This is a genomic window from Pseudoalteromonas sp. NFXS53 (genome assembly GCF_056629255.1).
The window spans coordinates 1-115,343 of record NZ_JBWVBR010000002.1 but is presented as its reverse complement, the minus strand read 5'-3'; the positions used below and the strand labels follow the sequence as shown (position 1 = coordinate 115,343).

General features: G+C 39.6%; 110 protein-coding genes and 1 tRNA gene. 69 read left to right on the top strand and 42 right to left on the bottom strand.

Going from position 1 to position 115,343, the window contains the following annotated elements; genetic code table 11:
* Positions 1 to 126 precede the first annotated feature (126 nt).
* Together dcm and AC1HJP_RS03335 are read right to left on the bottom strand one after the other, a co-directional pair.
* A complete protein-coding gene (gene dcm / locus AC1HJP_RS03340) occupies positions 127 to 1,827 on the bottom strand; it encodes a DNA (cytosine-5-)-methyltransferase (RefSeq protein WP_480360360.1) in 1,701 nt (566 codons plus the stop codon).
* Positions 1,828 to 1,915: 88 nt separating this feature from the next.
* On the bottom strand, positions 1,916 to 3,340 hold the full coding sequence (locus AC1HJP_RS03335) for an MvaI/BcnI family restriction endonuclease (protein WP_480360359.1): 1,425 nt from the start codon (positions 3,338 to 3,340) through the stop codon (positions 1,916 to 1,918).
* A 189-nt stretch (positions 3,341 to 3,529) separates the two neighbouring features.
* Here AC1HJP_RS03335 and AC1HJP_RS03330 point away from each other — a divergent pair, with 189 nt between their 5' ends.
* Complete coding sequence (locus tag AC1HJP_RS03330) at positions 3,530 to 3,784, top strand: hypothetical protein (protein WP_480360358.1); 255 nt, start codon at positions 3,530 to 3,532, stop codon at positions 3,782 to 3,784.
* A 198-nt stretch (positions 3,785 to 3,982) separates the two neighbouring features.
* On the top strand, positions 3,983 to 5,023 hold the full coding sequence (locus AC1HJP_RS03325) for an IS481 family transposase (RefSeq protein ID WP_480360357.1): 1,041 nt from the start codon (positions 3,983 to 3,985) through the stop codon (positions 5,021 to 5,023).
* Between the two features lie 96 nt (positions 5,024 to 5,119).
* Here AC1HJP_RS03325 and AC1HJP_RS03320 read toward each other — a convergent pair whose 3' ends face one another.
* Positions 5,120 to 6,169, bottom strand: a complete 1,050-nt coding sequence (locus AC1HJP_RS03320) for a hypothetical protein (RefSeq protein ID WP_480360356.1) — start codon at positions 6,167 to 6,169, stop codon at positions 5,120 to 5,122.
* A 2-nt stretch (positions 6,170 to 6,171) separates the two neighbouring features.
* A complete protein-coding gene (locus AC1HJP_RS03315; RefSeq protein WP_480360355.1) occupies positions 6,172 to 7,377 on the bottom strand; it encodes a hypothetical protein in 1,206 nt (401 codons plus the stop codon).
* A 149-nt stretch (positions 7,378 to 7,526) separates the two neighbouring features.
* Here AC1HJP_RS03315 and AC1HJP_RS03310 point away from each other — a divergent pair, with 149 nt between their 5' ends.
* Complete coding sequence (locus AC1HJP_RS03310; RefSeq protein ID WP_480360354.1) at positions 7,527 to 7,733, top strand: hypothetical protein; 207 nt, start codon at positions 7,527 to 7,529, stop codon at positions 7,731 to 7,733.
* A gap of 92 nt (positions 7,734 to 7,825) precedes the next feature.
* On the opposite strand, the gene AC1HJP_RS03305 is transcribed toward AC1HJP_RS03310, so the two are convergent.
* On the bottom strand, positions 7,826 to 8,494 hold the full coding sequence (locus tag AC1HJP_RS03305; RefSeq protein WP_480360353.1) for a recombinase family protein: 669 nt from the start codon (positions 8,492 to 8,494) through the stop codon (positions 7,826 to 7,828).
* 263 nt (positions 8,495 to 8,757) lie between these two features.
* On the opposite strand from AC1HJP_RS03305, the gene AC1HJP_RS03300 reads away from it, so the two are divergent.
* Positions 8,758 to 8,919, top strand: a complete 162-nt coding sequence (locus tag AC1HJP_RS03300; RefSeq protein ID WP_480360352.1) for a hypothetical protein — start codon at positions 8,758 to 8,760, stop codon at positions 8,917 to 8,919.
* Between the two features lie 141 nt (positions 8,920 to 9,060).
* The gene (locus AC1HJP_RS03295) at positions 9,061 to 10,167 is read left to right on the top strand and encodes a helix-turn-helix domain-containing protein (RefSeq protein WP_480360351.1); all 1,107 of its coding nucleotides are present in this window, start codon (positions 9,061 to 9,063) and stop codon (positions 10,165 to 10,167) included.
* Between the two features lie 174 nt (positions 10,168 to 10,341).
* Here the strand turns inward: AC1HJP_RS03295 and AC1HJP_RS03290 are convergent, their stop codons facing one another.
* Positions 10,342 to 10,779 carry a DUF6957 family protein gene (locus AC1HJP_RS03290; RefSeq protein ID WP_480360350.1) on the bottom strand — a complete coding sequence of 146 codons (438 nt, stop codon included), beginning with the start codon at positions 10,777 to 10,779 and terminating at the stop codon, positions 10,342 to 10,344.
* Between the two features lie 176 nt (positions 10,780 to 10,955).
* On the opposite strand from AC1HJP_RS03290, the gene AC1HJP_RS03285 reads away from it, so the two are divergent.
* From AC1HJP_RS03285 to AC1HJP_RS03265, 5 genes are all read left to right on the top strand, one after another.
* Positions 10,956 to 11,288 carry a helix-turn-helix domain-containing protein gene (locus AC1HJP_RS03285; RefSeq protein ID WP_480360349.1) on the top strand — a complete coding sequence of 111 codons (333 nt, stop codon included), beginning with the start codon at positions 10,956 to 10,958 and terminating at the stop codon, positions 11,286 to 11,288.
* Complete coding sequence (locus tag AC1HJP_RS03280) at positions 11,285 to 11,800, top strand: hypothetical protein (RefSeq protein WP_480360348.1); 516 nt, start codon at positions 11,285 to 11,287, stop codon at positions 11,798 to 11,800. The genes AC1HJP_RS03285 and AC1HJP_RS03280 overlap by 4 nt, the downstream gene beginning before the upstream one ends.
* Before the next feature lie 32 nt (positions 11,801 to 11,832).
* A complete protein-coding gene (locus tag AC1HJP_RS03275) occupies positions 11,833 to 11,994 on the top strand; it encodes a hypothetical protein (protein WP_480360347.1) in 162 nt (53 codons plus the stop codon).
* A gap of 527 nt (positions 11,995 to 12,521) precedes the next feature.
* Complete coding sequence (locus tag AC1HJP_RS03270) at positions 12,522 to 12,854, top strand: hypothetical protein (RefSeq protein WP_480360346.1); 333 nt, start codon at positions 12,522 to 12,524, stop codon at positions 12,852 to 12,854.
* A gap of 110 nt (positions 12,855 to 12,964) precedes the next feature.
* Positions 12,965 to 13,780 carry a hypothetical protein gene (locus AC1HJP_RS03265; RefSeq protein WP_480360345.1) on the top strand — a complete coding sequence of 272 codons (816 nt, stop codon included), beginning with the start codon at positions 12,965 to 12,967 and terminating at the stop codon, positions 13,778 to 13,780.
* 208 nt (positions 13,781 to 13,988) lie between these two features.
* On the opposite strand, the gene AC1HJP_RS03260 is transcribed toward AC1HJP_RS03265, so the two are convergent.
* On the bottom strand, positions 13,989 to 14,480 hold the full coding sequence (locus AC1HJP_RS03260) for a hypothetical protein (RefSeq protein WP_480360344.1): 492 nt from the start codon (positions 14,478 to 14,480) through the stop codon (positions 13,989 to 13,991).
* Positions 14,481 to 15,656: 1,176 nt separating this feature from the next.
* Positions 15,657 to 16,046, bottom strand: a complete 390-nt coding sequence (locus AC1HJP_RS03255) for a winged helix-turn-helix domain-containing protein (RefSeq protein WP_480360342.1) — start codon at positions 16,044 to 16,046, stop codon at positions 15,657 to 15,659.
* Positions 16,047 to 16,286: 240 nt separating this feature from the next.
* On the opposite strand from AC1HJP_RS03255, the gene AC1HJP_RS03250 reads away from it, so the two are divergent.
* The 3 genes from AC1HJP_RS03250 (at position 16,287) to AC1HJP_RS03240 (ending at position 21,207) form a co-directional block, all read left to right on the top strand.
* Positions 16,287 to 16,940, top strand: coding sequence for a hypothetical protein (locus tag AC1HJP_RS03250; RefSeq protein WP_480360341.1), 654 nt, complete (start codon positions 16,287 to 16,289; stop codon positions 16,938 to 16,940).
* A gap of 46 nt (positions 16,941 to 16,986) precedes the next feature.
* Positions 16,987 to 18,600 (top strand): hypothetical protein, encoded by a 1,614-nt coding sequence (locus AC1HJP_RS03245; protein ID WP_480360340.1) that lies wholly within the window; start codon positions 16,987 to 16,989, stop codon positions 18,598 to 18,600.
* Positions 18,601 to 18,789: 189 nt separating this feature from the next.
* Entirely contained in the window at positions 18,790 to 21,207 is a 2,418-nt protein-coding gene (locus AC1HJP_RS03240) for a PAS domain-containing hybrid sensor histidine kinase/response regulator (protein WP_480360338.1), read from the top strand.
* Between the two features lie 407 nt (positions 21,208 to 21,614).
* On the opposite strand, the gene AC1HJP_RS03235 is transcribed toward AC1HJP_RS03240, so the two are convergent.
* Together AC1HJP_RS03235 and AC1HJP_RS03230 are read right to left on the bottom strand one after the other, a co-directional pair.
* Positions 21,615 to 22,247, bottom strand: a complete 633-nt coding sequence (locus tag AC1HJP_RS03235) for a LysE family translocator (protein ID WP_480360337.1) — start codon at positions 22,245 to 22,247, stop codon at positions 21,615 to 21,617.
* Positions 22,248 to 23,056: 809 nt separating this feature from the next.
* Entirely contained in the window at positions 23,057 to 25,123 is a 2,067-nt protein-coding gene (locus tag AC1HJP_RS03230; RefSeq protein ID WP_480360336.1) for a M13 family metallopeptidase, read from the bottom strand.
* A 252-nt stretch (positions 25,124 to 25,375) separates the two neighbouring features.
* Here AC1HJP_RS03230 and AC1HJP_RS03225 point away from each other — a divergent pair, with 252 nt between their 5' ends.
* Positions 25,376 to 25,987, top strand: coding sequence for a rhomboid family intramembrane serine protease (locus tag AC1HJP_RS03225; RefSeq protein WP_480360335.1), 612 nt, complete (start codon positions 25,376 to 25,378; stop codon positions 25,985 to 25,987).
* A gap of 3 nt (positions 25,988 to 25,990) precedes the next feature.
* On the opposite strand, the gene iadA is transcribed toward AC1HJP_RS03225, so the two are convergent.
* The 3 genes from iadA to AC1HJP_RS03210 are packed head-to-tail and all read right to left on the bottom strand — an operon-like array spanning position 25,991 to position 31,523.
* Positions 25,991 to 27,163: a beta-aspartyl-peptidase gene (gene iadA, locus AC1HJP_RS03220; protein ID WP_480360334.1), complete on the bottom strand. Its 1,173-nt coding sequence runs from the start codon at positions 27,161 to 27,163 to the stop codon at positions 25,991 to 25,993.
* A gap of 3 nt (positions 27,164 to 27,166) precedes the next feature.
* Positions 27,167 to 28,567, bottom strand: a complete 1,401-nt coding sequence (gene yfcC / locus AC1HJP_RS03215) for a putative basic amino acid antiporter YfcC (RefSeq protein WP_480360333.1) — start codon at positions 28,565 to 28,567, stop codon at positions 27,167 to 27,169.
* 34 nt (positions 28,568 to 28,601) lie between these two features.
* A complete protein-coding gene (locus tag AC1HJP_RS03210; protein ID WP_480360332.1) occupies positions 28,602 to 31,523 on the bottom strand; it encodes a TonB-dependent receptor domain-containing protein in 2,922 nt (973 codons plus the stop codon).
* A gap of 451 nt (positions 31,524 to 31,974) precedes the next feature.
* On the opposite strand from AC1HJP_RS03210, the gene AC1HJP_RS03205 reads away from it, so the two are divergent.
* Positions 31,975 to 33,588: a cyanophycinase gene (locus AC1HJP_RS03205; RefSeq protein WP_480360331.1), complete on the top strand. Its 1,614-nt coding sequence runs from the start codon at positions 31,975 to 31,977 to the stop codon at positions 33,586 to 33,588.
* Positions 33,589 to 33,609: 21 nt separating this feature from the next.
* Here AC1HJP_RS03205 and AC1HJP_RS03200 read toward each other — a convergent pair whose 3' ends face one another.
* Complete coding sequence (locus tag AC1HJP_RS03200; RefSeq protein ID WP_480360329.1) at positions 33,610 to 34,737, bottom strand: TRAP transporter substrate-binding protein; 1,128 nt, start codon at positions 34,735 to 34,737, stop codon at positions 33,610 to 33,612.
* Positions 34,738 to 35,070: 333 nt separating this feature from the next.
* Here AC1HJP_RS03200 and recR point away from each other — a divergent pair, with 333 nt between their 5' ends.
* Both recR and AC1HJP_RS03190 read left to right on the top strand, forming a co-directional pair.
* Positions 35,071 to 35,673: a recombination mediator RecR gene (gene recR, locus AC1HJP_RS03195; protein ID WP_480360328.1), complete on the top strand. Its 603-nt coding sequence runs from the start codon at positions 35,071 to 35,073 to the stop codon at positions 35,671 to 35,673.
* 247 nt (positions 35,674 to 35,920) lie between these two features.
* Complete coding sequence (locus AC1HJP_RS03190) at positions 35,921 to 36,739, top strand: DUF3667 domain-containing protein (protein WP_480360327.1); 819 nt, start codon at positions 35,921 to 35,923, stop codon at positions 36,737 to 36,739.
* Between the two features lie 35 nt (positions 36,740 to 36,774).
* Here AC1HJP_RS03190 and AC1HJP_RS03185 read toward each other — a convergent pair whose 3' ends face one another.
* The 7 genes from AC1HJP_RS03185 to AC1HJP_RS03155 all read right to left on the bottom strand — a co-directional run bounded on the left by AC1HJP_RS03185 (position 36,775) and on the right by AC1HJP_RS03155 (position 42,766).
* The gene (locus AC1HJP_RS03185; protein ID WP_058030153.1) at positions 36,775 to 36,993 is read right to left on the bottom strand and encodes a helix-turn-helix transcriptional regulator; all 219 of its coding nucleotides are present in this window, start codon (positions 36,991 to 36,993) and stop codon (positions 36,775 to 36,777) included.
* Positions 36,986 to 37,483, bottom strand: coding sequence for a hypothetical protein (locus tag AC1HJP_RS03180; protein ID WP_480360326.1), 498 nt, complete (start codon positions 37,481 to 37,483; stop codon positions 36,986 to 36,988). The genes AC1HJP_RS03185 and AC1HJP_RS03180 overlap by 8 nt, the downstream gene beginning before the upstream one ends.
* 190 nt (positions 37,484 to 37,673) lie before the next feature.
* The gene (locus AC1HJP_RS03175) at positions 37,674 to 38,612 is read right to left on the bottom strand and encodes a LysR family transcriptional regulator (RefSeq protein WP_130255821.1); all 939 of its coding nucleotides are present in this window, start codon (positions 38,610 to 38,612) and stop codon (positions 37,674 to 37,676) included.
* On the bottom strand, positions 38,609 to 40,342 hold the full coding sequence (gene aceK, locus AC1HJP_RS03170) for a bifunctional isocitrate dehydrogenase kinase/phosphatase (protein ID WP_480360628.1): 1,734 nt from the start codon (positions 40,340 to 40,342) through the stop codon (positions 38,609 to 38,611). Before aceK ends, AC1HJP_RS03175 begins: the two co-directional genes overlap by 4 nt.
* 154 nt (positions 40,343 to 40,496) lie before the next feature.
* Complete coding sequence (locus tag AC1HJP_RS03165; RefSeq protein WP_480360325.1) at positions 40,497 to 40,973, bottom strand: DUF4124 domain-containing protein; 477 nt, start codon at positions 40,971 to 40,973, stop codon at positions 40,497 to 40,499.
* A 76-nt stretch (positions 40,974 to 41,049) separates the two neighbouring features.
* On the bottom strand, positions 41,050 to 42,549 hold the full coding sequence (locus tag AC1HJP_RS03160) for a DUF3413 domain-containing protein (protein WP_480360324.1): 1,500 nt from the start codon (positions 42,547 to 42,549) through the stop codon (positions 41,050 to 41,052).
* Between the two features lie 4 nt (positions 42,550 to 42,553).
* A complete protein-coding gene (locus AC1HJP_RS03155; protein WP_138482174.1) occupies positions 42,554 to 42,766 on the bottom strand; it encodes a YejL family protein in 213 nt (70 codons plus the stop codon).
* Positions 42,767 to 42,830: 64 nt separating this feature from the next.
* On the opposite strand from AC1HJP_RS03155, the gene yejK reads away from it, so the two are divergent.
* Together yejK and AC1HJP_RS03145 are read left to right on the top strand one after the other, a co-directional pair.
* Entirely contained in the window at positions 42,831 to 43,844 is a 1,014-nt protein-coding gene (yejK, locus tag AC1HJP_RS03150; RefSeq protein WP_480360323.1) for a nucleoid-associated protein YejK, read from the top strand.
* Positions 43,845 to 43,955: 111 nt separating this feature from the next.
* Positions 43,956 to 45,443: a diguanylate cyclase gene (locus tag AC1HJP_RS03145; protein WP_480360322.1), complete on the top strand. Its 1,488-nt coding sequence runs from the start codon at positions 43,956 to 43,958 to the stop codon at positions 45,441 to 45,443.
* A 15-nt stretch (positions 45,444 to 45,458) separates the two neighbouring features.
* On the opposite strand, the gene AC1HJP_RS03140 is transcribed toward AC1HJP_RS03145, so the two are convergent.
* The 3 genes from AC1HJP_RS03140 to AC1HJP_RS03130 are packed head-to-tail and all read right to left on the bottom strand — an operon-like array spanning position 45,459 to position 48,645.
* On the bottom strand, positions 45,459 to 46,481 hold the full coding sequence (locus tag AC1HJP_RS03140) for a hypothetical protein (protein ID WP_480360321.1): 1,023 nt from the start codon (positions 46,479 to 46,481) through the stop codon (positions 45,459 to 45,461).
* Positions 46,429 to 47,043, bottom strand: coding sequence for a penicillin-binding protein activator LpoB (locus AC1HJP_RS03135; RefSeq protein ID WP_480360320.1), 615 nt, complete (start codon positions 47,041 to 47,043; stop codon positions 46,429 to 46,431). Before AC1HJP_RS03135 ends, AC1HJP_RS03140 begins: the two co-directional genes overlap by 53 nt.
* A 12-nt stretch (positions 47,044 to 47,055) precedes the next feature.
* Entirely contained in the window at positions 47,056 to 48,645 is a 1,590-nt protein-coding gene (locus tag AC1HJP_RS03130; RefSeq protein WP_480360319.1) for a COG3014 family protein, read from the bottom strand.
* A 292-nt stretch (positions 48,646 to 48,937) separates the two neighbouring features.
* Here AC1HJP_RS03130 and AC1HJP_RS03125 point away from each other — a divergent pair, with 292 nt between their 5' ends.
* On the top strand, positions 48,938 to 49,516 hold the full coding sequence (locus tag AC1HJP_RS03125) for an LPP20 family lipoprotein (RefSeq protein ID WP_404390229.1): 579 nt from the start codon (positions 48,938 to 48,940) through the stop codon (positions 49,514 to 49,516).
* A gap of 54 nt (positions 49,517 to 49,570) precedes the next feature.
* Complete coding sequence (locus tag AC1HJP_RS03120; RefSeq protein ID WP_480360318.1) at positions 49,571 to 50,926, top strand: transglycosylase SLT domain-containing protein; 1,356 nt, start codon at positions 49,571 to 49,573, stop codon at positions 50,924 to 50,926.
* A 217-nt stretch (positions 50,927 to 51,143) separates the two neighbouring features.
* On the opposite strand, the gene rne is transcribed toward AC1HJP_RS03120, so the two are convergent.
* Positions 51,144 to 54,218: a ribonuclease E gene (gene rne / locus AC1HJP_RS03115; protein ID WP_480360316.1), complete on the bottom strand. Its 3,075-nt coding sequence runs from the start codon at positions 54,216 to 54,218 to the stop codon at positions 51,144 to 51,146.
* 500 nt (positions 54,219 to 54,718) lie between these two features.
* Here rne and rluC point away from each other — a divergent pair, with 500 nt between their 5' ends.
* Entirely contained in the window at positions 54,719 to 55,672 is a 954-nt protein-coding gene (rluC, locus tag AC1HJP_RS03110; protein ID WP_480360315.1) for a 23S rRNA pseudouridine(955/2504/2580) synthase RluC, read from the top strand.
* Positions 55,672 to 56,343, top strand: a complete 672-nt coding sequence (locus AC1HJP_RS03105) for an HAD-IA family hydrolase (protein WP_480360314.1) — start codon at positions 55,672 to 55,674, stop codon at positions 56,341 to 56,343. The genes rluC and AC1HJP_RS03105 overlap by 1 nt, the downstream gene beginning before the upstream one ends.
* Here the strand turns inward: AC1HJP_RS03105 and AC1HJP_RS03100 are convergent.
* Entirely contained in the window at positions 56,293 to 56,895 is a 603-nt protein-coding gene (locus AC1HJP_RS03100; protein ID WP_480360313.1) for a Maf family protein, read from the bottom strand. The genes AC1HJP_RS03105 and AC1HJP_RS03100 overlap by 51 nt on opposite strands.
* A gap of 119 nt (positions 56,896 to 57,014) precedes the next feature.
* On the opposite strand from AC1HJP_RS03100, the gene yceD reads away from it, so the two are divergent.
* The 17 genes from yceD to AC1HJP_RS03015 all read left to right on the top strand — a co-directional run bounded on the left by yceD (position 57,015) and on the right by AC1HJP_RS03015 (position 73,131).
* Positions 57,015 to 57,539, top strand: a complete 525-nt coding sequence (yceD, locus tag AC1HJP_RS03095) for a 23S rRNA accumulation protein YceD (RefSeq protein WP_480360312.1) — start codon at positions 57,015 to 57,017, stop codon at positions 57,537 to 57,539.
* A 10-nt stretch (positions 57,540 to 57,549) separates the two neighbouring features.
* Positions 57,550 to 57,720, top strand: coding sequence for a 50S ribosomal protein L32 (gene rpmF, locus AC1HJP_RS03090; RefSeq protein WP_058030134.1), 171 nt, complete (start codon positions 57,550 to 57,552; stop codon positions 57,718 to 57,720).
* Between the two features lie 12 nt (positions 57,721 to 57,732).
* Positions 57,733 to 58,788: a phosphate acyltransferase PlsX gene (gene plsX / locus AC1HJP_RS03085; protein ID WP_480360311.1), complete on the top strand. Its 1,056-nt coding sequence runs from the start codon at positions 57,733 to 57,735 to the stop codon at positions 58,786 to 58,788.
* Between the two features lie 43 nt (positions 58,789 to 58,831).
* Complete coding sequence (gene fabD, locus AC1HJP_RS03080) at positions 58,832 to 59,758, top strand: ACP S-malonyltransferase (RefSeq protein ID WP_480360310.1); 927 nt, start codon at positions 58,832 to 58,834, stop codon at positions 59,756 to 59,758.
* A gap of 13 nt (positions 59,759 to 59,771) precedes the next feature.
* A complete protein-coding gene (gene fabG, locus AC1HJP_RS03075; protein ID WP_480360309.1) occupies positions 59,772 to 60,518 on the top strand; it encodes a 3-oxoacyl-ACP reductase FabG in 747 nt (248 codons plus the stop codon).
* 220 nt (positions 60,519 to 60,738) lie between these two features.
* Positions 60,739 to 60,975: an acyl carrier protein gene (gene acpP / locus AC1HJP_RS03070; protein WP_058030130.1), complete on the top strand. Its 237-nt coding sequence runs from the start codon at positions 60,739 to 60,741 to the stop codon at positions 60,973 to 60,975.
* An 86-nt stretch (positions 60,976 to 61,061) separates the two neighbouring features.
* A complete protein-coding gene (gene fabF, locus AC1HJP_RS03065; RefSeq protein WP_349286174.1) occupies positions 61,062 to 62,300 on the top strand; it encodes a beta-ketoacyl-ACP synthase II in 1,239 nt (412 codons plus the stop codon).
* 64 nt (positions 62,301 to 62,364) lie between these two features.
* On the top strand, positions 62,365 to 63,156 hold the full coding sequence (pabC, locus tag AC1HJP_RS03060) for an aminodeoxychorismate lyase (RefSeq protein WP_480360308.1): 792 nt from the start codon (positions 62,365 to 62,367) through the stop codon (positions 63,154 to 63,156).
* A complete protein-coding gene (gene mltG, locus AC1HJP_RS03055; RefSeq protein ID WP_480360307.1) occupies positions 63,149 to 64,138 on the top strand; it encodes an endolytic transglycosylase MltG in 990 nt (329 codons plus the stop codon). Before pabC ends, mltG begins: the two co-directional genes overlap by 8 nt.
* On the top strand, positions 64,128 to 64,757 hold the full coding sequence (tmk, locus tag AC1HJP_RS03050; protein ID WP_349286171.1) for a dTMP kinase: 630 nt from the start codon (positions 64,128 to 64,130) through the stop codon (positions 64,755 to 64,757). Before mltG ends, tmk begins: the two co-directional genes overlap by 11 nt.
* Positions 64,757 to 65,656, top strand: a complete 900-nt coding sequence (gene holB, locus AC1HJP_RS03045; RefSeq protein ID WP_480360306.1) for a DNA polymerase III subunit delta' — start codon at positions 64,757 to 64,759, stop codon at positions 65,654 to 65,656. The genes tmk and holB overlap by 1 nt, the downstream gene beginning before the upstream one ends.
* 9 nt (positions 65,657 to 65,665) lie before the next feature.
* Positions 65,666 to 65,992 carry a PilZ domain-containing protein gene (locus AC1HJP_RS03040; protein ID WP_404390200.1) on the top strand — a complete coding sequence of 109 codons (327 nt, stop codon included), beginning with the start codon at positions 65,666 to 65,668 and terminating at the stop codon, positions 65,990 to 65,992.
* An 8-nt stretch (positions 65,993 to 66,000) separates the two neighbouring features.
* Positions 66,001 to 66,780, top strand: coding sequence for a TatD family hydrolase (locus AC1HJP_RS03035; RefSeq protein ID WP_480360305.1), 780 nt, complete (start codon positions 66,001 to 66,003; stop codon positions 66,778 to 66,780).
* 5 nt (positions 66,781 to 66,785) lie between these two features.
* Complete coding sequence (locus AC1HJP_RS03030; RefSeq protein ID WP_480360304.1) at positions 66,786 to 68,642, top strand: metallophosphoesterase family protein; 1,857 nt, start codon at positions 66,786 to 66,788, stop codon at positions 68,640 to 68,642.
* A gap of 75 nt (positions 68,643 to 68,717) precedes the next feature.
* Positions 68,718 to 72,341 (top strand): sensor histidine kinase, encoded by a 3,624-nt coding sequence (locus AC1HJP_RS03025; RefSeq protein ID WP_480360303.1) that lies wholly within the window; start codon positions 68,718 to 68,720, stop codon positions 72,339 to 72,341.
* 114 nt (positions 72,342 to 72,455) lie between these two features.
* Positions 72,456 to 72,707, top strand: coding sequence for an FAD assembly factor SdhE (locus AC1HJP_RS03020; RefSeq protein WP_130255848.1), 252 nt, complete (start codon positions 72,456 to 72,458; stop codon positions 72,705 to 72,707).
* On the top strand, positions 72,688 to 73,131 hold the full coding sequence (locus tag AC1HJP_RS03015) for a protein YgfX (RefSeq protein WP_480360300.1): 444 nt from the start codon (positions 72,688 to 72,690) through the stop codon (positions 73,129 to 73,131). The genes AC1HJP_RS03020 and AC1HJP_RS03015 overlap by 20 nt, the downstream gene beginning before the upstream one ends.
* A gap of 38 nt (positions 73,132 to 73,169) precedes the next feature.
* Here the strand turns inward: AC1HJP_RS03015 and nadB are convergent, their stop codons facing one another.
* The gene (nadB, locus tag AC1HJP_RS03010) at positions 73,170 to 74,765 is read right to left on the bottom strand and encodes an L-aspartate oxidase (protein ID WP_480360299.1); all 1,596 of its coding nucleotides are present in this window, start codon (positions 74,763 to 74,765) and stop codon (positions 73,170 to 73,172) included.
* 235 nt (positions 74,766 to 75,000) lie between these two features.
* On the opposite strand from nadB, the gene rpoE reads away from it, so the two are divergent.
* The 11 genes from rpoE (at position 75,001) to AC1HJP_RS02955 (ending at position 84,300) form a co-directional block, all read left to right on the top strand.
* Entirely contained in the window at positions 75,001 to 75,582 is a 582-nt protein-coding gene (gene rpoE, locus AC1HJP_RS03005) for an RNA polymerase sigma factor RpoE (RefSeq protein WP_058030117.1), read from the top strand.
* Between the two features lie 2 nt (positions 75,583 to 75,584).
* Entirely contained in the window at positions 75,585 to 76,190 is a 606-nt protein-coding gene (locus AC1HJP_RS03000; RefSeq protein WP_480360298.1) for a sigma-E factor negative regulatory protein, read from the top strand.
* Complete coding sequence (locus tag AC1HJP_RS02995; RefSeq protein WP_480360297.1) at positions 76,190 to 77,140, top strand: MucB/RseB C-terminal domain-containing protein; 951 nt, start codon at positions 76,190 to 76,192, stop codon at positions 77,138 to 77,140. Before AC1HJP_RS03000 ends, AC1HJP_RS02995 begins: the two co-directional genes overlap by 1 nt.
* Positions 77,137 to 77,586, top strand: coding sequence for a SoxR reducing system RseC family protein (locus AC1HJP_RS02990; protein WP_480360296.1), 450 nt, complete (start codon positions 77,137 to 77,139; stop codon positions 77,584 to 77,586). Before AC1HJP_RS02995 ends, AC1HJP_RS02990 begins: the two co-directional genes overlap by 4 nt.
* 69 nt (positions 77,587 to 77,655) lie before the next feature.
* Complete coding sequence (gene lepA, locus AC1HJP_RS02985; protein WP_480360295.1) at positions 77,656 to 79,443, top strand: translation elongation factor 4; 1,788 nt, start codon at positions 77,656 to 77,658, stop codon at positions 79,441 to 79,443.
* A 12-nt stretch (positions 79,444 to 79,455) separates the two neighbouring features.
* Entirely contained in the window at positions 79,456 to 80,391 is a 936-nt protein-coding gene (lepB, locus tag AC1HJP_RS02980) for a signal peptidase I (RefSeq protein ID WP_480360294.1), read from the top strand.
* 1 nt (position 80,392) lies between these two features.
* Entirely contained in the window at positions 80,393 to 81,070 is a 678-nt protein-coding gene (rnc, locus tag AC1HJP_RS02975; protein WP_138482104.1) for a ribonuclease III, read from the top strand.
* Entirely contained in the window at positions 81,060 to 81,959 is a 900-nt protein-coding gene (gene era, locus AC1HJP_RS02970; RefSeq protein WP_058030110.1) for a GTPase Era, read from the top strand. The genes rnc and era overlap by 11 nt, the downstream gene beginning before the upstream one ends.
* Positions 81,960 to 82,649 (top strand): DNA repair protein RecO, encoded by a 690-nt coding sequence (gene recO / locus AC1HJP_RS02965; RefSeq protein WP_480360292.1) that lies wholly within the window; start codon positions 81,960 to 81,962, stop codon positions 82,647 to 82,649.
* Positions 82,650 to 82,653: 4 nt separating this feature from the next.
* Positions 82,654 to 83,388 carry a pyridoxine 5'-phosphate synthase gene (pdxJ, locus tag AC1HJP_RS02960; protein WP_480360291.1) on the top strand — a complete coding sequence of 245 codons (735 nt, stop codon included), beginning with the start codon at positions 82,654 to 82,656 and terminating at the stop codon, positions 83,386 to 83,388.
* Between the two features lie 72 nt (positions 83,389 to 83,460).
* Positions 83,461 to 84,300: a P-loop NTPase fold protein gene (locus AC1HJP_RS02955; RefSeq protein ID WP_480360290.1), complete on the top strand. Its 840-nt coding sequence runs from the start codon at positions 83,461 to 83,463 to the stop codon at positions 84,298 to 84,300.
* A 12-nt stretch (positions 84,301 to 84,312) separates the two neighbouring features.
* Here the strand turns inward: AC1HJP_RS02955 and AC1HJP_RS02950 are convergent, their stop codons facing one another.
* Complete coding sequence (locus tag AC1HJP_RS02950; protein WP_480360626.1) at positions 84,313 to 85,293, bottom strand: 2-hydroxyacid dehydrogenase; 981 nt, start codon at positions 85,291 to 85,293, stop codon at positions 84,313 to 84,315.
* Positions 85,259 to 85,843 carry a glutathione peroxidase gene (locus AC1HJP_RS02945; RefSeq protein WP_404390166.1) on the bottom strand — a complete coding sequence of 195 codons (585 nt, stop codon included), beginning with the start codon at positions 85,841 to 85,843 and terminating at the stop codon, positions 85,259 to 85,261. The genes AC1HJP_RS02950 and AC1HJP_RS02945 overlap by 35 nt, the downstream gene beginning before the upstream one ends.
* 64 nt (positions 85,844 to 85,907) lie before the next feature.
* On the opposite strand from AC1HJP_RS02945, the gene AC1HJP_RS02940 reads away from it, so the two are divergent.
* On the top strand, positions 85,908 to 86,792 hold the full coding sequence (locus AC1HJP_RS02940) for an NAD(P)-dependent oxidoreductase (protein ID WP_480360289.1): 885 nt from the start codon (positions 85,908 to 85,910) through the stop codon (positions 86,790 to 86,792).
* Positions 86,793 to 86,848: 56 nt separating this feature from the next.
* Here AC1HJP_RS02940 and bcp read toward each other — a convergent pair whose 3' ends face one another.
* Both bcp and AC1HJP_RS02930 read right to left on the bottom strand, forming a co-directional pair.
* Positions 86,849 to 87,322: a thioredoxin-dependent thiol peroxidase gene (bcp, locus tag AC1HJP_RS02935; RefSeq protein WP_058030105.1), complete on the bottom strand. Its 474-nt coding sequence runs from the start codon at positions 87,320 to 87,322 to the stop codon at positions 86,849 to 86,851.
* An 8-nt stretch (positions 87,323 to 87,330) separates the two neighbouring features.
* The gene (locus AC1HJP_RS02930; protein WP_138482089.1) at positions 87,331 to 87,864 is read right to left on the bottom strand and encodes a glycine cleavage system transcriptional repressor; all 534 of its coding nucleotides are present in this window, start codon (positions 87,862 to 87,864) and stop codon (positions 87,331 to 87,333) included.
* 518 nt (positions 87,865 to 88,382) lie between these two features.
* On the opposite strand from AC1HJP_RS02930, the gene bamC reads away from it, so the two are divergent.
* Positions 88,383 to 89,444, top strand: a complete 1,062-nt coding sequence (bamC, locus tag AC1HJP_RS02925) for an outer membrane protein assembly factor BamC (RefSeq protein ID WP_480360287.1) — start codon at positions 88,383 to 88,385, stop codon at positions 89,442 to 89,444.
* Between the two features lie 66 nt (positions 89,445 to 89,510).
* The gene (locus tag AC1HJP_RS02920; protein WP_480360286.1) at positions 89,511 to 90,881 is read left to right on the top strand and encodes a YjiH family protein; all 1,371 of its coding nucleotides are present in this window, start codon (positions 89,511 to 89,513) and stop codon (positions 90,879 to 90,881) included.
* A gap of 30 nt (positions 90,882 to 90,911) precedes the next feature.
* On the opposite strand, the gene AC1HJP_RS02915 is transcribed toward AC1HJP_RS02920, so the two are convergent.
* Complete coding sequence (locus AC1HJP_RS02915; protein WP_130256720.1) at positions 90,912 to 91,073, bottom strand: DUF2897 family protein; 162 nt, start codon at positions 91,071 to 91,073, stop codon at positions 90,912 to 90,914.
* A gap of 165 nt (positions 91,074 to 91,238) precedes the next feature.
* Here AC1HJP_RS02915 and AC1HJP_RS02910 point away from each other — a divergent pair, with 165 nt between their 5' ends.
* Positions 91,239 to 92,567: an ankyrin repeat domain-containing protein gene (locus tag AC1HJP_RS02910; RefSeq protein WP_480360285.1), complete on the top strand. Its 1,329-nt coding sequence runs from the start codon at positions 91,239 to 91,241 to the stop codon at positions 92,565 to 92,567.
* A 96-nt stretch (positions 92,568 to 92,663) separates the two neighbouring features.
* On the opposite strand, the gene AC1HJP_RS02905 is transcribed toward AC1HJP_RS02910, so the two are convergent.
* The 5 genes from AC1HJP_RS02905 to AC1HJP_RS02885 are packed head-to-tail and all read right to left on the bottom strand — an operon-like array spanning position 92,664 to position 96,175.
* Positions 92,664 to 93,107, bottom strand: a complete 444-nt coding sequence (locus AC1HJP_RS02905; RefSeq protein WP_480360284.1) for a DUF2069 domain-containing protein — start codon at positions 93,105 to 93,107, stop codon at positions 92,664 to 92,666.
* Positions 93,104 to 93,655: an NAD(P)H:quinone oxidoreductase gene (gene wrbA, locus AC1HJP_RS02900; protein ID WP_480360283.1), complete on the bottom strand. Its 552-nt coding sequence runs from the start codon at positions 93,653 to 93,655 to the stop codon at positions 93,104 to 93,106. The genes AC1HJP_RS02905 and wrbA overlap by 4 nt, the downstream gene beginning before the upstream one ends.
* Positions 93,655 to 94,002 (bottom strand): arsenate reductase (glutaredoxin), encoded by a 348-nt coding sequence (arsC, locus tag AC1HJP_RS02895; RefSeq protein WP_480360282.1) that lies wholly within the window; start codon positions 94,000 to 94,002, stop codon positions 93,655 to 93,657. Before arsC ends, wrbA begins: the two co-directional genes overlap by 1 nt.
* Before the next feature lie 51 nt (positions 94,003 to 94,053).
* Entirely contained in the window at positions 94,054 to 95,502 is a 1,449-nt protein-coding gene (gene bepA, locus AC1HJP_RS02890) for a beta-barrel assembly-enhancing protease (protein ID WP_480360281.1), read from the bottom strand.
* A gap of 1 nt (position 95,503) precedes the next feature.
* The gene (locus AC1HJP_RS02885; protein WP_480360280.1) at positions 95,504 to 96,175 is read right to left on the bottom strand and encodes a hypothetical protein; all 672 of its coding nucleotides are present in this window, start codon (positions 96,173 to 96,175) and stop codon (positions 95,504 to 95,506) included.
* A gap of 127 nt (positions 96,176 to 96,302) precedes the next feature.
* Between AC1HJP_RS02885 and AC1HJP_RS02880 the strand changes: the two genes are divergently transcribed.
* The 4 genes from AC1HJP_RS02880 to adk all read left to right on the top strand — a co-directional run bounded on the left by AC1HJP_RS02880 (position 96,303) and on the right by adk (position 100,431).
* Positions 96,303 to 96,524 (top strand): hypothetical protein, encoded by a 222-nt coding sequence (locus AC1HJP_RS02880; protein ID WP_480360278.1) that lies wholly within the window; start codon positions 96,303 to 96,305, stop codon positions 96,522 to 96,524.
* Between the two features lies 1 nt (position 96,525).
* Positions 96,526 to 97,593 carry an AI-2E family transporter gene (locus AC1HJP_RS02875; protein WP_480360276.1) on the top strand — a complete coding sequence of 356 codons (1,068 nt, stop codon included), beginning with the start codon at positions 96,526 to 96,528 and terminating at the stop codon, positions 97,591 to 97,593.
* A 126-nt stretch (positions 97,594 to 97,719) separates the two neighbouring features.
* Positions 97,720 to 99,633: a molecular chaperone HtpG gene (gene htpG / locus AC1HJP_RS02870; protein WP_480360275.1), complete on the top strand. Its 1,914-nt coding sequence runs from the start codon at positions 97,720 to 97,722 to the stop codon at positions 99,631 to 99,633.
* 153 nt (positions 99,634 to 99,786) lie between these two features.
* Positions 99,787 to 100,431: an adenylate kinase gene (gene adk / locus AC1HJP_RS02865; protein WP_058030092.1), complete on the top strand. Its 645-nt coding sequence runs from the start codon at positions 99,787 to 99,789 to the stop codon at positions 100,429 to 100,431.
* A 52-nt stretch (positions 100,432 to 100,483) separates the two neighbouring features.
* Here adk and tpx read toward each other — a convergent pair whose 3' ends face one another.
* Entirely contained in the window at positions 100,484 to 101,101 is a 618-nt protein-coding gene (gene tpx, locus AC1HJP_RS02860) for a thiol peroxidase (protein ID WP_480360274.1), read from the bottom strand.
* A 193-nt stretch (positions 101,102 to 101,294) separates the two neighbouring features.
* On the opposite strand from tpx, the gene AC1HJP_RS02855 reads away from it, so the two are divergent.
* Positions 101,295 to 102,299, top strand: a complete 1,005-nt coding sequence (locus tag AC1HJP_RS02855) for a response regulator (RefSeq protein WP_404390134.1) — start codon at positions 101,295 to 101,297, stop codon at positions 102,297 to 102,299.
* Between the two features lie 4 nt (positions 102,300 to 102,303).
* On the top strand, positions 102,304 to 103,275 hold the full coding sequence (locus AC1HJP_RS02850) for a GGDEF domain-containing protein (RefSeq protein WP_480360273.1): 972 nt from the start codon (positions 102,304 to 102,306) through the stop codon (positions 103,273 to 103,275).
* A gap of 11 nt (positions 103,276 to 103,286) precedes the next feature.
* Here AC1HJP_RS02850 and AC1HJP_RS02845 read toward each other — a convergent pair whose 3' ends face one another.
* From AC1HJP_RS02845 to AC1HJP_RS02830, 4 genes are all read right to left on the bottom strand, one after another.
* Positions 103,287 to 104,801 (bottom strand): SpoVR family protein, encoded by a 1,515-nt coding sequence (locus AC1HJP_RS02845; protein WP_480360272.1) that lies wholly within the window; start codon positions 104,799 to 104,801, stop codon positions 103,287 to 103,289.
* Between the two features lie 15 nt (positions 104,802 to 104,816).
* Complete coding sequence (locus AC1HJP_RS02840; RefSeq protein WP_480360271.1) at positions 104,817 to 106,103, bottom strand: YeaH/YhbH family protein; 1,287 nt, start codon at positions 106,101 to 106,103, stop codon at positions 104,817 to 104,819.
* Between the two features lie 25 nt (positions 106,104 to 106,128).
* Positions 106,129 to 108,051, bottom strand: coding sequence for a PrkA family serine protein kinase (locus AC1HJP_RS02835; RefSeq protein ID WP_421962835.1), 1,923 nt, complete (start codon positions 108,049 to 108,051; stop codon positions 106,129 to 106,131).
* Positions 108,052 to 108,244: 193 nt separating this feature from the next.
* Positions 108,245 to 108,826, bottom strand: coding sequence for a Fe-Mn family superoxide dismutase (locus AC1HJP_RS02830; RefSeq protein ID WP_349286137.1), 582 nt, complete (start codon positions 108,824 to 108,826; stop codon positions 108,245 to 108,247).
* Between the two features lie 240 nt (positions 108,827 to 109,066).
* Between AC1HJP_RS02830 and AC1HJP_RS02825 the strand changes: the two genes are divergently transcribed.
* From AC1HJP_RS02825 to AC1HJP_RS02790, 8 genes are all read left to right on the top strand, one after another.
* A complete protein-coding gene (locus AC1HJP_RS02825; RefSeq protein ID WP_480360269.1) occupies positions 109,067 to 109,408 on the top strand; it encodes a Grx4 family monothiol glutaredoxin in 342 nt (113 codons plus the stop codon).
* Positions 109,409 to 110,257: 849 nt separating this feature from the next.
* Complete coding sequence (gene tolQ / locus AC1HJP_RS02820) at positions 110,258 to 110,947, top strand: protein TolQ (protein WP_480360268.1); 690 nt, start codon at positions 110,258 to 110,260, stop codon at positions 110,945 to 110,947.
* 1 nt (position 110,948) lies between these two features.
* Entirely contained in the window at positions 110,949 to 111,374 is a 426-nt protein-coding gene (gene tolR / locus AC1HJP_RS02815; RefSeq protein ID WP_480360267.1) for a protein TolR, read from the top strand.
* Positions 111,375 to 111,376: 2 nt separating this feature from the next.
* Positions 111,377 to 112,315, top strand: coding sequence for a cell envelope integrity protein TolA (tolA, locus tag AC1HJP_RS02810; RefSeq protein ID WP_480360265.1), 939 nt, complete (start codon positions 111,377 to 111,379; stop codon positions 112,313 to 112,315).
* Positions 112,316 to 112,323: 8 nt separating this feature from the next.
* The gene (tolB, locus tag AC1HJP_RS02805) at positions 112,324 to 113,682 is read left to right on the top strand and encodes a Tol-Pal system beta propeller repeat protein TolB (protein WP_480360264.1); all 1,359 of its coding nucleotides are present in this window, start codon (positions 112,324 to 112,326) and stop codon (positions 113,680 to 113,682) included.
* A gap of 38 nt (positions 113,683 to 113,720) precedes the next feature.
* A complete protein-coding gene (pal, locus tag AC1HJP_RS02800) occupies positions 113,721 to 114,257 on the top strand; it encodes a peptidoglycan-associated lipoprotein Pal (RefSeq protein ID WP_480360263.1) in 537 nt (178 codons plus the stop codon).
* 15 nt (positions 114,258 to 114,272) lie between these two features.
* Complete coding sequence (gene ybgF, locus AC1HJP_RS02795) at positions 114,273 to 115,022, top strand: tol-pal system protein YbgF (protein WP_480360262.1); 750 nt, start codon at positions 114,273 to 114,275, stop codon at positions 115,020 to 115,022.
* Between the two features lie 150 nt (positions 115,023 to 115,172).
* Positions 115,173 to 115,248 (top strand) — tRNA-Lys (locus tag AC1HJP_RS02790).
* Positions 115,249 to 115,343 lie beyond the last annotated feature (95 nt).

The following is a 115,343-nucleotide window of genomic DNA, read 5'->3' as shown; positions in this document are numbered from 1 at the left end:
GCAGGATGACAGACTTCCTGCGAGGAATAATAAGCAGAGAAGAATTAAACAAAATATTCGGAGTAGATACGGTTACTAAAAAGGGAAATGCGTTGGCAATGAAAATTTGCCAACGCATAAGATTAATTACCTGTTTGATTGTGCAATTAATGGTTCTAGTAAGTGCGCAACAGCTCTAAAAACAGGAACCACAACAGAGTTGCCGAATTGCTTGTAGGCTTTGTTATCAGCACATACTATTCTAAACTCTTTATCGTATTCATCATTTCTATACTGAGGCGGCTTTTCAAATCCCATTAGTCTGGCGCATTCTTGTGGAGTAAGTCGTCTTGGAGTTTTATATGTAGCATCAAACTGTGCGGCATATCGGCCAAACTTATCATCATATATAGCCTCAGCTTCTTTAGTTAAAGATTTTATGACTTCTTTGTCTTCAGCGGAGCTTTTTTCAATATGCGTGGAAATATAGTTTAAACAAAACTCTTCTCGTTCGAGGTTTTTTTCAATAGCTGGTTGCTTTCTAGAATCTAAATATTCTGCTTCTAAATTATGTTGATTTACTAAAATTTCAGAACCATCTTTATAATAACGTGCAGAGAGAGTTCGAGTCGTTGCGTTCTTATCGTTTGGGTTTACTAAACCAAAACCGAAACCATTGCCTTTTGTTTGATGCTTTAAGGCATAGTGGTACAGATAGCTCCACAAATTATTTGTAAGTGTGTATTTTCTCCTAGCATCATCATCTAGATCACATAAGATTTCTTGTAGTGTATATCTTTTCTCAGGGTAAAATTGTTCAACATTTTTTAATGAGAAATCTACAAAACTTGGATTGCTCTCAAGTAAATCATTGCGAATACCAACAATAACGACTCTTTCTCTGTGCTGGGGAGTAAATTTTGCACCATTTAAAATAATTGGTTCAGGTTTTCGTTTTTTTACTTTGCTAATAGCTTCTTCGATATCGCCACCAGCGTCAGAAATATCCGCAATAAAATATCCCAAATTATGTAAAGCACGAATGATGGTGGCAAAAGTTTTACCCTTATCATGACTCTTCAAATTTTTTACATTTTCTAAGACAAAGAATTTAGGAGTTCTAGCTTCAATAATTTTTTCAACATCAAAAAAAAGAGTCCCTTGAGTTTCACATTCAAAGCCATGTGAACGACCTAAGCTATTTTTTTTCGAAACACCTGCCAAAGAAAAGGGTTGACATGGAAAGCCGGCGAGCAGTACGTCGTGTTCAGGAATATGCTTTAAAATGTGTTCTTTTTTTTCTTCTGAGCTTATAGACTCATTCCCGCTTAGAGTAATTTTAGTGATGTCCATTAAGCTAGAGTTTTTATCAGAATTATCTTCCTCTGAGTCTATAAAGTAAGGGAGTTCTGCTTCATCAACATAGTGGTTCGATAAATACGTTTTTCTAGCGTCGGCATCCCACTCCGAAGTAAATACACATTTACCACCGATCTCCTCAAACCCTTTTCTTATGCCACCAATACCGGCAAAAAGATCTATAAATTTAAATGATGGGTTATCCCAGTGACTAGGCTTTTGCGGTAATAGTGCTTGCTTTATCTTTTCAATGGTATTTTCGCTTATGATGATATTACTTTCGGCCGGTGCCTTTTTCCATTGGTTGAGTTTCTCCCTAGTAACTTCTTTTATGTTTAAACCAAGTTTTTCATCATTTAACTTTTGGGCAAGTGACTTTTGATCATAAATAGTAAGCAACAGCTTGAGAAGTCTATCAGTATCTTGCTTTTGCTGGTGGATTCTATTTTCAGCTTCTTTATCAGCAAGCATAATTTCTTTGTGGTACATCTTAAGGAGAATCTAAAAAGGGAGTGAATAGTGTAAATCTATCACACATTTTTCCCTTTTTACATAACAACTGTTTAGATAGACAGTATTAAAGATCTACTAGCTCTACTTCATCATAGAGTTTAGGCGCATCTCTGTAGATGTCATTTATTCTCCATTGTGAGCGCCTCTTATTTAGCTTGGGATTACTTTCAACGTATTTTGGTGCTGGGTCTAAAATAATTGTACCGTCATGAATAGAATTAAAAAGTCTCGATATCTGAGTTCTTTGACACCATATAGCTTTAGTATCAAATTCAACTAAGAACTTATAGCCTTGTTCAATTTGAGATAGATTATCGTTTGTGAGCTTTTTCACTGGATAATAAACAGTTTCATTGTGTTTGACGCCCCAGCTATTTAACAGTCGCTCAAAAGACCATGCAGCCGCTTCTTGGCCTTCATCGTCAACTAATGCCACTCTTAAATTTCTAGACTGAGCGTCAATGCTTCGATTAGGGTCGTAATCAGACAATATAAACTCTTCTTTACTCTTACCTTTTTCTAAGTATAGGATTTTTAAAGTGAGCTTTGATTTTTCATTGCGGATGTTTGCTCTATGAATACCAGTAAAGCGATATTCATCATCTCCTTTGACATATCCATACTTTTTCATAAATTCTGGAAAGCTCTGCTGGTAAAGGCCTCCATCAGGTTCAGGTGTGAATAAAGTCACTTTTTTCTGTGAAATAGCTTTTAGTTCTATTCCAAAAATATCACCATCCTTATCTGCATTTGGTTTAATGCCCAGCGCATGTTCTAACGTATATCCACATACTTGAGTTCCAGTAAATGGAATTGTATTGCCTTCTTTATCTAATCTACAGCCTAGTAAGGTTTTACCGGAGATGTTTTGAATTAATAAGGTCTTTAAATCATTTGTACGATCATCAGCTTTGCCTAGTGATGCACTTTTAATGACCCCAGAACTGACAGCATTTTCTAACTGTTTAAAATCATTTGAAAACTGCTCAGATGGGCCAACAATCATCATTGCTATGGCTTCGCCGGAGCGAGTTGCACCAATAACTAAGTATCTATCAGGTATATTTGCTAATTTCGTGTACTCGACTGACATTGAGCGTGGCATTTCATTTTCTATAGTCTGAAAGCCTGATAGACGAGTTTCAGGATATTGTGCATATAAAATTGCACGGCAAGCTTTTACTTTGTGTAGGGTGTTGTATGTCGACAGCCAAGAGAAATCTGTAAAAACAGCTTCGGGGATTCTTTTTCCTGGTTTGGATGCTTTCTTAGTTATGCTTGAAGATTCATCCCGCTCTTTAAATTTTAAGTCAAAAATTGAGTTAAAAACACTGATGCTTTTATGAATGTAGACTTGGTTTTTATCGTTATTATTTTTTGATAGTTTTTTTAAAACTAGAGATTCGCATTGATGTGCTTTTAGGCGAGTAAATACATCATCTATAGACTGCACATCATTTAAGTCTAGATGGTTCAAAGTTAAATCCATGAACAGCTCCATCTTATGGTTTTTTGTCAAAAATTATCACACTGAACACCTTAAGTCATTAGTTATAAATACCTGTTTATAATGATGAATCCATTAAAACCTATTTGTTTTTCTGCTGCTTTTGACAAATAAGCATTTAATTAAGTAGTAAGTTTGAGGCAATAGAAAATTTGGTAGGGAATGTAAGTAATGACTTTAACTCGCACACAAAAGATCCTTTGGGGCGCACTAATAATGACTGAGGCCGTTAAGCCGGAAGAGCTAGAAGTATTTGGATTAAGTGAAGATCAAGCGAAGCTTTATGCCTTCTGTGTTTCTCAATTTATTAGAGAAAGGAATCAGTCTGATGACATAACAAAACATGACAGTCTTGTTGTAGTGATGAAAGATTACAAACTATTTGGAGTCTTGAGTGATGATCCTAGGGATACTGTTTTGCTTTAGTAAAATATTAAAACGACATTATGAATTTAGAGGTTAAGAAATTTTTCAGCAAAATAGAATAGGTAAGTTTCGAAGCTTACCTATTATTTGAATTAGTCTCGACTTGATCTGACATTTCGATTTGAAAAATTGAGAGTTACCCGTTTTGATAAAGGTGTCGAATCTTTTAATCAAAACAACCAAAAGGTGGTAACTCTCATGTTACATACTAACAACCCAATCATTAAACACAAAACTGGTTTACTTAATCTTGCTGAAGAATTAGGTAACGTTTCTAAAGCCTGTAAAGTCATGGGCGTTTCCAGAGACACGTTTTATCGATATCAAGAGCTTGTCGAAGATGGCGGCTTGGATGCATTAATTGATAAAAGTCGCAGGTCTCCAAACATCAAAAACAGAGTCGATGAAGAAACTGAACAAGCCGTGGTTAAGTACGCTATTGACTACCCAGCTCACGGCCAGCATAGAACAAGCAACGAACTTAGGAAGCAAGGTGTGTTTGTATCTGGCAGCGGTGTTCGCTCGATTTGGTTACGCCATGACTTAGAGAACTTTAAAAAGCGTCTGAAAGCTTTAGAAGATAAAGTTGCTAGCGAAGGTATTATCTTAACTGACAGCCAAATCGCTGCGCTTGAAAAAAAGAAAAGTGATGATGAAGCTTGTGGTGAAATTGAAACCGCACATCCAGGTTATCTAGGCTCCCAAGACACGTTCTATGTTGGCAACCTGAAAGGTGTAGGCCGTATTTATCAGCAGACATTTGTTGATACCTATAGCAAAGTGGCGTTTGCAAAGCTGTACACCACCAAAACACCGATTACAGCGGCTGACATACTTAATGATAAGGTTTTACCTTATTTCGAACAGCATGAGCTGCCAATGCTACGAATTCTGACTGACCGAGGTACAGAGTATTGTGGCAAGGTTGAACATCATGACTACCAACTTTATCTGGCAATTAACGATATAGACCATACGAAAACTAAAGCGATGTCGCCTCAAACCAACGGTATCTGTGAGCGATTCCACAAAACGATACTTAACGAGTTTTATCAAATTACATTCCGTAAGAAGCTGTATAGCTCACTAGAAGAATTGCAAAAGGATCTGGACGAATGGATGGTTTATTACAATAATGACCGAACACATCAAGGAAAAATGTGCTGTGGTAGAACGCCACTTGAGACCTTAGAAGACGGAAAACGTATTTGGGCAGAAAAGAATTTAGCTCAAATCTAAGCTGACAGTCACCGATAAAAAACGGGTAACTGTCAGATCAAGTCTGAGCTAGTACATATTATTAGGTATCAAATATTTTAAAAATACACTATGAGGTTAAACTTCAGTTGCAAAATCTTCATATATTATTTCAATTTTGTTTAGTAGCAAAGCAAGTAACTCTCGCCACTCATCATCAGTTAAAACTTGCTCATTATCAGTCTGGTGAACTAGATTATTACGAAGCAGATAAATCTTTTCTGAAATTTTACTAGAGTTTATATTTGTTATGGAGTTTAGGTATGAAGTACTGCTTATAATACCTTGTAATTGGAGTTTTGGGAGCGTATGTTCAAACAATTTCTTTAATGAAGCCTCCTCTTTTCTTCTCCACTTCAACTTATTTACGCATTTCCTAGCTAACGTAATTGCTTTTCCAGAATAACTAATTTCCGTTTTCAACTCTATACCATAAGGTAAAATATATAGACCTTCGATACACCTGTAGAGCTCTAAAAAGGCGTGCTTCCAATGCGTAGAAGTTAATGACATAAAAATATTTTGTACAGGCTGATTCTTTTTGTTAGCCAGCAGTTCAATATACTTATCTCCGACTTCGTTTATAGGTAAAGGGATAAGGGAATTAACACTGCTCAGTATGAAGTAAGAAAGTCTTTCAATTTCAAAGCTTGAAGATACATGTTCCCTTGGAATTTGGATAATACAAAAGTTATCAAAGTAAGGTATAAGCTCTTTTAAAGAATGCCCCTCATATTCTGAAGATTGAGGTTGGTATAGAACTTCTTCTAGTAAAACTTCTTCAGTGATAACTGACTTTACTTCAAGTTCGAGAGTTTTGACTACATAAAGAAAATCAGCTTCAGAAATTTCCTGCTCAAACATTCCAGTATATATTTGGTTATCTAGTGCAATTTCATTGAGATTTACCGCGAAAAACAGTGTTTCCCCAGATTTAAAAGAGCAAGCTTTTAAATTTGGTAAAGGTTTGAAATTACTTAAACTATTAAAACTCCTAAACTTTTTTTGTTCATCTGGTTCAGCAACTTGAGGCCTGAATTTCCCCTTGTCGGATTTAACCTTCTGGTCAGAAGTTCTTCCAATCAATGTATCAAAAATATATTCAACGTGTTCATTGATATTAGCCATGCTTATTTAGCCATCCAGCATGGCTTCATGTCAGTTTTAGTAATCTTATCGGTGTATTTAAAAAGAACTTCAAATGCTTTGAGGAAATACTCACGTTCAAAAGTCCCAACTTTACCGGATTTTATTGAAATCTTCTCATTTAGGAGATCTAGTTGAAGAAACTCTTGGATTTTTTCTTTATCCATCTTCTCTAATTCGGTTGCTAAAGGTGAAATTTTTTCTACCCACTCATTACATTTTGACTCTATGCTACTGTCATCTTCAAGATCAAAACCTGGTGGTCCAAAAATGTATTGCGCTGCTGCAGCTACAAACCCCGCTCCGGCTGTAACACTCGTAAAAATATCCTGACCTTTTTTAAACTTAGCACCCTGATCCGAGTCTAAAATTACTCTCGAAAAACATTTATCTAACTTAATAAATATTTCTATTACAGAAATAAAATGCTCTAAAAGCTTTTTATTAGCTGTAGCTGAGATAGCATCCATACGAGCAAAGTCTTCAGCAACTTTTTCTTTAATATCAACTTCAGGCTTTCTGGATGTAAAACATAAAAAATACTCAATTAGTTTACTGCTTTGATGCTGTCCAGCTAATTTTCTTCGTTCTGAGTCATCTAAAAGTTTTATGTCTAATTCTGGAACTTTTTGCCCTAATACTTTCACGATAGGATCATAGATAGTATTTAGCTGTCTTTTCATATCCCAAGGTACTTGACCAGTATTTAAAACTAACATTCGATAAATTAAGCTATTCAAAGAGGTTGAGACCCAAAATTCAATACGTAGTTCACGGGTATCGATAGTTGGATCTTTTTCAATAGCCTCTAATATTGCTGTTGTTCTTTGAATACCATCAATAATAGAAACACTAGCTTTCGTCAGAAAATGATCGTTATCAACTTCTTGATTTGTGAACTTAATTATTTCATTACTCAGGCTATCTAGTTGCTTAACTTCATCGTAATGTTCGGGCTTAACTTCAAGACCAATAACTAGAGGTGGAAGTACAGCACCATCGACTATATCTGTAACCATGCGCTCTCTGATGGTTTGAGCGGTCTTCGTTTTTAGGGGGGCTCTCTGACCCTTTATGCCACCTTCTTTCGAGCTGTAGACATTTTTAATAAACTTCAAATAGTCGGTTACTTGAATTGTTTCTAGTATAGATAAACAATCAATTTTTTTGTCTTCTAAATAGTTAGCCATATTATTCCTTTTTTAATGTTTTAATGGATGTTAATTGATAGATTTTAAAAATGAAACTAGTTGATATTAATTTGATTACTATTTTTTTGACAAAATTCGCAGCCGTGGATAATAGATGACTCGATATATAATTATACGGAGTCTTAGCATTGAAATTCAGTGACTTTCTTTTGGTTTGGCCAGCCTATCTGGCTTTTAACATCTTTATCTTAGCAGTCGTTTTGTATTTTGCGCTTGGTCCGGTTTTAGAACTTGTAAAAGGTCAAGATGTGACTGTGAGCTTTATTCAAGCAGTGTGCTGTTCGACACTTATTTACGGTGCTAGGGGATTGTTTGCAATGAAAATTGAAGGGTAGCTATTTATTATTGTTAGGGCTGTGAGAGATTTTGCAGCCTTTCATTACAATACTGTCCTGGCAAGACATACATATGAAGCCACTCAGTGACTTTAGTTAGCTTCTTTCGCTTTTAATATATTCCTCACTGTAGCTGGGTAAAACTGTTTACCTGTACGGCTTTTAAAGCCTAGCTTATTGAGTTCGTTAGCTATAGCTGCAAGTGTAGTTATATCTCTTTCTTGAATACTCTTAATCACTGGGAAAATCGCATTTTGGTATTTCTCAGTGTTCTCAATAAATTTAGCCTGTGCCTTTTTAGAGCACGTATTGCGAACCTTATTTAAGTTTGGGTTACCGAGTTTTTTACCTCTGTTCTTTGCAGCTTGTAACGCTTGCTTTGTTCTTGTCGATATTGATCTTCTTTCTTGTTCTGCGACGGCAGCGAGTACTTGTAAAACTAACGGGCCTGAATTTGGTTGGTCACAGCATATGAACTTAATGTTGCTTTTCATTACTGAGCTTAAAAAATGTAGGTCTCGAGAAAGCCTGTCTAGTTTTGAAACTATTAAAGTAGAATTAGTTAACTGACAATGCTGTAGCGCTTGTGTTAATTGAGGGCGGTTATTGTTTTTGCCTGATTCTATTTCTGTATATTGATGTAGTAGGGTGCCACCTTGTCTCTGAATATAATCAGAGACAATTGATTGTTGCGATTCTAATCCCAGGCCACTTTGTCCCTGACGTTGTGTTGAAACACGATAATATGCAATAAAGTTCAAAATTCATCCTATTTAAAAAGCTGCTATACGTTGGTTTAGCAGGGTTTTATTTATTAAGGCCATGATGATTTATTTTGGAGCTTCGTCAAAAATGCGGCTTCAAGATTGATAGGAGCGTATTCATTCTTTTGATTTTTTAATTGAGCCAATATTGTTCTGTTATGTGCTTTTGATCATTAATTGATGGGGTGTAAAATTTGAAAACTTACATGGTAGGTTTTTTGGCAGGACAACTTTTATAACTATTAATGGGAGTGACTGATATGAAATCGGCAATTAAAAAGATTGAGTATGACAATGTGTTCAAGACTAGGGAGTTGGATAATCCAGGCGTTGATATTGAAAAATCACAAGAAAGAAGAAAGGTTAAGCTGCATAGAATTAAAGATGAGCAGAATGGCAAGGCTTCTACTCCAAAGCAATAACATCAAAAGAGTAAACGACGCTTCTTACAGAAAACCAACTACATAGCCAGCAAAATCAAAGTATCAAAATTAAGTTAGCGTCAATCTTGCACTTTTAAATATGCAAGATGATAATGTTCCTAACATATTGGGAGAAGCTTGATGATAACGGACAATTTTATTGGGGAACGACTGGCAGCGTTTCGTAATAGCAGAGGCATAAAACAATCAGATCTTTCTAAAGCTATGGGCTTTAAGGATAGACAAACACTATCTGCAATCGAAACCGGTGAGCGAAAGATGCAGCCGGCAGAACTGTTATCTGCAATTGAGTTTTTGCACATAACCATGGATGAGTTCTTAGATCCGATTTCCATCATTGGGAAAGCACAGTTTTCTTGGAGGCAGTATGACGCATCTGAGGCTGAGCTAGACGAAACAGAAAAGTACGTCTCTAAGATCATTGCGCTATTTGAACACCTAATAAAAGACAAAGAAGAAAAGCTGGCAATCTTACCGAAGCTGCCGCTAAATAAGCAAAGTACAGTGAGTGACACAGAGTATTATGCAAAACAACTCGCTGCGCACCTAAACCTAGGCAAGTACCCAGCCCAAAACATTCAAAGCATTGTGTCTGAGCAACTCGGTATCAAGACCTTTTATCTCGACCTAAATCCAAATGTGTCTAGTGCTGCGGTAAATATGACGTCTAAAAACTACATCGTAATTAATATAAATGAGGTGTTAGGCAGTAGAAACTTTAACTATGCTCACGAGCTATTTCACAGCTTAACTTGGGACGCGCTCCCCCCATCAAAAGTTAAAAAAGCATATCTCAACGACAAAGGAAAAAAGCCTGTTGTAGAAAAGCTTGCGGACGCATTTGTTTCATCTATCCTGATGCCACAGGACACTATTCGTGCCCATATGAACTTAAACACCAATGATATGGACGAAGACTATGTAAATGAACTCGCAGATAAATTCTTAGTTAACAGTCCTGTCATGCTTGTAAGACTAAAAACACTTGGACTGATCACTCAAGCCCAGTTCGATGGAATGGATAGAAAAAAATTTCAGGAGAGGAGAGGTCTATCCAAAACAATCCAACCATTGAGCTTTAATTTCGAATTTGCAACAGCACTAAACGAGGCTATTGGCGAAGGCAAGATCTCAGTGCGCAAAGCTGCTGAAGATCTAAACATTTCGATAAACAGTCTTAAAGAAGTTTTTGTCAGCCACAATCTGCCTCAAGTTTTTGATCTATAGTGTGTTAGATCTAGTATATGTTCACAAATGCAAACTAGTTGAATTGGTGTTTTCAACTTCTTAAATTCAAACACAATAGGTTTCAATTTAAGACAATGTTTGTGGCTAAAAGTAATGCTTAAGCCATCATGCGATTAGCCTAAGCTTTAATAAATTACTATCGAAGATTGTTACCTAGCGCAATCTAATTAGTAAGTAGTACTCCTCTAGAGAGATTTTTACCTCACGGCCATTACCAACCAATATGTAGTTTGTATTTGGTGTTTCGAAAATGCATTGATTGTGAAGTGCTATTAAAAATGTACTTCTAACCCAGCCACCAGCAGGGACCATAAATGTTGAGTCAGAGATCACGTTGTGTGAATACACAAGGTATATACCGTCTTTAGATAACTCGGGCTGTTGCTCTCTACATAACTGTTCGTCTTCTTCATTCAAACAAAGCTCAAATCGTTTCCAATCTTTTAGCACACGAATAGGCTTATGATTTAGCTTTTCAGCAGTCGCAATCAATTGCTCAAGCTCAGATTCATTACCCCCGGTAATAGGGTTGCCTGTTATACAGTCAATTAAGGATGCGATTGTTGCTAGTTGCTGATTTATATTACTCAATGTTTTTACTCTTTTTGTATAAAGGAGCAACTATTGAATAACAGCTAAAAGATCTGTCAAAAATATGGTTCGATTTATTAGCTAAAAATTGAACGCTTTCAGCTTGATTAAAAAGATAGCTGAGTTATTATGCTGCAAACATTTTTAATGTTTTAATAACAATTATTACAAATGAAATGTTAGTAATAAAGCTAAGGATAAAAGCTTTAAATGGAAAGGAAATTATGAAAACGTGCGAGCGTAAAAAAACGACTTTTAGTTTTAAAGTCGAATCACAGCGATTCATTCGGCAAATAAGGCAAGAGCTAGGACTAAGCCAGGCTGCATTAGCTAAGAAAATGATTTCTGACTGTGACCAATCAACTATCTCCAATTGGGAAAGCGGTAAATGCGAAATCCCACTCAGTAAGTTTATCGATATTTTATTGATCAGCGGTCGCAATCCAAAGTCTTACTTTGGTTTTCTTGGCAATGAAAAAAATAATGAAGCCGAAGAGGTGAAAGAATGACTCTTTATTATTTAAATTTTTTAATCCCCATAGTGTTAGCTATTTCTCTTTTATTGTCTTGGAAAGACGTAAATGCAAGATTCATGATACTTAGCTATGCATTTGTAGAAGTTATAAGCCTCATGACATACAACTGGGCCATAAAAATGGAAGTTGGTTATTATTTATGGTCTATGGGTATATCTCTTATCTTCTTAATATTTGTATTAGGGAGAAGGTATTGGGCCTTTAAGTTAAGCTCGATAGAATTCTTTTCAGAGGCTTATGAAAAGCACAGGTACTCTATTCAAGAAGCGGCATTAGTTACTTTGTTTCTAATAAGTGCTATCGTCAACCTTATTACATTTATCGAAGCTTATGCTTATGTTGAACATTGGTCAGATAGCTTGTATGTAAAAAGGCACATTAGAGATTACGTTCAGTCTGGAGCAAATATCTTAGCTGCATTGATCTGTGTTTCTTTTGCTTTAAATTCATCCAGAAATAATTTAAAGAGCGGACAAGCCGCATAAATTTTAACATGTAACTTTTAAGGAAAATTTAAATGCTACTTACTAAAGAATCATTATCCCAAGTATTTGGTGGTACGGGTGGTACAGACAGCCCGAAAGATCCAACTAGAAAACCAAAAGAAGAGCAAGCATCACCAGAATTAACAGCAAGTTCTTATGATCTATCAGCACCTGTTGCTGTCCCAAAACCTTAAGATTGAGTTATTAGTCAGATTAAGCCGCTTCGAGAAGCGGCTTTTTTATAAGTGATTGTGAAGAACCATTGCTTTGAGGTTTTAATGCTTTTATAAAAATCAAAAGTTGCATATTTATTGGGTACAGAATGGGTCGTATGTGTTGTCTGTAAGGGTTTATTTGAAAAAATACTGAATCAGCGTGTTTAACTTTCAGAAGTATTTTTGCAGATAGTCGAACATCAATTTAACTCGTTTCTGTGCCAAAGTGCGTTAGAGTTTAGGTCTCAATTGAGCGAATTGCAGATACTCGGTTTCTATCCTTTTCGGCTTCTTTGTTACAAGTTTCTCATATAGTCAGTAAAACAAGCGATTTGGTCGTTTTTGTCCCAAAGCAATTTTAGCTTTGAAGGAATAAAGCTATTTATAGCAATGAGTTATCCAGTATGATAAAAAATAATTAAGTAGAAAATCGAGTCGGTTAGCGGCAGAAAAAAGACCGAATCGCTCGAAATTAAATTGTTATGTGCTCAGGGGAGTATCCTAGCTTGAACGAAAATTATAAGTATGCAGCCCATATGATTTTTTGGTTAGAGAAGCTTGGTGTGCCGGAAATCCCTTTGGCTAAAAGTGCATTTTCGCAACTAAAAGATTATTGGTTTGAACATAAAAATCTTAACCTTGAGCAGTTAAAAGAGGATTTGTGGCCTTGGGTTGATAGTAACGATGGCTACAACATATCTGTCCCAGAAGTAGCAAAGATGAGAATTATTTTGTGCTTAGCTTATGAAGATAATCGCGAGTTAGAAGATGTTGGCTATTTTGAAGATTTATTAGTAAATCTTGGCATCTCACATGAAGATGCATACAAGCGCACATAACAAGTGCCTCAACCAAAGGACGCAAAACAGCAGGCTTGTGCTCCTTCGTCGCTAATTTTAGCCTGCTATTTTTCGCCGGTTAGGCAAGCGTTAAGTTTATGGGGTAAAAAATGGATATAGCAAAATGTACGTTGGATGGTAATACATATAATGCGGTAGATTTCTCACTGTTGCCACCAAACGAAATGTCTGAGAAAAGGCAAAATTTGGTATGTACTGAATGTGAAAAAGATGCATTTTTCCGAAAGGCTTCCCGAACGGGTCAAGCAGCTTGTTTTGGAGCGAGACCACATGAAGCTGATTGTTCTTTTGCTTCAGCAGAAACTCAACGAGTGGAAAATGAGGGCGGAGATGAAGACCGTCTTAGAAACCAAGGTCAGAACATTGTCATTGACCTAAATTATGGTGCAGCCCCAAGAGTAAATGTAGATGTTGAACCAAATGATCAGGAGGGAGCTAACGAGGGACGCGGTCGTCATGTTGGCAATAGACCTCGCCCTAATGCCAATATGCAAAGGCGTTTAAGCACTCTTTTGCGAAATCTAATTAACTCAGAAGAATTTAGAAACTCTCAACAACAAATTACATTGGCTGAAAATGAGCCAACCACAGTAGCGAATTTTTTCGTTAACTTTGCCGACGTAGCTGATCAACATGATTGTCAATTTCATGGTTATTGGGGCTTATTGGCTGATGCACGATTGGGAAATAATGGTAATTTGTGGTTGAACTCGGGTGGTCGAGGCAATATCAGTTGTTTAATTCAGGCCGGTGATGTTGATACGTTTTATCAACGACATAATGTCGATGATGTTGAAGATTTTGCTGGTGCATATGTTCTGGTTCTTGGTGAAAAGAATACATCGCAAAATGGTAAGCCTTACGTTGTGGCAAGCGGGTTAGAACGGGTAGCGCTGCAAAAATAAACTTAACAAGAGACTATGGCATTTTGACCATCTGCTTCTGGCGAAGGCTGTGCTACATCTCTAAAAAGTTTCTGCCTAATATGAGTTAGAACGACATATTAATAGCTTATAGCTTTGGATGAATGGCCCTAAATAGCTATTTGAGACAGTCAGGTCAGATAAAATAAAACTAAATGACCTGACAGCAAAAGCCCCGTAAAGCTAAAGCTTACTTACGAGCTATTAGCAAGCTTAAATATTCAGGTACTAATGACTTTCTTTTTATTTCAACCAGCTTATCTATTGCTTCAAGTGTAACTTCACCATGGCCGAGGTTAATTAGGTCAAAAATAAGGTGCTGCTTTAATTTCAGCTCTTTAGCTTCAAAAGAACAATAATAATCTTCAATGTTGTTTACCATTTCAGTCCATAAGCTCTGCATTTGTAAGCCAAGTGCTTTACTGAGCTTGATCATAAATAGTTCTAGCACAGCTTCATCGTTACCGTTGATGTCAAATGGTGAACGGTCAAATGGTTTAGGTAATCCATTTTTCTTTATAACTTGAAACTGACTGGTAAAAGCGACAACTTTGATCGGTTTTAATTTATAAAACAGATGCTCATTAGCTGCAGTGCCAATTTTTAATAGGTGTGCTGGTTTGGCAATTGAGTTTAAGTTCAACGTTTGATGATCTTTCATTGATTTCTTTGAGTTATTCATTTTCTTTCCTATTTGGCTTGTAATTTGAATAACTAAAATCGCATTAATCGAGACTCTGTCAAAAATCTGAGTGGTTAATTAGGATCAGGGTGGGGGCTAAGCTTTAATCGATACCCACAAAAACCCTTTTTTAAACAATCAAAATAATTTCCTCGCAGTTTAAAAGGCTAATAGTTGCTCGTTAGAGCGTGAGTAGAGTAGGGGTAGCAATCTGGTTTTGGTACCAAGCAGCGAGCGACACTGCTGTGCATTTACCAAAGATCTTGTTAGATCTCGTCCATTTTACAGGTTATTGCACTACCATCAGGCTACGTCCATCCATTCCACGAACATAGATAATCAACCATTTTTAGGTATTTCAAGAAAAGTACTTTTGCACCACATTATTTGTGAATTGAAGTTGAGTAGTTGAGTCGGGCTACACGTTATGCCCTAGCATGAATACGGTTTTTACAAAATTATGATGGTATGGTTGTAACCTAATTCAGTGCTAAATTAGTTAAGCGAAAGCAACATTAGAGAACCTCAGCTTCAGTCTTCAGTTGCAAAATCTAATCAGCTTACAAATTGCCTAAATACAGTACATTGGTTCCAAGGTTTTGATGGTCAGTCAAGAAAGCCTAATTCAATAAGACATTAAAACCTATAAATGATGCAACACTAAAACCTATAGATGACAACACATAAAAATTCTTTGCCGAAGAATAAGAAAGAAATGACTAAAACAACCATTAGTCTAGCTAGCAGAAGAAATCCCACACTTTAAAAGAGCTCAAATACTTCATCTCTAGCGGTAAAAGATAAACCCCACTGAAAAGCGGGGTTTATCATCAATCTGAATGTAAAAACTTACATGGTAGGTTTTCAATTTTTAATATTTTTAAAGAAACCACGCCACCAGCTTTTCTGGTAGAAATTCTCTTTATTTAGCTGAACTGCGTAATCAAACGCTTTTTGACTTACCTCGATGAGTAATTCATTTGAGTATTTGGCTCTATTTCTCATTATTCTCTTTTCCCGAGCGAGTTTACCGATTGCCGTCATATCTTCTTAAGGGCCTTATTTAATTTTACCTTTCGTATTGTTTAGCCAAATCCACCACGTCGAAAAAAGTGGATAACGGTAGCTGAGCTGTTGCTAAACTTGCCATTTCAGACTGAAAGGGAACACAGTAAATTAGCTGTGCCTATTTATGGTCTCATTGTTGTTTAGATGAGTTGCCTGCTTGAGGGCGTCACTTGTTTCTGAAGGCAGAGATGTACGGGTTTCTACTTTGGCTATGAGTCGGTACCCTAATTTACGTCTCGTTACTATGTAGCGGGAGTCCTTGGCTGAATCACCGAACATGGCTCTGAGCTCTGAAATCATTTTATTAATAGAGCTATCCGACACCTCATGCCGCCATACCTTTAACACCAGTTCGCGTTTGCTCACCAGTCTGTCATTGTTTTCAACTAGAAATTTCAGTAGCTCGAATGGGGTTGACGTAAGCTCATAGAGCTCACCATTTGGACATTCAACATGTGCCAATTTGGTGTTGAAAAAGAATTCTCCGATTTTGTACAAGTGCGACTCTAAAAAAATACCTTCTATTAGTTCCCATTATCCATGACTCAGAGTTTTGTCAAAAAAACTGTCGCATCGCTACAGGCCTTATATTTAAAGGGGTGGAGTAAAAACAACGAAAATACAATGTTTAGGTAAGGTTTGGGGAATGTTTGGTGTGTCCTTAAATTGGGGTCTAAGTAAGAATGCGCACCACTCGAATACTCGAGTTACTTAAACAATGATTGAGGAGAACTAAAAATGTTTAAGAAAACACTTCCGGCAATGGCTGTAGTAGCTGCTTCTTTATTCGCTGGTGGCTGTGCCACGCATGCAGTTGTAGAGCAAGCTGTCGTGCAGAAAGTGAATAGTGAAAAGTTTCAAAATAAAGCTTTTTCGTATGAAGTGCTTTATAGCCAACCTAAGCCAGGTATGTTCACAGGTGGCGAGCAACTACCATTAACACCAATTGAAGATGCAGAGCTATCTGTTGCGTCTGCAAAAGTGTTAGGCCGACTGAATGAAGTACTTAGAGCAAACTTACCAGATTCTGTAAAGCTAGTAGACGAGCAAGGTGACTTTAGTTTGCATGTGGCGATTACTGCTCGCGACAAAAAGGGACCAGCATTCGCTGATTATGATATGGCCGCATCAATAGGTAAATCTCTACTAACAATGGGGTTAGGCGCGAGTGAGTACACAATTATTGCTGACTTTGATGTTGAGTATTCGCTGCTGAGTGCAAGTAATGAAGTCATTCATAAAAACATATTTAAAGTAAACGAAGAACTAGACCATGAAAAAGGTCAGTGGGAAACCAATCAAGTAGGCGACAAGCTCGCTGAGCAACTGCTTGAAAAGCATATCAACCTAACTCTTCAGCAGTTTTTAAAAGCCGCTGCAACCAAAGCCTAACAACAATAATTAGCCTTATTAAAACAAGGCATTCAAGAAGTAAATTATGTCAAAAATTATAAAAACACTCCCTGCGATTTTATTATCGTGCACTTTGGTTGCATGTGGCGGTGGCTCTGACGACGCTGACTCTTCAACAACCCAAACAAACTCTCAGAATGGCAATAACACTGGTTCAACAGAGTCTAAAGACAATGCGCCGACGATTACTATTAACTCAAGCGAGCGCTCAGTAAATGAATTAGAGCAGCTCACATTATTAATTAAGGTTGAAGACGATAAAGCTGTAAGTGCGGTGACAGCGCTGTCTAGCTCTGAGTCTTTGGTGGTTGAATCTGTTTCTGAATCTGAAATAGCGCTGAGAGCGGGAAAAGTTGAGGCCGATACTAAGATTACTTTAACGATTACCGCAACTGACTCTGGCTCAAACAAAACTGAAGAAAAAGTAGAAATCACCATAACGGATGTGCCTAAAAAATCACTGAGTGATTATGTATGGCAAGAGCAGGCGATTGATTCTGAGTTTTCAATTGCATCTCCTATGATTGCCTCAGCAGGCGAGCTTGGAGTTATGGTTTTGCAAGACTACGCAAGAAGAGGTGTAGGGCGATTTAAACTGGGCACTTTTAGTAATAACGATGTTACTACCTTTAAGGAAGAAGCAGACATCACGCTTGGTGATTACTTCCCTGATAATAAGAGCTACTTCTTTGTTCAAACTATGCCTATGCCAACTTTGGTAGCAAACGTAAAAGGTGAGGCGATTTTTACTTGGTTAGATCGCTTTCTTATTAAACGTGGTGCAGATGGCACATGGACTAAACCAATAGAGTTATTGGCTCACAATGAAGGTGAATTTAAAGCAACCCACATTAATAAAGACGGTGAAACCTCAATTGTCTATGCAACTCCTTACAATTACGAGCAAGGAAAGGGAAGCCTAATGCTTTTAAAGTTAGACAGTGAACTAAACACAGTTAATGCAGCGAGTGAACTGACACATTCAGTGAGTGACGAAGTGGGCATGAGAGATGTTATATTTTCAGCGAATGGCGACTTTAAAATGTTAGTTGATCAGAACCTGTTAGAAGTTGAGGGCAATGAAGTTAGCGTAAAGGCATTGTCAGTGAAGGCAAGACGCTTTTTAGGTGATAATTACATTCTAGCCTTTAACGAAAACGCCGTTAATTCTGAACTAAATTTAGTATATGAGTTGACTGATGGCGAGCCAAAGTTAGTTGCGAAAGGTGGTAAAGAAAAGTTAGGTGCTTTCTCTTTCGCAACGAATGGCAAAATTATGTCATTCATCAACAGAGGCTATAATATGTATTCTGATAAATTGGTGTGGTTAGTAGACCTTGAAACTGGTGAAACAATTTATGATGAGATATTAAATTGGAACTTGAATACTGTCGCTTTAACTATGACTGAGGCAGGTGAAACCATTTTAATTCATGACACACCTACAAGTACGGCTTACGGCCGTATAATTGATGCGAAAGGTGAATTGTTATCGTCTAGAATTGTTGGAGATTATGGTTGGTCTGGTATTGATCACCCGGCGCGTTATGTTGGGTTAATCAATATCAATGGTGAATACATGGCTACCGTAACAAGTGGTGAGGGCGCTTTTGTTTCAGTTTTGAAGCAGGCCGACTAATACTTACTGACTTTTAAATATCTCTTTGAGCTAATGTGTAAGATGCATTAGCTCATTATTATACTTTTAGTAACGTTTTTTGATTGAATTTTAGCCTAATAAACCTTTTTATTACTCATTATTTTCAGTGTAACTATTTTATTTAGAACTATACTTTTCACATGTTTTCTTTTCTGCCACGGTAAATAAGTGCAGGTTAATCAAAATCAATTAGAGCTCGAAAATAAACAACTCAAAGAGCGTCTTTCTGAAATTTCACACGAAAGAGATAAATATAAAAAACTATTTGAGGTTTCAGCCGATGCCTTATCTATCATAGATCTTGATTCAAGAAAGTTTATAGAGTGCAATCAGGCAGCAGTTGATATGCATGGCGTGCAAAGTATTGACTGTTTTTTAGAATTAAGCCCAGCCGATCTATCACCAGAATATCAAGATTGCGGTCGCCGCTCAGATGACATGGCTAGAGAGTACATACAGCAAGCAATAGAAGTGGGCCCACAATTATTTCAATGGACACATTCACGTGCTGATGCAAGTACTTTTCCTTGTTTGGTTTCTCTAACCCCCCTGATTGTTGGTGAAACTCGATTAATCTTAGCAATTGGTAGAGACATTTCTGAGTTAATGAAGGCTGAAGCTAACCTTGAGTCATTATCTTCTAAGAGTAAAGCGCTCGAAGAAGCGGTTTTAGAAGAACAAGAAAAATTCGAAAAATTTGTCAATCTTGCGCCTGTAGGTATAGCAATAAACTCAATGGAAGATGGTAGCTTTGATTTTGTTAATCTTGAATTTAGCAAAATGACAGGTTATTCGGTCGACGAGTTAAATAATATGGATTATTGGGCATTAACACCTAAAAAGTATGAACAGCAAGAAGCAGAACAATTAGAGTCATTACAGACATTTGGTTCTTATGGGCCTTATCAAAAAGAGTATATAAAAAAGAATGGTCAGACTTATCCCGTTCTACTCTCAGGCATAAAAATTACAAATAAGCATGGTCAAGAGTTTATCTGGTCTGTTGTACAAGATATTTCAGAGCAAAAGCGTATTGAGCATGAAATACATGAAGCAAGAGAAAAAGCAGATGCACTGGCTTTACGTCTGCAGTTAGCAAATGACTCGGCTGGTATCGGGGTTTGGGAGTGGGATTTAAAAAGCGGTGAGTTAGTTTGGGATAAATGGATGTACAGTTTGTATGGTATTTCTGAATCGCAGTTCTCTGGTGCCTATGAGGCTTGGGTCAATAGTGTGCACGAAGACGATATAGATGATGCCAAAACACAATTAGATAATGCCATTAAAGGCACTGGAGTATATGAACCTGAATTTAGAGTGACCCACCCTAATGGAGATGTCAAAACGCTCAAGGCAAGTGCCGAGGTACTAAGGGACTCAAAGGGGGAGGTGTTGAAAGTTATAGGTGTTAACTATGATGTAACGGACCGAGTTAAAGCAATGCATACTCTCACAGAAGCAAAGAAAGCGGCAGAAAAAGCCGTAAAAGCAAAAAGCGATTTCTTGGCCAATATGAGTCATGAAATTCGCACACCCATGAATGCAATTTTGGGAGCATTACAATTACTCAAGGGCGCCAAACTACAACCGGACTTAAAAACGGTATTAAGCAACGCTGCTTTTTCTGCACGAAGCTTACTGACGATTATTAATGATATTTTGGATTACTCAAAAATTGAGGCGAATAATCTACAGCTAGAAAACGTGCAGTTTTCAATCACGGAGGCGCTTGAGTCAGTTAAATATGATTTAGACCCTATTGTGAGTCGTAAGCAAATTACCTTCTCGGTGAACAAAGCAAAAGATCTCACTGAATATTGGGTTGGTGATTTAGTTAGAGTGAAACAAATAATCTTAAACCTTACTTCTAACTCAGTAAAATTCACCGAAAAAGGCAGCGTCAACCTCAACGTATCTTGCCAATCTATTAATGAGCAAGATAGTTTATGTATTGAAATTATTGATACAGGTATAGGCATGACTCAAGAGGCGACAAAGCGAGTATTTGAGCGTTTTGAGCAAGCAGATACATCAACCACAAGAAAGTACGGTGGTACAGGGCTTGGGATGTCAATAACCACTAATTTGATTAAAATGATGCAGGGTAAAATAGATATTAAAAGTACTGTAGGTAAAGGTACAACAGTTCATGTCTCATTACCTCTTAAAAAAGTAGCCTTTGTATCTCAAGAGAGAGTAAGGCGCTCATTGTCAGCACCGTGTTTAACGGGTAAATCTATCTTAGTTGCGGAGGATAATGCCATTAATAAAGTACTGATTGAGTCGATGCTTAAGCCGACAAAAGCAGAGGTTATGATTGTTGAAAATGGTAAGCAAGCTTTAGAAATAGCACAGAGTCAGCAATTCGATTTGGTCTTAATGGATATTCATATGCCCGTAATGGATGGCCTCGCAGCGCAATCAATTTTAAAAAAACGTGTTCCACACTTACCTGTGATTGCATTAACCGCGAATGTTATGAAAGAAGATATCGAAAAGTACCTGAATTATGGATTTATTGCGCATATTGCGAAACCCATAGATATGAATGATCTATATGGTACTTTGAAATATCATTTAACATAAACGACTTGCTTTGAATTACTCTCAAAATAAAGGCTTTTGCATCTTCCTGTAAATTTATTGATTTAGTTAACTCTGTTTTTAGAAAAAAACGGGGACAAATAGGGGACAAATAAATACTTATTTGACTCTATAGAAGGTTATGAAACATTCATCTAAGCCAGTAAAAATGGGCTTTAATAAGATTAAATAAGCCTAAATTACCCTGCTGTTATTAGGCTTCAAAATGCCATTCTAAGCTTAATGCTCTGAATTAAAAGATTTGTATTCTATTTATCCCCACAAGGGACAAATAGGGGACAAAAACAAATGAAAGCTCAGGTAATAAATCGCCTGAGCTTTTTTGTATGTAAGAGGTGTTTAAACTAATTTGTAACAATCTGCCTAATAATAAAGTGTATTTTTAGTTATTAAGCTAATACCTGAAATACTTCTGGTGCTGAAGTATATAAAGCGAAACAGGCTATCAGTAATAAGATTGTCCCAGAACATTTATTTATTTTATTTGCAGTGTTTTCTTTTGATACTTTAGTGAAGAAAAAAGAAAGTAAAAATAACACTGCGTAATCTAATATTACCCAAATCGTCAGTAACACAAACATTGAGGCGGTTTTATTGTCTGTGACATTAAAAAATGTCGGAAAGAAAGCAATAAAAAATAAGATATCTTTTGGATTTGAAATACCAATTAAAAAGCCGCTTCTTAACCAAGACTTACTTTTGTTCTGGTCTAAATTTTCTTTCGATATATTAACTTTTGATTTGAGAGTGTCTATAGAAAAGTAAATAAGATACAGCGCGCCAAAAAATGTTAGAAAGGTAAGAGCATGATCATTGGCTGAAAATATACCATTGATCATCAAAAATGATACGGAAATTAAAATAATAGACGCTAAGTTAGTCCCAATGATTGTTTTCATCCCCGCTGATATTCCGCCATTTACGCTGCTATTGGCGACCAACACTGCAACAGGCCCTGGGGTACCTAAGAAAACCACAATTGAGCTTATGTATAATAATATTAGAGTGTAATCAATCAGCATGTTTAGTTTCCTTTCTTGAACTTATTAATGGGCAGCTTGTAACCCATTGGTTGTTTGATGGAAGTAATTGTCGCTTCCATTTCCTTTTGAAAAATCACAAATCCTTTGTGCAAATTTTTTGCATAACAATATCCATCGTAAGTTAAAGAAAAAGAGTGGGGCAAGTGAATTCTAAGAGAGTTAAATTGACTTAAATATAACCAATACGGTCTTAGACTTTAGTGCAGTTTTGTTTATATTGGTTTTCATGTACTTTAAAAGATTTTAGTAAGTCACATGCATTGCGTAGGGCAAAATTATAGCCGCACTTTGATATGAGTGATCCTGCGGTACAGACATGTTTATAACGTATCACTTTTAATTCGGTTACAATTTCATAATCCGGATTTTATCTGTAAATTATTTAGTATGAAAAATATTCAGCAAATGTAGGTTTAATACATATTCAACATAAATGAGGCTTTATAGATTGTTATTTTAACAAGCGAAGGCTTTGTGACACCTCTGGCTAATTTCGCGATAAAATACAAATGCCTCATTCAGTTTATAAATATACTTATGTGACAACATGAGCTCCTTTTGGTTACACGATAAATAAATCTTACATTGAATCAGAGGGAGTGTTTGGAACTTTGATTGTAAGTACTGTTATTGATATATCTATATTATTGGTGCACTAGAAGATCGAAGTAGGTGGAATAATCGCTCTTGATACGTACTTTAAAAGAAATAAAACGGTTTAGCAGTAAGCGTAAATATAAAAGCCCAGCAAAAATGCTGGGCTTTTTAAGTATTAAGCTTGTTGCTTATTACCAGATGCGTACACGCTCTTCAGGTTTAAGATATAACTTATCACCTGGTTTTACGTCGAACGCTTTGTACCATGCATCATGGTTACGAGGTGCAAGCGCACGGAAGCGACCTGGTGCGTGTGTACCTGCACGAAGCTGGTTTAGCATGCTTTGCTCAGTGCGCTTTTCTTTCCAAACTTGTGCCCAAGCTAAGAAGAAACGTTGGTCGCCAGTTAGGCCATCGATAACTGGTGCCTCTTTACCATTTAAGCTCAGCTTGTACGCGTGGTACGCCATTGCTAAACCACCTACGTCACCAATGTTTTCACCAAGGCTGTTTCGGCCGTTTACGAAGTTACCTTCGATTGGCTCGTATTGGCTATACTGAGCTGCAAGTTTGTCAGCTTTTGCTTCGAATGCTGCACGGTCTGAGTCTGTCCACCAGTTACGTTGGATACCTTCAGCGTCAGACTTAGAACCTTGGTCGTCAAAACCGTGACCCATTTCGTGACCGATAACAGCGCCGATGCCACCGTAGTTCACTGCTGCGTCAGCATTTGGATCGAAGAATGGCGGTTGTAAAATTGCGGCTGGGAATACAATTTCATTGAATGAGCTGTTGTAGTATGCGTTTACGCGTTGCGGTGTCATACCCCAACGGTTACGGTCAGTTTTCTCAAGCTCTTTTGATGCGCTGTCATCTCTGAAGAATTGACGAAGATTTTTAACATTGCCTATTAGATCATTGTTTTTAAGTGCCAAGCCATCAAATGACTGCCATACATCTGGGTAACCAATTTTAGGTACGAATGCGGCTAGTTTAGCTTGTGCGTTTACCTTTGTTTCTTCACCCATCCAGTCTAAACCTTCGATGCGCTCGCCAAGGGCTTTACGCAGGTTTTCAACGAGTTCAGACATTTGCTCTTTAGATGACTCAGGGAAGTGCTTATCAACGTACACTTTACCAATTGCAAAGCCTAAAGATTGTGTACCAGACATTTGGCTCACAGCACGCTTCCAACGAGGGCGAGGCTCTTGCTGACCACTCAGGTGCTTACCGTAGAACTCGAAAGATGCGTTGAAGATATCTTCTGAAAGCAGGCTTGCATTGCCACTGATAGCGTGGAAAGTCAGGTAATCTTTCCAAACAGCAAGGTCTTCTTTATTCACAAGGTCAATCATTGCTTTGATTGGCTCAGGCTGAGACATATTTAGCTGAGGTACTTTGTAACCTGTTTGGGCAAAGTATAGATCCCAATTAAAACCAGGGTACTCTTTAGCCAAGTCTTCACGCTTGATTTGGTTTAGTGTCAGGTCGCGGTTACGACGCTTTTCACGTGGCCAGTGGCCTTCAGCCATTTTTGTTTCTAGTGCAAGGATTGCTTGTGCACGCTTGGTTGTATTTTCTAAGCCTGCAAATTTAAGCATGTTTGCGATATGCGCAACATATTCTGCGCGTGTCTTATCAAAACGCTCTGCTTCTTCTAAATAGTATGAACGATCCGGTAAACCTAGACCGCCCGCACCCATAGACATTTCATATTTATTTGGATCAAGGCGGTTAAACCACATGCCACCGCCAATCGGTGAGTTTACGCCTGTTAGCCAAGACTGACCGAATGCTTTTGTTAGGCCGTCAGTATTATCGATGGCTTTGATCTCATCAAGTAGGCCTTGAATTGGTGTGATCCCTAATTTGTTAAGGGTTTCAACATCCATAAATGCGTTGTAGAAATCAGCAATCAATTGCTCTTCTGCATTTAAGTTATCGCGAGAAATAATGTCTTCGATGATGGCGTTAACTTGTTTTTCACTGCGCTCAGCAAGTGACGTGAATGCGCCGTAACGCGTTTTGTCAGCAGGCATTTCGTAGTTTTTATACCAAGTACCGCTTGCATACATGAAGAAGTCGTCACCTGGTTTAACGCTTTCATCACGTGCAGTTAGGTCAACACCGAATGTGCCAAGTTCAGCTTTGCCAGCTGTTTGTTCTACTTGTTGTACTTTTTCAACTTTTGGTTCTGACTCAGAACAGCCAGCTAAAAAGACAGCGGCTAAGGCTGTCGCAATAACAGTTCTTTTCATTGTTATCTTCTCTTTTTAATTGAGTAAAATCTCAATCTATGTTTTAAGTAAGAAATGTTCCTCATTAAACAACAATTGAGGAATAAACCCATTGTCAGCTCACAAACAGTGAAGGGCAAGTTTTTTAGGTAAAAGAGGGAAAAATGCCGTTGAATAGTGAGAGTTCGTGTTAATTTTCTCTAAAAATGACGTAAATTAGATGAATGATGTCTAGCTACAAACTTTTGCAAATAATGAAAGATGCTAAATAGAATGAATGAAAAAAAGCGCACAAAGCTTTTCCCATACAACTTCAGATTATTACTGTTAGCCATGCTGCTCATGCATGTGCTTATGGTAGTGGCATCGTTTTATCCTCCTATTATTTCTAATTTCGGGTTAGTGCCTCAGATCCCTGAACGTTTATACGGTATTTTTACAGCACCTTTCATCCATGCGAGTTGGGGTCACTTAACCGGGAATACCATTGGCTTATTTATTAGCGGATATTTAGCCAGTCTGCAGACTGGGTTTAAACGAGTCACCGTCTTTATCATGATTGTGACTGGGAGCTTGGTCTGGGTATTTGGTGAGTATGGTAATCATATTGGCGCATCGGGCATTGTGATGGGCTATTATGGCTTTTTATTTGGCACAGCTGTGTTCAATCGTAACTTGGTTGGTGCAATTAGTTTTACGGTGTTAGTTGGCGTCACCTATTATATGGATTTTGCTTTTTTGGCGACATTGCTAGACTTTTCTGCTCAAACAAGTAGTTCTAATCATATTTTCGGTTTTGTAAGTGGTTTATTGGGGGCCTATATATTTAGGGGGAAAATAAAAAAGCCTAAATCCGCTAAAAGCGAAAATAGGCTAGTGAGGTAAACGTTATGCTTTTTTGAAGAATCCAGGTGTAATAACCTTTTGCTCTTCAACCATCAGTCGTCCGTTGCTCCAAACATTATGGATTGCTAAGTCTTCTTTTCTTAACAAAACCAAATCAGCATCGCCTGCAACTTTTATCTGTCCTTTAGCTAAGCCAAGTATATGCGCAGGGTTTTGGGTGATAGCCATTAACGCTTGTTCAAGTGGTACGTTAAACTCTAATACAGCTTGTTGAAATGCATGTAAAAGCGATGACTCTTGGCCCACTTCAAAGCCAATCAAGTTATTGTGCGCATCATAAATAGGCAAGCTTGCATGTCCATCCGAACTCATAGTGAGTTGACCCTCAGCGACGCCTTTTTCAAGACAGTAGGCAAGGGCTTCTGCGGCAGCGAGTTCCCCATGTGCTAAATCATAGTCTGTGGTACTGGTGGTGAAATCTATGGTGCCACCGGCTTTGCAGAACTCAATACCAGCCATCAGCAACTCTGAATTACGATTCATATGCGTTGGGTAAAACATATCTAAAGGTAGCTCAGTTGTTTGAGCGACTTCATGCAATCGAGTGAGTTGAGTATCGCCACTACCAACATGAATTGAGACTGTGCCTCTTTTGCCGCTTAGCAACCCTGCAGTGCGTGATTCAGCGGTGACTTCGGCAAGTTGTTGGGCGGTGATTTGGCGTCCGCGATGATCTGCAATGGCGACTTCACCGACACCGATTATTTCATCGATAAACATGATGTCTTTGCTGATCGAATCAGTGAGCGTTTTGATAGGCAAATGATAAGAGCCTGTATGGCAAAAAGCATTTAGGCCTTCTTGTTTTAACCCTTTTGCTTTAGCAACCAAATCAGCATGTGTTCGGCTAATATCGTCAGTGCCAAGCGCGCCCACGACAGTGGTTATACCATTTAAAGTTGCATCAGTGAGGTGCATTTCGGGTGTACGACTGGCAAATCCGGCTTCACCTCCGCCACCAATGAAATGCACCAAAGCGTCAACAAACCCAGGCGTTAATATAAAGCCAGTGCCGTCAACTAGATTGACGAGTGTGTCATGATGAAGCGTAATATTTTCTTCGATGGCAATGATTTTTTCACCGCCAAAGAGCACGTCTTTTTTACCGAGGTGTTGTGGTGCATATACCTCAGCATCTTTTATAAGTGTAAGCATAATTTAATGATAATTTATTAGTTGAGCGAAAATCATGGCAAATGTAGAAAGACCAAAAAGCACCAACATAAAGCGCCAAATGAACTTTGCCCAATCGCCCCAAGATAAGTTAACCACCCCTAAGCAGCCAATAAGACTCGCAGAGGTTGGAATGATGATATTGGTGAGGCCGTCACCAAGTTGAAATGCGAGCACTGCCGTTTGCCTAGAAACGCCGACTAAGTCAGCCAAAGGCGCCATGATTGGCATGGTTATAGCTGCTTGCCCTGAGCCTGAAGAAACAAAAAAATTGAATACAGACTGGAAGACATACATCGACCATGCAGCTATCACATCGGGTATATGTGATATCACACTGGCACAATGATATAGCAAGGTGTTAAGCATAGACGGTGAGTTTAATTCACTGCCACCTAGTAATAAAACCAGCCCTTTTGCTAAGCCAACCAACATAGCAGCCGGTAACAATGCGGCACTACCATGTTTAAATGCGTCGACTGACTCAGATATGGTTTGACGTTTACCAAGTTTGGCAATGATGGTCACAATTAAGCCCAAAATAAAGAACTGTGCTGCAAGTTCAGGAATGTAATAGCCTTTTGCAGTAACACCATAAATGACCCAGATGATCACAGCCAAAAATGCGATGAGTAGTACTTTATCGACCGCGCCGAGTTGAGCATGAGACCCTGATGTTAAGAAGTCTACACTTTGACGAGATTGTTTGGCGTAGCGCATAGTAAACACCAAGCCTGCTGCAATAAAAATAGCAGTTAATGCAATACGCAGCTCTGCACCCGAGAACACCTCAAGCCCAGCAATGCTTTGTGCGATGGCAATACTAAATGGATTCATTGGTGAGGTGGCAAAACCAATTTGTGTTGCAACATAGGTAACTAATACGGTTACATAAGCGTTGTATCCTAGCTTTTGCATAATAGGGTAGAGCACAATACAAAACGCAATGGCTTCTTCCCCCATACCAAAAATGGCGCCACCTAGGCTAAAGGCAATAAATAAACTAGGTATAAATAACCAATCAATTTTTTGTGTGTTATTTATCAGCGACATCACGCCATTATCGATGGCTTTGGTTTGCATAAGCACGCCAAACGCCCCGCCAGTGATTAAAATGAATGCGATAACGCCGATAGCCGCGCCATTTTTGTCACCACTGACTAGCCCTTCAAATAACACGTTAAAGAAGCCGAGAGTCCCACCTTCGCCAAACAGTGCCATCGGGGCAGGTGATGCAATTTGACTAAACTGCGACAGCATGACCGTATTCGTTTGCTCTGGTGTATCAAAAAAACCAGGGAGTACAAAAAAAGAGGCCAGATAACATAGTACGACCATCATCATTAAGATGACGAAGGCATCTGGCATTTTATATTTTTGATGCATGTTAATTTAGAATGGGGTTGCCCCCATTCCTCCATTAGAACTTAGCTGATAAGCCAATTTGATAAGTCGTACCAAACGCATCATGGTTAATTGAATCAAAGCCACGCTTTGAACCAAATACTGCGGGTGGTGCTTTATCAAATAAGTTTTTGATACTGGCTCTAATAAACAGGTTTTCACTCAACTCTAGACCTGCATTGAGATCCATCACAGTCCAGCTATCTACGGTGTGTTGCTGTTCTGTATCGAGCAAGCCTAGTTCGTCAAGCTCATCAATTTCACGGCCTTTTAAACCTTCAATATCATCAAGGTAACTGTCAGTATAGTTGGCAGACAAAGAGATGTAGTAGCTATCAGTGTCTAGTGTGACAGAGAGTCGGCCAACATTTTCAGGGTATCTAAATGTACCTACAAGGGACTCGATTTGATCTGAGCCTGGCTTATTGCGGTCATATTCAAGATAGTGTGTTGCATCTAATGCCAGTTTTAAATCGGCAAAACCCAATTCGAATCTGTGATCGAACTTAATATCTAACCCGCGAATATTCTGAGTGCCGGTATTTTCAAGCTGGATAACATGATCGCGATATAGTTGCAGTGATTGCGAACGAGGGTCAAACTCTGAGATATAAGCACCTAATATTTCAGATAAGTTCGCGCCAGTCTCATCAATTCTAAGTCCTGCATTATCGGTGACACTACACACATCTTCACCATATGAAATGCCCATTTGATTTTGCGGTACGATGCCACAGTGGCGAAGTGAGGCGTCTGAAATGGCGCGATCTAACACTGCAGTCATGTTGGTATCAATGACTTCTTTGTAATCAAACTGCCAATAATCGATCATCAAAGTGGTCTGCCTTGAAGGACTCCATGCAAAGCCAATTGAAAGTGAATCAGATTCTTCAGCGTTTAAGTTTTCATTACCTAACTCTAAGCTGTTTACGCTGACAAGTGTGCCATCGCCTTCACAATATAGGTCTGCAATTGCTTGGTTTGCGCCGCAATCAAAAGATGAAGTAGTAGTACGAAGTTTGACACCTGCTTGCGTTAAAGACGGTGCTCTGAAAGACGTTGCCCAACCCGCGCGAAGTAAGATAGTGTCAGTAGGTCTGTAGCTGATACTGACTTTTGGGTTAAACGTTGAGCCAAAATCATCAAAATGATCGTATCGACCCGCTAATTGCATCTCGACTTGCTCAGTGAGCGGAACATAAAGCTCGGCAAAAGCACCGTATTGCGTACGCTCTGCTTCAGCTATGCTCGAGCCATAACCAAATACATCGACCAAATAGTCATTTTCAGCTTTTGCTACTGCATTTGCAGATGGAATATCGGAAAGCTCTTCCTTACGGGCTTCAAATCCAAATGAAGATTGCACATCAATATCACCGAGCGTGAATAACTCGCCCGAGAAAGTGAGATCGATACCATAGACACGACTTTTCCCTTCGCGCGTTGGCATTGCTTGAGTGAGTGCAAGAATTTCATCATTGTTTGCATCATCGACCAAGAATGGGTTATAAAAATCAAGCAACTGACCGCTGTTACAGGTAACGCCGTTATCACCTAGAGAGCTAATTGAACCATCAGAGCAAAGTTCGCCTGCCAATGCTGCATGGAATTGGTAACGGTTATACACGCCATTAATTGCTTGTTGCTCTGAGCGAGACTCAGAGATCAGCACGCCTGATTGCCAATCCCACTCTCCAAGTTGACCTTCAAGACTAGAAACTAGGCGGAAGTTTTTAGATTCTACCTCAATGGTTCTTGGGTCGTTAAATCGTGCATCAAACCGGAAGCCCCATTGTTCTTGGCCTAAGTAAGTATCGAATGGGTCGATATACATAGCATCTAAGAGGGCGTTATTACCTTGGGCATCATCAAATATAAATAACGCATCTTCTTTCACCCAAGGGCCTTCAGCATCATCAAGCTGATTAATGGCTGCTGGCGTTGAATAGGCGGTTGATTTAGTGGTGCTGTAAAAAAACTCAGTGTTCCAGATTAGGTCATTAAATGCTTTATTAACCATAAAACCTGCTGATAGGCTCTCGAATGGTGCGCTCAATACGTCATCTTGATTACCATAATAGGCGCAAATTTCTTCACCATATTCCGTTGTGACAAGTTCAGTTTTACAGCCTGGCGCGCCTATTTCATTACCATCTTGGCTACTGTAATAATAAATATTAGGGGTATTTTCGAGTTTCGGCAGGTAAGAGTAACTGTTAAGCAAAGACGGCGTGGCAGTGTAATTACGGTCTGAAGCATTAAACTGGTTTTTATCGAAGTAATCAGCAAACACGGTGACATTGCCACCTTCAATTTCGCTGCCCCAGATCAGGTTAAGTTGCTTTTTGCTCTCGTCACTGTCTTCAAAGCTATCTGAAAATGATACATCCAGCTCTGCACCGGTGAAGTCTTTTTTCAGAATGTAATTAATGACGCCAGCAACCGCATCTGCGCCATAAATTGCAGAAGCCCCGGTCGCTAAAATTTCAACTCGCTCAATGGCAGCCAGTGGAATAGCGTTCACATCGACAAAGTTTTGTGTGCCAGCAGCAAAAGAGCTTGGCGCAATTCTTCGTCCATTGATGAGCGTCAATGTGGCCGAAGGCCCCATACCACGTAAGCTGGCAGCTGCTTGACCTGCAGGAGTTGAAGTCGACGTACTGCCACTTTCACTGGTAGTGAAGGTGCCCGCACCACCTTTGAGTTGTGGTAAATCCTGTAAAAGCTCAATGACAGAGGTAGCCCCAGAGCGGCTAATGTCTTCTGAAGAGATAATGGTTACGGGTTGAGTACCTTCTAGGTCAACGCCTTTAATGCGAGAGCCTGTGACTTCAATACGTTCGACTTTTTCTAAACTTGCTTGTTCTGATTGTTGTGCATGAGTGTAGCCACTGCTCAGCAACGCTGCAGCAACACCAAGAAATAACTTGTTGTACATGTTTCACCTAACTTTTGGTTAGCTGCCGACGCAATTTGGGTAAACAGATAGGAGCCTTACCATCCTCAAAGACATTTAACTGAATTAAGAGAGCAGGTAAAAGACGTAACTATCCTGTAAATGGCATTAATCAGCATAAAGCTCGCAAGATGATCAAGGCCTTCGACAGCTAGAATTTATTTTTTATGATTTTTGAGGTGGGTTGCATACCAATAGACAACACCACGGTATTGATACCGTGTGTCTACTCGTCGAACCACTCCGAAAGGTAGTGAGGTGAGTAGAAGTAGCAAACAAGCTTAAACGCTTTTTTATACATAGCTTCATCTCTTCATTTTTGACAATGCAAACTGGCCTGTGCTAGCTTGCTTCCTGCAATGTTCATAAAAGTTATATCACAGCTTTTTTTGTGATGACAAGTCTGATTTTTTAAATTTATGGAAAAGTCCGTATGAACTTTGCTCGTTTTTTGTCCAGTATCAGTCTGGGCTATTTGTTACTTTTTAGCGCGTCATCTATTGCGCAAACCCTTTATCTAATTGGCGGTTCGCTTAAAACTTGCTCAAGTCAAAGTACTCAAAATTGTTCAGAAAAAGTCAATTTTGAAAGTGCTGCTAAGCGCCAACAATTATTTTTTGTTCATGACCTCACGCTCAATGCTGTGAATGAAAAATGGCCAACTCATAACACACAACATAAACATCGAACTAGGAAGTTGCTTAATGCAATTAAATCGAAGACGTTATATTCAAAATCAGCGCTGATAGCTGCAATTAAGCAACAAGATAGCTACTTGTATAAGCGTTGGAGTAATGAAGAATATTACTTTGTTTTTGATATGTTAGAAGTGCCTGTTTTGTATGAACAAAGTAGAGCGAAAGAGCAAGTGCTAACTGAGTTTAATAATGAACTTGCCAGTACTGAGATTTTAAATGACATTGTAAAAACGCTAAAGCTGCAAAACAATAACAAATTACTCTTGAGTACTGCATCTTCTCGCGACCCCTACGAGTCAGCCGATTTCTATCAGGGTCTTTTTAGCGTTTATGGCATAGAGGCAAATTGGTTCGCATTGACTCCAGCTTTAGCTAAAGCAATTAGTAATAACGATTGTGACAACCTAGATATTTACCGAAACAAGCTCAATAACGTGTTTAATCGTGAATTGGTTTACCCCGACTTAACTGCGCAAGAGCTGGCTCTGTGTAAAAAGGGCATCGACAACCTCACTCAAGAAATTAAAACCGCTGGTGGCATGATGTTTAATGGTGGCGATCAGTCTCTTACAAAACAGGTGATGGTTGATGCACAAACAGGCAAGGCGTTTCCTTGGTTGAAGGCGATACAAAATCGCCCAGTTTTGATCGGTACCAGTGCAGGTACAGCGGTGCAGTCTGGTGGCAAGAACACATATGGGCAAGTGCCTATGATAACCAATGGCACAAGCTTAAGCGCGCTTGAGTTAGGGGCATTTGCCGAAGCGCCACCAAAGCAGAATTGTCAGCAACATGGTGGATGTGACGCTTTACCCCATGATGCGTTGACGTATGACAAAAGAGGTGGGTTAGGCAGCTTTCGTTTTGGTATTTTAGATACGCACTTTAGTGAAAGAGGGCGCACACCAAGGCTAGCGGTATTATTAGCTGAAACAGGTCAAAGGTGGGGTTTTGGCGTGGATGAAACCACGGCACTTAAAGTTGAAAATAAATCGGAAAAGTTTTCAGTACTAGGAAAACAAGGGGTAGTGTTAATCGAAAAGCTTTCAGAGCAGTCATTTTTATATAATTTTTACCCGACCGGCAGCAAGTTCGAGTTGCAGCCAAATATGGAAGGTTTTTCAGAGAGAAAAGCAAATGGGCGAGTAGAATATTCAAAGGATTTGATTGTTGACGCTTCAATAAGAGAAAGGTTAAAAGCATTTTGTGCTGAAGACATATCAAGCCTAATTAACAAAGAGCAAGATATAAAAAAGAGGGATCTCATATTTAGAAAATTTGAACTTACTCGGTGCGAAGAATTAGGCCTAAGTATGAAAATTGAAAACCTGTTGATGGAGATTAATTAACTCATACGGGTGTTCACAATACTAAGAAAGCTGAAAGCGGCTGGTTTCATTGGTCGCGTCTAGTAATTTATCAAAGGTTTTGAGATCACCTAATAAATCTTTTTTTATGTCCCGCCAGGCAGGCTGGTGATGACCAAACTGCCTTATCCATTCTGATTGCTCTTTATTACTTGGCTCATAAATAGCTGTGCCATATTTTGAGAGCCCTTTGATACACGCAGTATGAATAGAGTTAAAATTACTGACGTGATGCTCAAATGTCTTTTCTGCTGCAATGCTCACTGCTTCTTTCAAAGTGGCTGGTAACTGTTTTAGCCAAGCTTGGCTGATAACTGTCACCCATGCATCCGGCACACTGTCGATTTTTGTAACATGTTTTAAGTAGCTTTTTAAGCCATCAGGACCTGAATGAAGTCCAACTATACCTGGATCAAGCGCGTCTATTAGACCTAGACGGGCCATTTTAGCTGTTTTACGCCATGGTATTTCGACAATGTTAGCCTGCGTAAGTTTATAAAAGTGAGTGAGCACTTTAGATGCCGGAACGCGTAATGTTACACCGTTAAGATCTTCAGGCATTATGACGCGTTTGTTAGAACGTTTTACCGTTGTTAATGTGCGTGAACCCACAATATGGTGTAAAAGAATTTGAAATTTACCCTGATCCTTTATGGGGGCGAGTACTAAATCGTACCAATGTTTAGAGCTGATCAAATTTAAGTAAGCTTGGTTGCTACTCGTCCAGAAAGGGATGTTTAAGATGTCGAGTAATGGCAGAGCACGGGATAAGTTAGAAACTGAAATTAACGCGGCATCTATACGTTTATGGTTAATGGAGGCCATCAACTCAGTGCCTACACCAAGTTGGCCATTGTCAAACAGTGATACGTATACTTTGCCTTCAGATAATGACTCAATATAAAACTTTAATTCTTGGTGTAGGTGAGGAGTCGTTCTGTATTGGCTGGTTTTATAAGGAGAAGCAAAGTTGAGAATATAGTCAGCTCTACTGCGTTTATCTCGCTCTTCCATTAGGTCATATTCCATTTGAATAGTCTCAACTGGAAGGCACAAAAGCGGGGCACAGTAGTTAAGGGCACCAACACTCAATGCCCCTTTGATAAATAAGCGTCGATTTATCTTCATCATTTCAGTATAGCTTGAAATAAAAAGCTGGCACGAAATGACACTTATCTATGATTTTTCTTTAAGTTATTCAATTATACTTGTGACAGGTTTGTCGCACTTTTATAATCACATTAATCTAACAAGACATACTTAGTACACAATACTAACCCTTCGTAATATTTAATCATTTTGAGGGACTAAAACTGACGCTAACTTCGTTGAAAACATCTTATTTAGAACAACTAAATAGAAAAATTTTCTCCCTGTTATCGACATGTTTCACTTGCCTTAAAATAGATCACTTAATAAAGAGGGTTGGTATAAGTGTTGAGTTTTAAATAAAAAAGAAGCGTTATGCAACTATCTGGAACCTTATCACAACTCATTGAAGCCTTGCGCTGTTTACCTGGCATTGGTCCTAAATCGGCTCAGCGTATTGCTTTTCACCTGCTTGAAAGAGACAGAGATGGCGGCAGCCAGTTAGGGCACAGCCTAACTAAAGCGATGCAAGTTATCGGGCATTGCCAAACTTGTCGCACATTTTGTGAGGAGCCAGAGTGTTCGCTTTGTCAAAATATTAAACGCCAAGATAGTCGCTTATTATGTGTAGTTGAATCACCAACAGATGTGCTTGCTATTGAGCAAACTGGTCAGTACACAGGCTTGTACTTTGTATTAATGGGGCATTTATCACCGTTAGATGGCATAGGACCTAATGAGATTGGTTTAGATGTGTTAGAGCGTCGTCTATCAGAAGGTAATATCGATGAGGTGATTCTCGCCACTAACCCAACTGTAGAAGGTGAAGCAACAGCACATTTTATCTCTGAGCTTTGTCAAAAATATGATGTTCTTGCTTCTCGAATTGCCCATGGCATGCCTGTAGGCGGAGAACTTGACTTGGTCGATGGCATGACGCTTATGCATGCGTTTTCAGGGCGAAAAGCCATTAGCTAAATAAAGTGCACTCTGACCTTTTAAGCATTTAGAAAAGCTAATCATATAACGTGATTAGCTTTTTTATTTTCGTAAATATTAATAATACCTAATCCTTTTGAGGACTAAAACTGACGCTTTATTAAATGTATTGATACGGGATATGTAAATAAACCTTTGACAGGAAGTATCAGGTTAGGGACAATTTACTTACAATAATAGTGCGTAACAGTCTATTTTTAGTCGTTTTTCGATAGGGATATATCACGTGGTAAATTTTGATGAGCAAACAAATTGCTTAAACTGTGGTGCAAAATTAACAACGCGTTTTTGTGGAGAGTGCGGTCAAGAGAAAGCACAACGTATTACTTTTAAAGAGTTATTTAAAACAGCTCAAAGAGCGCTTTTAGAATTTGAGTCACCATTTTTAAAAACATTTATCACAATGACAACCTCTCCTGCTAGAGTGTGTAGAGATTATATTGAAGGCAAGAGAGCAAGCTATTTCAATCCAATTAAATACGCTTTCTGGAGTTTGACATTTTTTATTTTTTTTACTGCTTTAACTGGTCAATCTGTCAGTGAGCTGACAATGAGTGCATTCATAAGCTCTACCTCACCAGAAACTCAACACTTTGGTGAGGTATTAAGCAAAATTATAGAAGGCTCAATGTTGTTTTTAACTTTTATTTACGCAGCAATTTTTGCTCTGTTATTAAGAGTTTTCTTTAGAAAAGAAGGTATTAAATTTACTGAGTTTTACGTATTAGCAATTTTACCATCTGCACATTTAACCTGGTTTTCTTCAATATTAGTTGCTACGAGTTGGTTAGATGCAAAAGTTATAGGATATACTTCCTTGTGTTTATCAATCGTATTTCCTATTTATACTTACACGACTTTTTTTAATAAAAATAAAATAAAAGTATTTTTTAAGTCTTGTGCAGTTATGCTTTTAGGACTACTCATAGTGGGTTATTTAGGTGCATTGCATACATATATTCAGATTGGTTACGAAGATGCAGTTAAACAACACAAATTAGAACAAGCTAAAAGTGAAAAGCAGGTTGAAACTAATAAGCTCTAAGCTTTTTCAAAGAGAATAAAGCCAACCCTTTGGCTTTATTCAGCTTCTTTATATTGAAATACTTCTTCAAGTGGTAAAGAGAAGACTTCTGCAATTTTAAAAGCTACTTCTAAACTTGGTGAGTATTTATTGGCTTCAATGGCCATCACTGTTTGACGAGTCACCCCGATGGCTTCAGCAAGTTGCTTTTGCGTCATCTCATTGTTTAAAAATCTCAACGTTCTAATCGAATTAGTGATAACGCGATCAGTCATAAATCGCTCCTGTGCGGCCTTTAATGAGTTGTACACCATAAAAAACGATTTCAGCTAAGATAAAGGCGACGACCATAATATGTAGTGGTAAATAAGGCATGCTGATTTTATCTGCAAAAAACGGGTTAGCTTCAATTTGATATTGGAAAATGCCTATACCTAAACCTATTTGTAAGATCCAGGCTGAGTATTTGTAGCCGATTAAGTTGATCTGCTTTTCACGCACATCCATGGGTTGCTCTAGTTCTTTGTCACTTGCAAATGCTAAGAGAATATAACTGGCGATCATTAAAACAATACTATAAAAAATTACATTACCAAGTAGCCCTGATAACCAAGTTATATCACTCAACTGTTCAGTACTTGCTAATGACACAGCACGTAAATAATAAAACAAGATGTAGCCACAAATAAGCAAGTCAACGAGTAATGTCACTTCTCGAAAGCTACAGCTATCCAGCCATTCTTTAAATTTTTGCTGTCTAGTCATGTTTGTTTCCTTTTACTTTAGGTTAAATATTTTTAACATGAATAAAATTACGTCAAAATAGTGATTGGGTCAAAGATTTTTTACTTTGAGTTAGCTTTATTTGTCATCTTAAATGTAACGTCTTGTGTTTTTTTGAACAAAAAAATACCTGCAGAAGCAGGTATTAGTTTTTAATTTCATGATGTTAAGGCTATTTTAATTCTTCAGCCACCTCTGCGACTTTCTGTCTGAGCCAAATATGGCTTGCATCGCGGTGTAGCAAAGGGCTCCAGATCATATCTAGCTCGAAAGGTGGAATAGGGAACGGCGGCTCTAAAATAGCCAACTGCGGATCATCTTTGTAAATATTGGCGGCTTTTGAAGGCAGTGTGGCAATCAAGTTTTGTTCTTTTGCGAGGTGAATAGCGACATGATAATTACGGGTAAAGGTAGCTATGTTTCTGTGTTTACCAAAGTGCGCAAGCGCTTCATCAACCCACCCCAGTTTTTGCACATCTTCTGGGTCCATACCAACACCCACACCAAAGCCAGTTTTACTTACCCAAATATGGCGTGCCTTTAAATAAGCATCGAGGTTAAATTTATCGATAATAGGGTTATCAGACTTAATTAAACAGCAGAAACTGTCTTTCCAGATACGTTTATGGTGGAAAGATTGAGGTAGATTTTCAAAACGGTTGATGGCCATATCTACCTTACCATTTTCTACATCATGAAAGGTGACGTCACTTGGCGTTAATATATCTAGTGTGGTGTCAGGTGCTTCTTCATGTAACTTAGTTAATAACTTTGGCGCAAGCGTACTTGCGGCGTAGTCACTTGCCATGATCCTAAATACACGCTTACTTTGACTTGCTTCAAATTCTCGATTTGGTGCAAGGGTTTCTTCAAGCGTCATTAAAATACCGCGAATAACGGGCTGTAACTCTAATGCGCGCTCAGTAGGCACCATGCCATCACTGGTTCGAACTAAAATAGGGTCGTTGAATAAGTTACGCAGTCTCTTTAGGCCATTACTCATGGCTGGTTGCGTAATACTAAGCTGGTTTGCAGCTCTAGTTACATTGCATTCTCGTAATAAGGTGTCGAGATATACTAATAAATTTAAATCTATTTTACTGATATTCACATTAATCTCTTTTGTTTCGCAATGTGGTTAAATCTTTGCTCTGGTGGGTAGGGGTAAATATGTTTACTCACTTTGTTGATAATATCGGCTTGTGCATTTTGCCAATACTCAACGGTTAATAATTCGGGATGCGTCTGCTCAAAGAATGTTTTCAATTTAGGGTTCGTCATCACAAAAGTTAATAACTGCTCAGGAAATACATCTTGTGGTGCAACTGAATATAAATCAGCCCCTGAGTATAAGTCATCTAAACTTGGCTTCGGCAAGGCTCTAAAATTCATTTCTGTTAGGTATTGCACTTCGTCGTAATCATAAAATATCACCCTGTGGTGTTTACTGACACCAAAGTTTTTCAGCAACATATCTCCAGGGAATATATTAGCCTGCAACATCTCTTTGATGGCTAATCCATAATCGTCAATCACTTTAAAACTTTGTTCGTCAGAAGCTTGCTCAATAAAAAGGTTGAGCGGATTCATTCGTCTCTCGATGTATAAATGTTTAATGACTAAATGATCATTCTCTATCTTGATACTGCCAGCAATGGTTGCTTGTAATTGCTTTAGTAATTCAGGGCAGAATCTATTTAGCGGCAGTACAACATCTGAGTATTCAATGGTATCAGCCATTCGACCAACACGGTCGTGATTTTTGACCAATTGATATCGAGCTAATACTGTATCGCGACCAAAAGGCTTACTTTCAGAGAATTTATCTTTAATGATTTTAAAAACATAAGGAAAGTTTGGTAGCGTAAATACCATCATCACCATACCGGGTGTGCCAGGTGCGATCACAAACTGGTCACTGCTGTTGTCTAGGTGGTGTAAAAACTCACGATAGAACTCGGTTTTACCTTGTTTATGAAAGCCTATGGCATTGTATAGTTCAGCAGGTGTTTTATTTGGCATCAGTTGATTTAAGAAATGCACCATAGCTGATGGGGTATTGGTTGAAACCAAAAAGTAAGCCCGTGCAAAGCCAAAAATAACTCGCATCTGTGAAGAGTTTGTCAGTAAGGCATCAATACAAAGCTTGCCATTCTTGTCGTGCAACACAGAAATAATAAAGGGTTGAATGCCACTCTGAGAGACAACACGGCCAATGATATAGGCGCCTTTATTACGATAAAATGGTGAGGGAAGCATATCAAAACGCATCTGATGGTGCTGGTGGTGCGTATCTGGTGCTTGTTGAATAAACGCCTTTACTAATAATCTAATATCTTGTTCTAAATTGGCAAACTCACATTGAAAGTCAAACTCATTGATAATCTGTTTGATTGTGGGTTTTAACCCTTTAACAACTGGAAAATAACTTCGATATTCGGTTTCAACGGCAACAGCTGGTGCATCTTTTAAAGTTGTTTCGACAAAAATAAAATCATTATTAAAATACTGCCTGTCGAACAAACGACAAAATACAGAATTATAAAAGGTTTCTGCTAGCTCGGCTTGAGGATGGAAGGTTAATAAGTCGAGATAGCGCTGTTTTACTTGGTACCAAAAAGCTTCATCAAGCACATCACAATTTAGTAGCTCTTTTACGTCATTGATGGTTTCGTTGACTCTAGCATCATAATGATGGATACGTGCTTTGCTGATTTGTTGGATCTTACCCCAATCTTGTGTGGCAAAAGCGATAGGGGCTTGCCCTGTTATCTGTTGAAATAATTGATAGTGCTTAGCAAAGCCAGAAAGTATCAATTGGGCTAGACTGAAAGCGTGCATCATCATCCTCGATATTTAGGTAATTTGCCGCCAAAATAGAGGTAAAATTACCAAAAACGCATTATCTTGCTGACACTATATAATGAAAATGGGGTGTTTGGCTATCCCACAATGGTCTAGAGAAGATGATGATTTGCTTAACTTGTTTTAAGCTTTATTGATAGCGGGCTAGTTGCTTCTCTAATCTCGCTATTTGTTTATCAATGTCTTTAATATCTTTTAAATATTGCTTATTGATAGATTTGAGCTGTTTTTTAACATCTCGGATAGTTTGTTGTTTTTTTCGGTCATCCATAACGCGATTCAAGCGAGCTTGTTGTTCTCTAGAGTCTCTGTCTCTGTCACGGCTCAATATAGCTGATTTTTGACGCTTAGCACGGATCTCACGCTTTAAATTTCGAACTATTTGTTTTTTCTCTAGATTATTGAGTGTTTTGAAATGCTGTTCAGAAGGTATCTTTGCTTCAGGGTTGGAATGCGTCAGTGTATGAACAGTACCATTTTTACCACAAGGGTGCTGGCTAAAAATAGTCCCTCTATCTGTAACGCACTTATAGTAACTTACAGAGACCTTTTCAGCAGACACACTCATAGACAGTAGTATAAGAATGATGGCATATGTTCTTAGCATAAACAGCTCCCTTTAGTTTTCTCCATGACCCTCAGAAGGATTATAGAAATATAGTAAAGCTAAAAGGAGATGCAAGTTAATTGCCACCACTACTGCGAGTGAACTTTTGTAATTCTTTGATACTGTGGATAAGAAAAGGGATATCTAAACTTTGTTCTAATAAAAACCCCTCTGAGCCTGACATTTGTTTATAACTGCCATCTGGGTTAACCAAAGTAATTCTATCTTTCTTGAACGTGATCAACACACCGTTAGAGTAATTCACGCCCTCTTGGCTGAAGTCTTGATTTAGGTTTCTACCTAACATGATAGCTTCAGCAAGTGTAGGGCAATTGAGTTGCTCTGATACCACAGAATAAATGATGTCGTTAAGTTGCTTAAAACTATCACTATTTTTGATTTGGATAGAATCTGACACATATGCCTGAGAGGTGGTAATTAGCTCTTTGTTATTGTCGTCTGTAAGCGACAATGCGATCACATTCTCAGTAGGAAGAGCTTCAAGTTTATCTGCTAAGATGATGTTGATTGGATGCTCACCATCAATATCTTTGAAGCCTAGCCCGGTAAAGCCTGATAGGCCTAATAGCACATTTTTCTGTGACCAAGCGGGTAAAGAGCCTCGTAGCTTCTCAGAATTGTAATATGCAGGTAGCCCATAAATAAGGTTAAACAGTGCATCTTGACGATTACTTGGCTGTAAAACATTATCAAGCACAGACAAATCAGAACGTTCAGCTACAAAGCTATTCAGTAGAGCGCTGCTTTTAAAGACAATAATGTTGACGGTTTGATTGGCTGCTTCACAATTTGGTAATGAAGACTTAAGTACAAAGTCACCTTTCGAGCCTTCTAATTGAACATTTCTCGCTTGTTGATATTTTTCAATATCAAGTAAATCGTGACGGGCCAATAAGGTTTTTGCCGTTGTAGGGTAAGAGAGTGGCAATACATTGTCTTGTTTCGTAATATCAAAATAGTTGTTCGCATCGGCCCATATATGAATACTATGACTTAAGGCAAAACAAGTGACAAGCACACTGGTAGCATAACGTGCAAACTTTAGGTTTTTTAGTCTATCTAGATGCCGCCAAGCATGGTTACTGGCAATCAACTCCAGTCCTAAAATAATAATAATCAAAGAGCCGGCAATGACAGTCGTTATGGCTGGCGAGCTTGTGAGTGTCGACCAAAGTAAGCTAATTATCTCTGGTAGCGACTGAATATTAATATGGTAGCCGAGGCTGTAGTATACGAAAGCATCTAGACATAGGGTTGAAACACCAATTGTCGCAATGGCTGCAGCCATGCCGCGTATGTGCCTAGGATAGGGAAAGACTAAACTCAGAGGAAATATGGTTAAGACAAACGCACAAAACGTAATAAAGCTGGTATGACTCACCCAAGTTATCAGCATATAGAACCAGCCAAGCGGTGTGCTCGGTTGGCTATCTGCAAATAAATAAATCGTACTGATCATCAGTACTAAGCCAATATTAGCGAAAGTAAACCAGTGTCCCCAACTCAATAGTTGGCTGGCTTTCGAAGAAAACTGGTTGTCAGGGGTGAGATTCATTCAGTTATTTTACCGATTGCACGAGCGCTTTAGCGAAATTATCGGCAACAGCTTGTCTTTTATTTTCTGGCACATGTTCTTTTAGAATATGCGTGATAGAATTTCCTAAACACATTAGACTTAAATCAACAGGTGCCTGTTGTTGAGTTAACACATCGATAAGCTGGTCGACAATTTGTTCTACTTGTTTGTTGGAATATTTAGATTGGATAGGCATCAGTTGGTTCAAAATCAATAAATAATAATTTTTTATTTTAACACCAGAGGCGCGAAAAACAAAGATGAGCATTGAGGTGAATAAACTGGTTGTCCATTATGTCGACAAACAGGACGAAGATACCCAAATCCATTTACGCAATGATGAGATGTCGATTAACGACCGAGTGAATGTATTTATTGAACAGTTACATCATGCTTACACCAGTAAACCTGGTAAGGGATACTGTGCGTTTAGCCCAGATAAAAATAGCCAAGTCGCATCGGCGATGCAGAGTTATCGCAATAATGAATTAAACTTTTATAGTGTGACTGAACAAGCGACGAAAGTTTTAAAAGAAGAGCTGAACAAATACGCCTTTAACGAAACTGGGTACTTGGTATTTTGTCACTACCAATATGTAGCAACAGAATATGTGCTAATCGCACTAATAAACATCAAAGAGCATTACTCGATTACATCTGAGCTAGATTTATCTGCTTCGCGCCATTTAGATATTTCTCGTATGCAGCTTGCAGCAAGAATTGATCTATCAGCTTGGGATACGCAACCTGAAGATGCGCGTTATATCTCGTTCATTAAAGGAAGAGCAGGTCGAAAAGTGGCTGACTTTTTCTTGGACTTTTTAGGCTGTGAAGAAGGCATTGATGCTAAACAACAATCGAACGTGATGTTGGCGGCTGTAGAAGACTATTTGAGTGAACAGCAGTTTAATAAGGAAGAAAAAGACGACTTAAGAAAAGAAGTCTTTGATTACTGTAATGACTGTATTACAACAGGCGAAGACGCCAATATAGCTGACTTATCTGAAACACTGTCAAAATCTTCAGAGACTCAATTTGAAGACTTTTATAAAGATCAAAGCTATGACTTAGCTGAATCATTTCCGGTTGATAAGAAGACGTTAACAACTATGGTGAAATTTTCGGGTCTAGGTGGCGGTGTAAGTGTGGGTTTTGAGCGTAAACATTTAGGCGAGCGAGTATTGTATGATGCTCAAAATGACACGCTTACAATAAAAGGCATTCCACCGAATCTTAAAGAGCAGTTACAACGCTTTTATGAAGAAAACGAATAGCAGTAAATTATGATAATTCTAAAAAAAGAGCCTCGGCTCTTTTTTTATTGTCATACTCTAAGGTAAAGTCTTGTCTATATTTAATAATACACTTCATAGTGCCTGACTATTATGAATCAAAAGTCGTTTGTTTATGCAGATATAAATTGCCCGTTTTGTTTTGTACTACATGAGCGGTTAAAAAAACTCAATTTGATAAACGATATTGAGTGGCGCTTGGTTGAACACGCACCCTCTGCAAATGTTCAAGAGTTAAAGTATATTGATATTCTCAATGCCGAATTCAAAGCTGTATTAGATAAAGCGTCTGACATCGAGATCCATAACCCCAAATTTATGGTTAATACTTCGATGCTGAATGAAACACTCAATGCGGTGTCTGGCAGTTATCCAGGTAAAGCCTTTGAGTTTAGGGATGCTATATACCGAGCACTATGGATAGACAATTTAGATATATCTGACCCTGTAATTTTAGATTCTTTACTCGTTAAATATGGTGTGGATGAGTTTGAGTTTAGTGAGCAGCAGCAAGCACAACTTCTACAATGGCAATCGGACTGGGAAAAAGGTGACTTTGGACATAAAGTCCCTGTCTTGATTAACGGAGCCGGAGATTCTATTACAGGTTTACAAAACGAAAGTACTTTGCTGTCATTCTTTAAAAATGAAGCCGTCCAACAAGTTGATCAGTACAGTGCCTGTAATCTTAAGTTTAATGAAAAAGTGTTTATGCTTGGAGACTCATTATCATCTCAAGTAGTTTCAAGTTATTTGTCTCATGCAGAATATGATTTTTATAAACTTGAGTCGCAAGATACTTTATTAAGTAAAGCGCTGAAACAAAACTGTGCTTTGATACTCGTTGAACACCAAGCAGACCCTGACTTTGAGTTCTGTAAGCAGTTTCGTGCAATGTCGCAAAGTACAATCCCTGTAATTTATTATAGTGATAAGTTAACTGATGAAATTGAAATGCAAGGTTTTGCAATCGGTGTTTCAGATATGCTCGATGTAAGCAGACAAAAAGAGAGCTTACTTGGTAGGTTAGCAATGCATATTCGTACCAAACATCAATTAGATATCATCAGTGGTTATGCAACTCATGATCCATTAACTGGTTTTTATAATCGCCGTGAAATTGAACGTGTATTACAACGGAGTTGGCAAACAGCTTGCCGTTATAGTACAGAACTAACCATATTTCTGATTGATGTGGATGACTTAAAAAAATATAACCTTAAATACGGTTATGCGGCAGGCGATGAAGCACTTATGGGCATTGCAAATGTGTTATCGGCAGGCAGAAGCGAAGATATAGTAGGGCGCTTTTCTGGTGAAGAATTTGTGATGATTTTACACAATACGCCAGAAAAAGAGTTACTCAAAATAGCAAATCGTATACAGAATAATATTTTATCTCGCAAAATCTGTTACAACAAAGATGATGATAATGACTTTGTGACGGTCTCTATCGGCATTGCGACGACCTCAGCTGATAAAGTACATAATTACACAGATCTACTGGCGTTGGCTGATACAGCCTTAAACGAAACAAAAACGCTTGGCCGAAACCAAGCGATAAAGTTAAGATTAGCTTAATTCGTAAGTGAATACTTACATGTAAGATGAAGAAATAAACTCAGCGATTTGCCCAGCTAGATTATCAGCTATCTTATCCATGGCTTTATTTTTAGCCATACTTTGATAAGAAGAAGCGGCTTTGACTTTGCTGTTGAAATGCGCTCTTTCTTCCCCATTCTCAACGATAGAGACAAAGGTCTGTGCAACGCTGTAGTGGGTACTATCTTGATTAATATTTTGCCAATCAGTTCTGATCTTGATGGTAAAGTCCGGTTTAAATGTCGAAACTTTTAAGCCTTGATCTGTGAGCGCTTTAGCTAGGTGATCTCTTAAATTTGATTCTTTCTCAGAAGTTACCTCAAGATTAAAGCTTAAATCAGCAATCACTTCTTCAGCTTGCTTGGCTTTATAAAATACTGATTCACTTAATATCACTTGTTGGCTTTGCAGCATAGATAAAAATTCATTCTTTTGAATTCTTTCAGCTAAAAGCTTCTTAACTCTCAATGCCGATTTTAAACGTTGAGTTTTTGTCGGCTGGGTTAAACTCACACCAGCAATTTGAGTATCAATACCTGAAATTTCGAGTTCGGTTTGCATAATTGCATTGGTTTTATTGAACTCAGCCAGGGCATAAATGGTATTGCCTTGTTGAAACTCTTCACTAATACGTAACCCCTGTAACTTTAAGTCAGGCACTTGGGAGCGAATTAATTCGTTAAGTTTAAACTTACTACTGCCATTACTGGCTTGTTGCACAATACGGGTATCTGCAGTGATCACGACATTAAGTTGTTTTGCTAAAGCAACACGGGCTGATTCAATCGCTGTATTTTTAGCTTGCTGTAAATCGCCATAATTCTGCGCCTGACCAACGCCGTATACTACATTCGGTGCACTTGGAATTTGTGTGATCCAAGCTGGGGTGACAGGCTCAGTTCTAGTAGAGGTAGACTGACAACCCGATAACATCAGCAAAGATAAGCACGCAGCTATAGGGGCTTTAGAAACCAAAGCGCGAACGTTTTTGATGTTTTTGAATTTTCTTCTGGCCATTCCATACCTCACGGTTGCTTGTCATATCGATTAATCTTAAGTCTACTTGGTAAAACGTCACTCTTTGTCCATCTTGTTCATCTACAAATGAGTTAATACTCCCTGAGAGGGCATAATCCGCACCTAGCTCTTGTCCCATTTCATTTTGTGTTTCGATAGAGGCATTGAGTTCTTGGTCTTTACGTTCTTCACGGATCTCATTTCGAATACTGCTGTTCGCCACGAAGTCAGCCTGGCCCGTTCTTAAAATGGCACGTTTTAAATCATTTAAAAAAGTATCAACGGCAATATGTTGATGAGATTTGTTACGAACACTTTGGATGATAATAGCAGGCTTGTTACTGTGGTATTTCAAGTGGTCGCTAACCCATGGGAAGGTGAGCATGTCATTGACCATAGCTTCGGCGACGAGTTGCGAATCCTTAGCATTCCAATTGTCAGATAGAGCAATCTCTTGATTGCTGTCTACGCGTTCAATCTTTGTACTTTGGCAGCCTGATAGGAATAAAGTGCCTGTAAGTAAAAGACCAGAGTAGGTTAAAAAGTTTTTTGTTCTCTGCATTGTGTTTTCCATTTATAGAGCATTAACCGTTGGTGTAGCATTTAAAAAGGTACGCGTATGCCAAACAGTCATTGAACCTTGTACTTCTATGTTAGCCGATTGTTGTATCACTCGTCCCGAGTTTAGGGTGGTTTTTATTGTTAAATTTTGTAGCCCAGGCTCGAGGGAAAGCTGAGCTAGCCTGATTTGTGCAGGAAGTGACTGCCATTGTCTTGTGTCAGCCGATGCAGTAATTGCGTTTACGGCGGTTGAAGCAATTTTGACAAAGCTTCCTAACAGGTTGTTTTGATCTGCACCAGCTACTTGCATCGCTTTGCGAGCGGTTAAGGCTTTGACAATTTCTCTGGTAAATGCGATACGGATTTCAGATTGTGCATCAATCAAGGCCTTTTGTAAGGCTAATTGACTTATTGAATGAAATTGCTCAAGGTCTGCTAATTTTTTATTGCCTTGCCAAATTTCAGTCTTACGGATCGGTAATTTGGGCGGGGCTAAATAACTTACTGAGATCCTCCCCCCATATTCGAGGGCATCGATTAGCCCGATATCCTCAGCTTCATCCCACAAAGAGCCTAATGGGATCCGCTTAGTCATGGTGCCAAGCAGTACATCGCTTACATCACCGAGTATGTAATTTTGCATCAGGTCAAATAAGCTAGTGTCAGCATAAAGCATTTGAAACCAAAGTCGTTGCTCACGCTTTTCTTGTTCTGAGCCAATAAAAATAGGATACATAACCAAGGCTTTTGATCGCGCTTCGGCTCTTAGCATAAAGTTTAACTGCTTTTTTTCAGGTGCAATGCCTAGGTTTTGGATAATCGTAACTTGTGCACTTTCGGGTACTTCAAGAGAGCTATGTTTACTCAGCAGGGTTTGCAGTTCTGAGCGATATCCGCCAGCTAACTTCATCGCTCGTGCTAAGTTTTTCAGTGCAAGTTTTTCGGTTGTATCAGTTAAACCATATTGCTTAGTAAAGCCATTTTCATATGCTTGAGCGGCTCTTTGGTACTGTAATCGAGCCGCATCTAAATCATTATTTTGTTCGCTTAGTAAACCACTGAATAAATGAATGAAAGCATCATCCTTGTATTCAATATTTTCTAAAAGCGCTTCAGGTGCAGCGATTGGTTTTAAAATGTCGTAAATGATATCGGTAAGAGAGCCTTCATCTTCTTGTTCGGATTTTTTGTAACCACCGGTTTCAGACTTTAGATTTTCCATGTAAACATCAAGCTGTCGCATTTCAACTTGGCTCGAATCTAGATAGGTTTCACGCATACTCGGGTTAAGTTGAGCGAGTGAATTAAAGTTCAACGCTTTCATATAATGTATCAGGGGTAAATAATAGTTTTTGCCTTCATAGTTGGCAAAACTGGGCCCACTTAACATTGCTAGGGCTTGCTCAGATATGCTAACCGTGTAAAACGATTCGATGTGTGCTTTTGCTCTGTCTAAATGCTGATTACTTTGTAAGTAATCTTTCTCTAAATGAAGAATAGTCGCAAGTTCTAATTCGTGGAGAAGCCTATCTCGACCCGCAGACGAATAGTTTTGTTTTATAGTCTGCTTTGCTTGAGCAAATTGCCCCTGTTCTATTTGCAAGATGGCGCTTTTATTAGCGTGAATAGTATTGCAGCCTGATAGAAACATTAGAGTCAGACAGTAAACTAAAAGCTGTTTTAATGGAAAAAAATGAAATACCTTCAAAGACACATCCTTTGCACTGAAAATAAATAAAGAATATAGTAACTTATAATCAGGTAAGTTAAAGAAAAATAGTAATATTTGAAAGTGTTAAATTGTTAAAAGGTGTTTTTACACTTTATTACTGTTTAGCTTGATTAACTTTGCTACAGTAACTCTAACATTGCTTAAGGCTATAAAGGAAAACAAGATGAAAGTTAAACCACTAATTGCATCAGTGTTCATGGCAGGTATGCTATCAGCGTGTAGTTCAACGTCAGACAGCACGGCTTCTAGTTCTCGTGTAAATGTACCCGATTGGGTTTTAAACCCTGTTGTGGAGAATGGTATTGCAGCTGCTGATTGTATTAAATACTCAGGTAATATCTCGATAGATCAAAAAATGGCAGTTGCTAATGCGCGTTTGGCATTGGCGCAACAAATTGAGACACGTATTGAAGGTTTAGATAAAACTTTTGCTAACCGTGTTGATGCAAATGATAAAACAACTGTGGGCTCAACTTTTAGTTCTGTCTCTAAGCAGTTAACCAAACAGACTCTACGTGGCTCTCGTGTAGTTAAAGCCGATATTGTTGATATTGCAGGTAAAGATTATTTTTGTGCTCTGACGACTTTATCACCTGAGCTAACAAAAACACTATTTCAAGACCTAGTGAAAGAAACAAAGCTTAAAATTGACCCACAAGATGAGCAGTTTTTATATCAGGAATTTAAAGCGTTCAAAGCAGAACAAGATTTAGAAAAGGAAATTGCTAGATTAACAAACTAAAGCAATTCTAAGCGCATCATTCGATGCGCTTTTTTTGTCATTGAGGACAAGTAAATGAAACGTCAATTAATGCTATTAGCAGCATCCCCCATTTTAGCACTGCAGGTGCAAGCTACCCCTTCTACGCTTTATACTGAACTCGATAAAGCCATGCAGTCCTGGCAGGCAGAGCAAAAGCCCTCGCAAGAAAAAAACTTATCTGAATTCGAGGCGTTCAAACAGCAGCACTTAAAAGATTTTAACCGCTATGTTGAAACGCAAATGGCGGAGTATGATAAGTTCAGGGATCAGCTTTTAAAATCTTGGGGTGATGCGCAAATAACAAACCAAAATCAGTTTGTGAGTTATTCTGAGGATGATTCAGCCAGATTGAATGTTGACTTTGAGAATAATACGCTCACTTTGAGTGTTAAGCATAAGGCTGGAATCGCACCTAAAAAACACGAAGTAGAGGCGTTATTTCAACAATTCCTTCGTTCAGAACAAGCACTACTGAAAGAGTTTTATAACCATGCACCTGCATCTTTAGATGAGCGAGATTTTAAACAAGCAGACACCACAAAGATCGATAAAAAATCTCAAGCAAAGGCATTGAAGAAGGCTTTACAAGAGATAAAGAAACAAACGCGCCTTCAACAACAAGCGCTTGATAAAAAGTACGACGAACAGCTTGTAAACGAAAGCGTCGATAAGCAATCGCTCAACGCTTTAGAAAAAGATAAAGCAGTCTTAAAACAGTTAGAACAAAAGCGTATGCTTACTCTGAAAAAGAGTGTGCCTGAAATTATCTCCGAGGCACCAAAGAATACGCTTATTACTGAATTTGTAATCACCTTGCCTAAAAGCAATCAGGTATCACAGCGTGCAAAGAAATACCTTGCGCCGATAAAAAAGCAAAGTGCACGATTTGAGTTACCTGCTGCAACGATATTGGCTGTGATGCATACCGAAAGTCATTTTAATCCGATGGCTAAGTCCCATATACCTGCTTTTGGTTTAATGCAAGTTGTGCCTACAAGCGCGGGTATTGATGTAAATCGTTTTTTGTATGACATAGACGCGCCAATGTCAGCCCCATATTTATACGTTTCTGATAATAATATAGAAGCGGGCTCGGCTTATTTGCATTTACTAGACAAACGCTACTTAAAACATATCTCAGATCCTTTAAGTAGAAAGTACTGCATGATAGCAGCTTACAATACTGGTGCTGGGAATGTAGCGAGGGCTTTCAATGGCAATGGCTCTAGAAGCATTCGCAACGCCAGCAAAGTAATAAACTCTATGTCTTCTGAACGTGTTTTAGAAGTATTGAGCGAAAATTTACCTTATGACGAAACTAGAAAGTATATTCATAAGGTGCTTGAGAAAGAGAAGCTATACGAAGTAGATAATACCAATCCTCAATAATACTTAATCATTTTGAGGGACTAAAACTGACGTTAGCTTCGTTGAAAATTTCTTATTTAGAACAACTAAATGGCAAAATTTTCGCCTAGCTACCGACAAGTTTTACTTGCCTAAAAATAGATCACTTAATTAAGAGGATTGGTATAAACTCTAGTTTTTTACAAAAAACAAAACAAAAAAGGCTGCAATTGCAGCCTTTTTTAGTCAGTAGTGATACTTAGTCAACTTGAGCAGGAGAGGCCATGTCGGCACTTGCTCTAGCCGTTGGTGCTTTAGAACCAGCAGACATACCTGAGTTATGAGTAGGTGTACGTTGCTCTAAAGGCATCGCAGATGGCATTTCAAATGCATCAATCTCATCACTGCTTTGTGCTTTTGTCATTGGCGCTGATGCATTGGCATGGAAACGAACGCGAGGTAGCGCTGACAAAGCGTTAACAGTATTTGGGGCTTCAACCACTTCAGCAGCTTTTTCTGCTTTAGGTGCTTCAACTACCTCTGCAGTTTCTTCTGCTTTAGGTGCTTCAACTACCTCTACAGCTTCTTCTGCTTTAGGTGCTTCAACTACCTCTACAGTTTCTTCTGCTTTAGGTACTTCAGCTACTTCAACAACTTCTTCTGATTTAGGTGCTTCAGCTACTTCAACAGCTTCTTCTGCTTTAGGTGCTTCAGCTACTTCTGCTTTAGATGCCTCAGCTACTTCGACAGTTTCTTCTGCTTTTGGTGCTTCAGCGACTTCAATAGCTTCTTCTGCTTTAGATGCTTCGGCTACTGCAACAGCGTCTTCTGTTTTAGACGTTTCAGCTACTTCAACAACCTCTTCTGTTACCTGCTTAGCTTTAAGCTCTGCTTCGTATTCTGCTGCAGCTTGATCTGCTACAGGGATGAATGCAGGCTCTTGCTCTTTTTCTGCAGATTCAGGTTTTCTTCTACGCTGACCTGCAGCACGAAGGTGACGAGGAGAGCGACGAGAACGTGTTCTCGGTGCGTCTTCACCTTGTTCGACAGATTCAGTCGTCACTTCCGTTACTGGAGTTGCTTCTTCAGAAGTAGCCTCTACAGGTTTATCTTCGGCTTTAGCAGCTTTCTTAGGCTTCTCAGCGCGCTTTGTTTCAGAGCGTATGGTTTTTTCTTCACCCTGATTTTTAACTTGAGTTTGCTCTTGAGAAGCAGTCGTATTTTCAGATTCAGAACTTACAACTGTATTGTTAATATCTTGATTTTCAATAGCAGCTTCTTGATCAGCAATACGTACTTTTTTGCGAAGGTTGCGACGCTGACGTCTCGGTTTTACGCGAACTTCAGCATTTGCAGTTTCTTCGGTATTAGTTTGTTGCTTTTCTTCAGCTTCTTTATTAGTGCGATTGTCAGGACGACGACGCGTATTTTGACGGCGGCGCTTATTGCGATTTTCCTGACCTTCTTTTTTCTCATTCTGGTCTTTGCTTTCAGAATTGTCTTTAGCCTGGGCATCATCACGTTTCTTGTGATTGCGACGTTTCTGCTGATTGCGACGGCGATTGTCATTATTGCGACGTGGTTTACGTTCTTGGTTTTTGTTCTCGGTTTCTTTCTTTTCAGGTTCTTCCTCTGATGAAAACAGACCTTTTAACCAATTACCTATGCGCGTTAATAACCCTTCAGACTTAACCTCTTCTGTTTTAGGAGCAACTACTGCAGGCTGAGGTGTAGGCGCTGGTGCAGAAGGCATAACAACACCTTTAAGTACCGGCTCTTCTTTAGGGGTTGTGCTGACAGCAATTTCGATTACTTCAGGTTCAGGTGTAACAATTTGCTCATAACTTGCCGTCTCCGGTGTTTCATCTTTGCGCAAACGAACAACTTCATAGTGAGGTGTTTCTAAATGCTGGTTTGGAATGATGAATACATTACAGTTATGACGTTTCTCGATACGATGAACAGACTTGCGCTTTTCATTTAGAAGGTATGCTGCAACAGCTACTGGCACTTGCGCATTGACTTGTGCAGTATTCTCTTTAATCGCTTCTTCTTCGATTAAACGTAAGATAGAAAGGGCGATAGATTCGTTCGAGCGAATTGTACCTTGACCACTACAACGTGGGCATGAATGCTGACTTGCTTCACCTAATGAAGGACGAAGACGTTGACGTGACATCTCAAGTAAGCCAAAGCGTGAAATCTTACCAATTTGTACACGCGCTCGGTCCGGACGTACAGCATCTTTTAGACGGTTTTCAACTTCACGTTGATGACGAGGCGGTGTCATATCGATAAAATCGATAACAATTAGACCACCTAAGTCACGTAAACGTAATTGACGCGCAATCTCATCAGCCGCCTCAAGGTTAGTATTTAACGCGGTTTCTTCAATGTCTCCACCTTTGGTCGCCTTTGAAGAGTTGATGTCAATTGATGTTAGTGCTTCAGTTGGGTCAATGACAATTGAACCACCTGAAGGTAAGCGCACTTCACGTTGGAAAGCAGATTCAATTTGGCTTTCGATTTGGTAATGCGTGAATAGTGGTACGTCGTTTTGATAAAGTTTAACGCGGTTGATAAAGTCAGGGCGGAAGCGCTCGATATGAGCTTTAGCTTCTTCAAAAACACGGGCTTTATCAATTAAAATTTCACCAATATCGCGACGTAAATAATCACGAATTGCTCTGAAAATTACATTACTTTCTTGGTGAATTAAGAATGGTGCTTTACCACTGTCAGCAGCTTGTTGGATTGCATCCCAATGAACAAGAAGTGCTTTTAAATCGTACTCTAGTTCTTCAAATGATTTACCAACACCCGCAGTACGAACAATCAGTCCCATGCCTTTTGGTAAATCTAATCGGCTTAGCGCTTCTTTAAGTTGAATTCGCTCGTCACCTTCAATACGGCGAGAAATGCCACCTGCACGAGGGTTGTTCGGCATTAGGACTAGGTAACTACCTGCAACACTGATGAATGTTGTTAAAGCCGCCCCTTTTTGGCCTCGCTCTTCTTTATCAACCTGAACGATAACTTCTTGGCCTTCTTTGATAACATCTTTGATGTTAGGGCGGCCATTGAATGTGTAACCTTCTGGGAAGTAAGTTTTAGCGATTTCTTTAAGAGGAAGGAAACCGTGTCTCTCAGCACCGTAATCAACAAATGCTGCTTCTAGAGATGGTTCGATTCGAGTGATTTTACCTTTGTAAATATTGGCTTTTTTCTGTTCGTGGCCAGGACTTTCGATATCTAAGTCATATAATTTCTGACCGTCAACCAGTGCGACGCGCATTTCTTCTTGCTGCGTAGCATTGATCAGCATACGTTTCATATTGTTAACTCTACTTTCAAATTAAGTCGAGTCTGATGTGCAAAGTGTAGACCTGACGAGTGCCCCATATTTAATGATGCAGTCTCACGACTGGGGTCAATGGAATGTTCTTACAACTTATTTTTTAAGCGCACGGTGACGGTTATCACTACCAGTTTATTCGCACGGTAAGGGCGCTTCTTAGTGAATAAGTTTAATCTCGTTTTTGGCTTTTACTTACGCAATCAGACATTTATTTCTATTTTTGCTTTCTTTTTTAATCATGCTTAGCCTTCACTGCGATCTGTTACGCGCATCGAAGTGAGCTAAAGGCACGTGTTATTCGGATGACAAAAGCTTTGGAAATCCAAGCTGCTATCTGTATGATCGTCACCCATGATGTGCATCACGATTATTGTCTTTGCGATAAAAAGCAGTTTCGCAAAAAAATTGCGCGTCGATTATCCCATTAATAACGTCGTGATAGCAACTAAATTATTACTCAAATCAGTGATTAGGCAATGTCAGAAAAATCTCCTTTAAAAGTCAGCTTTGTAACCGTAACTGAAGATCAGCAAGGTCAGAGAATTGATAACTTCTTAGTGACCCATTTGAAGGGGGTGCCGAAGAGTGCAATTTATAAAATCCTTCGTAAGGGAGAGGTAAGAATTAATAAAAAGCGCGTTAAGCCAGTTTATAAATTGCAAATTGATGACTTAATTCGTATTCCGCCTATTAAAGTGGCTGAGCGAGAAGAGTTTGTACCAAAAAATCTAGATAAAATATCAGCTCTAGAAGATGCAATCTTATTTGAAGATCAATATCTCATTGTGATCAATAAGCCTTCAGGCATGGCTGTGCATGGCGGCAGTGGCTTAAGCTATGGCTTAATTGAAGCGTTACGCGTTTTAAGACCCCAAGAGAAAAACCTAGAGCTTGTGCATCGTTTAGATAGAGACACATCAGGTTGTCTTCTTATCTCCAAGAAACGTTCTATTTTAAAAGGACTCCACGAGCAACTCCGTGAAAAGACCATGGAAAAAAACTACTGGGCATTAGTGGTAGGAGAGTGGGCGGCAAAAATTAAGAATGTTACTGAGCCTCTTCGAAAAAACACCTTACAGTCGGGTGAGCGAGTTGTACGAGTAGATGAGGAGCAAGGTAAGGCATCACATACTCGCTTTAGAGTGCTTGAGCGTTTTGACGGTTGTACGTTAGTGCAAGCATCACCAGTCACAGGTCGTACTCACCAAATTCGTGTTCACACTCAATGTAAAGGCCATCCTATTGCGTGTGATGATAAGTACGGCGACCAAGTTTTTGATAGCCGTATGAGAGAGATGGGCTTAAGTCGTTTATTCTTACACGCCCATGATCTTCGTTTTTTACACCCTAAGCATGAAACAACCATGCATGTTGAGGCGCCATTAGATAAAGCATTAAATAATGCCTTAAAAACATTAAGAGCAAAGTAATGCAGTATAAACTTGTTATTTTTGATTGGGATGGCACTTTGATGGATTCAGTGCCAAAAATTGTAAATGTTTTAAAACTTGCAGCCAAGCACTGTGGGGCCGCCATTCCGACTGATGATGCGGCCAAATCTATTATCGGTTTATCTTTACCGACCGCGGTTGCAAAGCTGTTTCCAAACGATGAAGATAAGTGGGAAGCGTTAGCTCAAGCTTATAAAATGGTTTATAAAGAGGGGGATGAAACTCCCACACCATTATTCACAGGTGCAAATGAGTTACTAGACGCCTTAGCAGCGAGTCAAATGCAGTTGGCAGTTGCGACCGGTAAATCTCGTACAGGGTTAAACCGCTTAATGGCTGAAACATCGACAGAAGATTACTTTGTTACCACTAAAACGGCTGATGAAGCGCACTCGAAGCCTAATCCTGATATGCTAAATCAGATTTTAACAATGACAGGCGTAGCTGCTGAAGATGCCATAATGATTGGTGATTCATTATTAGATATTGAAATGGCCAAGCAAGCGGGTGTTGCAGCGGTTGGGTTGACTCATGGTGCAGCAACTCGAGCAGCGCTTGAAAAAACGCAAGCGCTGACAGTGCTAGACAGTTTAACTGACTTACATACTTTTCTTTTGACTGAGCAACACATCGACGTCAAAGCCAGCTAATAACTGGGTTAATCTAATTAAAGGCAGCCCAATCAATGAATTTGGATCGCTGCCTTCTAATTTCTCAAACAAACAAATCCCCAAACCTTCACTTTTAAAGCTGCCTGCACATTGATAAGGCGTTTCAGCATCGCAATAAGCCTCGATTTGGCCGAGAGATAATTGATTGAAGTGAACGTTGTACGGTTCAACAATAACTTCATGCCTGTCAGTTGCTATGTCATATAGGCACAACCCGGTTAAGAATTTCACTTTATTGCCACTAAAACTTTGCAGCTGTTTGATGGCATTTTCTTTTGTATGGGGTTTACCAAGTATTTTTCCGTCGTGAACAGCTACTTGATCTGAGCCAATCACCAAACCTTCTTTGAATTTTTCATTGGCTGCTTTTGCTTTTAACACACTTAACCTAGATACTAATTCGACAGGTGACTCATCGCATAAATGACTTTCATCAACATCAGGTGAAAACGATGAGAAAGGAAGGTTTAATTTTTTTAAAATTTGCTGCCTAAATGGCGAGCTTGACGCTAAAATAAGAGGAGTTTTCATAAACACTTAGTTGTCAAAATACCAATAGCGCTAGAATAGGGCGCAATAGAGCGAAAAACAAAGGAAACTTTGATTTTTATTTTGACTAAAACATTAACTATCTATATGATGCAGCCCCTATGCAAAAGGTGAAAATTCCCATCACTCTTGATCCTTGCAGAGCAGCTCAACGCAGACTCAGTTATGACGGCGTTGTTCAGCTTGAAGAACTTTCTCGCTTAGAGCAAGTTGTGCAAGATCAAACTGGTGAAATAGCGGTAGACATTCATTGCAGTAATGATGAACAAGGGTTGGTTGTAATTCGCGGTTCTTTCCGTGCACATCTGACCGTTATTTGTCAGCGTTGTAATGGAGATTTAGGGTTGGATTTGGAACATGACTTTGCTTATTCACCGGTTAAAGCGGGTGATGAGTCGGACCATCTTCCTGATTGCTACGATGTGGTTGAACTGGATGAAGAAGGTGAAATAAATCTTCGTCAACTTATAGAAGACGAGCTTATTTTAGCGATTCCTATAGTGCCAACACACGACGAAGCATCTTGCGCTTATTCCGAAGAGCCTGCGAGCTTTGGTGAAGTAGTTGCAACAGAGAGCAAACCAAATCCATTTGAAATTTTAAAACAACTTAAGAAAAATTCTTAGGAGAAGGCTAATGGCTGTACAAAAAAGCAAAAAGTCTCGTGCAAGACGTGGCATGCGCCGTTCACACGACGCGATCAGTGGACCAGCTCTAACTGTAGATCAGGTTTCTGGTGAGACTCATCTTCGTCACCACGTGACTGCTGATGGTTACTACAAAGGCGAAAAAGTAATTTCTAAATAAGAGATTGCTTTTATGCTGACTCATCTAACCATTGCGTTAGATATGATGGGGGGCGATTACGGCCCCCGTTCATCTATTCCAGCCGCAATTTTTGCGGTAAAAAAATATCCTCATCTTACATTGCTCCTTTGCGGCGATGAAAATTGTATTTCTGATGCTTTAAGAAAACATAAAGCAGACTCACACCCAAGATTAATCATTAAGCACTGTAGTGAAGTCGTTTCTAATAATTGCGAGCCTGCGCAAGCACTTCGAAACAAGAAAGACTCTTCAATGCGTATCGCTTTAGATTTAGTAAAAACCAAACAAGCACAAGCCTGCGTTAGCTCAGGTAATACTGGTGCACTGTTGCTGATTGCACACTTTGTGTTAAAAATGCTACCCGGTATCAAACGACCTGCACTCATTTCTGCTGTACCTACAGAAAAAAAACAACCCGTATATTTACTGGATCTTGGTGCAAACGTGCATTGTGATGCGCAAACATTGTTTCAGTTTGGCATTATGGGCAGTATTGTTGCCGGTGAGACCTGTAAAGGTGATAGGCCAAAAGTCTGTTTACTTAACATTGGCTCTGAAGACATTAAAGGTAATGACACAATCAAAGAAGCCGCGAATATGATGAAGGCAACACCTTATATTAACTACACAGGATTTTGTGAAGGCAGTGATATGTTTTCTGGTAAGGCAGATGTTGTCGTTTGTGAGGGGTTTGTGGGTAATGTCGCACTAAAAACATGTGAAGGTATTGCTAAACTTATTATGCATAAGTTTACAAAAGCGTTGAAAAAACGTTTTTTCTACCGATTATTAGCCGTATTACTCAGTCCAATCATAAAAAAACTCTATAGAAGAGTGAACCCCGACCAGTATAACGGTGCAAGTCTGGTAGGATTGCGTGGTATTGTTGTGAAAAGTCACGGAAATGCTTCGAACAAGGCGTTTCTTGCTGCAATCGAAGAAGCTATCAGAGAAGTTGAAAAACAAGTTCCTGAAAAAATAGAAGCGACCTTCGAACAAATTGCATTAGATGAAGAACACTCGCCATCGTCCCTCGAAAATTACTGACTTGGGGTGAGGGTGGCATAACTATTATTATAAAGAGCATTATATGTCACAGAAAATTGCACTTTTATTCCCAGGTCAAGGCTCACAAGCAGTTGGCATGCTTGCAGAGTTACTTGAATCATCAGAAATTGTAAAAGCAACATTTGCAGAAGCATCGGAAGCGCTTGGTTATGACCTAGCAAATCTTGTTGTTAACGGCCCAGCTGAAGAACTTAATCAAACTCATCGTACACAACCTGCATTACTAACTGCGAGCGTTGCAGTTTACCGTGAATGGGTAGCAAACAATGCAGAAGTTGAGACCGTGCTAGCTGGTCACAGCTTAGGTGAGTACTCAGCGTTGGTATGTGCAGGTGTTTTAAGTCTTGCTGAAGCCGTAAAGTTGGTCGAGAACCGTGGTCTTTATATGCAGGAGGCCGTACCAGCAGGTGTAGGTTCAATGGCTGCTATTATTGGTCTTGATGATGACAAGATCCAATCAATTTGTGCTGAGCTTTCGGGTGAGCAAGTGGTTGCACCTGTTAACTACAACTCTCCTGGTCAAGTTGTTATTGCGGGTCACAAAGAAGCGGTAGAAAAAGCGTCTGAGGCTTGTAAAGAAGCAGGTGCAAAACGCGCACTACCACTAGCTGTGAGCGTGCCTTCTCACTGTGAACTAATGAAGCCTGCAGCAGAAAAACTGGCAGCTGATTTAGAAGCACTTGCATTCAATGCACCGAAATCGAGCGTGATCAACAACGTTGATGTTGTCATTGAAGCAGAAGCGGCTGCGATTAAAAATGCGCTAGTACGTCAGCTTTACAGCCCTGTGCGTTGGACTGAAACAGTTCAAGAACTTGCAAAGCTTGGTATTACACAAAGTTATGAATTCGGCCCAGGTAAAGTACTGAGTGGCCTAGTTAAGCGTATTGACAGATCAATTTCTTGTGCATCTGTGAACGATGCAGCAGCAATTGAATCTGCGAAATAAGAAGAGATAAAGAATGAGCAATCTATTTTCATTAGAAGGTAAAATTGTTTTAGTAACAGGTGCAAGCCGTGGTATCGGTAAATCTGTTGCTAATGCATTAGTTGCACAAGGTGCGATTGTTGCAGGTACTGCGACGAGCGAATCTGGCGCTGAAAAAATAAGTGAATATTTAGGCGAAAACGGTAAAGGTTACGCGTTAAACGTGACTGATGCTGATTCAATAACAGCAACGTTAGCGGCAATTAAAGCTGATTTTGGCGATATTGATGTACTTGTTAATAACGCTGGTATCACTCGTGATAACTTGCTTATGCGTATGAAAGACGATGAGTGGAACGATATCATCGATACCAACTTAAGCTCTATCTACCGTCTGTCTAAAGCGGTTCTTCGTCCTATGATGAAGAAAAAAGCAGGTCGTATCATCAACATTGGTTCTGTTGTGGGCACAATGGGTAATGCGGGTCAAGCAAACTATGCAGCTGCAAAAGCGGGTGTAATTGGTTTTTCTAAATCTCTAGCACGTGAAGTGGCTTCTCGTGGTATTACAGTGAACGTTGTTGCACCAGGTTTTATTCAAACCGATATGACTGATGAGCTTACTGATGAGCAAAAAGCAGCAACGCTTGCTAACGTGCCTGCAGGTCGTTTAGGTCAGCCTGAAGAAATTGCAGCAGCTGTATGTTATTTAGCGTCTGATGCGGCTGCGTATGTATCAGGTGAGACTTTGCATGTAAATGGTGCGATGTACATGGTTTAATTGCTGTAGATCATAAAAAAGATTCAATTAATTTTTTGTGATCTTGCTGCAATCTTACTTGAAATTGCTATTAAAATGAGCGATAAAAGTATAAATTAATTTATAACAGGTTTGACCAGATCAAAATATCTGAGCAAATCCTTGAAACACAGAATTATGCGCCGTACACTACGCCGCAATCTGAAAATAACGCAAATGCGTTTTAATAAAGGAAAGAAGAATGAGCGATATCCAAGAACGCGTAACGAAAATCATTGTTGAGCAACTAGGTGTTAAAGAAGAAGAAGTTAAAAACGAAGCGTCTTTCGTAGACGACTTAGGTGCTGACTCTCTTGACACTGTTGAGCTAGTAATGGCTCTAGAAGAAGAGTTCGACACTGAGATCCCTGATGAAGAAGCAGAGAAAATCACTACTGTTCAAGCAGCGATCGACTACGTTACTGCTCACGCTGAGTAATCAAACGTATCACTTGGGGCAGCATTCGCTGCCCTTAGTCTTTTCTACCCCCTCATAAAAATAATCAATCCCTTTTGGAGGAAACCGTGGCTAAACGTCGAGTCGTAGTAACTGGCTTAGGTATGTTGACGCCGCTAGGTAATGATGTAGCATCAACCTGGCAAGGCTTACTAGAAGGCCAAAGTGGCATTTCTAACATCACGCACTTTGATACCACAAATTTTGGAACTAAATTCGCAGGTCTCATCAATGACTTTGATGTCACTGAGTACATGCCGAAGAAAGAAGCCAAAAAAATGGACTTGTTTATCCAATATGGTGTTGCAGCAGGGGTTCAAGCTTTAAAAGACTCAGGTCTTGAAATCACTGACGAAAATGCAGCACGTGTAGGTGTAGCTGTAGGTTCAGGTATCGGTGGTTTAACTTTAATCGAAGAAAATCATGTAAAACTACTTAATAGTGGCCCTCGTAAGCTGTCACCGTTTTATGTGCCTTCGACAATTATCAATATGATCTCTGGTCACTTGTCTATCATGCATGGCTTGAGAGGTCCAAATATTTCAATCGTTACTGCTTGTACAACTGGTTTGCATAACATCGGCCATGCTGCGCGCATGATTGCCTATGGTGATGCAGATGCGATGGTTGCAGGCGGTGCGGAAAAAGCATCTACGCCAATCGGTATGGGTGGTTTTAGTGCGGCTCGTGCACTTTCAACACGTAATGATGATCCACAAGCTGCTTCTCGCCCTTGGGACAAAGACCGTGATGGTTTTGTACTGGCAGATGGTGCGGGCGTGATGGTACTTGAAGAGTACGAACATGCAAAAGCACGTGGTGCAAAAATTTATGCTGAGCTAGTTGGGTTTGGTATGAGTGGCGATGCATTCCATATGACGTCACCACCTGAAGATGGCTCAGGCGCGGCGCTTGCAATGGAAAATGCCCTAAAAGATGCGGGTGTAAACGCTGAAGAAGTGGGTTATATCAACGCACATGGTACTTCAACGCATGCGGGCGACAAAGCTGAAACGCAAGCGGTTAAGTCCATCTTCGGCGCCGCTGCTGATAAAGTGATGGTTGGTTCATCTAAATCAATGATGGGTCACTTGCTAGGTGCTGCAGGCTCTGTTGAGTCAATTATCACAGCGCTATCGTTACACGATCAAAAAGTATCACCGACTATTAACCTAGATAACCCAGATGAAGGGTGCGATCTAGATTATATTGCGCACACAGGTCGTGACGCAAAACTTGAGTACGCTTTATGTAACTCATTTGGTTTTGGTGGAACCAATGGCTCGTTGCTATTTAAAAAGGTATAATCCTTAAATACGGCGACAAACTACTAAAGAAAGCCTGGCAATGCCGGGCTTTTTTGTGATTAAAATGAGCTTAAAAATAACAACTACAATCACACCTCAAGACCGCGGCTTTCAATATGGCGATGGTTTTTTTACCACTGCAGCCATTAAATCAGGCAAAGTCCAACACTGGGATTTACATCTCACACGCCTGCAATCATGTGCCAAAGCACTCCACTTTCCAAAAATTGATTGGCAACAGTTGCAACTCGAGTGTGAAAAGCATGCGGCAGAGCATCAATTAGCCGTATTAAAAGTGGTTATCACCAGAGGTGAGGGAGGGCGTGGTTACCAAGCGCCTGACGAGCCAAGCCTCAATGCGATTGTCTCCGTACTTCCTTTTCCTACACATTATGCTGATTGGCAGGCTCAGGGGATCAAAGTGAGCACTTCAAACGTAAAACTTGGTCATCAACCCTTGTTGGCGGGTTTAAAAACATTGAATAGACTTGAACAAGTGTTGGTTAAACAAGATGCCAAGCAGTTTACTGATAGCCATGATGTGGTAGTGTTAGACATCAATAATCAAGTGATTGAAACATCAGCAGGAAATTTGATTGGTTTTAAAAATGGTGAGTTATTTACGCCTAAATTGTCAAAAGCAGGAATAAAAGGTGTTTACATTAGTGCATTGCAGCAAGTAAATACCATTATTGAAGTTGAAGAGAGTATCGGTTTTTGGTCTGATATGGACGCGTTGTTTACTTGTAATAGTTTGATGGAGTTAGTGCCAATTATTCAATTAGATGCTGAACAGTTTGAGCTTGAAGCTGCTTTAATCGCCAAACAGAGTTTAATGAGTTCCTTATATGCTTAAGAAGATAACCGCAGCCTTTGTGCTTTTGATATTATTCGCTGCCGTATTCATTCAACAGCAAATTACACACTTCAAGCAGTTACAACTGACAAACATCTCTGAGCTATTTGAAGTGAAACGTGGTACAGGTGTTCATCGGCTTTGTAATGAGTGGTTAGCGAAAGGCAATATTGATTCGTGTTTTGCACTGCAAGTATATGCCAAATTATATCCTGCGAATACCTCGCTAAAACCAGGCTTATATGAGCTACAAAATTTAACTGTGTTAGAGGCCATTGATAAAATTCACCAAGGCCAACAAAAACAGTTTAGTTTTACCGTGATCGAAGGTGACACTTTAAAAATGGTCCTCAATAAGCTCAAATCGGCTGATTTCATCGATTACAATATTGACGAGGCTAAGCTTTCAGAGCAATTAAAACTGACTAACTATGCGGAAGGCTGGTTACTACCCGAAACTTATTTTTATCATGCAAACGATAGCGCATTGTCGATAATTACACGGGCTCATGAGGCTATGAAAGCAGAGCTCGCGCAAGTTTGGGAAAATAGAATGGCCAATTTGCCGCTGCAAAATGCTTATGAGGCGCTTATATTGGCATCGATCATTGAGAAAGAAACGGGTTATGCTGGGGAGCGCAAAAAAATCGCTTCAGTGTTTATTAATCGACTCAATAAGAAAATGCGTTTGCAAACAGATCCTACGGTGATTTATGGGTTGGGAGAACGATTTGATGGCGACATTAAACGCAAAGATTTAAAAGAGCATACGCCTTATAATACATATAGAATAAATGGTTTGCCGCCAACACCCATTGCCATGCCATCAAAAGAGGCGATCGTAGCGGCGACTCAACCTGATACAACTGATTACTATTATTTTGTTGCCAAAGGCAATGGCCAACACCAGTTTTCTAAAAACTTAACGGATCATAATAAGGCCGTAAGACAGTATATTTTAAAGAGAAGTAATGACAGCTAAATTTATTGTGATTGAAGGCCTTGAAGGGGCTGGTAAATCAACAGCAATGCAAATTTGCCAACAGTTTCTTGCAGACAAGCAAATTGATTTTATTAACACCCGAGAGCCGGGTGGCACGCCAATGGCTGAAGCACTTCGAACGCTTGTTAAAAACCAGTATGAAGAAGAAGTGGCAGGTGAAACTGAGCTACTTATTATGTACGCTGCACGCGCGCAGTTACTGCATAATGTGATCAGACCGAGTCTTGCCGCCAACAAGTGGGTACTGGGTGACAGACATGACATGTCTTCACAAGCTTACCAAGGTGGTGGCAGAGGTTTATCTCAAGCAACATTGAATAGTCTTTCTGATATTGTGTTACAAGGCTTGAAGCCAGATCTCACCTTATATCTGGACATTTCACCAGAGGTGGGTTTATCACGTGCTCGTGGACGCGGAGAATTAGACAGAATTGAGTTAGAGGCGATCGAGTTTTTCGAAAAAACCCGCGCACGTTATTTAGCATTAGCTGAATCAGATGAGAACTGCGTGGTCATAAACGCAGAGCAAGCGATGGATAAAGTGCACGCTGATATTCTGGCTGCCTTAGAAAATTTTTATCAGCAGGTTAATCTCTGATGATGCCATGGTTAGAGCGTCCTTGGCAGCAGCTCAATACGAGCTTTAAAGCGGGTCGCTTTCATCATGCTCAATTACTTGCAGGGTTGCAAGGAGTAGGCAAGTTAGCATTAGCACAAGGGCTAGCTGATGCCATCTTGTGTGAAAATACTTCAGAGCTTTTGGCATGTGGTCAGTGTAAAAGTTGTGCCTTAATTGCAGCACAAACTCATCCTGATAAACTGCTTGTCAGCTCTGAGGGTGCGACCATAGGTGTCGATGAAATAAGAGCAATCGCAGATTTTATCTATCATTCAGCGCAGCAAGGTGGCAACAAAGTGGTTATTGTTCACCAAGCGCATAAAATGACGCATTCAGCGGCCAATGCACTGCTAAAAACCCTTGAAGAGCCAAACGCAAAACGCTTTTTAATTTTAACTTGTGATGATGTCGCGCAATTGCCAGCGACGATTGTGAGCCGCTGTGCAAAAAGCAATGTAGCGGTTCAGTCCGAGCAGCAAGTTAGGGCTTGGTTGACGCAGCAATTAGGTGATTACGCTGAACAGCCCTGGATTAACTTGTTTATATCGCAGCCTTTAAAAATTAAGTATTGGTTTGAAGCGGGTCAAGTTGAACAAATTAACCAATTATTCCATAGTATTGAAACACTCAACCACACCACAGATGTGTCGCAATGTGTTGAATTATTGGTAAAATTGCCAGAATTGGTCAATGAAATGGGGCGCTTTGTTCAAGGGCGAATAAAGCAAGCTTTATACAATGGTGCTGACTTCTCGAAAATGACAGTCGCACAGCAGGCTTTGGCTGACTTTATAAAGGATCATCAACAGATCCCTGGCTTGAATTTACAATTAGCCTTGCTTAAGTTATTTACAGCGCTAAAACAGGCTTTGCAGTAGGGGAGCACTATGCAAGTTTTACTTCTAGATTTTGAAGATTTTGACGAGTTATATCGTTGTTATATGCCCGCATTAAAGCACGGCGGCTTGTTCGTTAAAACTAACTCTCGCTTTGATATGGGGCAGCCTTTATCGCTTCGCGTGACCTTGCCTGATGCATTAGAAGAAGATGTGATTGAAGGCAAAGTAGTATGGATAACACCGCAAGGCGCGCAAAATTCAAATCCCCCAGGCGTGGGCGTTGGCTTTTCTGAGGGCAATGAAACAGTCAACGATAAAATTGTAAAATTGCTGGGGACAGCACTTAATTCAGAAAAACCCACCTACACCATGTAAGAGTAGTTATGATTGTAGATTCGCACTGCCATTTAGATAGATTAGATTTCGATAAACTTGGTTTATCACTCCCAGAAGCATTAGATGCAGCAAGACAAAAGCAAGTCGAGCACTTTTTATGTGTGAGCGTCACATTAGATCAATTCCCGAGTATGCTTGAAAAAGTACATGCATTTGATGATATTTCAGTCTCATGTGGTGTGCACCCTTTAAACCAAGATCAAGCTCTGGATAAAAGTCAGTTATTGTCATTGGCTCAACACGATAAAGTGGTTGCGATTGGCGAAACTGGCCTAGACTATTACTACTCAAAAGACACGCATTCAGTGCAACAAGAGAGTTTTGTTGGACACATAGAAGTGGCCAATGAACTGCAAAAACCCCTGATCATTCATACCCGAGATGCCCGAACTGATACCATAGATCTGATGAAAGCCCACGGTGCTGATAAATGCGGTGGTGTTTTGCATTGTTTTACTGAAGATTGGAACATGGCAAAGCAAGCACTAGATTTAGGCTTTTATATTTCAATCTCAGGTATTGTTACATTCAAAAACGCGGTTGAATTAAAAGAGGTGGTGAAACAAATTCCACTAGATAGATTACTCATCGAAACTGATTCTCCTTACCTTGCACCAGTGCCTTATCGTGGCAAAACCAACCAGCCAGCTTATGTGCAAGATGTGGCCTATTATATTGCAGACTTAAAAGGCATTACATATAAAGAGCTCGCAACGGCAACAACTAACAACTTCTATGACCTATTTAGTTTAGCCAAGCGCAAATAATCGTCATGTCAGTTGTAAACACACATCTTCCAGAACTTTTACTTGGCCCTATGGTTCGTCGGGCTGAAATTAATAATGTGTGTTTGCAACTTGTCACTTCAATGCCTCGGGCCGTGCGTTTTGAGTTTACGGGCACAGAGGTTGAAAACGAAGTGCTCGAAATACCACTAGGTAAGCATTGTTTTTTCTATATTGTAAATGTAAAACCAAAAAGTGGTGAGTTCATTGCCGATACAGAAATAGGCTATACGTTGTATCTTGATGATACTAAAACGGATTTATCAGCTTATTGTTATGCTCATGCCGATACGCCTGAGTTTGTTATTCCTCATGTTTTAAAGCAAGTGTTACACGGCTCTTGTCGCAACCCGCATTATCCTGTTGATGACTCGATGGCAAGCGCTGATAAAGCAGTCTCTGAGGCGCGACAGAATCAAACAACCGCACCGACATTATTGTTGCTTTCAGGCGATCAAATCTATGCCGATGATGTGGCCGGGCCAATGCTTCAAGCCATTTATGCTGTTATAGAGCAACTAGGTTTGTTCAAAGAAGCTCGAACTGAATATATAAATTTACCTGATAATTTATCTGAGCAATTATTTGCAAGAACGCCGCACTTACCCAAAACACCTTGGCAAGAACGTTCAAAACGCAGTTTAGGATATTGGCTTCGTCAAGATGACCCGCATTTTACCAGCGCGCATGCAGTCAATCACCTTGTTTATTTGGAAGAGTTTATTGCCTATTATTTATTAGCACAAAGCGGAGTGTGTTGGCAGTTTTTTGATTTTGATAAAGCGCACTTTAAAAGTGCCAATGCGAATCAGACTAAATTATATGAGCTGCAAAAAACCAGCTTACAGGGATTTGTAAAGAGCTTGCCGAAGGTTGCAAGGTTGGCTGCGAATGTCTCAACCTTGATGATGTTCGACGATCATGATGTCACAGATGATTGGAATTTAACCGCACAGTGGGAACAAAACATATCATCCAATCCAGCCAGTCAACGAATTATCAGCAATGGCTTGCTGTCTTATTGGCTCTTCCAAGGGCTTGGGAATGACGCAGGCTCAGTGTCTAAAACGCTTTTAGCCCATTTCAACTCTAGCCTCAAGACAAGCGAATGGCACCTGACCAAATTTGATACACATCTTCATCAGTTTGATAATTGGCATTACTGCCTTGAAACCATGCCAAAATTGGTTGTATTAGATACAAGAACTCACCGCTGGCGTAATGAGCAAGACTTTAATGAACCCAGTGGTTTAATGGATTGGGAAATGCTGATGTTTCTTCAAACTCAACTTCAGCATCAAAAAGAAACAATTATAGTGTCTCCAGCGCCAGTATTTGGGGTAAAAGCCATTGAAGCGGTGCAAGCCATTTTCAACGCCTGTGGGCATCCTTTGGTGGTGGATGTTGAAAACTGGATGGCCCATGAAGGGGCTGCCAGAAAACTTATGGACATTTTTAGACGCAGTGACACGCCGATAGAAACCATTATTTTATCTGGCGACGTACATTATTCTTTTTGTTTTTCTGTGCAAGCACGCTTTGGGCAACATGATAATCGCATCTGGCAATTGACCGCATCAGGTATCAAGAATGAGTTCCCAAAGACGCTACTGAAGTGCTTTGACCATTTAGATTCTTTTTTGTACGCAAGATGGAGTCCACTAAATTTCTTCACTAAGCGCTGGCAAATGAAAGTGACCAAGCACCTCTGTCGCTCTGAGCATTTGCGCTCACCTTATCTTTTATCTCACGCTGCAATCAGCCTGATTGAGCTTGAAAACAACAAACTCGCAGGCTACTACCTGTTGCATGCTGACGGCACAAAAAGCGATTTCGAACTTTAAAAACTTGTTTATTTTTTAGTGAGTTTTAATAGCTTTGCTATATTTAAAACACTTTGGTGTGTTTGATGGCAGGGTATGAGAGCGACAATTCTATCTTTTTTATTTCTGCTTTTTTCTAGTCAATTGGTACTGGCTGTGCCGCAGTTTACTGATACGGCTCAGATCATGCGATCTTACGATTATAGTGCAGGTCTAACGCAAAGCTCCATTACAGCGCTAGCTCAAGATCAGTTTGGTTATATTTGGGTGGGCACCCAAGCTGGCTTGAATAGATTCGATGGCCATGAATTCAAACAGTTTCAACCAAAACAGCAAGATAAAAATAGCCTCTCTGGTGGTTTCATCACTGACATTTGTATCAGCGATCAAGACGTATGGGTAGGCACACATACAGGGTTAAGCCGCTATAATACGCAAAATGGGCGGTTTCATTCTTTTTTGGCAGGTGATTATGACGCGATCACATCTGACAGAGTGAACGATTTAACATGTCAAAGCGCGCATGTGTTGGTGTCGACTGCCAATGGTGAGAGTTATCAGATTAATAAAAGTACGTTAGAAGTTAGCCGCTCTCCAGTAGTGGGCAATTTCATTCGCTCACCAGAGACACAAAATAACAACATTTATTACCTCACCGACAAAGGTTTAATGAAAATTAACGAGCAGCAACAGTCGCTATTGCTATTTGAAGGTGAATTCAAGATGCTCAAGGTTAGGGGGCAAAGAGTATTTCTGCTGACGAAAAGTGAAGAACTGATAGTTTATGATTTGTTATACAGCAGAGTTTTATGGTCGAAAACGTTTGCTGAGGTCTCGAACATTACCCTCAATAACTTGTATCTTTCGACCAATGAAATATTGCTCGCGACAAATAACGGTGTCTATTTATTCCATTTCGATGGCACTTTGTTAAATCATTGGTACAAACGTCAGCAAGCAAATGGCCTTCAAGATAATAATATTTTGTCCGTTATGAGAGACGACAATAAAGGCATTTGGATTGGTACAGAAACCCGAGGTCTACATTTTTTTAGCCAACTCAGTGAGTCATTTGGACATGTCAGTACAGATAATTATCCAGATTCGCCTTTAGCTACACCAGACACTCGTAGCTTTGCCATCGATAAACTAGATAGAATTTGGATAGGCACCTCAGCAGGTGTTTATGTTTTTAATGGGCAAGGGTTTATCGAGTCACAATTTATTTATAAGGCGTTAGTTGCTGTTCAAGGTAGTTTTATAACTAAGTTATTTATGTATGGCAGCGACTTATGGATAGCAACACGCGGTAATGGTGTGTTTCGGTTCTCATTTGAGACAGAAACTCTGGAACACTTTAAGCCCGACTTTGGTAATGGGCCTGAGTTAAGCTTTAACGATATTGTTCTGTATGATGACGTATTGTTGCTTTCATCAAGAACAATGGGTTTGATGTTTTTTAATGAAAATACAAGTAAGTTAATGCCGTATTTTGCAAGTTCACTTGATGCACCTTCTCATGTTTCTTCATTGCTTGTTGTAAAAGAAGAGCTTTGGTTTGGCAGTATTGGCAATGGGTTATTCCGCTATAAGGGGGATGAACTTCAACAAATCAATACGTCAGATGGACTACTGTCTAATTTGGTTTTCATGCTTGTTCAAGATGCCTATGGCAGAGTATGGGTTGCCAGTGAGCAAGGGATCACCCTTATTCATAGTGACTTTAGTATTGATCGTACTTTCACACAAAATGAAGGGTTAAGTAATACTGCCATTTGGGGCCTTATTTATGACGGAGTAGGGCATATTTGGGCTGGTACAAGTGGTGGGCTCAGCCGAATTGATATTAGTAATTTCAATGTACACAACTTCTCTCCGACGGATGGTATTCAAGATAATGAATTTAATTATAATGCTGCTTGGCTAGCACCAGATGGTCGTTTATTTGTTGGTGGCGCGAAGGGGTTCAACCAATTTTACCCGCAGAAACTTGATGTAGACAATTCAGCAAGGCCCTTATTAGTCAGTGAAATTGAGTTATTGGGCGAATCACTTAAGCCTTCAGAAGGCTCTGTATTGTCTGTGGCCCCTGAACTGGCTGAGGGGCTAAACTTAAAACATAACCAAGACATTATTTCTTTGAACTATTCAAGCTTGGATTATGGCGCAGAGCAAAATCAGTTTTATTATCGTGTTATAGGATTGAGCGAACAATGGTTAAAACTTGCAAATGGAGTAAGACAAGTTAGCTTATTAAAACTCAAGCCAGGAAACTATACTGTCGAAGCTTATACCATTAACCGTTTTAATGTCGCTTCACCAGTTCATCAATTCTCACTCAGTATTGCAGCGCCTTGGTGGTGGAATACTGGCTCTAAAAGCTTTTATATCTTTTTAGTATTAACCCTCATAGCTTCTATTGTTTATGCCCGCCAACAGAGATACAAAAAAGTTGTTCGTGACAATATTAAAATGTCAGAGTTGAGGCAGCGCTTAGAGTGGTCACTGTGGGCCAGTGGTGACGAGCTTTGGGACTGGCATGTGAATAGTAATCAAATATATCGTCACACAGTGTCTTCGAAAGTTGATTATGGTGATGCAGGCACAGTGATGACCATCGACGATTTTGATCAATTTGTCCATCCAAAAGACTGTATATTGGTTGAAGAAAAAGTACGTGAATGTATAGAAGGCAAAACAGACAGCTATGAAATAGCAATACGGGTTAAAGACTTGTTTGAGCAATGGACTTGGGTACTCGATAGAGGCAAAGTCGTCAAGCGTGACCAGAATGGCAAAGCAACGCGTATAGCAGGGGCATTAAAGGACATTGCAGAACTTAAGAAAAATCAAGAAGCACTCCAGAAGCTAAATGAACAACTAGAGATAAACGTCGCTATGCGAACCGATGAGCTTTATAAAAAGAATCAGAAACTTGAGCAGGCGATGATGGAATTACAACATACGCAACAAGAGCTGATTGAAAGTGAAAAAATGGCGTCATTAGGTAGTTTAGTCGCAGGGGTTGCCCATGAGATAAATACACCACTAGGAGTTGCCTTGACAGCTTTAACTTATAATCAAGAAAGTTTAGCTGCAATAGAGCATAAGCTCGAGAATAAGTCACTGAGGCAGCAAGATTTAGATAATGCAATAAACGAACAAAACCAAGGCTATGCACTGATTTTAAGAAACTTAGATAGGGCGCAAAGCTTAATTAGTAATTTCAAGCAAGTTGCTGTTGACCAATCGAGTGAACAAGCAAGAAACATATTCATAAAATCTTATCTAAAAGAAGTATTTGATTCCTTGGTTCCTTTAACAAAAGGAAAGCAAATAGAGATAGACATAGAAGGCGAAGATTTTGAATTGAACACTTATCCTGGCGCAATATATCAAGTAATTACTAATTTATTAAACAATTCGATGATCCATGGGTTTGAAGGCGTTGAGTCTGGCAATATTAAAGTTTGTATTCACCAAGACGGAGAGTTTTGGCATCTGAGCTATGACGAAAATGGCAAGGGAATGAGTGCTGACATGCTTAAAACAGTTTTTGACCCCTTTGTAACCACTAAGCGGAACCAAGGCGGGTGTGGTTTGGGTATGCATATAGTTTATAACCTGATAACGCAGCTTTTAAAAGGGGAAATCAAGTGTAGCTCTACATTAGGGGAGGGCATTACCATTAAACTGAAATTGCCTATCGAGCTACTCTAAGATTACTGATATACATTACTTAATATCAACTTTTCAGCTGCATAGCATTTTAATGTGTTAACTGATTTTATATACTTACCACTCTAGATTATTCTAATTACTTTGAGGTTATAGATGACTCAGCTTTTTCCAAAATCACGACTAAAATGGGCCTGTAGAAGGGGAATGCTAGAACTAGATGTACTGCTTGGACCGTTTGTTGATGAAGCTTTTGACGAGTTGCCTGAACCTGACAAACTAATTTTTCAACGTTTACTCGAAGTAGAAGACCCTGATTTATTTGCTTGGTTTATGGGTCATGAAAAGTGTCCAGATCCAGAGCTAAATAAAATGGTTCAGTTTATACTTGGCCGCGTCAAAGTATAAAATTATATTTGTAGATAACCGACAAGATTTAAGGGTCATAGCTCTGATCTTGTTGGTTTTAAGTTTTGCCACCTTTCTTGCCTCTGCACATCTGATTTCTTTCTTGTTTATTAGCATCGCTGCAGCATTAGCGTTTTTACTTTTTTATAAAATTACCCAACATACGACGCCACTTAGTGGAACGCTGTTACTTGACTGTGAAGATAACTATATTGAAATACATAGTGAAAAGGCGCTGTCTGGGCAAGTTATGTCAGCAAAGCTTCAATTCGCTGTCTTATCTCTAAACGTCAGAACAATTCAGCAAAAAACTAAAACCATACAATTTGTGGCTTCTTCAATGAGCGAAAAAGATTGGCGAAGATTGTGTCGATTCGCTTTGAATGAAAGGCAGCCAATCCTCAAAAATGATTCGAGCATTTAAGAGGATTGATGTTGCAGAGCAAGGCGCTGTTTTTTAGCTTATGGTTTTAAAACAGTGGGTGTAGGGTTATCACTCTGTTCAGGGTAGTCGAGTGTGTAGTGCAAGCCTCGGCTTTCTTTGCGTTCTAATGCACTACGAATGATTAATTCAGCAACTTGTACTAGGTTCCTAAGTTCTAACAAATTATTACTAACCCTGAAGTTAGCATAATATTCTTGGATCTCTTGTTGTAACAGCTCAACACGTCGCAATGCACGTTCTAAGCGTTTTGTTGAACGAACTATGCCGACATAATCCCACATAAATAGTCTTAGCTCATGCCAATTATGGGTGATCACAACTTCTTCGTCTGAATTGCCTACTTGGCTTTCATCCCACTGATTGATTGCATCAGGCACTTGGGAGTTTTCAAGCTTAGACAAAATATCTTTGGCTGCTGCATGTGCGAACACTATGCACTCGAGTAATGAGTTACTCGCCATACGGTTCGCGCCATGAAGACCTGTATAAGCGACTTCGCCAATCGCATATAGATTTTGTAAGTCGGTTTGACCATTAAAGTCTGTCATTACACCACCACAGGTATAATGTGCTGCTGGTACCACAGGTATTGGCTCTTTTGTAATATCCAACCCTACACTCAAACACTTTGCGTAAATGGTGGGAAAGTGCTCAATGATAAAGTCTTTGTCTTTGTGTGAGATGTCTAGATAAACACAGTTTGCGCCTAAGCGCTTCATTTCGAAATCTATCGCTCTAGCAACAATATCACGCGGTGCCAGTTCTTCGCGCTCGTCAAAATCAGGCATAAATCGCGTACCATCTGGACGCTTTAAGTGGGCACCTTCACCGCGCATCGCTTCTGTTATCAAAAAGTTTTGCAACTCGGGGTGATAAAGGCTAGTTGGATGGAATTGATTAAATTCCATATTTGCAACACGACACCCCGCGCGCCACGCCATTGCGATGCCGTCACCGCTAGAAACATCAGGATTAGATGTATAAAGATAAACCTTACTTGCGCCTCCGGTGGCAAGGGCAACAAACTTGGCAGAAATCGTTTCTACTTTGTCGGCAAGACGATTATAGACATAGACACCTTTTATAGGTTGAATGTCACATTCAGTATCTTTTACCAAATCTATGGCATTATAGTTTTCAAGCAGCTTAATATTGTTATGAGATTGTACTTGGCTAACTAATGTAGTTTGAACGGCCTTACCTGTTGCATCCGCAGCATGCAGAATACGCCTGTGGCTATGCCCACCTTCACGCGTTAAGTGATAGCGCTCTTTACCTTTGCTATCAAACTCCATGTCGAAGGGAACACCTTGTTCAATTAACCATTTTAAACAAGCTTTTGCATTACTTGCTGTGTAGTGCACAGCATCCCTTTCACATAAACCGCCGCCAGCTGCTAACGTGTCTTCAACGTGTGATTCAATACTGTCATTTTTTTTATCAAAAACAGCTGCTATGCCACCTTGAGCATAAAGTGTAGACCCTTCTTTTAAAGACCCTTTACTGATCACCGTAACGCTACAGTGTTCAGCAAGTGAAAGTGCAAGGCTCAGTCCGGCAGCACCACTACCAATGACAACCACGTCAGTTTCATGGTTATTGATTTGTTTCATATTCGAATCTTCGTTTTTCTATGTGATGTACATTAACAAATGTACTATGATCGTAAAAGTACGAACGTTAGGCCAAAATAGACTTTCAAAAAGAGGTTATTTTAGGCGTTTGAATGATATTTTAAAAAAAATTTCAAAAAAACAGAACTTTTTATTTATTAGTGTGTCTCAATTGCTGTGAAAGATGGCAACTCACATTTAGTTACAATTATAAAAAAGAGGAGTACCGGCTCGAATGAGCGAGCAGGAATTGGATTTAGCATTGGTCAAGCGGGTACAGCAAGGAGATAAAAACGCCTTCAACCTCTTAGTTGCCAAATATCAAAACAGAATCGCAGGTCTTATCTCTCGATATGTATCAAATCAAAGCGATATAGCGGACGTAGCACAAGAAGCGTTTATAAAAGCGTATCGTGCTCTACCTAACTTCAGAGGTGAGAGTGCATTTTATACTTGGCTATATCGTATTGCGGTTAACTGTTCTAAAAATTATTTGGTGGCTCAAGGTCGTAAACCGCCAGCCAACGATATTGATGCTGAAGAAGCTGAACTCTACGACAACGCAGATTCTCTTCGTTCAAATGCATCACCCGAGAATTTATTGCTGAGTGATGAAGTTAAAGCGGTTATTTATAAAACCATAGATGGCTTGCCTGATGACTTAAAAACAGCCATTACCCTTCGAGAAATAGAGGGTATGAGCTATGAAGAGATCGCAGTGATTATGGATTGTCCGGTTGGCACAGTCAGATCGCGAATCTTCAGAGCGCGAGAAGCAATTGATAATAATTTAAACCCAATGATTAGTGAGTCTTAAATATGGCCCAAGCTAATAAAGCTGAGAATGAACAAGTAAGCACTTCAGAGATCTTTGACGGTGAGCGTATCCTAGATGATGCAAGTTTAAGTCAATTAGACTCTGAAAAGTTTTCGCGTTATGCCATGATAGGTGATGCATTGAGAGCCAAAAGTGACAATGCAATAACGATTGACATTACTGCAAGCGTTGCAGCAGCATTGGCAGATGAACCTTGCCACAATGTAAAAGGCATTGAAGAAGTCGCTCATCAGTCAGCGCAAACTAATGTCGTTAGTATTAGTAGTTGGAAAAAGCCGTTTTCTCAAATCGCGATAGCGGCGAGCGTTGCATTAGTTGCTGTATTAGGTGTGAACACCATGCAGCAGGCACCTGTAGCTGGTGATGATTTACCTGTACTTCAGTCTATTCCTGTGGCGGGTGGTGTTGCCCCAGTGAGTTTCTCCTCTGAGGGTTCTGCATTACAAAGTGCCCAGCAAGGGGTAAGAGAGCTTCAGCAGCAACGCATTGGCGCACTTGTACTTGAACATCAACGTCAATCTAGAATGGCCCATGCTTTACACCAGGCAAAAACTGAAAAAGTAGAAGAGAGCAAAGAATCTAATTAATGAAGCCGTTTATTTTTCTTATAAGTTTATGTTTTGCCATGGTAGTTCAGGCTTCTGAACTACTTTCTGCAAAACAGTTACTACAAAATATGGCAACTGCTGTGCATCAAAGAAATTTTGATGCTTCTTTTGTAGTGATGAAAGAAAAGGGCATGGAGCCATACCGTTGGTTACATGCACAACATCAAAATCAAGAGTTAGAGCTGTTAAGTTTACTTAATGGTGCCGGCCTTGAAATAGTCCGTGTTGACGACAAAGTTACTTACTTTGAGCCACAATCGACACCTTATTCAATTGAAACTGACACAATTGCTGGCCCAATTCCTGAAGTGCTTTTTAAAGACATAGTGGTTTTAGAACAAGATTATGATTTTGTTCTTGGCGGCAAAGGGCGGATCGCAGGGCGCCCTGCTCAGCTCGTTCGTTTAGAATCAAAAGACAGTGGTAAATACAATTACTGGCTGTGGATAGATACCGAATCATCACTGTTATTAAAAGCGGCGTATGTGAATCAAGCGGGTGAATTGCTCGAACAACTTCAGCTTACACACATCAGTGTTACGCCTGAACCTGCACAACAGCTAGTCGAGCTCTTAAACAGAGAGTTTCCTGAACCAACTCTAGTTAGTGAAAATGTGATAAGCCCACAATCTCAGTCTAATTGGCAGATCGATTGGTTACCGCAAGGATTTACCTTGTTAAAAGCCGATAGACATAAATTAGATTTAAATAATGAGCTTGCAGATTATTATTTATTTTCAGACGGGTTAGTTGAGTTTTCAGTGTTTGTGCAAAGACCGCTGGCTGGTAAAAGGCCCAGTGGCGCGTTATCATCGGGTGCAACAACTGTTTATGTTCACAACTCAGGTGCTTTTGATGTGTCTGTGGTAGGTAAAATTCCACCGCAAACAGCGAAGAGCATTGCTGAGTCTGTAAAACGAGCTCTATGATAGAACAAACCTTGAGTGTCGCGAAAATTCGCGGCACGACTGCTTATCTTCAAGCCGAAGCAAAACCAGCCTGTGAAGGGTGTAATGGTAAATGTGGTTCACAAATATTTAGCCGCCTTTTTGGTACTCATAAGAAACTCTTTCCCATTGACCTAAGTGAGTCTGTTGAAGTAGGTCAAAAAATAAAACTATCTCTTGATGACAGTCAGCTAGTAAATCATGGTGCGTGGGTCTATATGGCACCGTTAATGGGCGCATTTATAATGATGTTCATTGGCGCGCTGTTGTTAAATTTACCTGAACCATTACAGATTTTGTTTGCGCTAATAGGTGGTGTGTTGGGGTTTTTAGTAGCACGTTATCGAGTTAGCCGCATTAAACACCAAGTAAAAGTGGTAAAAATTTACCCAATTAGTTTCTCTGTGAAGCAAATAGATGGTGATTAGCGCAAATAAAATGTAAAATCCCACCCTAATATCTAATTTAATGACTTAAGAAGTTTAGAATCCAGAAATATGAAGCATATCCGTAACTTTTCTATTATCGCCCATATCGACCATGGCAAATCAACTTTGTCTGACCGCTTAATCCAAGTCTGTGGTGGTTTAACAGATCGTGAAATGCAGCAGCAAGTTCTGGATTCGATGGACATCGAACGTGAGCGTGGTATCACCATCAAAGCACAGAGTGTAACGTTAAACTACACGGCTGATGATGGTGAAACTTACCAACTTAACTTCATTGATACACCAGGGCACGTTGACTTCACCTATGAAGTTTCACGTTCACTTGCGGCTTGTGAAGGTGCACTATTAGTTGTAGATGCGGGGCAAGGTGTAGAAGCACAAACCCTTGCAAACTGTTATACCGCTATCGAAATGGACTTAGAAGTTATTCCAATTTTGAACAAAATTGATTTACCGCAGGCCGATCCACTTCGCGTTGCTGAAGAAATTGAAGAAATCGTGGGTATTGACGCGTTAGAAGCTGTTCAATGTTCAGCAAAAACAGGTATTGGTATTAAAGACGTACTAGAAAATATTGTACGCGATGTACCACCGCCAGTAGGCAACCCTGAAGCACCTCTTCAAGCGCTTATTATCGATTCATGGTTTGACCCATACCAAGGCGTTGTATCATTGGTACGTATTAAACATGGTGAATTACGGAAAGGTGATAAAATCAAGATTATGTCAACAGATCAAACACACATCGCTGATCATGTTGGTATTTTCACGCCTAAGCAGACAAACACGGGAGTGTTGAAAACAGGTGAAGTTGGCTTTGTGATTGCGGGTATTAAAGATATCCATGGTGCACCTGTAGGTGACACAATCACCCTGACACAAAATGCAGCGCCTGAGCGCTTACCTGGTTTCCAACGCGTTAAACCACAGGTATATGCGGGTATGTTCCCGATTGCTTCAGATGAATATGACGCTTTCCGTGATGCGCTTAACAAATTAAGCCTGAATGATGCGTCGCTATTCTTCGAGCCTGAAAACTCAACGGCACTAGGTTTTGGTTTCCGTGTTGGCTTCTTAGGTATGCTACACATGGAAATTATTCAAGAGCGTCTTGAACGTGAATACAACATGGACCTTATCACTACTGCGCCAACGGTAGTGTACGAGGTAGAAACAAAAGATGGTGTTATTCAAATCGATAACCCATCAGAGTTACCCCCAGTCAACGACATCATCGAAATTCGTGAGCCGATTGTGGAAGCGAATATCCTTGTTCCGCAAGAGTACCTTGGTAATGTAATTACACTGTGTATTGAGAAGCGAGGTGTTCAAACTAAGATGGCTTACCACGGAAACCAAGTTGCTGTGACTTACGAGCTACCAATGGCTGAAGTAGTGATGGACTTCTTTGATAAGCTTAAGTCAACGAGTCGTGGTTTTGCGTCACTAGATTATAACTTTAAGCGTTTCCAACCTTCTGATATGGTTAGAGTTGATATTTTAATTAACGGCGACCGTGTAGATGCATTGGCAATTATCGCACACCGTGAAGGCTCACAGCAGCGTGGTCGTCAATTGGCTGATGCGTTGAAAGAGCTGATTCCTCGTCAGATGTTCGATATTGCAATCCAAGCAGCTATCGGTACGCATGTTATCGCGCGTACAACAGTTAAGCAGTTACGTAAGAACGTAATCGCGAAGTGTTACGGTGGTGACGTGAGTCGTAAGAAAAAGCTACTTCAAAAACAAAAAGAAGGTAAAAAGCGAATGAAGCAATTGGGTAACGTTGAAGTTCCTCAAGATGCATTCTTAGCAATCCTTAAAGTAGGTAAATAACAGGACTTATTAATGGCAGGCTATTTTTCTGTATTCTTGGTGCTTTTGACTCTTGGGTCAGGCTTGATCTGGTTGATTGATCATTACATGTTCGCACCAAAGCGAAAAGAACGAATTGCGTTGGCACAAGGTGCCACGCAGACTCCTCTTGATGATGATGTGATTGCGCAGATTGCCCCCGAGCCTGCCATTGTAGAGGGTGCAAAATCGATTTTTCCGATGATTGCAGCGATCACCATCTTCCGTTCGTTTATTTTTGAACCATTTCAAATACCATCAGGCTCCATGATGCCAACGTTATTAGATGGCGATTTTATTTTGGTTCAAAAATATGCGTATGGCATTAAAGATCCGGTTTGGCGTTCACAGATGATTGAAGTCGGTGAACCTGATCGCGGCGATATTACGGTATTTAAATTCCCACTGGATGAGCGAATTGACTTTATTAAACGCGTCATTGGCTTACCGGGAGACAGCATTGTGTATCGTAACCGCCAACTTTTTATCAAGCCTAATTGTGAAGCAGGTAAAGAGCGCACTGACAACCTAGTGTGTGGTGAATACAACAAAATAGGTCTTGATATTGTAAACCGTGATGAATTTATGCAAGGACCAATGCCTTTGGTAAGATTGACTGAAGACTTACCAGGTGCACAACATGACATTCTTATAAATCCACAGGCTTTAGAATCTACTGATCGCTATTACCAGCAAACTGGGACTCGTAAAGATGAGTGGGTCGTGCCGAAAGACAGTTATTTTGTAATGGGTGATAACCGTAATAACAGTCAAGATGGTCGTATGTGGGGTTTTGTTCCTAAAGAAAACTTAGTGGGCAAAGCTGTATTTATTTGGATGAGTTTTGATTTTGATAATGGCCCAGATAGCCTGTTACCAGGGTGGGTTCCAACCGGTGTTCGTTTTGAACGCCTAGGTAATATTCAATAAAATGAAAAGAAGTGTAGCAGAATTATATAAAAAAATAGGCTATGAATTTAGTGACGAGTCATTGCTTGAACAAGCCATGACTCACCGTAGTCACAAAGGCCAGCATAATGAACGTTTGGAGTTTCTGGGCGATTCTATCTTGAGCTACGTTATAGCCGATGCGTTATACAAAAAGTTTCCTAAAGCACGTGAAGGCGATTTAAGCCGCATGCGCTCGACGCTTGTACGCGGTCAAACTTTAGCTGAATTTGGTGTTGAGTTTAATTTAGGTGATTACCTTCGTTTAGGCCCAGGTGAATTAAAAAGCGGTGGCTTTAGACGCGAATCAACACTTGCCGACGCTGTTGAGGCGATCATTGGTGCTGTTTTCTTAGACTCAGATATTGATTCTTGTACTAAGCTTATTTTGACATGGTATGAATCTCGTTTAGCGGCAATTTCTCCGGGTCACAATCAAAAAGATCCGAAAACATTACTGCAAGAGTTTCTACAGGCTCGAAAACTGCCTTTACCAAATTACACAGTGATCGACACGAAAGGTCAGGCACATAACCAGACATTCACGGTTGAATGTGAAGTGGAAGGGATGGAGAGCATTATTTCTGTTGGCAGTTCACGTCGCAAGGCGGAACAAAAAGCAGCAGAGCAAGCATTGAAGATTTTAAAGAATGACGCCTAATACGCACTGCGGCATGATCGCAATCGTTGGTCGCCCTAACGTGGGTAAATCAACGTTACTAAACAAAATTGTTGAACAAAAAGTCAGTATTACCTCGCGTAAACCGCAAACAACCCGTCACCGCATCATGGGTATTCATACTGAAGACAACTATCAAGCCGTTTATGTTGACACGCCGGGTCTTCATATTGAAGAAAAGCGTGCGATTAACCGTTTAATGAACCGTGCAGCGTCAAGCTCAATTGGTGATGTCGAACTGATAATTTTTGTGGTTGAAGGCACGCTGTGGACGAAAGACGATGAAATGGTACTAAAAAAAGTCCAAGACAGTGGTCGTCCAGTGCTTATCGTTATGAACAAAACGGATAACGTAAAAGACAAAGAAGCCGTGCTTCCGCACATGCAGTGGCTGAGTGAGCAGGGTAACTTTGTCGGTATCGTACCTATTTCTGCAAAGAGCGGTAAAAATATCGATTTAGTGAAAGATGAAGTTCGTAAGCGCCTTCCTGCATGTGAGTTTTACTTCCCAGAAGATTACGTAACTGATCGCTCAATGCGATTTTTAGCAGCAGAAATTATTCGTGAAAAGCTGATGCGTTTTATGGGTGATGAACTCCCTTACTCTGTGACCGTAGAAATCGAACAGTTTAAATGGCAAGACAATGGCGTTTGGCAGATCAATGGTTTGATATTAGTCGAGCGTCAATCACAAAAGCGTATGGTAATCGGTAATAAAGGCGAAAAGCTAAAAGTTATTGGTCGCGAAGCGCGTAAAGACCTTGAAGATATGCTTGATAACAAAGTATTTCTTGAACTTTGGGTAAAAGTGAAGTCTGGCTGGGCTGACGATGAGCGTGCACTCCGCTCTCTAGGTTACGGAGAAGACTGATTGCATAACGACTTTCGACAAGCTTACTTGCTGCATAGGCGTCCTTACAGTGACTCTCAGGCAATGCTAAGTATGCTTGTTGAAGGCGTCGGACACTTAACCATGTTGGCCAGGTTAAAAGGCAAACAGTCGGTTAAACACAGTGCCCAACTTCAACCATTCACCCCAATTTTGTGCCGTTATGCTGGCAACTACGACCTTAAATATTTAAACCAATTCGAATTAGTACAAAACCCACTTCCCTTAAAAGGCAAGCCGCTTTATTGTGCTTTTTATTTGAATGAGCTCAGTTATAGAGTGATCCCAGCCAGTGAACCGCAAGAATATATTTACGAACTATATCAAAAACACCTAAAACAACTAGTAGACTGTAATGACTTTGAACCCGTATTACGTTCGTATGAGTATCAGCTACTTGAAGCTTTAGGGTTTGGGGTGGAGTTTGACATGGATGCCGATGGTGATGAGATAAAAGATAAATTTTATTACCAATATATTCCAGAATTAGGCTTTGTTGTTACCGACAACCCGCAAATGGGGTTTAATGGTAAAGTACTTAACCGTATGGCAAGTGGGGAGTTTGCAGCTCCTGAGGTGCGCAAACCTGCAAAGTATTTAAGTCGGTATTTATTAAAACCACTTTTAGGAAACAAGGCTTTAAAGAGCCGAGAATTATTTTTATCAAGGTAAGGCAATGAAAGATATTTTATTAGGCGTTAACGTCGACCATATTGCAACGCTAAGACAAGCTCGCGGTACCAGTTATCCTGATCCTGCGCATGCAGCAGCGGTTGCTGAGCATGCCGGTGCTGATGGTATTACCATACATTTACGTGAAGATAGACGTCATATTCAAGACCGAGATGTCTATGTGATGGCAAAAACCATTCAAACTCGAATGAATCTTGAAATCGCGCTGACTGAAGAAATGATCAATATTGCGCTTGAAGTGAAGCCCGCATATGTGTGCCTAGTACCTGAAAAACGTGAAGAATTAACCACAGAAGGCGGCCTTGATGTCATTTCACATCAAGTAGCAATCACCGACGCTGTAAGCAAACTAGAAGCTGCAGGAATTAAAGTATCCTTATTCATTGATGCTGACAAAGCACAAATTGATGCTGCAAAAGCAACCGGTGCACCTTATATTGAGATCCACACAGGTGCTTATGCAGATGCCGAAACAGACAAAGAAATGGCGCAAGAGCTTGAGCGTATTCGTGAAGGTGTGAAATATGCGCATGGTCTAGGGATCATAGTGAATGCAGGTCATGGTCTGCATTACCACAATGTAAAGCCGATTGCTGAAATGCCTGAAATCTATGAACTGAACATTGGTCACGCCATTATCGCACGCGCTGCGATTGACGGTCTTGAAAAAGCCGTGCGTGATATGAAACGTATCATGTTAGAAGCAAGACAAGCTTAATAAGCTTACACGTACTCTAAAAGGCCGCCCATGCGGCCTTTTCTATATGTGTTTTATTCAAAAGAGGTCAATATGTGTTGGCAAACAGAGTTTTTAGAAAAACATACTCTTTTAAACAGTTACCCAGAAAATGTGCAATGTGTGATCGATTGGTTAGATTCAGTGCTATCACATGAAAAGGCCCCATTTTGTTTAGCCATTAACGGTGCTCAAGGTAGTGGTAAATCAACATTATCAGCTTATCTAAAGAGTTATTTAGAGAGCCAAAATATTGCCACTGAGATTGTTTCTTTAGACGACTTTTATTTATCAAAAGCACAAAGAGCAGAGCGAGCTACTCAATACCATCCACTTTTTACAGTAAGAGGCGTGCCAGGTACGCACGATACTACTTTTGCCATAGAGCAAGTAAAGCGATTTAAAAATGCTGAGGACTTTATTTTGCCTCGTTTTAATAAGGCGGATGATGAGCCATATAGCAGTGCTAGGTGGTTAAAATGCACAAATAAGCCCAAGGTGCTTATTTTTGAAGGTTGGTGCTTAGGGCTGCTGCCTCAAAGTCGTGAGCTGTTGAAGATGCCGGTGAATGATCTTGAAGCTACGCAAGACTCAAATGGGGTGTATCGTGATAGAGTAAATCAATTTTTAGCGGATGAGTATCAAGCCCTGTTTGCACTTTTCGATAAATTAGTCTTTTTAAATGCGCAAAGCTTCGAGCGTGTTTACAGTTGGCGTTTGCAGCAAGAACATCAGCTGATAAATAGGGCTGGAACTGGCATGAGTGACGAAGAAGTTGAGGCATTTATTCAATATTTTGAGCGATTAACCCGTTGGGGTTTTGAAAGCTTGAGTGCTCGTAGCGACTTGCACATCAAGCTTGATGAAAACCGACAATTTAGTGTGGCTACTTAAACTTAGTTTAGGTTAACTCACTTCATTCAATAGTGGTTTGCTTTGACTAAAGTCGCTCAGGTTACCAACAGTCACATCAGCAATTTGCTCCAGAGCTTCTTCTGTGAAGAAACCCTGGTGACCTGTAATAAGTACATTAGGAAAACTCACTAAGCGAGCGAATAAGTCATCTTGCAAAATTTCTTCACTGCGATTTTTGAAGAACAGCTCAGACTCTTGTTCATAGACATCTAGGCCCAAGTAACCTAATTTTCTTGATTTAAGAGCTTGGATACAGGCTTGAGTATCTATGAGCGCACCGCGGCTAGTATTAATGAGCATGACTCCATCTTGCATTTTATTAAATGCAGTTTCATCAATAATATGATGAGTGGCTTCATTTAAAGGGCAGTGCAACGAAATGATGTCACTTTGGGCCAGTAACATATCTAAGCTAACTTGAGTATAAGAACCTTCGCCAACGTTAGGATCAAAGACTAAAACTTCTGCACCAAAGCCATTGAGAATTCGGATCAAGGCTTGGCCAATTTTCCCTGCACCAACAATACCGACTGTTTTTTTATGCAGATTAAAACCGAGTAAGCCATTTAGGTCGAAGTTATCTTCTCTTACTCGGTTATAAGCTTTATGGGTTTTACGACTTAGCGTCAACATTAAGGCAATACAATGCTCTGCAACGGCTTCAGGGCTATAGGCTGGTACGCGAACTACGGTGATCCCGAGTTTTTTAGCGCACGCTATATCGACATTATTAAAGCCTGCGCATCTTAACGCGATACAGCGTATGCCCTGCTCAGCTAATAGTTCTAATACAGGGCTTGATAAGTCATCGTTTACAAAGGCGCAGACAGCTTGAAAGCCTGAACATAGTGGAGCAGTTTGCACATTTAATGCTTCGCTAAAATGCGAGACGCTAATATTGCTGATAGTTGATAAAGCGTGTTCGAAATAGGGTTGTTCATACCTTTGCGAGCTGAACAAGGCGACTTTCATCATAAAGCTGACTCTCAATAGCTGTTTTTAGTGATTCTGGTTTAGTTCTAGGCGCATAACGTGCGACGAGTTCACCTTTTGAGTTTACTAAAAACTTAGTGAAATTCCATTTAATTGCCCGATTTTGCACTATGCCACGTGTATGCGTTTTCAAATAGTTAAAAATAGGGTGTGCATCAGGGCCAAGCACATGATGTTTTTGAGAAATATAAAAACTGGCAGTGAAGTACTTGTTATAAGAGTCGAGTAAAGGCTCACCTGATAAAGGCTCGCTATGACCAAATTGATCACAGGGTACCGCTAATATTTCAAAACCATCTTTTTTGTATTCTTTGTAGAGAGATTCTAATCCGGCAACTTGGTTTGCAAAGCTGCATTTACTGGCAATGTTCACGATGAGCAAGGTTTTACCTTCAAAGGTACTCATTGGAAGTTTTTTGCCATTAAGTAAATCAATACTGTATCTATAAATGTTATCCATAATTAATACATCCAAAGCGAGTAGATTGCTTTTTATTTTTAATCCGCATGTGTCTATTTCATTTGCCATACCCAAGCGTCTTGGGTATAAAAGCTCCAATCTTCATACCCTAACAAAGAAATAGGACAATTTTATGTCAATGAATGTGGCTTTTATCGGTTTAGGTGTCATGGGCTTTCCAATGGCTGGACATTTACAGAAAGCGGGTTACCAGGTAACCGTGTTTAATCGCACCACAGCCAAAGCTGAAGCTTGGGCTAAAGAGCATGGCGGTGATTTTGCAATTACACCAAAATTGGCAGCAGAGCAGGCTGAAATTGTATTTATGTGCGTTGGTAATGACGATGACTTACGCTCGGTTGTGTATGGGGAAGAAGGCGTGCTTGCAGGTATGAAGTCAGGTGCAATCTTAGTCGACCATACAACCACATCAGCAAAAGTCGCGAAAGAAGTGGCTGAAAAGGCAACAGAGCAATCAGTCGCATTTCTTGATGCGCCCGTATCAGGTGGTCAGGCAGGGGCAGAAAATGGCGTATTGACCGTTATGGTCGGTGGTGAACAATCAGTATTTGATAAAGTGCAACCTGTTATGGCTGCGTTTAGTCGTTTTAGCCAGTTATTAGGGCCTGTTGGTGCAGGTCAAACTTGTAAAATGGTTAATCAAATTTGTATTGCAGGTGTAGTACAAGGTTTAGCAGAGGGGCTTCATTTTGCTAAACAAGCAGGCCTTGATGGTGAAAAAGTCATTGAGACAATTTCAAAAGGTGCTGCTGGTTCATGGCAAATGGAAAACCGTTATAAAACCATGTTAGCGGGTGAATATGAGTTCGGCTTTGCGGTAGATTGGATGCGTAAAGATTTAGGCATTGCCCTTGATGAAGCGCGAAACAACGGCGCAAGTATTCCACTGACAGCCATGGTTGACCAATATTATGCAGACGTTCAAGCTTTAGGTGGTGGCCGTTTTGATACATCGAGCTTATTAGCACGCTTAGATGCGATTCACGACAAGAAGTAGCGTAAAACAAAAAAGGTATGCGTTTAGCATACCTTTTTGCTTTTAGAAAAATACGATTATGCGTTTTCTTTTAGGAAGTTAATAACTACTTCGTGATGGTCTTTAGTCTTGAATTTATCAAACACATGTTTGATTTTACCATCTTGAGAGACTAAGAAACTAATTCTGTGAATACCGTCGTATTCTTTACCCATAAACTTCTTTAAACCCCACACACCGAACGCATCTGCAATGGCATGATCTTCGTCAGATAATAGGTCAAAGTTTAACTCTTTCTTAGTTTCGAAGTTCTTTAAACGCTTGATTGGATCTGGGCTAATACCTACCGCAACAGTATTCAGCTCAGCAAGTTGTGCTTTTTCGTTACGCAGGTTTTCAGCTTGAACCGTGCAACCAGGTGTTGATGCTTTTGGATAGAAGTAAACTAAAACTTGGTTTGATTCTAATAAGGTTTTTAGCTCGACTGTTTCGTCATTTTGGTTTTGTAACGAGAATAAAGGTGCGTTGTCACCTGCTTTTAATGTGTTCATATATATCCTTAGCGAATACGTCTTAAAATGTAATCTACATTGAGTGTACTTGAAAGTGCTTCGAATTGTACTTTGAAATCGTCAAGATCGATCTGTGCAGGTAAGTTTAATTCTAACTCACAGCGCATATGTAATTCATTGTCTTGTTCATACGTGTCAGATTTTAATGATGCGATACTAACATTATGCTCAGCGATAAAACGTGTCACTTTGCTGAGTGTGCCTGGCGCGTCTATGCCTGTGTATTCTAAATTATAAGCACCAATATAATCGTCTTCAGTATGAGAACTGGTACGCTTCATCATTGTTAGCAAACCGAGCTCCATGCCTTTAACAGGTAGGGTATGCTCAACACGGCTAATGGCGGCCATATCGCCACTAAGAAGCATTATGAAGGTAAACTCTCGCCCTAGAATGGCGATACGACTATCAATGATATTGCAATGGCAGTCGCTGACGAGTTGAGTGAGTTCACTAACGATACCAGAGCGATCTTCGCCTATTGCAGTTAATACTAATTGTTGGTTTGTAAATGCGGTCATTAAGTCGCCAAATTAATTTATTTGTTTCGTATGCATCTAAACGAAAACAGCAACGCTGCTTCTCTAAGTAAAATGCGCTTTCTTAATGCTTTATTTCGACACAACAGAACATGACATGCTTTGAGCTAGCGCAAGTTCATCATGCTTGTCGAATTTTAAAATATTCGATTGTATGCTTTTTATTAACATCTTAAGAGAAATCTTGAATACAGCATATGTGCTTGTATAAGATGTTGATTTTCACAGATGCTTACCAATTCAAAAGCCGCGCGAGAGTCTAGCACAATACTAGAGATAACGCACTGTACAAAGCTTACAGCCACTTTTAGGCTGGCCTTTCTTGTGTTTGTGTGGATAGACAAGTAACATATTGAGAATTTTTTAAGTAAAAGATTCTAAGTGATTAAAACTTATAAGAAAGTTTAGTCACAATAATAATTTTCGCTTTTACAGTGAACCAAACTAAGCATACCCGACTCATATAACTAAATAACAGGGTCTGCTAAGGAGAATAATCAGTGCAGTATTGGATCCCAAAAACGGTCGCGTTAGGCGTGATCCTTGGTTTATCTGGATGTAGTGTTTTCACAAATGACACCCACCACGAAAAAAATTACCGTATTAATAAAGCAGTTCAAGTTCCGGGTGATCTAAAACAGCCTTACAAAGATCCAACTTATGTTATGCAAGAAGCACAGTACAATAACGATACTGAGGTACTTGCATTGCGCCCGCCTCAACAAGTACTCACACTTGCTGCAGGCTCTTGGGTTGAACAAAATGACAAGCTCGCTAGAGTATTTTTTGATAAAAACGATGGCATTGAAGATTTAACTTCATTTATTTGGCAAGCTGTTGATTCTGTTGTTGCTGAAAACCAGGCTGGTTTTGAAAGCATGAATAAAAATCAAGGTGAGGCACTTACCGATTGGTATTCAGTGATTACGCCTTCTTCAAAGTGGTTCTGGCAAGAAGAGACTACGCCATCCAAACAAAAATATAAATTCACAGTTTCTCAAAGTGAACATCAAAGAACTGCGTCGTTAAGTGCTGAACTTGTCGACTACCAAAGTGATGAAGTTGAATTAACTGATTTACTTAAACAGCAATTGGAAGTGCGTGCACTTAATCAAGTTGTTGCTGAGTTCGATTATCAATATCGTTTATTACTTGTTGAGCTTCGTAAACAGCAAGGGCAACTGGCATTAGATATGGGCTTCGACCCGAAAGGCAACGCAGCTATGGTTGCAGCACAACCACTTAATGTCGTCATTGCAAATCTAGCCAATGTTTTAGAGCGTCTTAATTTTACTATCATTAGTGTTGATGGTGAAAAAGACGAGTTACATGTTAGATATGAAAAGCCTGAAGACAGCGTGTGGGATTCTATTTGGGGTGATGAAGTGACTATATTACCAATTGAAGAAGGTGATTATCGTATCAAAATAGCTTCGTTATCAGATAAAGAGTCATCAGTTACATGGCGAAACAATAACGGTGAAGCTTTAACCGCTGAGTTGTTAAGTGAGTTACAACAGAAGCTAAACAAAGCAATTGGTAGCAAAGGCTTATCAATCTAAACAAGTAATATTTAAAGAACAGAAAAGAGCTGCGGCTCTTTTCTGCGTTTTTATAGGTAAATAATAATGACAACTCAACCTTATCAAAAAGATAAAGTGCACTGGCGTACTTTGTTTGCGTTTATTGTACCGTCTTTAATCGGTGTATTTTTGTTTATGACACCGGTCTCAATTGGCGAAGCAATGACTATTCCCATTGCTGTACTGGCTAAAAAACTTCAAGCATTTGTTGCCCCTTTTATTCATGCCATGATTGTGGGGGTTGTCTGTGTTACAGCTGTTTTAAGTTTGGTCGCCAAACTGTTGAAGCCAAAAGCTTTGATGCAGTTCACGCTGTTTAAACATTTGTTTGATGTCAGTTGGATTTGGTTGGTTACCCGTTTATTGGGTGCAGCATTTATACTAATGACTTTTTTTAAAGTGGGTCCTGCTTTTATTCATGCAGAGCATACCGGTGCCTTGGTACTGAACGACCTTTTGCCTGTGTTATTTTCTGTGTTTGTACTCGCGGGATTGTTGTTACCTTTATTACTTAATTTCGGTTTACTAGAGCTGGTGGGTACTTTGCTCACAAAAGTAATGCGTCCACTGTTCGGAGTACCAGGTAGAAGTGCGGTTAATTGTGTGGCTTCTTGGTTAGGTGACGGTAGTGTCGGTATTTTAATGACAGCCCGTCAATATGAAGAAAAATACTATACACAAAAAGAAGCTGCCATTATTGGAACGACTTTCTCTGCTGTTTCGATTACTTTTTGCTTAGTGGTCATTGGCCAAGTAAAGCTTGAACATTTATTTGCACCTTTCTATTTAACCGTATGTTTAGCAGGCTTTGTTGCTGCGATTATCGTGCCTCGCTTACCGCCTTTAAGCTTTAAAAAATCAACTTATATTGATGGCACTGAACCTGCGCACGATGCAGAAGCCGTACCAGAAGGTAAAACCTTGTTTCAACATGCGTTATCTGTAGCACTAGAGAAAGCTGAAAACGCACCTGGTGTTAAAGGCACATTGAAAGAGGGGGTGACCAACGCACTAGATATGGTGTTTGCCGTACTTCCAGTGGTGATGGCTGTTGGTACGTTTGCACTGATCATTGCTGAATATACGCCTGTTTTTCAGTATTTAGGTACGCCATTCGTTCCATATCTTGAACTGTTACAAGTGCCAGAAGCGGCCCAAGCAGCACAAACTATCGTTGTTGGCTTTGCTGATATGTTTATTCCTTCAATTCTTGCTGCAAGCAGTATTGAAAGTGATGTAACGCGCTTTATTGTTGCTGCGATGAGTGTGACACAGCTTATCTATATGTCTGAGGTTGGCGCTTTACTTCTGGGTAGTAAAATCCCAGTTAACATCCTAGAGCTATTCACAATTTTTATTCTAAGAACGTTAGTAACATTACCCGTGATTGCTTTAATGGCGCATTGGTTAGTGTAAGTTATTCAGGAAGAGTAAAGGATGTAAGCTTTACTCTTCTTTTTCATTATCTGGTTTTATCTGCTTATCAATTTTCTTCTTTATATCAAATTTAGCTGAGTATTTAAGCAGCGCGATATTACTCCAAATAATACCTAGAACACCAATAATGATAAGGATGACTTGCCAAGTCTCGAATTTAGTTGATGCCATGATAGGGCCCTTAAATCGGTTTCAAATTATATTGTCATTATAATTTCGAAAGTTTGATTAAGATACCTTGAATTCAGCTGAAAAAATAAGATTTTATATATATGAGCTGCTATGATCTGCGCATTTGAGATTAATACAGATAGCTTCAAACTTTGTGAGTAATTGATGGAAAAAGTTTTAATTTGGCCTGCACAATATCCATTACTTCTTAAAGGGCTTGCGGAGCAAAATGGCGCATTCATTCTCGATGCACTAGAAGCTTGGCCTGAATGTCAGACCTTAACCGATGAACAAGGCGTTGAAAGTACCATTTTACCGCCAGTTTTTTATTTGATTTGGCTTAAGCCGTTAGACCCATTTGAAGCCTGTCATTTTCAACATATCGATGAATATGAAGAAGAACACCGCACTTACACTGAAATGCTGGTTTCTCATTTCAATCAGGCAGGGCTCGATCATCAAGCAATCGTGTTAATGCTCATTCAGCGTCTAGCTCAATACAGTCAAATTAACGCCCAGCTCAACTGTGTTTCATACCCTGATTTTTTCGAGTTGTTGTCTGATAAAGTTATGGTTGATGTCATACTTTGGACGATTCAAAATGGCGTCAATTTGTCACCAAAACAACTAATCACCTGTTGGCAACAAGATGTGTTAAAAGAGCCCCTGATAGCTCTTCTTCCTGACTGTTTGCAAAGCTTGGATGAAACGACACAATATTTACTTACTCAAACTAATTCAGATGAACCTGTTTTTGATTTACTGAGCCACTTAATTGATGAAGATGAAGTTAAAAACCTTTTAGAACAAGCTCTGCTCAATTTGATCACCTCAGAGCATGTAAAACAAGCAGAACTGATTGAATATATAAAGCAAGGTGCAAGAGCGACATTAGTTGACGAGCATGGCAAAAACGCATTTATGTATGCTATCGAGCAGGGCTTTGTGAGTATTGTCGAACAACTTATTGATTCACAAGATCTTAGCCAAAAAGACGAACACGGAAATGGACTAATGCACTTCGCGGTTCTATCTAATTCTTCAGCCATGATTTCTTTACTCTTCAAGCATGGTTGTAAGGCAAAAGTTGTTAATGAGTTAGGGCAAACACCTTACCGTTTAGCATTGAAGCATGGTGCATTTATCGCGAAGAAGACGCTTGAACAGCATGGTATTAAAGAGCTGTCAGAAGGGGAGCAATATAATAAAATCAGATTAGTGCACATATTTGTGGCAATAGTATGTTTTGCATTTCCACTTCAGCTGTCGTTATTCTTTAGTGATACTTTTGATTATAAAAGTGAAAGTGTGTGGCTTTTTTCTATCTTGAGCATTGCGCTTATTACGCTATCTCGGAAAATCAAAAAAGGGGCCTTGTACCCGGTTAAACGCCACCCTTGGTCTTTAAAGCTTCTTTACGGCAAAGCTTATTTGAGTACGAGCTTACAAGTCATGTTATCACTACTTGTGTTATTTACCGTCTTAACAAGTTAATCTATCTCCTGTTTTAAAATACAAGACTACAAATAAGAAGAGCACCAGTTGGTGCTCTTTTTTATATTTAAAACTGAGTATTTTTAAGAACTAGCATCAATCAGGATCTTCTGTATGTTCGTGTGCTGCCTTTTCATCAGCGAGATCTTGTTTGAGCTTACGAATTCTTAACCCCAGCTCTTGACCACGGTGTTTAGCATAATATGTACAGCCAACGAACATTAAACTTGCAAAGAGTAGCTCTAACAGCACCCAAAGTAGTTCATCAGTTGCAATCCACAACAAGGTGAAACCATGCAAGAAGTAAATCAATACGATGAAGTTTGCCCATGCGTAAGTGTAAGGGTTATCTTTTATAAACCCTCTTAAGGGTAAAAGTAGCGGAAGAATATATACCGTAAACATAAACCCGAGGCTGTGACCTTCTCTAGGAGAAAGTACAAATAACCACAGTGGCATTAAAATCAGCAAACCTACGTAGCCTGTTAAAGCCATATTTTGAAAGCGCTTAGTTAGCGGCTTTTTTTCTACAGATGTCATTTTAATTTTTCAGCAATAGTGATGAGACGTTTTCCAACAGAGCGACAGATTTTCGTTTCTGTGTCACTGAGCATTGATGTATTTGCAGTGCCTGCAACATGACTGGCACCATAAGGTGTACCGCCAGTGGTAGTTTGAGATAATTCAGGCACATCATAGGGGACACCTAATAACATCATGCCATGATGCAGCAATGGTAGCGACAAGTTAAGTAATGTTGCTTCATTACCACCATGCATGCTGCTTGAGGAAGTAAACACACAAGCCGGCTTGTCAATAAGCTGACCTTTTAACCATATATCACTGGTTGTTTCCCAGAATTGTTTAGCTTGTGCTGCCATCATGCCAAACCGAGTTGGAGTGCCAAATGCAAGTGCGTCACAACGCAACAGGTCGTCTTTTGACACGACAATGTCATGGGCTTCTCGTTGTTCGAAAGTGCGAAGCAACACGGTTACGCCTAGTGATTCAGCAGCTTCTGCAATTTCATTGGCCATGGCTCTCACAGAGCCGTGGCTAGAATGAAACAAAACCAATAATGTGGTCATTAAAGAATAGCCAGCACAGACTCAGGTGGACGACCAATCGCCGCTTTAACGCCTTTTACTACTATAGGGCGCTCAATCAGTTTAGGGTTCTCTAACATAGCTTGTTTAAGAGCGGCTTCATCTGTGTCTTTATTCAAGCCCAATTCTTTGTAAAGTGTTTCTTTACTACGTACAAGTTGATGTGCTGATTCAAAACCTAACTGAGTAAGTAAAGTATCTAAAGTGCTTAAATCAACGGGCGTTTTTAAATATTCAACGATTTCTGGTGTCACACCATGGGTTTCTAGTAAAGCGAGCGTTTCACGTGACTTTGAACAACGCGGGTTATGATAAATGGTTACAGACATATTCATTTCCTAAATTAAATTTTGCGTATTTTAAGTGAACGAGGCAAAGACTTAAAGTTTGGCAAGCTCTTTCTGCATCTGTCTATATTGCTTCAAAAGCGCTTTGAGTCTGGTTTTCTTGACGGTTTCTAAAGTATCAACATGATTTAGTGCACGTTGTATCTCATCAGCAGCTTTGAGAAAAGCACCGTAAGAAGCGAGCACACTTGCTTTGGCTTCGTAATAGGCAGCCTGATCGCCATTATTCTTGTAGAGATCAGCGAGCAATTCTTTGGCAAGTAAGTGCTCTGGCTCATCGAGTAAAAATAATTTTAGGGTTTGCTCAGCAATATCATACTGCTTTGCTTTTATTGCTGAATTTGCATAATTTAAAGCCAACACCTGATTATTTGGTCGTAAATTATTATGTTTGGTTAATACTTCTACCGCTTGTTCTGATTGCCCACGGCTAATCAGAATATCTGTATAAACATCTAAATAAAATAAGTTGTTAGGCTCATCGTTAAGTAGAGGTCGCAGTATTTTTTCAGCTTCTTTAGCTTGTTTTTGGTCCAATAAGCTGATGGCAAGGCCATATTCGAGATGTCTTTTATCTAGCGAAGTTGATTTACGGATTTCATTCTCAAAAAAAGCTTGAGCATCTTTGCTATCTAATTGATACCTCGCAATGACACGACTTTTAGCTAAATTAAAGTCTTGGCTTGGTTGAAGTTGCCTTGGTTGATATTGTTGCGCTCTTAATCTCACATCAGATACCCGAGAGTCAGGGAGAGGGTGAGTCAGTAAAAATGCAGGCGGTTTGGTTTGAAAACGTACTTGGTTTGACAATTTTGTTAAAAAGGCACCAGCTTGAGAGGGATCGAATCCTGCGTTATATAAGGTTTGCATCCCAAAGCGATCTGCTTCTTGCTCAGCTTTTCGACTGTGAGACAATTGACTTAAGCCCGCCTGAGTAGTACTAGCCGATAGGATTGCCATGCCTGCATCAGGCGCAATTATCGTTGCAAGTATACCGGTCACAATACCTGCGACAGTCATTGCTGAGTTATCTTTTTGATGTTGTAAACGTCTGGCTAGGTGTCTCTGAGTAACATGAGCTATTTCGTGACCTAGCACAGAGGCAAGCTGACTTTCGTTATCTGATTGCGCAATTAAACCGGTATGAATACCGACATGGCCCCCATAAAAAGCAAAAGCATTGATAGCTTGATTGTTGATCATAAAGAATGTGAAAGGAAAGCGCACATTGTTTGCATTTGCAACCAGCTTATTGCCAAGAGAAGATATGTATTCATCTAAAACAGGGTCTTGGACGAGCGGTGACCCGCCTCTGATCTGCATCATCATGACTCTACCCAAGGCTTTTTCTTTATCTATGGGGAGTACTTCTAAAGCTGATGAGCCTAAATCGGGAAGTTTAAAGTCTGTTTGGGCGTTTGAACTACTTGAAAATAGTAGCATAGTGCTGAGCAAACCACTCAGCAATAAGCTTTTGAGCATGTTATTCCTTATTGCCGTTAAGTCCGAGCATGATCTGAGCTAAGTCAATCTCATCGCTACACATACGGCTGTCTTTTTCGCACAGTTGATAGAATTCTTTTATTGAGACCCCTTTGACCTTAACAACGTTCATTTCTTTTTTTAGATAAGTAATAATTTTATGTACTACCTTGTGAGAATGAAGAATAAGGGCTTTGTCAGCTACATCACCACGTTCAAAATAAAAAGCAATAAATTTATGTAGTTGATTGAAGCGTAGTAATGTCTTCATTGAGTGAGGGTCCCAAGTATTGAATTCTAGAAACTTATTATCCTTAATTAACATATCAGTTTCTAAGGGTTTATCTTTTGCGTATGGAAGTGCCCATAATTCAAAACCTCGGTCAGTAAAAACTTGGTCTATGGCTATTTTCGGCCTATTGTCACAAAAGATGTTGCCGTTATCGTCTTCATAGCCGTCTAGTAGTGCTAAATTCCAGTTACGCTTGTCAACTAGGCGTGTAACAGCATTATCAAACCCATGTTGGAAGAGCCCATCACTTTCGCTGACAGAAGAAGCAACTAAATGATAGAAAGGTGGTAATTCACCCCAGTTAAGTTGTTTCTTATACCAGTTGATGTCTTTAAGTGTTGGGTTATCAGGTAACTTTGCTTTGTTGTTAACTCTTGCCATAAATACGCGTAAAAAAAGTAAAACTATTTATAGAATAAACGATTGTGGCTGAGCTATCTACTTTGTAGATGGTTATGTGTAATTTTTTAATGTTACACTGTTATGGGTAAAATTTGGTAAAGCGGTTATGTGTTTAACAATTGATTTAAGTACTTATCAGTGCCCACAATTATTTGTGCAATTTAAACTTCAGTTAAAGCAAGCACAAGTGAATAAACAATCTGTATGTTTTATTTATGAACAAAAGCAGCTGATAAATGACATTCTAGCTTTTTTAGAAGCAAAAAAGTTTAGCTACACTCAGCATCATGATGCTAAACCTTATCCTTATATAGAGGTGATCCTTTAATATGTTTGAACTTGTTTCAAAGTGGTACAAGAATAAATTTTCTGATCCTAATTCTGTCACGCTTTTGTTTATTGTGTTGGGGCTTGCTGTTTCGCTCTATTTATTTGGCCCATATATTCTTCCTGTGTTGGTGGCTTTGGTTATTGCATATTTATTAGAGTGGCCAGTCGCTAAAATTGAAAATGTGATAAAAAGCCGTGTGTTAGCGACAAGTTTTATTATTTTACTTTTTTCTGGCGTGTTGCTGACCATGGCATTGGGACTTATCCCGGTATTATGGCAACAGTTGAGTAATTTATTACAAGAAGCACCAGTGATGTTAGAAGAGGGTAAAGACTTACTTTTACATCTTCCAGAACAATACCCCACGCTTATCTCAGGTGAACAAGTAAAAGCATTAGTTGCTAGTACTGAGAATAAAATTCTTGAAGCAGGGCAAGTAATCTTATCGTTCTCCTTAACCTCCATTAAAGATATTGTCGCTTGGATGATTTATTTAATCTTAGTGCCATTATTGGTTTTCTTTATGTTAAAAGACAAAGAAGTACTCACTAAGAGTATGTCTGTATTGGTGCCCAAAGATAGAAGGCTTATCCAGCAAGTTTGGCATGAAATGGATCATCAGATCATGAATTACATTCGTGGTAAGGTGCTAGAAATTCTAATTATTGGTACTGCCACATTTGTCGCGTTCTGGATTTTAGATTTGCGCTATGCGGCGCTACTGGGAGCGCTGGTTGGTTTTTCTGTGCTTATTCCATTTGTAGGCGCTGCGTTAGTGACTATTCCGGTTGCGGCGGTGGCCATGTTCCAATTCGGATTAGATACGCAATTTTGGACCATTTTAATTGTGTATGGGATCATTCAAGCCTTAGACGGTAATGTATTAGTCCCGCTTTTATTCTCTGAAGCGGTAGACCTCAACCCAGTATTTATTATTGTCGCAGTGCTATTCTTTGGCGGTTTGTGGGGCTTTTGGGGGGTGTTTTTTGCAATCCCAATGGCATCGCTTGTAAAAGCATTGTTCAATGCGTGGTCTGATAGCTGGAAACCCCAAGTTCAAAACTAAACATTCTTTTTTTTTGCGCTGGCGTCTTTGCAGCGCAAAAAATTTCAAATTTCCTCTTGAAGTTATTATTCCTCGCCCCATATACCTCATAACACTGTGCAAATACTGGTTTAATCGGAGATAAAGATGACCACAGCTCAAAAAGAAACATTAGGCTTTCAAACAGAAGTCAAACAATTACTAAACCTAATGATCCACTCTTTATATTCAAATAAAGAGATCTTTTTACGTGAATTGGTTTCAAACGCATCGGATGCAGCTGACAAGCTTCGCTTTTTAGCGCTGCAAAACGGTGACCTGTACGAGGGTGATGCAAACTTACGCGTTCGTATTAGTGCAGATAAAGACGCAAAAACTGTGACTATCTCAGATAACGGCATTGGTATGACCCGCGAAGAAGTGATTAACTCACTGGGTACGATTGCAAAATCTGGTACTGCAGAATTTTTCCAAAACTTATCTGGTGACCAAGCCAAAGATTCACAATTAATCGGTCAGTTTGGTGTTGGTTTCTATTCAGCATTTATTGTTGCTGATGCGGTAACGGTTGTGACACGTAAAGCAGGTGAAGAAAAAGCTGTAGAGTGGCATTCAAAAGGTGAAGGTGAATTCACACTGGCTGAAGTTGAAAAAGCATCGCGCGGTACAGAGATTATCCTTCATTTACGCGAAGATGAAACAGAATTTTTAGAAGAGTACCGCTTACGCAGCATTGTAACTAAGTATTCAGATCATATTTCAATTCCAGTTGAAATGTATAAGCAACCTGTTGAAGAATCTGAAGGCCCAGACGGTGAGAAAATCCCAGCTCAACCAGGCGAATGGGAAGCAATCAACCGTGCGACAGCGCTTTGGACACGTGACAAATCAGAAGTTTCTGATGAAGAATACAAAGAATTTTATAAGCACGTAGGCCATGATTGGGAAGAGCCTCTAACTTGGGCACACAACAAAGTAGAAGGTAAGACTGAGTATACGAGCCTGCTTTATATTCCTAAAAAAGCACCATTCGATTTATGGAACCGTGACCGTCAAAGTGGTTTGAAGCTTTACGTACAGCGCGTATTCATTATGGATGATGCAGAGCAGTTTATGCCAAGCTATCTTCGTTTTGTGAAAGGTCTACTAGATTCAAACGATTTACCACTAAACGTATCACGTGAGATTCTTCAAGATAATAAGATCACTCAAGCGATCCGCAAAGGTTGTACATCTAGAGTACTTAAGATGCTTGACCGCATGGGCAAGAATAAACCAGAAGAGTATCAAACATTCTGGAATGAATTCGGTAAGGTATTAAAAGAAGGTCCTGCTGAAGATATCTCTAATAAAGAAGCCATTGCGAAACTACTTCGTTTCAGCTCAACGCATACAGACGAAAGCACTGAAAATGTGTCTTTAGAGCAATATATTGAGCGTATGAAAGAAGGCCAAGATAAGATTTACTATGTTGTTGCAGATAGCTTTGAAGCGGCGAAGAGCTCTCCTCATTTAGAAATCTTCCGCAAGAAAGGCATCGAAGTACTACTAATGGCAGATCGCGTTGATGAGTGGATGATGAGTCACTTAACTGAATTCAACGAAAAGCAGTTTGCATCAATTACTCGTGGTGACTTAGACCTAGGCGACTTAGACGACGAAGAAACAAAGAAAGCGCAAGAAGAAAGCGAAAAAGAAGTTGAAGGCTTAGTTGAGCGCATTAAAACAGTACTAGGCGAGAAAGTAAAAGAAGTACGTTTCACGCACCGTTTAACTGATTCTCCGGCGTGTGTGGTTGTTGATGACAATGACATGAGTTCTCAAATGCAAAAGCTGATGGAGTCAGTAGGTCAAGCAGTACCAGAAGCGAAGCCAATCTTTGAACTAAACCCTGAGCATCAACTTGTGAAACACTTAAACGTTGAGCAAGATGAAGATAAATTTGCACAATGGTCTGATGTATTACTAGATCAAGCCTTGTTAGCAGAACGTGGAAGCTTAAAAGATCCTGCTGCATTCGTAGCGAAACTTAATAAGCTAATGCTTGATTTAAGTAAGTAACCGCTTTTTGAATATTAAAGGGGCCAAAGTATCACTTTGGCCCCTTTTTTTGTGCAGTTAATCAGCAATTAGTATAAGTTGCTTGAGATAACATGCAGCTTGTGAAAAAATCCCAACAACTTCAAATAAACTCCCGAATAAGAGGAACACACTATGCGCATCATCCTTCTAGGCGCGCCGGGTGCAGGTAAAGGCACTCAAGCTCAATTTTTAATGGACAAATACGGCATCCCACAGATCTCAACTGGTGATATGCTACGTGCTGCAATCAAAGAGGGCACGCCTCTGGGTCTTGAAGCTAAAAAAGTAATGGACGCAGGTCAGCTAGTTTCTGATGAAATCATCATCGGTCTAGTGAAAGAGCGTATTGCTAAAGCTGATTGCGAAAATGGTTTCTTACTAGATGGTTTCCCACGCACAATTCCTCAAGCGGATGCAATGAAAGAAAATGGCATTGCTATTGACCACGTTATTGAGTTTGACGTTGCTGATGAGATCATCGTTGAGCGTATGGGCGGTCGTCGTGTTCACCCTGGTTCTGGCCGTGTTTACCACGTAGTTTACAATCCACCTAAAGTGGAAGGTAAAGATGACGTAACGGGTGAAGACCTTATCATTCGTGATGATGACGTTGAAGAAACAGTGCGTAAGCGTTTAGGTATCTACCACGATCAAACAAAGCCACTGGTTGATTACTACCAAGCAGAAGCAGAGCAGGGTAACACTCAGTACCACCGTTTAGATGGTACACAGGCTGTAGAAGCGGTAAGCGCTCAGCTAGGTGAATTATTAGGTTAATTTCCTAGGTTATTAGCCAGTAAAAAAAGCCGCATTAGCGGCTTTTTTATTGTTATTCAGTGTCAGCTTTGGGCTCTGTTGTTTTGCCCGACAATTCATTGAGGTGCGAGATAACTTCTTCGTAATTTGGTTCTGTGGCAAGATTCGACACGAGTTGTTTATATGTTACTTTGTGCTCTTTGTCTAAAACCAGAATAGCCCTGCTCAACAGGCCCATGTCCTTAATATAAAGCCCATATTGCTTACCGAAATCTCGCCAAACTGAGTCGGATAGCGTTTGGATGTTATTTATACCTTCAACTGTACAGAAGCGTTTCTGCGCGAATGGTAGGTCTGCACTGATGGTGAGCATTGCTATGTTGTTGTATTTGTCTGCGACTTCCTGATTAAAGAATTTCGTTTGTAAACTACATACGCCGGTATCAAGGCTAGGTACTATACTTATTAATACCGCTTTGCCTGAAAAATCATTTAATGTAACTGCTTTAAACTGAGCATCAACCACCTTGAAATTTGGCGCTTGTTGCCCAACTGTTACACCTTTACCCAACAAAGTAACCTCTTTACCTTGCGCAAATACTTTGCCTTTATCGATTTGATTCTCTTCAATTTCTAGAGCAAGAGTGGCTGATGAAGCTAAACTCAATGCCAGTAGGATTTTTTTCAGCATAAAGTATTCCTTATTGGGTTAACTTAATTGTTTCAACTGTATTATACTTATAATCAAATGATATGTTACTAAGAATAATTGCGTTGTAAATCTAAGCCAAATTTATTAACATTTGCAATCGTTCTGCACTTCAAATAATTATAATCAAAAGAGAATTACGGTAACTTGTAGTTCAACAGTGAAGAGAGCTTTTATGTCAACATTGGTATTAATTTGTGATGATTCCAAACTTGCGCGTCGGCAATTGGCCCGTTCGTTACCAGAAGACTGGGATATCAAAGTTGAATTTGCAGAGCACGGTTTAGATTGTTTAGAAAAAATCAAACAATTCTCTCCTGAAATACTTTTCTTAGATCTTAATATGCCTCATATGGATGGCTATGAAGTCCTGCAAGCCATCAATGAGCAAAACTTAAATGTTTTAACCGTAGTTGTTTCAGGTGATATTCAACCAAATGCCCATGAACGTGTGATGTCTTTAGGTGCAATTGATTTTATTCGTAAACCCTGTGATAAAGAAAAGCTTATTGAAATTATTGAGCAACATGGTATCAGGGATAGAGCAATCCGTGAAAGCTTAGTTCATAAGTTAGGTGAACAAGTCGATTCCGAATTACGAGACATCTATCAAGAATTAACTAATGTAGCAATGGGCCAAGCAGGTGATTTACTTGCACGATTACTAAATGTGTTTGTTGAATTACCAATACCAAATGTTAACGTGTTGGAAGTGAGCGAGCTTCACATGGCCCTTCAAGCCATTGATGCTAATGCATCGACATCTGGCGTTTGTCAGGGGTTTATCGGCGGCGGTGTGTCAGGTGAAGCTTTGTTATTATTAAATGACTCTAGCTTCAAAGAAATCGCTTCCTTGATGAATTACTCAGGTGAATTAAATAATAAAGTTGAGTTAGAGCTTTTGATGGATATTAGCAACATATTAATTGGTGCTATTTTATCAGGATTGTCTCGCCAGCTAGATATGCCATTTAGTCAAGGGCACCCGGTTGTATTGGGTCAACATTGTGAAGTGTCAGATCTGGTTAAAGCTAATAAAGGTCGCTGGCAAAGAACATTAGCGATTGAAATTAGCTACGGTATTGAAGATCACGATATTAAATGTGATCTGATGCTGTTATTTACTGAGGATTCAATTAAAACCCTCAAATACAAAGTTGCTTATTTACTAGAAGAATAATCGTATGCCTGCTGCAGATTTTGACATGAATGAAGTTCACTGGCTGATGGATATGTTCAACACCGTTGACGTAGGTCTAGTTGTGTTAGACAGAAATTATCAGGTCTGTGTTTGGAATGGCTTCATGGAAAACCATTCAGGGCTATTACCGAGTGCGGTAAAAGACAAAGATATTTTTGATTTATTTCCGAGCCTTGATGAGAAATGGTTCAGAAGTAAAACTGAGCCAGTTTTTGTTTTAAAAAATCGCTCCTTTACTATTTGGGAGCAGCAACCTTATATTTTTAGGTTTAAAAATTACCGCCCGATCACAGGTAAAGCTGATCACATGTATCAGAACTCAACCATAATACCACTGACTACACTTACAGGTGAAGTTAGCCACATTTGCCTAATAATATACGATGTGACGGATGAAGCGGTGAACAAGCAAGACCTTGAGCTTGCTAACCGTCAGCTTGAAAAAATGAGCCGTACAGATAGCTTAACTAAGCTATCAAATAGAGGTTTCTGGGAAGATCAACTTAAAAAAGAGTTTCTAAGATTACAAAGAAGCCAAGGCGCCAGTAGCTTGTTAATGTTCGACATTGATTTCTTTAAGAAAATCAATGATGAGTACGGTCATGGTGGTGGTGATGAAGCAATTAGACATATCTCTGATCTGCTAAAGAAAACGTTAAGAGAATCGGATACTGCTGGTCGTTATGGTGGCGAAGAGTTTGCTGTTACTTTAGTCGATACTCCTCAAGAGGGGGCTGTGGTGTTTGCAGATAGGCTTCGTTCTCTAATCGAAAAATCTTCCATTTTTTATGATGATAAAGTAATCAAAGTCACTGTCAGCATTGGAGTCGCAACTTTTTCAAGCGATTTTCAAAAACATGAAGAATGGATTGAAGCGGCTGATATTGCTTTATACCACGCTAAAGAAACAGGGCGTAATCGTGTCGCCTGTTTTAGTAAAGATATGAAAGAGTAAGCTGACTAAGTTCAGCTTACTTTTTTAGCATCTTCATCCTTAGGACATTGTGCAATTGTTTCAACTATGTCCGACTCATTCACTTGTTCAAGTCGAACAGTAAAACCCCAAAGCCTATAAAGGTGTTTAATTACTTCTGCTTTTGAATCATGAAGTGGAATACCATTTTGTGGCACGTAGCGAAGTGTGAGAGATCTATCACCTCTTACATCCACGTTATAGACTTGTATGTTGGGCTCATGATTACTCAAATTGTACTGTGCTGAGAGTGCAGAACGAACCTTTTGGTAACCTTCTTCATTATGAATAGCACCAACTTCTAAATGTGGCGCTTTTTGTTTGTCGATAATGGTAAAGAGTTTGAAATCTCTGATCAGCTTCGGGGATAAAAACTGACTAATAAAACTTTCATCTTTAAAGTTTTGCATGGCAAAATGCAGCGTATCAAGCCAATCTGCACCAGCAAATTCCGGAAACCAACGCTTATCTTCTTCGGTTGGGTTTTCACAAATACGTCTAATATCTGTCATCATATTAAAACCAAGCGCATAGGGGTTTATACCGGAGTAGAATTTACTGTTGTAAGGCGGTTGAAAAACAACATTAGTGTGACTTTGCAAAAACTCTAGCATAAATGCGTCAGATAATTTTCCCTCATCATATAAGTGGTTCAGAATGGTGTAATGCCAGAATGTTGCCCATCCCTCATTCATCACCTGAGTTTGTTTTTGCGGATAAAAATATTGCGATATTTTTCGGACTATTCTGATTACTTCCCGTTGCCATGATTCCAGTAATGGCGCATTTTTCTCAATAAAATAAAGAATATTCTCTTGTGGCTCAGAAGGGAATCGTGGCTGATCTATCGTTTGTTCTTGTTGGTTTTTAGGTATTGTACGCCACAGCTCATTTACCTGAGATTGTAAGTAATCTTCTCGCTCCTTTTGACGTTTCTGTTCTTCATACATTGAAATCTGTTGGGGTCGTTTATATCTATCAACACCGTAATTCATCAATGCATGGCACGAGTCAATTAGGTTTTCTACTTCATCAATACCATATTTTTGTTCGCACTCAGAAATGTAATTTTTGGCGAATAGTAGATAATCTATGATAGAAGATGCATCAGTCCAGGTCTTAAATAAGTAGTTGCCTTTGAAAAAAGAGTTATGTCCGTAACATGCATGCGCCATTACCAGCGCTTGCATGGGCAAAGTATTCTCTTCCATTAAATAGGCAATGCACGGGTTAGAGTTAATAACAATCTCATACGCTAGACCCATTTGACCACGCCGATAATTTTGTTCAGTTTGAATAAACTTTTTACCGTAAGACCAATGACTATAACCGATGGGCATACCAACACTTGAGTATGCGTCCATCATTTGCTCAGCCGTAATAACTTCAATTTGATTTGGGTACGTGTCTAAGCGGTAAAACTCAGCTACACGAGCAATTTCAGCTTGGTACTCTTCAAGTAGTTCAAATGTCCAGTCAGGACCATCGTTGATCGGATTATATGTCATAACCCCTCCTTAAGACTAAGCAGCGCCTTGATGTTGTTTTTGGTTCTTTTTAAATAACTCTCTGAAGATTGGATATATATCTTCAACACTTCGAATATGCTGCATGGCAAAATTACTGTTCGTTTGCGCAATGCCTTGATATTCACGCCACAGGCTTTGGTGAGCACGTGTTGTTATTTCTATATACGCGTAGTAGCGAACCGTTTTCAGCAGTTTATTGGTAAGAATATCTGTACAGTGTGGCGAGTCATCAGCCCAGTTATCACCGTCAGAAGCCTGTGCTGCATAGATATTCCAATCACCTTGTGAATAACGCTCTTTTACTATTTCATCCATGAGTTTAAGTGCACTAGAGACAATGGTACCGCCAGTTTCTTGAGAGTAAAAAAACTCTTGTTCATCGACTTCTTTTGCTTGGGTATGATGCCTAATATAAACGACTTCAATATCTTTATAGGTACGAGTTAGAAATTGATAAAGTAAAATATAAAATCGCTTTGCCATATCCTTTGTAGCCTGATCCATTGAACCAGAGACATCCATTAAGCAAAACATAACTGCCTTGCTTGTTGGGTGAGGGCGTTTTTCGTAATTACGAAAACGTAGGTCGTAATTATCTATAAAAGGTACAGCTGCGATCTTACGTTTAAGCTCTTCTATTTCTAACTTAAGATTATTAATTTGATGCTCTGGAGGCACGCTTTCATTTAATAATGCCTCAAGCTCTTCTTCAGCCTCTTTTAATCGACGTTTTTTTCCAGCAGACATTGCAACTCTTCTTGATAATGAACCTTGCAAGGAACGAACAATATCTAAATTGCTTGGCATACCATCGTTACAAAACCCTGCTCTGTGGGTTTTCATTTGCACTAATTTATCAAGTTGACTTTGTTGAAGGTTAGGTAGTTCTAAGTCTTCAAACAAAAGATCGAGGTACTCATCTTTTGAGATTGAAAAAACAAAGTCATCTTGACCTTCACCTTGATCACTGGCTTCACCTTCACCGCCACCACCTCCTTGACCTGAAGGTGGGCGTTGTATTTTATCGCCAGTACTAAATTGATCATTACCAGGGTGGATCATGTCACGATCTCCCCCTTTTCCTTGGTGAAAAATAGGCTCACTGATATCACGTTGTGGTATTGAAATGCTTTCACCACTGCTTATATCGGTGACACTTCTCTTATTGATAGCATCTGATACAGCTTCTTTTATTTGCTTTTTATACCGTCTGATGAAGCGCTGACGATTCAACGTACTTTTATTCTTCCCATTCAGGCGACGGTCTATAAAATGTGCCATAAATCACCCTCCAAGAACTCACGCTTTACTGAGACTTTCTAACTCTTAAATACCATTCTGATAACAAGCGAACTTGCTTCTCGGTGTAACCTTTTTCAACCATACGATTGACGAAGTCTTCGTGTTTCTTCTGATCTTCAGCAGACGTTTTAGCGTTGAATGAAATCACAGGTAGAAGATCTTCAGTATTCGAGAACATTTTCTTCTCTATGACAGTGCGTAACTTTTCATAACTAGTCCAAACAGGATTCTCTCCGTTGTGATGCGCTCTCGCTCTGAGGACAAAGTTAACTATTTCATTTCTAAAATCTTTCGGATTAGAAATGCCAGCAGGTTTCTCTATTTTCTCAAGTTCTGCATTTAAAGCCGCTCTATCGAATAGCTGGCCTGTATCAGGATCACGGTATTCTTGATCTTGGATCCAGAAGTCAGCATAAGTAACATAGCGGTCGAAGATGTTTTGGCCGTATTCTGAGTAAGATTCCAAGTATGCGGTTTGTAACTCTTTGCCAATAAACTCCACATACTGAGGAATTAAGTATCCTTTTAGGTGGCTTAAGTAACGTTCTTGTACTTCAGCATTAAATTGCTCACGCTCAATTTGTTGTTCTAGTACATAGAATAAATGAACTGGGTTGGCCGCAACCTCGGCATGATCGAAATTAAACACGCGAGATAGAATTTTGAATGCAAAGCGAGTAGATAAGCCCGTCATACCTTCATCGACGCCTGCATAATCGCGATATTCTTGGTAGGACTTAGCTTTAGGATCTGTGTCTTTTAAGCTTTCACCATCATACACTCGCATTTTAGAATAAATGCTGGAGTTTTCAGGCTCCTGTAATCTGGAGAGCGACACGAATTTTGCAAGGGTTTCTAAAGTACCTGGTGCACATGGCGCTGAAGAGAGTTCGCTATTATCTAATAACTTTTGATAAATTTTGACTTCTTCAGACACTCTCAAGCAATACGGCACTTTTACAATATATACACGATCTAAGAATGCCTCATTGTTTTTATTGTTTTTAAAACTTTGCCATTCAGACTCATTCGAGTGCGCTAATATCATTCCGTTGTATGGAAGCGCTGAAATGCCTTCTGTACCGTTGTAGTTACCTTCTTGGGTTGCGGTTAATAGGGGGTGAAGCACTTTAATTGGTGCTTTGAACATTTCAACAAACTCCATAAGACCTTGGTTTGCCAAACACAGTGAGCCTGAATATGCATAAGCATCTGGATCATTTTGTGCGTAATGTTCAAGTTTTCTAATATCTACTTTCCCCACTAATGCGGAGATATCTTGGTTGTTTTCATCACCAGGTTCAGTTTTTGCAATTGCAACCTGATCTAAAATAGACGGATAGCGTTTAACAACTTTGAATTGGGTAATGTCTCCACCAAACTCATGTAATCGCTTAGTCGCCCAAGGAGACATGATTGTTTTTAAATAGCGAGGCTTAATACCATATTCTTTCTCTAGTAAGTTTGCATCTTCGACAGGGTTAAACAAAGAAAGGGGGTGGTCGTTAACTGGAGACCCTTTGATGGCGTAAATAGGGACTTGCTGCATTAGATATTTCAGTTTTTCTGCAATCGACGATTTACCACCACCAACCGGGCCGAGAAGATAAAGTACTTGTTTACACTCTTCTAAACCTTGCGCAGCATGTTTTAAATATGAAACGATTTGTTCAATGGCTTCTTCCATACCATAAAATTCGCTAAAAGCTGGGTAGCGAGCAATTACACGGTTTGAAAACAATCGGCTCAATCTTGCATCTGTAGAAGTATCAACCATCTCAGGCTCACCAATAGCCATGAGTAATCGTTCTGCCGCACTTGCATACGCCGATTTATCGTTCTTACAGATTTCTAGAAATTCAGCGATTGAATATTCTTCTTCTTGGGAAGCTTCATATCTGGCTTGATAATGTTCGAATATTGTCATAACGACCTCCAAATAACCTGTGTGAGCTTAGAATAAGAAACTATTTAATAGTAAAAGGTATATTTAAAGCTTAGACATGAAATTAGGAAATTGCCTAAAAAATCCAGATATTTAATTGATGAATGGTAAAGACGGAAATATAAAAAAGGCGCCCGTAGACGCCTTTATTCAATTATTTGCAATGAAACAGATGTTAAGCTAGGTTGCTGTTAGCAAATTCCCAGTTAACTAGTGCCCAGAAACCTTTTAGATATTCAGGACGAACATTGCGGTAATCGATATAATAAGCGTGTTCCCAAAGGTCAACAGTTAGGATAGGCGTTACACCTTCCTCTGTTAGTGGAGTCGCTGCATTTGAAGTATTTACGATGTCTAGTGAACCGTCAGCTAGTTGTACTAACCAAGTCCAGCTTGAACCGAAGTTGTTTACTGCTTTATCGTTGAAAGCTTCTTGGAATGCTGCGAATGAGCCCCATTTCGCATTAATTAGTTCAGCAACTTTACCAGTTGGCTCGCCACCTGCATTTGGTGCAAGGCTGTGCCAGTAGAAAGTGTGGTTCCAGATTTGTGCTGCGTTATTGAAAACGCCGCCTTCAGAGCTACATACTACTTCTTCAAGAGTTTTCTCTGCAAAGTCAGTACCTTCAACTAAACCATTTAATTTCACTACATAAGTGTTGTGGTGCTTACCGTGGTGAAATTCTAAAGTTTCTTTAGAAATATGTGGTTCTAGCGCATCGATTGCATAAGGTAATGACGGTAGTTCAAAAGCCATGGTTATCTCCATTTGTTATGTATTTTGCTAATTGCGATTGAAACATAGACTACTGAAGTCCAGATTTCTATACGAATTAACTTTATAGTGATACTATAATTCCTGAGTATTTTACTCAAGTTTAGGCAAACAGCAATGGCGTAGTTAGAGACTATTTGTTTTATTTGCCAAAAATGCGTGTTTTATCACGCAATGAATTCGATTTTTCATGGCTACGCATCGTCACATAGAGGTTAATAAATGGAAACCATTGATAAAATTAAGCAACAAATTTCTGAAAACCCAATCATTTTATATATGAAAGGCTCACCTAAACTGCCTAACTGTGGTTTTTCTTCACAAGCATCTCAGGCACTAATGGCTTGTGGTGAGCAGTTTGCTTATGTTGATATTCTTTTAAACCCTGATATTCGTGCTGAGTTACCTCACTATGCGAACTGGCCGACTTTCCCTCAGCTTTGGGTTGAAGGTGAGCTAATCGGTGGTTGTGACATTATTCTAGAAATGTTCCAAAAGGGTGAGTTACAGCCGTTAATTAAAGAAACTGCTGACAAATATAGAGATGAAAGCGAAGGAGCTTAATCTTAATTACTCAATACCAAGAGCTCGAACTGATGTTCGGGCTTTTTTTTGTCTGAATTTTACTTCAATAAAAAATGGGCAAAAAAAAGCCCGCTAAAAAAGCGGGCAAAACAACAAGTTGAAGGAAGTAATAAGGGAACATTAAATACATAAAGTTGTATCTAACTAAGCAATAGGACAAATCAGGAATCATATTGCTAAAAACTGTTTCGGTAAGTTGTCTTACTGGAACGGGAGATATAATACGAGTTCTATGATTTGTTATCAAACTAGAAAATTTATAGATTTCAGATAAAAAAATCTAATGCGATAAAGGTTTTATTTGCTCTGGACTCTAGTTTAACTTTAACTTTAATTCTCTATGTTATTGATTTAAATCATCAAGCTATAATTTGAACAAGCTTTTTGTAATTAGTTTAATTGTTGGAAATTGGTATTACCAATGGTTTTTTGATGGTTTATTCAATGATTTTGAATAAGTACTGCGGTTTATGCACTATCTTCTCATAAATAAGCGTCTATTCATTTTACTGTTTTTATTATTGAGCTTTTATTTCGGCTGGATAACTATTACTTACGCTCAATTAAAACTTTGATGACAAAATAAAGGTAAATTCTAAAGTGTTTTTTGAACACTAAGCATCAAATTTGAGAAAGGAAACCAGTGGGTTAGTAAGATAAGGATGCTATTTAAACAGTTTGTCGTTAAATCACTTCAATTCGTAGTAATCAGATTGTCAGGGCTGCAATGTCTGGGTAAACTAAATGAACTATTGGCTTGTGGCATTGTCGATGAATAAGCTGATGGCGCTGAATGCCCAAACACAACTATTTTAGGAGTATAACAACGTGGAATCGGGTCTAAATTTCGTTGATCTTATATTAAAAGCAAGTTTATTGGTTCAACTGGTTATGTTGACGTTAGTGGGTATGTCGATAGCTTCTTGGGCAATTATTTTTCAGCGTAAGTCAATAATTTCAAAAGCCATGCACGATACTAAAAAGTTCGAACAAAAATTTTGGTCAGGTATGGAGCTCAGTAAGTTATACAATGAAATCAGTGCACGCACAGGTAGCCCTGCAGGTTTAGAAGCATTATTTGTGTCTGGCTTTAAAGAATTTGCTAGACAAAAGAAAAGTTCGAATCAAGGCACTGGCCTTGTTATCGAGGGTACGCATCGCTCAATGCGCGTGGCACTTTCAAGAGAAGTGGAGAAATTAGAATCAAGTCTTTCATTTTTGGCAACAGTAGGTTCAATTAGCCCTTACATCGGCTTATTCGGTACTGTGTGGGGTATTATGAATGCCTTTATTGCATTGGGTGAAGTGCAGCAAGCAACACTACAAATGGTTGCACCAGGTATTGCTGAAGCACTTATCGCAACAGCCATTGGTTTATTCGCTGCGATTCCTGCTGTTATGGCGTATAACCGTTTTGCAAAGAACGTAGAAAAGCTTGAAAGTCATTACATTAACTTTATGGAAGAGTTTGCGAATATTCTTCATCGCCAAGCTGCAAATTCGGTAGAGGCCAAGTAATATGTACTTACGTAAAAAACGACGTCCGGTTGCAGAAATAAACGTGGTGCCGTACATCGATGTTATGTTGGTATTGCTTATTATTTTTATGGCGACAGCACCACTGATTACTCATGGTGTAAAAGTTGACTTGCCTAAGATGTCAGAGTCTGATTTGGTAGAAACAAAAGAAGCACTACCTATCATAGCCAGCATTGATGCCGAGGGGCGCTATTACGTGAGTGTAGGCACTGATCCTGAGGCGCCGATGGATGCAGTTGAGGTTGCTGCTGTTATCAAACTTAAACTTCAGCAAAATCCTGAAACCCCAGTTTTAATAAAAGGCTCGGGTCGTGTGTCTTATCAAGAAGTGCTCTTACTAATGGATTTCTTGAAGAATGCAGGCGTGCCGTCAGTAGGGTTAATGACTAAGTCTTTTGAGGAGTAGTCATGGAATCATTAACCAGTGGATTTGTTAAATCGTTTCTACTTCATATTGCATTAGGTGGCTTTTTGTTTGCTACGGCAAATTTTGAAATGCCTACACCTACAGTTATGCAGGTTCAGCTAAATCCCGTTGTTGAGGAGCAAGATGAAAAAGTTGTCTCTGCTGTATCGGTTGACCAGAAACTTGTAGAGCAAAAAATTGCTGAACTTAAGCAGCAAGAAGACAGTAAGAAACGTGCTGAAGAAAAGCGTATCAGAGATCTCGAAAAGCGTGCGCAACAAGCCAGAAAAGAAAGAGAAGCTGAAGCGCGTCGAATAAAAAAATTGGAGCAACAAAGGTTGGCTAAGCTAGAAGAAAAGCGTAAAGCTGAAGCTCAAGCAAAGAAAGCCAAAAAGATTGAAGAGAAGCAAAGAGCAGATGCTGAAAAAGCGCGCGCTGAAAAGCTCGCAGCAGAAAAAGCCGCTAAGGCTGCTTCTGATAAGCGAAAAGCCGAAGAAGATGCGTTACGGAAAGCTAAAATTGCACGTAAAAAACGTGAAGAAGATGAAAAGCGCAGAGCAGAAGAAGCTGAAAAAGCACGTTTGAAAGCACTTGAAGAACAGCTACTGCAAGAGCAATTAGCACAAGAGCAAGCTGCTCGTAACAAACTAAGAAAGCAGCAAGTGATGGGCGAAGTTGAAAAATTCCAGGCGCTAATTTCTCAACGCATTCAGTCAAATTTATTGACCGATGAAGCGATGAGAGGCAAAGAGTGTCGCGTAAATATTCGACTTGCTTTTAATGGCTTAGTAACAAGTGTAAAACCTCTAGGGGGAGACAAGCTTGTTTGTGATGCTGCACTTAGAGCTATTCGTTTAGCGGATACTTTACCTGTTTCCAAAGATAAAGATGTGTTTGAACAACTCAAGAACATCAACTTAACAATTAAACCAGAACTATAAGGAAAACTATGCTCAAGCGATTCAAAGTATTATTAGTTTGCTTAGTTTTATCTATTCAAAATTATGCTTTTGCGGCTCTTGAAATTGTCATTACCGAAGGGGTAGACAGTGCAAGACCTATTGCCATCGTTCCGTTTAAATTCGAAGGCGTAGGTGAGTTACCTATGCAATTAAGCGATGTTATTGCCGCTGACTTAACACGTAGTGGTAAATTTAAACCTCTTTCATTTGCTGATTTGCCGCAAATGCCTTCTACAGATGAAGACATTGACTACGATGCATGGGTATCTAAGGGCGTTGAAGCAGTTTTAGTCGGTTCTATCACTCAACAACCGGGTGGTCGTTACTTGGTTAAGTATGAGCTAATTGATGTGATCAGAGCGCAAATCACTGGTGGTGAAACGCGTATGATGACTAATGGTCAGTTAATGAAAAGTCAGGATCATATTCAAGAATCTCGTCAGTCGATCATTAATGAAGCTGGTTTTAGAAGCTACGCGCACCAAATCAGTGATGTAGTTTATGAATCACTAACAGGTGAAAAAGGGGCGTTTAGAACTAAAATTGCTTATGTCATTGTGCGAGAAAACACAGATAAGCCGTACCAACTCGTTGTAGCGGATTATGACGGCTATAACGAGCAAGTATTGCTTCGCTCAAATGAGCCATTAATGTCACCAGCTTGGTCTCCAGATGGTACTAAATTGGCTTATGTGACTTTTGAAAACCGCCAATCTCAAATCGTTATGCAAGACCTTTATACAGGTAAGCGAGATATCATAACCAGCTATCCGGGTATAAATGGTGCGCCACAGTTTTCTCCTGACGGGACAAAGTTACTTATTGTTCTTTCTAAAGACGCAGGTGGTGCAACTGAGGTTTACCTATTAGACTTAAAAACGCGAAAAGAAACGCGCTTAACAAAGCACAGAAGTATAGATACTGAACCGTCTTGGCACCCGAATGGCAAAGAAATTGTCTATACATCGGAAAGGGGTGGTAATGCTCAGATATATAAGTTAAATTTACAAACTGGTAGATCTAAGCGTGCTACCTTTGATGGCGATATGAACTTAGCGGGTTCAATTACACCAGATGGCAAGCAACTTGTTATGGTGAATAGAACATTAGGAAAGTACCATATTGCGAAAAAAGAATTAAATTCAGGGTTATTCCAGGTGCTAACGCGTACTCGTTTAGACGAGTCACCAAGTATTGCGCCGAATGGCTCTATGATTATGTATAGTACCTTGTACAATAACAAGCAGGTATTAGCTCTGGTTTCGATGGACGGCAGATTCAAAGCACGTCTACCTGTTACTGATGGACAGGTTAAGGCACCAGCATGGTCACCTTTTTTACAGTAGTTTTACTGGTATGAATTTTTGATATAGGAATATACTCGATGCAACTTAACAAAACCTTAAAAGCTTTATTGGTCGCTTTACCAGTAATGACACTTGCAGCATGTAGCTCATCTTCAAGCGTTGACGAAAGTGCTGCAAATCAAAACAATGGTGCTAACGCATCACAATCTGGTAGCAATGTAGAAGTTAACACTTTAACACCAGAGCAAGCTGCAGCTGAGAAACTACAACAGAAATATGTAGCGCTTCGTCAAGAGCAAATCGTATACTTCGACTTCGATAAATCAAGTATTCGTGGTCAGTATGCTGAGCTACTTCAGGCTCACGCTGATTTCTTAGTAAAAAACCCAAGTGTTAAAGTACTAATCGAAGGTCATGCTGATGAGCGTGGTACGCCTGAGTACAACATTGCACTAGGTGAGAGCCGTGGTAAGTCAGTTGCTAAATACCTACAAAGCCTAGGTGTTTCTGACAGCCAAATCTCTGTAGTGAGCTACGGTGAAGAGAAGCCAATGGTTAAGTCTCGCACTGAAGAAGCTTTTGCTAAAAACCGTCGTGCGGTTTTAGTTTACTAATTTGAAAGAGTGATTATGAAGCCGAAATATATTTTGGCAGCCATAATGATGAGCGGGAGCACCCATGTATGGGCTGCTCCCGCTCCTGTATCTGAGGCTGCAAATTCAACCCAAACAATAGAACAGCGTTTAGCTCAGCTTGAAAGCATGATGAAAACGCGTAACTTGTTGCAAGTCGAACTCCAGCAGCAACTTAATTTGCTGCAAGATGAAGTATCTCAAGTAAGAGGTGTGACAGAAGAGCAAAGTTATAAACTTGAAAAAGTGTTACAAAGACAACGAGAGCTGTATCAAGAAATTGAAAATCGTGTGTCTAAAGTTTATGAACAATCAAGTGCGACGACATCTTCAGATGTCGTTGTTGATAGCTCACAAGCGATCAGCAGCGATTTATCAGAAAACGAAGCCTATGACAGAGCAGTTGCTTTGATCATGAAGGACAAACGTTATGATGCAGCTATTCCAGAATTACAAAACTTTTTAACCGCTTTCCCTAATTCTGTATATATGCCAAATGCACACTATTGGTTAGGACAATTATTTTCCATCAAGAATAACGACGCACAAGCGCGAATTCATTTCCAAGATGTTGTGAGTAATTATCCGAATTCAAATAAACGTCCTGATGCTTTATTAAAGTTAGGTATTATCTTCCAAAAAGAAAACAACTTTGAAAAAGCCAAAGAGTTGTTAAATACTCTAATTAAAGAATACCCAAGTACGACTGCTGCAAAATTGGCCACAGAACGTCTTGGTAAGATGTAATGGCATAATATTTTGCCAGTATGGTTTAAAATTAGGCGCTTAGACGTAAAAACTGAAAAAAACTACGCATTTCAGTTGCACTCATTTTTTAAATAAGTATTATAAGCGCCCGCAGCAGGCGATTGATTCAAATCACTTGTTGCACTAAGTGGGTCATTAGCTCAGTTGGTAGAGCAGTGGACTTTTAATCCATTGGTCGATGGTTCAAGTCCATCATGACCCACCACTTATTAAGTTTTGATATCCGAGCGGGTCATTAGCTCAGTTGGTAGAGCAGTGGACTTTTAATCCATTGGTCGATGGTTCAAGTCCATCATGACC

Coding starts and splice junctions, on each gene's coding strand:
- dcm (WP_480360360.1), bottom strand. CDS start 1,827: ATGTACCACAAAGAAATTATGCTTGCTGATAAAGAAGCTGAAAATAGA.
- AC1HJP_RS03335 (WP_480360359.1), bottom strand. CDS start 3,340: ATGGATTTAACTTTGAACCATCTAGACTTAAATGATGTGCAGTCTATA.
- AC1HJP_RS03330 (WP_480360358.1), top strand. CDS start 3,530: ATGACTTTAACTCGCACACAAAAGATCCTTTGGGGCGCACTAATAATG.
- AC1HJP_RS03325 (WP_480360357.1), top strand. CDS start 3,983: ATGTTACATACTAACAACCCAATCATTAAACACAAAACTGGTTTACTT.
- AC1HJP_RS03320 (WP_480360356.1), bottom strand. CDS start 6,169: ATGGCTAATATCAATGAACACGTTGAATATATTTTTGATACATTGATT.
- AC1HJP_RS03315 (WP_480360355.1), bottom strand. CDS start 7,377: ATGGCTAACTATTTAGAAGACAAAAAAATTGATTGTTTATCTATACTA.
- AC1HJP_RS03300 (WP_480360352.1), top strand. CDS start 8,758: ATGAAATCGGCAATTAAAAAGATTGAGTATGACAATGTGTTCAAGACT.
- AC1HJP_RS03295 (WP_480360351.1), top strand. CDS start 9,061: ATGATAACGGACAATTTTATTGGGGAACGACTGGCAGCGTTTCGTAAT.
- AC1HJP_RS03285 (WP_480360349.1), top strand. CDS start 10,956: ATGTTAGTAATAAAGCTAAGGATAAAAGCTTTAAATGGAAAGGAAATT.
- AC1HJP_RS03280 (WP_480360348.1), top strand. CDS start 11,285: ATGACTCTTTATTATTTAAATTTTTTAATCCCCATAGTGTTAGCTATT.
- AC1HJP_RS03275 (WP_480360347.1), top strand. CDS start 11,833: ATGCTACTTACTAAAGAATCATTATCCCAAGTATTTGGTGGTACGGGT.
- AC1HJP_RS03265 (WP_480360345.1), top strand. CDS start 12,965: ATGGATATAGCAAAATGTACGTTGGATGGTAATACATATAATGCGGTA.
- AC1HJP_RS03260 (WP_480360344.1), bottom strand. CDS start 14,480: ATGAATAACTCAAAGAAATCAATGAAAGATCATCAAACGTTGAACTTA.
- AC1HJP_RS03250 (WP_480360341.1), top strand. CDS start 16,287: ATGTTTAAGAAAACACTTCCGGCAATGGCTGTAGTAGCTGCTTCTTTA.
- AC1HJP_RS03245 (WP_480360340.1), top strand. CDS start 16,987: ATGTCAAAAATTATAAAAACACTCCCTGCGATTTTATTATCGTGCACT.
- AC1HJP_RS03235 (WP_480360337.1), bottom strand. CDS start 22,247: ATGCTGATTGATTACACTCTAATATTATTATACATAAGCTCAATTGTG.
- AC1HJP_RS03230 (WP_480360336.1), bottom strand. CDS start 25,123: ATGAAAAGAACTGTTATTGCGACAGCCTTAGCCGCTGTCTTTTTAGCT.
- AC1HJP_RS03225 (WP_480360335.1), top strand. CDS start 25,376: ATGAATGAAAAAAAGCGCACAAAGCTTTTCCCATACAACTTCAGATTA.
- iadA (WP_480360334.1), bottom strand. CDS start 27,163: ATGCTTACACTTATAAAAGATGCTGAGGTATATGCACCACAACACCTC.
- yfcC (WP_480360333.1), bottom strand. CDS start 28,567: ATGCATCAAAAATATAAAATGCCAGATGCCTTCGTCATCTTAATGATG.
- AC1HJP_RS03210 (WP_480360332.1), bottom strand. CDS start 31,523: ATGTACAACAAGTTATTTCTTGGTGTTGCTGCAGCGTTGCTGAGCAGT.
- AC1HJP_RS03205 (WP_480360331.1), top strand. CDS start 31,975: ATGAACTTTGCTCGTTTTTTGTCCAGTATCAGTCTGGGCTATTTGTTA.
- AC1HJP_RS03200 (WP_480360329.1), bottom strand. CDS start 34,737: ATGATGAAGATAAATCGACGCTTATTTATCAAAGGGGCATTGAGTGTT.
- recR (WP_480360328.1), top strand. CDS start 35,071: ATGCAACTATCTGGAACCTTATCACAACTCATTGAAGCCTTGCGCTGT.
- AC1HJP_RS03185 (WP_058030153.1), bottom strand. CDS start 36,993: ATGACTGATCGCGTTATCACTAATTCGATTAGAACGTTGAGATTTTTA.
- AC1HJP_RS03180 (WP_480360326.1), bottom strand. CDS start 37,483: ATGACTAGACAGCAAAAATTTAAAGAATGGCTGGATAGCTGTAGCTTT.
- aceK (WP_480360628.1), bottom strand. CDS start 40,342: ATGCACGCTTTCAGTCTAGCCCAATTGATACTTTCTGGCTTTGCTAAG.
- AC1HJP_RS03165 (WP_480360325.1), bottom strand. CDS start 40,973: ATGCTAAGAACATATGCCATCATTCTTATACTACTGTCTATGAGTGTG.
- AC1HJP_RS03160 (WP_480360324.1), bottom strand. CDS start 42,549: ATGAATCTCACCCCTGACAACCAGTTTTCTTCGAAAGCCAGCCAACTA.
- AC1HJP_RS03155 (WP_138482174.1), bottom strand. CDS start 42,766: ATGCCTATCCAATCTAAATATTCCAACAAACAAGTAGAACAAATTGTC.
- yejK (WP_480360323.1), top strand. CDS start 42,831: ATGAGCATTGAGGTGAATAAACTGGTTGTCCATTATGTCGACAAACAG.
- AC1HJP_RS03145 (WP_480360322.1), top strand. CDS start 43,956: ATGAATCAAAAGTCGTTTGTTTATGCAGATATAAATTGCCCGTTTTGT.
- AC1HJP_RS03140 (WP_480360321.1), bottom strand. CDS start 46,481: ATGGCCAGAAGAAAATTCAAAAACATCAAAAACGTTCGCGCTTTGGTT.
- AC1HJP_RS03135 (WP_480360320.1), bottom strand. CDS start 47,043: ATGCAGAGAACAAAAAACTTTTTAACCTACTCTGGTCTTTTACTTACA.
- AC1HJP_RS03125 (WP_404390229.1), top strand. CDS start 48,938: ATGAAAGTTAAACCACTAATTGCATCAGTGTTCATGGCAGGTATGCTA.
- AC1HJP_RS03120 (WP_480360318.1), top strand. CDS start 49,571: ATGAAACGTCAATTAATGCTATTAGCAGCATCCCCCATTTTAGCACTG.
- rne (WP_480360316.1), bottom strand. CDS start 54,218: ATGAAACGTATGCTGATCAATGCTACGCAGCAAGAAGAAATGCGCGTC.
- rluC (WP_480360315.1), top strand. CDS start 54,719: ATGTCAGAAAAATCTCCTTTAAAAGTCAGCTTTGTAACCGTAACTGAA.
- AC1HJP_RS03105 (WP_480360314.1), top strand. CDS start 55,672: ATGCAGTATAAACTTGTTATTTTTGATTGGGATGGCACTTTGATGGAT.
- AC1HJP_RS03100 (WP_480360313.1), bottom strand. CDS start 56,895: ATGAAAACTCCTCTTATTTTAGCGTCAAGCTCGCCATTTAGGCAGCAA.
- yceD (WP_480360312.1), top strand. CDS start 57,015: ATGCAAAAGGTGAAAATTCCCATCACTCTTGATCCTTGCAGAGCAGCT.
- rpmF (WP_058030134.1), top strand. CDS start 57,550: ATGGCTGTACAAAAAAGCAAAAAGTCTCGTGCAAGACGTGGCATGCGC.
- plsX (WP_480360311.1), top strand. CDS start 57,733: ATGCTGACTCATCTAACCATTGCGTTAGATATGATGGGGGGCGATTAC.
- fabD (WP_480360310.1), top strand. CDS start 58,832: ATGTCACAGAAAATTGCACTTTTATTCCCAGGTCAAGGCTCACAAGCA.
- fabG (WP_480360309.1), top strand. CDS start 59,772: ATGAGCAATCTATTTTCATTAGAAGGTAAAATTGTTTTAGTAACAGGT.
- acpP (WP_058030130.1), top strand. CDS start 60,739: ATGAGCGATATCCAAGAACGCGTAACGAAAATCATTGTTGAGCAACTA.
- pabC (WP_480360308.1), top strand. CDS start 62,365: ATGAGCTTAAAAATAACAACTACAATCACACCTCAAGACCGCGGCTTT.
- mltG (WP_480360307.1), top strand. CDS start 63,149: ATGCTTAAGAAGATAACCGCAGCCTTTGTGCTTTTGATATTATTCGCT.
- tmk (WP_349286171.1), top strand. CDS start 64,128: ATGACAGCTAAATTTATTGTGATTGAAGGCCTTGAAGGGGCTGGTAAA.
- holB (WP_480360306.1), top strand. CDS start 64,757: ATGATGCCATGGTTAGAGCGTCCTTGGCAGCAGCTCAATACGAGCTTT.
- AC1HJP_RS03040 (WP_404390200.1), top strand. CDS start 65,666: ATGCAAGTTTTACTTCTAGATTTTGAAGATTTTGACGAGTTATATCGT.
- AC1HJP_RS03035 (WP_480360305.1), top strand. CDS start 66,001: ATGATTGTAGATTCGCACTGCCATTTAGATAGATTAGATTTCGATAAA.
- AC1HJP_RS03030 (WP_480360304.1), top strand. CDS start 66,786: ATGTCAGTTGTAAACACACATCTTCCAGAACTTTTACTTGGCCCTATG.
- AC1HJP_RS03025 (WP_480360303.1), top strand. CDS start 68,718: ATGAGAGCGACAATTCTATCTTTTTTATTTCTGCTTTTTTCTAGTCAA.
- AC1HJP_RS03020 (WP_130255848.1), top strand. CDS start 72,456: ATGACTCAGCTTTTTCCAAAATCACGACTAAAATGGGCCTGTAGAAGG.
- nadB (WP_480360299.1), bottom strand. CDS start 74,765: ATGAAACAAATCAATAACCATGAAACTGACGTGGTTGTCATTGGTAGT.
- rpoE (WP_058030117.1), top strand. CDS start 75,001: ATGAGCGAGCAGGAATTGGATTTAGCATTGGTCAAGCGGGTACAGCAA.
- AC1HJP_RS03000 (WP_480360298.1), top strand. CDS start 75,585: ATGGCCCAAGCTAATAAAGCTGAGAATGAACAAGTAAGCACTTCAGAG.
- AC1HJP_RS02995 (WP_480360297.1), top strand. CDS start 76,190: ATGAAGCCGTTTATTTTTCTTATAAGTTTATGTTTTGCCATGGTAGTT.
- AC1HJP_RS02990 (WP_480360296.1), top strand. CDS start 77,137: ATGATAGAACAAACCTTGAGTGTCGCGAAAATTCGCGGCACGACTGCT.
- lepA (WP_480360295.1), top strand. CDS start 77,656: ATGAAGCATATCCGTAACTTTTCTATTATCGCCCATATCGACCATGGC.
- lepB (WP_480360294.1), top strand. CDS start 79,456: ATGGCAGGCTATTTTTCTGTATTCTTGGTGCTTTTGACTCTTGGGTCA.
- rnc (WP_138482104.1), top strand. CDS start 80,393: ATGAAAAGAAGTGTAGCAGAATTATATAAAAAAATAGGCTATGAATTT.
- era (WP_058030110.1), top strand. CDS start 81,060: ATGACGCCTAATACGCACTGCGGCATGATCGCAATCGTTGGTCGCCCT.
- pdxJ (WP_480360291.1), top strand. CDS start 82,654: ATGAAAGATATTTTATTAGGCGTTAACGTCGACCATATTGCAACGCTA.
- AC1HJP_RS02955 (WP_480360290.1), top strand. CDS start 83,461: ATGTGTTGGCAAACAGAGTTTTTAGAAAAACATACTCTTTTAAACAGT.
- AC1HJP_RS02950 (WP_480360626.1), bottom strand. CDS start 85,293: ATGAAAGTCGCCTTGTTCAGCTCGCAAAGGTATGAACAACCCTATTTC.
- AC1HJP_RS02945 (WP_404390166.1), bottom strand. CDS start 85,843: ATGGCAAATGAAATAGACACATGCGGATTAAAAATAAAAAGCAATCTA.
- AC1HJP_RS02940 (WP_480360289.1), top strand. CDS start 85,908: ATGTCAATGAATGTGGCTTTTATCGGTTTAGGTGTCATGGGCTTTCCA.
- bcp (WP_058030105.1), bottom strand. CDS start 87,322: ATGAACACATTAAAAGCAGGTGACAACGCACCTTTATTCTCGTTACAA.
- AC1HJP_RS02930 (WP_138482089.1), bottom strand. CDS start 87,864: ATGACCGCATTTACAAACCAACAATTAGTATTAACTGCAATAGGCGAA.
- AC1HJP_RS02920 (WP_480360286.1), top strand. CDS start 89,511: ATGACAACTCAACCTTATCAAAAAGATAAAGTGCACTGGCGTACTTTG.
- AC1HJP_RS02915 (WP_130256720.1), bottom strand. CDS start 91,073: ATGGCATCAACTAAATTCGAGACTTGGCAAGTCATCCTTATCATTATT.
- AC1HJP_RS02910 (WP_480360285.1), top strand. CDS start 91,239: ATGGAAAAAGTTTTAATTTGGCCTGCACAATATCCATTACTTCTTAAA.
- AC1HJP_RS02905 (WP_480360284.1), bottom strand. CDS start 93,107: ATGACATCTGTAGAAAAAAAGCCGCTAACTAAGCGCTTTCAAAATATG.
- wrbA (WP_480360283.1), bottom strand. CDS start 93,655: ATGACCACATTATTGGTTTTGTTTCATTCTAGCCACGGCTCTGTGAGA.
- arsC (WP_480360282.1), bottom strand. CDS start 94,002: ATGTCTGTAACCATTTATCATAACCCGCGTTGTTCAAAGTCACGTGAA.
- bepA (WP_480360281.1), bottom strand. CDS start 95,502: ATGCTCAAAAGCTTATTGCTGAGTGGTTTGCTCAGCACTATGCTACTA.
- AC1HJP_RS02885 (WP_480360280.1), bottom strand. CDS start 96,175: ATGGCAAGAGTTAACAACAAAGCAAAGTTACCTGATAACCCAACACTT.
- AC1HJP_RS02880 (WP_480360278.1), top strand. CDS start 96,303: ATGTGTTTAACAATTGATTTAAGTACTTATCAGTGCCCACAATTATTT.
- AC1HJP_RS02875 (WP_480360276.1), top strand. CDS start 96,526: ATGTTTGAACTTGTTTCAAAGTGGTACAAGAATAAATTTTCTGATCCT.
- htpG (WP_480360275.1), top strand. CDS start 97,720: ATGACCACAGCTCAAAAAGAAACATTAGGCTTTCAAACAGAAGTCAAA.
- adk (WP_058030092.1), top strand. CDS start 99,787: ATGCGCATCATCCTTCTAGGCGCGCCGGGTGCAGGTAAAGGCACTCAA.
- tpx (WP_480360274.1), bottom strand. CDS start 101,101: ATGCTGAAAAAAATCCTACTGGCATTGAGTTTAGCTTCATCAGCCACT.
- AC1HJP_RS02855 (WP_404390134.1), top strand. CDS start 101,295: ATGTCAACATTGGTATTAATTTGTGATGATTCCAAACTTGCGCGTCGG.
- AC1HJP_RS02850 (WP_480360273.1), top strand. CDS start 102,304: ATGCCTGCTGCAGATTTTGACATGAATGAAGTTCACTGGCTGATGGAT.
- AC1HJP_RS02845 (WP_480360272.1), bottom strand. CDS start 104,801: ATGACATATAATCCGATCAACGATGGTCCTGACTGGACATTTGAACTA.
- AC1HJP_RS02840 (WP_480360271.1), bottom strand. CDS start 106,103: ATGGCACATTTTATAGACCGTCGCCTGAATGGGAAGAATAAAAGTACG.
- AC1HJP_RS02835 (WP_421962835.1), bottom strand. CDS start 108,051: ATGACAATATTCGAACATTATCAAGCCAGATATGAAGCTTCCCAAGAA.
- AC1HJP_RS02830 (WP_349286137.1), bottom strand. CDS start 108,826: ATGGCTTTTGAACTACCGTCATTACCTTATGCAATCGATGCGCTAGAA.
- AC1HJP_RS02825 (WP_480360269.1), top strand. CDS start 109,067: ATGGAAACCATTGATAAAATTAAGCAACAAATTTCTGAAAACCCAATC.
- tolR (WP_480360267.1), top strand. CDS start 110,949: ATGTACTTACGTAAAAAACGACGTCCGGTTGCAGAAATAAACGTGGTG.
- tolA (WP_480360265.1), top strand. CDS start 111,377: ATGGAATCATTAACCAGTGGATTTGTTAAATCGTTTCTACTTCATATT.
- tolB (WP_480360264.1), top strand. CDS start 112,324: ATGCTCAAGCGATTCAAAGTATTATTAGTTTGCTTAGTTTTATCTATT.
- pal (WP_480360263.1), top strand. CDS start 113,721: ATGCAACTTAACAAAACCTTAAAAGCTTTATTGGTCGCTTTACCAGTA.
- ybgF (WP_480360262.1), top strand. CDS start 114,273: ATGAAGCCGAAATATATTTTGGCAGCCATAATGATGAGCGGGAGCACC.